Annotated in this window: 77 protein-coding genes (2 of these 77 only partly in view); 46 read left to right on the forward strand and 31 right to left on the reverse strand. The window is 72.7% G+C overall.

The genetic code is table 11. The features are described from left to right. Positions 1–196: the start of a type VII secretion protein EccCa gene (gene eccCa / locus ACIBVP_RS04585; RefSeq protein ID WP_396104561.1), read on the reverse strand. 3782 nt of this gene lie to the left of the window's left edge; only the first 196 of its 3978 coding nucleotides appear in the window; its start codon is at positions 194–196; its stop codon lies beyond the left edge, outside the window. A 119-nt stretch (positions 197–315) separates the two neighbouring features. On the opposite strand from eccCa (ACIBVP_RS04585), the gene ACIBVP_RS04590 reads away from it, so the two are divergent. Genes ACIBVP_RS04590 through eccD (ACIBVP_RS04610) form a run of 5 tightly spaced genes read left to right on the forward strand, consistent with a single transcriptional unit; the run spans position 316 to position 3466 of the window. Beyond that, entirely contained in the window at positions 316–630 is a 315-nt protein-coding gene (locus ACIBVP_RS04590) for a hypothetical protein (protein ID WP_396104562.1), read from the forward strand. Then, complete coding sequence (locus ACIBVP_RS04595; RefSeq protein ID WP_396104563.1) at positions 627–1193, forward strand: hypothetical protein; 567 nt, start codon at positions 627–629, stop codon at positions 1191–1193. The genes ACIBVP_RS04590 and ACIBVP_RS04595 overlap by 4 nt, the downstream gene beginning before the upstream one ends. 13 nt (positions 1194–1206) lie before the next feature. Next, entirely contained in the window at positions 1207–1782 is a 576-nt protein-coding gene (locus ACIBVP_RS04600) for a WXG100 family type VII secretion target (RefSeq protein ID WP_396104564.1), read from the forward strand. After that, positions 1779–2096 (forward strand): YbaB/EbfC family nucleoid-associated protein, encoded by a 318-nt coding sequence (locus ACIBVP_RS04605; RefSeq protein ID WP_396104565.1) that lies wholly within the window; start codon positions 1779–1781, stop codon positions 2094–2096. Before ACIBVP_RS04600 ends, ACIBVP_RS04605 begins: the two co-directional genes overlap by 4 nt. Beyond that, the gene (gene eccD / locus ACIBVP_RS04610; protein ID WP_396104566.1) at positions 2096–3466 is read left to right on the forward strand and encodes a type VII secretion integral membrane protein EccD; all 1371 of its coding nucleotides are present in this window, start codon (positions 2096–2098) and stop codon (positions 3464–3466) included. Before ACIBVP_RS04605 ends, eccD (ACIBVP_RS04610) begins: the two co-directional genes overlap by 1 nt. Positions 3467–3619: 153 nt before the next feature. Here eccD (ACIBVP_RS04610) and ACIBVP_RS04615 read toward each other — a convergent pair whose 3' ends face one another. Then, a complete protein-coding gene (locus ACIBVP_RS04615; protein ID WP_396104567.1) occupies positions 3620–3769 on the reverse strand; it encodes a hypothetical protein in 150 nt (49 codons plus the stop codon). Positions 3770–3902: 133 nt separating this feature from the next. Continuing rightward, positions 3903–4838, reverse strand: coding sequence for a 3-oxoacyl-[acyl-carrier-protein] synthase III C-terminal domain-containing protein (locus ACIBVP_RS04620; protein WP_396104568.1), 936 nt, complete (start codon positions 4836–4838; stop codon positions 3903–3905). 32 nt (positions 4839–4870) lie between these two features. Here ACIBVP_RS04620 and ACIBVP_RS04625 point away from each other — a divergent pair, with 32 nt between their 5' ends. After that, complete coding sequence (locus ACIBVP_RS04625) at positions 4871–5302, forward strand: PaaI family thioesterase (RefSeq protein ID WP_396104569.1); 432 nt, start codon at positions 4871–4873, stop codon at positions 5300–5302. Here ACIBVP_RS04625 and ACIBVP_RS04630 read toward each other — a convergent pair. Both ACIBVP_RS04630 and ACIBVP_RS04635 read right to left on the reverse strand, forming a co-directional pair. After that, positions 5289–6557 (reverse strand): MFS transporter, encoded by a 1269-nt coding sequence (locus ACIBVP_RS04630; protein ID WP_396104570.1) that lies wholly within the window; start codon positions 6555–6557, stop codon positions 5289–5291. The genes ACIBVP_RS04625 and ACIBVP_RS04630 overlap by 14 nt on opposite strands. Further along, entirely contained in the window at positions 6554–8128 is a 1575-nt protein-coding gene (locus tag ACIBVP_RS04635; protein WP_396104571.1) for an AMP-binding protein, read from the reverse strand. The genes ACIBVP_RS04630 and ACIBVP_RS04635 overlap by 4 nt, the downstream gene beginning before the upstream one ends. 216 nt (positions 8129–8344) lie before the next feature. Here ACIBVP_RS04635 and ACIBVP_RS04640 point away from each other — a divergent pair, with 216 nt between their 5' ends. Continuing rightward, entirely contained in the window at positions 8345–9217 is an 873-nt protein-coding gene (locus ACIBVP_RS04640) for a hypothetical protein (RefSeq protein ID WP_396104572.1), read from the forward strand. A 12-nt stretch (positions 9218–9229) separates the two neighbouring features. Here the strand turns inward: ACIBVP_RS04640 and ACIBVP_RS04645 are convergent, their stop codons facing one another. Beyond that, positions 9230–10369: a S8 family serine peptidase gene (locus ACIBVP_RS04645; protein ID WP_396104573.1), complete on the reverse strand. Its 1140-nt coding sequence runs from the start codon at positions 10367–10369 to the stop codon at positions 9230–9232. After that, the gene (gene eccCa / locus ACIBVP_RS04650; protein ID WP_396104574.1) at positions 10366–14319 is read right to left on the reverse strand and encodes a type VII secretion protein EccCa; all 3954 of its coding nucleotides are present in this window, start codon (positions 14317–14319) and stop codon (positions 10366–10368) included. The genes ACIBVP_RS04645 and eccCa (ACIBVP_RS04650) overlap by 4 nt, the downstream gene beginning before the upstream one ends. Positions 14320–14464: 145 nt before the next feature. On the opposite strand from eccCa (ACIBVP_RS04650), the gene eccD (ACIBVP_RS04655) reads away from it, so the two are divergent. From eccD (ACIBVP_RS04655) to ACIBVP_RS04710, 12 genes are all read left to right on the forward strand, one after another. Next, positions 14465–15880 (forward strand): type VII secretion integral membrane protein EccD, encoded by a 1416-nt coding sequence (gene eccD, locus ACIBVP_RS04655; RefSeq protein ID WP_396104575.1) that lies wholly within the window; start codon positions 14465–14467, stop codon positions 15878–15880. A 49-nt stretch (positions 15881–15929) separates the two neighbouring features. After that, on the forward strand, positions 15930–17264 hold the full coding sequence (gene eccB, locus ACIBVP_RS04660; RefSeq protein ID WP_396104576.1) for a type VII secretion protein EccB: 1335 nt from the start codon (positions 15930–15932) through the stop codon (positions 17262–17264). A gap of 41 nt (positions 17265–17305) precedes the next feature. Next, complete coding sequence (locus ACIBVP_RS04665) at positions 17306–17593, forward strand: hypothetical protein (protein ID WP_396104577.1); 288 nt, start codon at positions 17306–17308, stop codon at positions 17591–17593. Positions 17594–17625: 32 nt separating this feature from the next. Beyond that, positions 17626–17916 (forward strand): WXG100 family type VII secretion target, encoded by a 291-nt coding sequence (locus ACIBVP_RS04670; RefSeq protein WP_396104578.1) that lies wholly within the window; start codon positions 17626–17628, stop codon positions 17914–17916. A 51-nt stretch (positions 17917–17967) separates the two neighbouring features. Continuing rightward, positions 17968–19953: a hypothetical protein gene (locus ACIBVP_RS04675; RefSeq protein ID WP_396104579.1), complete on the forward strand. Its 1986-nt coding sequence runs from the start codon at positions 17968–17970 to the stop codon at positions 19951–19953. A gap of 20 nt (positions 19954–19973) precedes the next feature. Continuing rightward, complete coding sequence (locus tag ACIBVP_RS04680; protein WP_396104580.1) at positions 19974–22664, forward strand: hypothetical protein; 2691 nt, start codon at positions 19974–19976, stop codon at positions 22662–22664. A gap of 8 nt (positions 22665–22672) precedes the next feature. Next, positions 22673–23068: a YbaB/EbfC family nucleoid-associated protein gene (locus tag ACIBVP_RS04685; RefSeq protein ID WP_396104581.1), complete on the forward strand. Its 396-nt coding sequence runs from the start codon at positions 22673–22675 to the stop codon at positions 23066–23068. Next, positions 23065–23376: a hypothetical protein gene (locus ACIBVP_RS04690; protein WP_396104582.1), complete on the forward strand. Its 312-nt coding sequence runs from the start codon at positions 23065–23067 to the stop codon at positions 23374–23376. Before ACIBVP_RS04685 ends, ACIBVP_RS04690 begins: the two co-directional genes overlap by 4 nt. A 9-nt stretch (positions 23377–23385) precedes the next feature. Further along, positions 23386–38160: a protein-glutamine glutaminase family protein gene (locus ACIBVP_RS04695; RefSeq protein ID WP_396104583.1), complete on the forward strand. Its 14775-nt coding sequence runs from the start codon at positions 23386–23388 to the stop codon at positions 38158–38160. Between the two features lie 95 nt (positions 38161–38255). Next, positions 38256–40832, forward strand: coding sequence for a hypothetical protein (locus ACIBVP_RS04700; protein WP_396104584.1), 2577 nt, complete (start codon positions 38256–38258; stop codon positions 40830–40832). 11 nt (positions 40833–40843) lie between these two features. Further along, a complete protein-coding gene (locus ACIBVP_RS04705) occupies positions 40844–41677 on the forward strand; it encodes a hypothetical protein (protein ID WP_396104585.1) in 834 nt (277 codons plus the stop codon). After that, the gene (locus ACIBVP_RS04710; protein WP_396104586.1) at positions 41674–44691 is read left to right on the forward strand and encodes an AAA family ATPase; all 3018 of its coding nucleotides are present in this window, start codon (positions 41674–41676) and stop codon (positions 44689–44691) included. The genes ACIBVP_RS04705 and ACIBVP_RS04710 overlap by 4 nt, the downstream gene beginning before the upstream one ends. Before the next feature lie 69 nt (positions 44692–44760). Here ACIBVP_RS04710 and ACIBVP_RS04715 read toward each other — a convergent pair whose 3' ends face one another. Both ACIBVP_RS04715 and ACIBVP_RS04720 read right to left on the reverse strand, forming a co-directional pair. After that, entirely contained in the window at positions 44761–45282 is a 522-nt protein-coding gene (locus tag ACIBVP_RS04715; protein WP_396104587.1) for a sigma-70 family RNA polymerase sigma factor, read from the reverse strand. Positions 45283–45421: 139 nt separating this feature from the next. Beyond that, positions 45422–47371, reverse strand: a complete 1950-nt coding sequence (locus ACIBVP_RS04720; RefSeq protein ID WP_396104588.1) for an Hsp70 family protein — start codon at positions 47369–47371, stop codon at positions 45422–45424. A 176-nt stretch (positions 47372–47547) separates the two neighbouring features. Here ACIBVP_RS04720 and ACIBVP_RS04725 point away from each other — a divergent pair, with 176 nt between their 5' ends. Next, positions 47548–48099, forward strand: coding sequence for a hypothetical protein (locus ACIBVP_RS04725; RefSeq protein WP_396104589.1), 552 nt, complete (start codon positions 47548–47550; stop codon positions 48097–48099). Positions 48100–48223: 124 nt separating this feature from the next. Beyond that, complete coding sequence (locus ACIBVP_RS04730; RefSeq protein ID WP_396104590.1) at positions 48224–48727, forward strand: hypothetical protein; 504 nt, start codon at positions 48224–48226, stop codon at positions 48725–48727. A 9-nt stretch (positions 48728–48736) separates the two neighbouring features. Here ACIBVP_RS04730 and ACIBVP_RS04735 read toward each other — a convergent pair whose 3' ends face one another. After that, complete coding sequence (locus ACIBVP_RS04735) at positions 48737–48979, reverse strand: hypothetical protein (protein ID WP_396104591.1); 243 nt, start codon at positions 48977–48979, stop codon at positions 48737–48739. A gap of 46 nt (positions 48980–49025) precedes the next feature. Here ACIBVP_RS04735 and ACIBVP_RS04740 point away from each other — a divergent pair, with 46 nt between their 5' ends. The 4 genes from ACIBVP_RS04740 (at position 49026) to ACIBVP_RS04755 (ending at position 53023) form a co-directional block, all read left to right on the forward strand. Beyond that, positions 49026–49892, forward strand: a complete 867-nt coding sequence (locus ACIBVP_RS04740) for an NAD(+)/NADH kinase (protein WP_396104592.1) — start codon at positions 49026–49028, stop codon at positions 49890–49892. Positions 49893–49999: 107 nt separating this feature from the next. Further along, positions 50000–51397 (forward strand): hypothetical protein, encoded by a 1398-nt coding sequence (locus ACIBVP_RS04745; protein ID WP_396104593.1) that lies wholly within the window; start codon positions 50000–50002, stop codon positions 51395–51397. A gap of 82 nt (positions 51398–51479) precedes the next feature. Beyond that, entirely contained in the window at positions 51480–52832 is a 1353-nt protein-coding gene (locus tag ACIBVP_RS04750) for a helix-turn-helix domain-containing protein (protein ID WP_396104594.1), read from the forward strand. After that, positions 52781–53023, forward strand: a complete 243-nt coding sequence (locus ACIBVP_RS04755) for a hypothetical protein (protein ID WP_396104595.1) — start codon at positions 52781–52783, stop codon at positions 53021–53023. The genes ACIBVP_RS04750 and ACIBVP_RS04755 overlap by 52 nt, the downstream gene beginning before the upstream one ends. A 32-nt stretch (positions 53024–53055) precedes the next feature. Here the strand turns inward: ACIBVP_RS04755 and ACIBVP_RS04760 are convergent, their stop codons facing one another. After that, entirely contained in the window at positions 53056–53793 is a 738-nt protein-coding gene (locus tag ACIBVP_RS04760; protein ID WP_396104596.1) for a zf-HC2 domain-containing protein, read from the reverse strand. A gap of 63 nt (positions 53794–53856) precedes the next feature. Here ACIBVP_RS04760 and ACIBVP_RS04765 point away from each other — a divergent pair, with 63 nt between their 5' ends. Beyond that, positions 53857–54429, forward strand: coding sequence for a sigma-70 family RNA polymerase sigma factor (locus ACIBVP_RS04765; RefSeq protein ID WP_396104597.1), 573 nt, complete (start codon positions 53857–53859; stop codon positions 54427–54429). A gap of 179 nt (positions 54430–54608) precedes the next feature. Here ACIBVP_RS04765 and ACIBVP_RS04770 read toward each other — a convergent pair whose 3' ends face one another. Continuing rightward, the gene (locus ACIBVP_RS04770; RefSeq protein WP_396104598.1) at positions 54609–55196 is read right to left on the reverse strand and encodes a TetR/AcrR family transcriptional regulator; all 588 of its coding nucleotides are present in this window, start codon (positions 55194–55196) and stop codon (positions 54609–54611) included. Between the two features lie 9 nt (positions 55197–55205). Beyond that, on the reverse strand, positions 55206–56624 hold the full coding sequence (locus ACIBVP_RS04775; protein WP_396104599.1) for an MFS transporter: 1419 nt from the start codon (positions 56622–56624) through the stop codon (positions 55206–55208). Positions 56625–56783: 159 nt separating this feature from the next. Here ACIBVP_RS04775 and ACIBVP_RS04780 point away from each other — a divergent pair, with 159 nt between their 5' ends. Continuing rightward, positions 56784–57125, forward strand: a complete 342-nt coding sequence (locus tag ACIBVP_RS04780; protein WP_396104600.1) for a hypothetical protein — start codon at positions 56784–56786, stop codon at positions 57123–57125. A gap of 63 nt (positions 57126–57188) precedes the next feature. Here the strand turns inward: ACIBVP_RS04780 and ACIBVP_RS04785 are convergent, their stop codons facing one another. The 3 genes from ACIBVP_RS04785 to ACIBVP_RS04795 form a co-directional block, all read right to left on the reverse strand. Beyond that, positions 57189–57665: an MSMEG_6728 family protein gene (locus ACIBVP_RS04785; RefSeq protein ID WP_396104601.1), complete on the reverse strand. Its 477-nt coding sequence runs from the start codon at positions 57663–57665 to the stop codon at positions 57189–57191. Between the two features lie 100 nt (positions 57666–57765). Then, positions 57766–59706 carry an aldo/keto reductase gene (locus ACIBVP_RS04790; RefSeq protein WP_396104602.1) on the reverse strand — a complete coding sequence of 647 codons (1941 nt, stop codon included), beginning with the start codon at positions 59704–59706 and terminating at the stop codon, positions 57766–57768. Between the two features lie 50 nt (positions 59707–59756). Then, on the reverse strand, positions 59757–60569 hold the full coding sequence (locus tag ACIBVP_RS04795; protein WP_396104603.1) for an ANTAR domain-containing protein: 813 nt from the start codon (positions 60567–60569) through the stop codon (positions 59757–59759). A gap of 111 nt (positions 60570–60680) precedes the next feature. Between ACIBVP_RS04795 and ACIBVP_RS04800 the strand changes: the two genes are divergently transcribed. The 4 genes from ACIBVP_RS04800 to ACIBVP_RS04815 all read left to right on the forward strand — a co-directional run bounded on the left by ACIBVP_RS04800 (position 60681) and on the right by ACIBVP_RS04815 (position 64990). Further along, positions 60681–62039, forward strand: coding sequence for an NAD(P)/FAD-dependent oxidoreductase (locus tag ACIBVP_RS04800; protein WP_396104604.1), 1359 nt, complete (start codon positions 60681–60683; stop codon positions 62037–62039). 123 nt (positions 62040–62162) lie between these two features. After that, on the forward strand, positions 62163–63224 hold the full coding sequence (locus ACIBVP_RS04805; RefSeq protein ID WP_396104605.1) for a FecCD family ABC transporter permease: 1062 nt from the start codon (positions 62163–62165) through the stop codon (positions 63222–63224). 1 nt (position 63225) lies between these two features. Further along, a complete protein-coding gene (locus ACIBVP_RS04810) occupies positions 63226–64023 on the forward strand; it encodes an ABC transporter ATP-binding protein (RefSeq protein WP_396104606.1) in 798 nt (265 codons plus the stop codon). Next, positions 64010–64990 (forward strand): ABC transporter substrate-binding protein, encoded by a 981-nt coding sequence (locus tag ACIBVP_RS04815; protein WP_396104607.1) that lies wholly within the window; start codon positions 64010–64012, stop codon positions 64988–64990. Before ACIBVP_RS04810 ends, ACIBVP_RS04815 begins: the two co-directional genes overlap by 14 nt. Here the strand turns inward: ACIBVP_RS04815 and ACIBVP_RS04820 are convergent. The 8 genes from ACIBVP_RS04820 to ACIBVP_RS04855 all read right to left on the reverse strand — a co-directional run bounded on the left by ACIBVP_RS04820 (position 64987) and on the right by ACIBVP_RS04855 (position 79364). Next, a complete protein-coding gene (locus ACIBVP_RS04820) occupies positions 64987–65757 on the reverse strand; it encodes an esterase/lipase family protein (protein ID WP_396104608.1) in 771 nt (256 codons plus the stop codon). The two genes, ACIBVP_RS04815 and ACIBVP_RS04820, sit on opposite strands and share 4 nt — an antisense overlap. Positions 65758–65821: 64 nt before the next feature. Next, positions 65822–66277, reverse strand: a complete 456-nt coding sequence (locus ACIBVP_RS04825; RefSeq protein ID WP_396104609.1) for a DUF6292 family protein — start codon at positions 66275–66277, stop codon at positions 65822–65824. A 141-nt stretch (positions 66278–66418) separates the two neighbouring features. Continuing rightward, positions 66419–66649: a hypothetical protein gene (locus tag ACIBVP_RS04830; RefSeq protein ID WP_396104610.1), complete on the reverse strand. Its 231-nt coding sequence runs from the start codon at positions 66647–66649 to the stop codon at positions 66419–66421. Positions 66650–67363: 714 nt separating this feature from the next. Beyond that, positions 67364–69091, reverse strand: a complete 1728-nt coding sequence (locus ACIBVP_RS04835; RefSeq protein ID WP_396104611.1) for a hypothetical protein — start codon at positions 69089–69091, stop codon at positions 67364–67366. Further along, positions 69088–72516, reverse strand: a complete 3429-nt coding sequence (locus ACIBVP_RS04840) for a DUF5682 family protein (protein ID WP_396104612.1) — start codon at positions 72514–72516, stop codon at positions 69088–69090. Before ACIBVP_RS04840 ends, ACIBVP_RS04835 begins: the two co-directional genes overlap by 4 nt. Continuing rightward, entirely contained in the window at positions 72497–73666 is a 1170-nt protein-coding gene (locus ACIBVP_RS04845) for an AAA family ATPase (RefSeq protein ID WP_396104613.1), read from the reverse strand. The genes ACIBVP_RS04840 and ACIBVP_RS04845 overlap by 20 nt, the downstream gene beginning before the upstream one ends. Further along, positions 73663–78507 carry a hypothetical protein gene (locus ACIBVP_RS04850; protein ID WP_396104614.1) on the reverse strand — a complete coding sequence of 1615 codons (4845 nt, stop codon included), beginning with the start codon at positions 78505–78507 and terminating at the stop codon, positions 73663–73665. The genes ACIBVP_RS04845 and ACIBVP_RS04850 overlap by 4 nt, the downstream gene beginning before the upstream one ends. Then, positions 78507–79364: a DUF4132 domain-containing protein gene (locus ACIBVP_RS04855; protein WP_396104615.1), complete on the reverse strand. Its 858-nt coding sequence runs from the start codon at positions 79362–79364 to the stop codon at positions 78507–78509. The genes ACIBVP_RS04850 and ACIBVP_RS04855 overlap by 1 nt, the downstream gene beginning before the upstream one ends. A 300-nt stretch (positions 79365–79664) precedes the next feature. Between ACIBVP_RS04855 and ACIBVP_RS04860 the strand changes: the two genes are divergently transcribed. From ACIBVP_RS04860 to ACIBVP_RS04880, 5 genes are all read left to right on the forward strand, one after another. Next, on the forward strand, positions 79665–81974 hold the full coding sequence (locus tag ACIBVP_RS04860; protein WP_396104616.1) for a molybdopterin-dependent oxidoreductase: 2310 nt from the start codon (positions 79665–79667) through the stop codon (positions 81972–81974). A gap of 168 nt (positions 81975–82142) precedes the next feature. Next, positions 82143–83333 (forward strand): MFS transporter, encoded by a 1191-nt coding sequence (locus ACIBVP_RS04865; protein WP_396104617.1) that lies wholly within the window; start codon positions 82143–82145, stop codon positions 83331–83333. Then, positions 83334–93743, forward strand: a complete 10410-nt coding sequence (locus ACIBVP_RS04870) for a MupA/Atu3671 family FMN-dependent luciferase-like monooxygenase (RefSeq protein ID WP_396104618.1) — start codon at positions 83334–83336, stop codon at positions 93741–93743. It abuts the gene before it with no gap. Positions 93744–93821: 78 nt separating this feature from the next. Next, positions 93822–94667, forward strand: coding sequence for a hypothetical protein (locus ACIBVP_RS04875; protein WP_396104619.1), 846 nt, complete (start codon positions 93822–93824; stop codon positions 94665–94667). A 78-nt stretch (positions 94668–94745) separates the two neighbouring features. Next, positions 94746–98273 (forward strand): family 78 glycoside hydrolase catalytic domain, encoded by a 3528-nt coding sequence (locus ACIBVP_RS04880; protein WP_396104620.1) that lies wholly within the window; start codon positions 94746–94748, stop codon positions 98271–98273. Here the strand turns inward: ACIBVP_RS04880 and ACIBVP_RS04885 are convergent. Continuing rightward, positions 98234–99196, reverse strand: coding sequence for a helix-turn-helix domain-containing protein (locus ACIBVP_RS04885; protein ID WP_396104621.1), 963 nt, complete (start codon positions 99194–99196; stop codon positions 98234–98236). The genes ACIBVP_RS04880 and ACIBVP_RS04885 overlap by 40 nt on opposite strands. A gap of 71 nt (positions 99197–99267) precedes the next feature. Here ACIBVP_RS04885 and ACIBVP_RS04890 point away from each other — a divergent pair, with 71 nt between their 5' ends. Next, positions 99268–100317 carry a saccharopine dehydrogenase family protein gene (locus ACIBVP_RS04890; RefSeq protein WP_396104622.1) on the forward strand — a complete coding sequence of 350 codons (1050 nt, stop codon included), beginning with the start codon at positions 99268–99270 and terminating at the stop codon, positions 100315–100317. Here the strand turns inward: ACIBVP_RS04890 and ACIBVP_RS04895 are convergent. Beyond that, positions 100302–103496: a S8 family peptidase gene (locus ACIBVP_RS04895; RefSeq protein ID WP_396104623.1), complete on the reverse strand. Its 3195-nt coding sequence runs from the start codon at positions 103494–103496 to the stop codon at positions 100302–100304. The two genes, ACIBVP_RS04890 and ACIBVP_RS04895, sit on opposite strands and share 16 nt — an antisense overlap. Before the next feature lie 126 nt (positions 103497–103622). Here ACIBVP_RS04895 and ACIBVP_RS04900 point away from each other — a divergent pair, with 126 nt between their 5' ends. The 3 genes from ACIBVP_RS04900 to ACIBVP_RS04910 all read left to right on the forward strand — a co-directional run bounded on the left by ACIBVP_RS04900 (position 103623) and on the right by ACIBVP_RS04910 (position 105740). Beyond that, complete coding sequence (locus ACIBVP_RS04900; RefSeq protein WP_396104624.1) at positions 103623–104117, forward strand: SigE family RNA polymerase sigma factor; 495 nt, start codon at positions 103623–103625, stop codon at positions 104115–104117. A 30-nt stretch (positions 104118–104147) separates the two neighbouring features. Continuing rightward, positions 104148–104906 (forward strand): hypothetical protein, encoded by a 759-nt coding sequence (locus ACIBVP_RS04905; protein WP_396104625.1) that lies wholly within the window; start codon positions 104148–104150, stop codon positions 104904–104906. A gap of 69 nt (positions 104907–104975) precedes the next feature. Continuing rightward, a complete protein-coding gene (locus tag ACIBVP_RS04910) occupies positions 104976–105740 on the forward strand; it encodes an SDR family NAD(P)-dependent oxidoreductase (protein WP_396104626.1) in 765 nt (254 codons plus the stop codon). Here ACIBVP_RS04910 and ACIBVP_RS04915 read toward each other — a convergent pair. The 5 genes from ACIBVP_RS04915 to ACIBVP_RS04935 all read right to left on the reverse strand — a co-directional run bounded on the left by ACIBVP_RS04915 (position 105728) and on the right by ACIBVP_RS04935 (position 110082). Beyond that, positions 105728–107020, reverse strand: coding sequence for a glutathionylspermidine synthase family protein (locus tag ACIBVP_RS04915; protein ID WP_396104627.1), 1293 nt, complete (start codon positions 107018–107020; stop codon positions 105728–105730). The genes ACIBVP_RS04910 and ACIBVP_RS04915 overlap by 13 nt on opposite strands. Then, positions 107020–107472, reverse strand: a complete 453-nt coding sequence (locus ACIBVP_RS04920; protein ID WP_396104628.1) for a DUF350 domain-containing protein — start codon at positions 107470–107472, stop codon at positions 107020–107022. Before ACIBVP_RS04920 ends, ACIBVP_RS04915 begins: the two co-directional genes overlap by 1 nt. Before the next feature lie 42 nt (positions 107473–107514). Continuing rightward, the gene (locus ACIBVP_RS04925; protein ID WP_396104629.1) at positions 107515–107904 is read right to left on the reverse strand and encodes a hypothetical protein; all 390 of its coding nucleotides are present in this window, start codon (positions 107902–107904) and stop codon (positions 107515–107517) included. A 178-nt stretch (positions 107905–108082) separates the two neighbouring features. Further along, a complete protein-coding gene (locus tag ACIBVP_RS04930) occupies positions 108083–108952 on the reverse strand; it encodes an RNA polymerase sigma-70 factor (protein ID WP_396104630.1) in 870 nt (289 codons plus the stop codon). Further along, positions 108949–110082 (reverse strand): NAD(P)/FAD-dependent oxidoreductase, encoded by a 1134-nt coding sequence (locus ACIBVP_RS04935; RefSeq protein WP_396104631.1) that lies wholly within the window; start codon positions 110080–110082, stop codon positions 108949–108951. The genes ACIBVP_RS04930 and ACIBVP_RS04935 overlap by 4 nt, the downstream gene beginning before the upstream one ends. A gap of 200 nt (positions 110083–110282) precedes the next feature. Between ACIBVP_RS04935 and ACIBVP_RS04940 the strand changes: the two genes are divergently transcribed. The 6 genes from ACIBVP_RS04940 to ACIBVP_RS04965 all read left to right on the forward strand — a co-directional run. Next, complete coding sequence (locus tag ACIBVP_RS04940) at positions 110283–111623, forward strand: MFS transporter (RefSeq protein ID WP_396104632.1); 1341 nt, start codon at positions 110283–110285, stop codon at positions 111621–111623. Next, positions 111620–113233: a carboxylesterase/lipase family protein gene (locus ACIBVP_RS04945; protein WP_396104633.1), complete on the forward strand. Its 1614-nt coding sequence runs from the start codon at positions 111620–111622 to the stop codon at positions 113231–113233. The genes ACIBVP_RS04940 and ACIBVP_RS04945 overlap by 4 nt, the downstream gene beginning before the upstream one ends. 64 nt (positions 113234–113297) lie before the next feature. Further along, a complete protein-coding gene (locus ACIBVP_RS04950) occupies positions 113298–113975 on the forward strand; it encodes a TetR/AcrR family transcriptional regulator (protein ID WP_396104634.1) in 678 nt (225 codons plus the stop codon). Between the two features lie 38 nt (positions 113976–114013). Then, positions 114014–114376 carry a DNA polymerase ligase N-terminal domain-containing protein gene (locus ACIBVP_RS04955; RefSeq protein ID WP_396104635.1) on the forward strand — a complete coding sequence of 121 codons (363 nt, stop codon included), beginning with the start codon at positions 114014–114016 and terminating at the stop codon, positions 114374–114376. A 102-nt stretch (positions 114377–114478) separates the two neighbouring features. Next, positions 114479–115201 (forward strand): hypothetical protein, encoded by a 723-nt coding sequence (locus ACIBVP_RS04960; RefSeq protein WP_396104636.1) that lies wholly within the window; start codon positions 114479–114481, stop codon positions 115199–115201. A 76-nt stretch (positions 115202–115277) separates the two neighbouring features. Next, on the forward strand, positions 115278–115343 hold the start of the coding sequence (locus ACIBVP_RS04965; protein WP_396104637.1) for an LLM class flavin-dependent oxidoreductase. It continues 963 nt past the right edge of the window; only the first 66 of its 1029 coding nucleotides appear in the window; its start codon is at positions 115278–115280; its stop codon lies off the right edge, out of view.

Raw genomic sequence — 115343 nt, forward strand, 5'->3', positions numbered from 1 at the left:
TCGGGCCACCGGAGCGTCCGATGTAGACGAACGACATGGCGCCCATGCCGAGCATCATCGGCACCATGAACAGCATCTGCAGCAGCGCCTGCGCACTGCCCTTCGCCAGGACCGGCGGCGACTGCAGCACCAGCTCGCCGGCAGGCGACCGGGGCGCCGGGGCGCGGCGGGGACGAAGCGTCGGGGCGGCGGTCATGCGGGTAATCATCGTCAGATCCACGGACACCGGGGTGGGTACTTTTGCCGTCTGCCGGGGTCGTCCGGTCGTCCTACGCTCCCATCAGAACGATCACCAGCCGGCGCGAAGGGAGCGAGATGTCCGGATACTCGGTCGACCTGGACCAGTTGCGGGCCGCCGCCGCTGACCTCGACAGCAAGTTGTCCAGGGCCTACGACCTGGTGCGCGAGGTGGACTCGCTGGCCGTTCCCACCGCCTCGTTCGGCGGGATCGCCGACACCGTCGCCGCGACCTACGCGGGCACCCACCAGCGGAAGGTCGCGGCACTGGACTCGGTGGTGCGTGCCCTGCGCGACGCGGGTGACATGACCACCGCGGTCGCGGACATGTACCAGGCACGGGACGACGCGGCCGCGAACGCCGTGTACCTGGCGGGGTGGCGGCTGCGATGACCGAGTTCCACATCATGCCGATCCCGCACACCCCGCTCTACCTCGCGCTCGCGTCGTTCGTCGGTGACCTCCTCGGGTCGATCGCGGGCAGCAAGCCGGAGGAGATCGAGGACCGGGCGGCCCAGCTGGAGAGCAAGGCCAAGGAGCTGCGGGCGCTGATCGAGGACTGCCGTGCCCTGCTGACGGTCGGCTTCGGCTTCGGGAACTGGGCCGGGTCGGCGGCCGACACCGGACGTGGCCTCATCGGCACGCTGCTCCAGCAGCTCGAACAGCGGGCCGCGAAGGCGGAACAGGAGGCCGCGAGCCTGCGGTCGGTCGCCAAGCTGCTCAAGGAGATCCAGGAGTACTACCAGAAGCAGGCGACGCTCGCGGAGAAGATCCTCCGGCGGATGATGCGCTTCCCGCACTCACGTGGGCTCGCGCAGCTGATGGCGGTGATGATGGGCTACCGGCTCGCCGAGATCATGACCCAGTTCCGCCTGGCGCTGAACGCGATCGGCACCGACCAGCTCGCTCCACTGTGGAATGACGGGGACCGCTACGGACTCCGGGAATCGAGATGACGGAGGTTTGACGATGAGTGGGCCAGGACCGATCTTCAGCGCCACGGCGGCGTTGCTGGCGAAGGCCATCGAGCAGGTCACCGGCAGCCCGGAGGAGCTGCGGGCCAAGGCGCGGGAGTGCATGCGGTGCGCGGCGGACGTCGGTGACGCCGCGAGCGAGACCGGTCAGCTCGTGTCCAACCTCGGCCAGGGGTGGAACGGCGCGGCGTACGACGCGTGCCGCGACACGTGCCAGAGCATGGTCGAGGAGCTGAAGAACGTGCTGAAGCAGAACCTGGAGCAGGAAGCGAACCGGCTCAACTCCTCCGCGGACGCGCTGACCAGCGCGAAGGGCCAGATGGACCAGCAGCAGCAGGACTTCCAGCAGCTGCAGCAGCTGATCACGCAGGTGATGCAGGCGGCGATCGCGGCGGCGTCGGGCCGCCCGGACGCGGCCGCGCTCATCGCGGCGGCCATCGCGAAGGCCGTGCAGCAGGCGATGCGGCTGAAGTCCAGCAAGCAGAACGCGGCCAAGCAGATCACCGACCAGCTGAGCAGCACGTTCACCCAGCTGTACAGCCAGCGCAACGTGATGGCGGGCAGCCGATGAGCAGCTTCGAGGTGCCGGATTCGGCGGAGTTGATGGCGGAGCTGCGCAGACACCAGGACGCGATCGAGCAGATCCAGCGCAGCGTCGACGCGCTGGTCGTCAAGGGCCACTCGCGGGCCAACGAGGTCGTCGCGACCGTGCGGGGCACCGGCCGGTTCACCGAGATCGCCATCGACGCGGAACTGCCGCGCCGCTACGACGCGCACGACCTCGGCGCGATCGTCACCGAGGCGGTCAACGACGCGCTGGGCAAGCTCGCCGCCGCGACGAACGACCGGTTCGCGCCGGTGCTCGGCAACACACAGCAGGGCTGATGTCGACACCGCGCCGGGTCACCGTCGTCGCGCCGAGGACCAGGATGGACGTCGGTCTTCCCGTCGAGTGCACGATGGCCGAGCTGATCCCGCAGCTGGTCGCGCTGGCCGGGGCGCCGAGTCAGCCGGACCCGCACACCACCGGCTGGGTGCTGTCCCGCATCGGTGAGCCGCCGCTGTCACCGGGCCTGACCGTGTCGGCGGCGTCGTTGCGGGACGGGGAGATCCTCAACCTGCGCCCGCGCCCGCGGTACGAGCCCGCGCCGCTGTTCGACGACGTGGTCGACGCGATCGCGAGCGCCGCGCAGACCCGCAGGGGAGCGTGGCGGCCGCGCGTCGGCAGGCGGTTGGGCGTCGGCGCGGCGATGGCGTTGTTCCTCGGCGCCGCACTGCTGGTGGTCGCCGCACTTGCGGACCGCCCGCAGCTGTGGGTCGGCTGCACCGCGATGGCCGTCGTGCTCGCACTCGCCAGCGGCGCACTGGCCAGGGCGGTGGGCGACACCGACGCGGCGAGCGGCTGCGCCGGCGCCGGAATGGTCATCGCCCTGCTCGCCGGGCTCACCGCGCTGCCACCGCACGCGGTGTGGCCGGTCCGTGTGGACTCACTCGCCGTCGGGCTCGGCGCGGCGACCCTCTACGGCGCGGTCGCGGCCGCCCTGATCGTCCACCGCCTCGCGTGGTTCGCCGCCGCGGCCGTCGCCTCGGCGTTGGGCGCGCTCATCACGTCCGCCGTGCTGCTGTTCGACGTCAGCCTCCTCGGCGCGACGACGGTCGCCGTGGCGATGCTGACGGCCATGACCGCCGCCGCGCCGATGCTGTCGCTGCGGCTGGCCCGGTTGCCGCTGCCGAACGTGCCCGCGGACATGGAGTCCTTCCGCGCGGACGAGCAGCCGGCGCTGGGCACCGAGGTGCTCGGCGTGACGTCCCAGGCGGCGGCGGTCCTGACCGGGCTGGTCACGGCGCTGGGCGCGGTGGTGACCGGCTGTGCCATGGTGTTGCTCGGCGCGGGCACGTTGTGGGCGGACCTGCTGGTCGGCCTCGTAGGGGTGGCGTGGATCCTGCGTTCGCGGTCGTATGTCGGTGCGGTGCAACGGGTCGCGCCCGTGGTCGTCGGGATGGTCGTGCTGACCGGTCTCGGGATCCAGCTGGCGGGGACGTTGAGTGTGGACTGGCTGCTGACGTCGGCCGCGCTGCTCGCCACCGCGGCGGCGTTGTGCCTGTACTACGCGGGCCGGGTCGAGCGGAACGTCCACTCCCCGTTCCGCGCCCGCTGGCTCGACCGCCTGGAGTACCTGGTGCTGATCTCGTTCGTCCCGGTCGGCGGCGCCGTGATGGACCTCTACAACACCGTGCGCGACGCGGTCGGCTGAAGAGATGGAATTGGCGTGCGCGCCCGTTGGGGCAATTTTCGAGACGTCCGTGGAGTTTGTTCCGCGGGCGCGCTGGAATTTCTGTCGCACTTTTTTCGTACGACAGTGGGCCCGCATCGCGCCATCGCGATGCGGGCCACCGGTTCACGTCACTCAGGCGCTGACGCCGGCCTCGGTCTCGCCGCCGCCGAAGAGGCGCTCGGCCTCGCCGCCACCGAACTGGGCCTCGATGATTTCGCCGCCGCCGAAAGCGACTTCCGCGCCACCGAAAGCGACGATTTCGCCGCCACCAAAGCTCGCCATGGAGCCTCCTTGGTTAGGGGGATAATACGAACAAAAGTATCTGCAGTTGTGTTCGTTGCCGCAAGCTGCCTTCGCTGAAACGTATTGCGCCGAACGGCCTGTCGGGACTGGTGCGAAAAGGTGAGACATCCTTTCAGTGTTCGACGACCATTGCCGAGAAGATCGCGCCGTAGCCGGCCGACACGAAGAGATAGCGATCGCCTTCCGTGAGTAGTCCACTGTCGACCGCCGTGCGGTAGTTCAGGAACGGGTCCGCGGCGAACGTGTGGCCGATGCGGGGCACGTTGTCCAGCATCACGGTCGTCGGCGGCAGCTCCAGGTGCCTGCACACCTTCCGCCACGACCGGACGTTCACGTTGTGCGGCAGGATCAGGCGCAGCTCGTGGACGCCCACGCTCGCCCGTGCGGCCGCGGTGCTGATCACCTCGCCCAGCAACAGCGTGTACTCCTTGGCGAACCGCTCGGCCGCGTCCTGCCGGTCGGTCGCCCAGTGGTCGAGGTCGCCCCGCTGCAGGGTCACGTAGCTCAGCACGCGGTCGCGTGCCCCGTCCGCGGACACCAGGCAGGCCGCGGACGCCTCGCCGAAGATCCGTGCCTCCGGGCGCAGCGTCTCGTCCAGCGTGAACACCTGCTCGCCCGCCAGGACCAGCGCCAGCGCGTCCGGGTCGCCGTCCACGGCGAGCAACCGGCCCGCGAGGTCCACCGCGAGCAGTCCGGCCGCGCAACCGTGGTGCGTCACCGCGAACGCCGTCGCCGCGCGCAGGTCGAGGACCTCGCACAGGTCCGGCATCGGGGACAACGGGTGCGGTTGCGACACCGGCACGGTGCGTGCGTAGAGCACGTAGCGGACGCGGCTTTCGTTGCCGCGCAACGTCGACAGGTTCCGCGCGGACCGGGCCAGCAGGTCGAGCAGTGTCTCACCGGGCTCCTGGCGGCGGACCTCCGAGTAGCCGTAGGACCGTTGCAGGGTGTCGACGGTGGTCGGCGGGAGCCGCCACCCGGCGAGCAGTTCGTCGAGCGGCACCCGCCGTCGTGGGAGGTGACCCGCGACCTCGCGCAACGCGGTCATGACAGGCCCCGTCGACGTACTAATCTTGCCCCATGACGGGCGAACGCAGAGGCCACTTCTGGGATGCTGTCGAAGGACGGGCGCCGATGCCCGCGGCGACCACGACCCTCGGGTGGAAGCTGGTCGACGCCGACACGGAACGGGGCGAGATCGAGGTTTCCTTCGAGGCGACCGAGGACTTCCTCAACCCGGCCGGCACGGTGCAGGGCGGCTTTCTTACCGCGATGCTCGACGACACCATGGGTCCCGCGCTCGCGGCCACTTTGGACCCCGGCCAGTACGGGACGACCATCGAGCTCAAGGTGAGCTTCCTGCGGCCCGCGAAACCCGGGCGGCTGGTCGGGCGCGGACGGATCGTGCACCGCGGCGGCACCATCGCCTTCCTCGCGGGCGAGCTGCTCGACGAGTCCGGTCAGGTGGTCGCCGTCGGCTCGTCGACCACCCGCATCCTCAGGACCGGCTGACACTGCCGGCCTCGGTGGTGATCAGGCGGCTGTGCGCGCTCGGCCGGTAACGCAGCAATGGGATCATGGTGACCACCAGGCAGAGGGATCCGGAAAGGACGATCGCGGGCTGCAGGCCGAGACCCGCGACCGCGAGACCGGCGAGGGTGCCGCCGAACGCGAGACTGCTGCCGGTCACCGCGGTCACCATGCCGAACACGCGGTTCTGCAGCTCGACCGGCACGCGGGCGTAGAGCATGGCGCCGAGGATCGGCCGGATGGCCGCCTGGGTGACACCGCACAGCGCCGAGACCACGAGCACCACCGCCAGGCTGTCGGTGAGCCCGAGCGTGAGCTGCCGCGGCGCCACGCACAGCACCAGGCTGATGGTGAACGTCAGGTACTGCGGCAGTTTCGGGCCGAACACGGTGAACGCGATGTTCCCGACGATCGCGCCGGCCGCGAACGCGCTGAGGATGAGGCCCACCGCGGGTGCCGCCCCGAAGTGGTCGTCCACCCACAGCGGCACGAACACCGCGTAGTTGGCGACAGTGAACAGGTTGATCACCGACGTCATCGCGAGCATCCCGACCAGCAGCCGGTCCTGCCACAGGTGCGCGGCACCGCGGCGCAACGCGGTGAGGTACGGCTCCCGCGCCGCCGCCGCGCGGTCGGGCATGGCGTCGGCGGGCGGGTGCACCAGCAGCCCGACGAGCAACGCGGACACCGCGAAGCTCGCCGCGTCGAACCAGATCGCGCCCTGCGGGCCGAGCCAGAAGATCAGCAGACCCGCGAGCGGCGCACCGGTCACCATCGCGAGGTTGCCGGCCCCGTCGTAGATCGCGGTGGTCCGGATGATCTTCATCCCCGCCGCGTCGCTGACCGGGCGGAGCAGCACGTGCTGGGCGCGGCCACCCACACCGACGAGCGCACCCTTGACCGCGACGAGCACGGCAAGCGGAAGGAACCCGATGTCCGGTGTCACCGCGATCCCGAGCATGGCCAGCGCGGCGGCGCACTCGGCGACGACCAGCGTGCGGCGGATGCCGAACCGGTCGGCCAGCGGTGTGCCGAACACCCCGGCCAGCAGGGACGGGATCACGGTGCACGCGGAGATCAGGCCCATCTTCGCCGCGCTGCCGGTGCTGGTCAGCACCAGCCACGGCACGGCGACCGTGGTGACGACGCTGCCGAGCATGGACACGACGTGTCCCGTCATCAGCGCGACGAGCCCGACCCTGGCCGCGGTGCCGGGTTTCTCGGTGCCCGCGCTCAATCCGTCGCGCTTTCCACCAACACGTGCTCAGCCGCGTACTTCTCGCGCAGCCGCCGGGTGTTCGTCTTCCCGCTGCCGGTCCTCGGCAGGTCGTCGACGAAATCGAACGACCGCGGCGCCCACACCCACGTGAGTCTCTCCTTGACCACGTCGACGAGTTCCTGCTCGGTCACCGGCGCGCCCTCGGTCAGCACCACGTAGGCGTGGGCGGCCTCGCCGAGCTCCTCGTGCGGCACGCCGATCACGGCCGCCGCCCGCACTCGCGGGTGTGTGGTCAGCGCGTCCTCGATGGCACGCGGGAAGATGTGGTGGCTCCCGTACGTGGTGATGATCATGTCGCTGGCGCGGCCGGTGAGGTAGATGTAGCCGTCGTCGTCGACGTGCCCCATGTCGCCGGTGCGCACCCACCCGTCGACGAGGGTCTCCGCCGTCTGTTCCGGACGGCCGACGTACCCGGCGAAGTTGAGCTTGCTCGCCACCCACAGCTCACCGGTCTCGCCCGGCGGCAGCACGGTGGTGCCGTCCTGGCCGCGGATCTCCAGCCGCACGTCGCCGTACGCCGGGCCGCACGAACCGATCCGGTGTGGACGGTCCAGGTCGGCGGCCACACCGGGGTACGCGGAGATGAACGGCGACTCCGACAGGCCGTAGGTGATGCGGACGACCGGACCCAGACGGTCGACCGCCTGGCGCAACCGCACGGGGTTCGTGGCCGCGGTGCCCACGCTCAGCACGACCATCGCGGACAGGTCGCGCCTGTCGAGGTCGGGGTGGTCCAGCAGCTCGTAGAGCATCAGCGGGGTGATGAACGTGGAGTTGACCTGCTCGTGTTCCAGGAGTTCCAGGAACTCAGCCGCGCGGAAGAAGCGCTGGACGAACAGCGTGCCACCGGTGAACAGGTACAGGAACGCCGAGGTCTGCCCGGCCACGAACCACATCGGAGTCACGGACAGGTGCCGGTAGCGCGGCTCGCCCGCCGCGAGGATGGCCTCCGCGAGGGTGATGAGCTGTTCGTAGAGATACGCCGTGTGGAGCAGCGGCTTGGGAACTCCGGTGGTACCGCTGGTCTGGAACACCGACTCCGGCGCGCCGGTCGCGCTGTCCACATCGAACGGTGCGGCGTCGGAGGGGCGGGGTGCGAGGATGTCCGGCCCGGCGCCGCCAGGACCGACGCAGAATGCCGGGATGCCCAGCCGTGCCGCGATGTCGCGGCCGCGTTCGCCGTGCACCGCAACCTCGTACAGCAGCACCTCGGGCCGCACCTGGTCGAGGTAGGCCGTCAGCTCCCTCGAAGAGGCCGCGTTGGACAGCCACGCCGTGCGGCACCCGAGCAGGTGCAGCGCGAGCTGGATCATCGGCGCGTGCGGGGGATAGCCGAGCATGACCCCGACCGTGGTGCCCGGCCGCAGCCCGAGGTCGGCCAGGTTCGCGGCGATGTCGAGCACGGCGGCACGGACCTGGGTGTAGGTGAACCGCGAGTCCTCGATGACCAACGCCTCGCGGTCGCCGTACTCGGCGAAGAGCTCCAGTGCCCGCACCACGTAGTCAGGGCTCGCGGGCAGTGAGGTCATCACACACTCCAGTTGTACTTCGGTCGCATGTCACGAGCGCACCGTCGGATCCGAGCGCGAATCGTAACTTGGGAAAACTGGGCGAAAAGCGGTTCCTGTCGCCGCGTGCGAGTTCGTCGGCTGAACGGGTCAGCCATGTGCTCCCGTCTGCCGAACGACCTTGGTACGAGGTGGTGCCAAGGTGGACAACCCGGGCATCACGGGCACACTGCAGGCATGCGCGGAATGTTCGTCACCGGCCCGCTGACCCCGGCCGACCTGCTCGACGACGGCGGTCACCTGCGTGTCGGCGGAGTCGTCGGCCGGACGTTCGACGAACTGACCGGCCAGGTGCTCAACCCGACGATGCCCGGCTACGTCGCCGACATGACCGCGCCGTACGGCCTCGCCGTCCGCGAGGACCTGCTGGCGGACGGCGTCGGCCACTCCTACGCGGAGATGTGCCTGCCGCTGCTCGCCGAACTGGTGCCCGAGGACCGGCCCGCCGACGTGCTCGTGCTCGCCACCGGCGTCCCCGACGTCCGCTACGGCCGCTCCACGGCGACGGTGCTGAGCTGGCACTGCGCCGGTGCCCCGATGGCGTTCACGGTGTGCGACCAGGGTCTGCTGGCCGCGTTCACCGCCCTGCACCTGATCGAGGGCTACGCCCGCACGGGCGGCTGTCGGCGCGCGGTGCTGCTCGTGGCCGAGCAACCGACCGTGTACCACGAACTTCCCGTGCCCGCACCGGTTCCGGACCGGGCCGCCGCGGTCGGGATCGTGCTGGAGACGTCGTCCACACCGGGCGGCCTCTCGGTCCGGCGGCACACGAAGCTGGCGTCGCACGAGGCGTCCGACGCGCTGGCCGCCGAGCTGGCCCGGCTTCCCGCTGCCGCGACCGTGATCCTCGGCCCGCAGCTGGCGAGGATCACGACGGGGGCCGGTGATGTCGTTGTGTGCCAGGAGAACCAGCCGTACACCGGCGTGTGGCTCGAACTGGCTCGCGGACTGCCGGAGGCGCGGGACACCGGACGCCGGGTACTGCTCGCGGAGTACGACCCCACGATGGGGTACCTGTTCTCGGCCACCGTGGAGACCTCGTCGACCTGACCGCCGCCCGTGTCAGGTGGCGCGACGGCGACGTGCCGCGGCGGCGACCGTGGGACCGGCGAGCAGCAGGGCCGCCGCCGTCACCCCGCCCGCGAGCCACAGCGCCTTGTTCGCCGGTGTCTCGTCGGGGACGGGGGTCTTGGGCACGGACAGGTCCTCGGCGGGTGGAACCGGGGCCACGTCGGTGTTCCGGACGATGGTGACCGCCGCGAACGGGTTCACCACGCCGTAGCCGATCAGCTTGTTCGGCAGCGTGGTCGACGGGTGGTCGGCCGTGTCCGTCAACCGGGCGGCGACCTCGCGGGCCGACAGCGCCGGGTGGTAGGCGCGCACCAGCGCGGCCGTGCCCGCCACGTACGCGACCGACAGCTCGGCGCCTGACGCCTCCCGGTGGCCCTCGCCGCGCGGGGCGACACCGACCAGGTTCTGGGCGGGCGCGGCGAGCGTCGGGTTCGCGCCGTAGATCGGGGACGTGACCGGCCCGTCCGGGCCGACCGGCGCCACCGACACCACGCCCGGGATGCGTGCCGGGAACGCGAGCTGACCGCGCTTGGGCACCGACGCGGACGCCACCACCAGCACGTCCCGCTGCGCGGCGTACGCGACCGCGGCCCGCAGCTCCGGCATGTCCAAAGTGGCCACCAGACCGACCGCGACCACCCGCGCGCCGCCGTCCACCGCCGCCACGATCCCGTCGCCGATGGCACGTGCCAGCCACGCGTGGTCCAGGATCTTCGGCGGCTCGTCGTGCACGCGCACCGGGAAGATCCGGGCGGCCGGGGCGATCCCCGTGAACGGGACGTCGGGGTTGTCGCTCGGCCGCGCGGCGATCAGCGACGCGATGAACGTGCCGCGCCCGAAACAGTCGTCGTTCCCGGGACCGTCGGCCAGGTTCGTCCCGCGCAGCACCGCCCCCTTCAACGCGGGCGCGGACGCGCTCACCCCGGTGTCGACGACCCCGACGACCACGTCCCCGCGCGTCAGCGGCCACGCCCGGTCGGCGTCCATCCTTTGCTGCGCCCAGGATTCCTCCGTGACCGGGGTCCGCGCGGGCGGCGTGCACTGCCCGGCCGGTGGCTGGGCGGCGGCCGGGAGCACCGGTGTGAACGCGGCCGTGACCCCGAGGACCGCGCCGATCAGTACCGCCCTCATGCCGGCTCCTCCGTCCACCCGATCTGCAGCCCGACGCCGTCGCGGCGGGTGACGAGCACCGCCCGGCCCGGCGGCAGCTGCCTGCCCCGCACACCGTTGAGCAGCGGCAGCTCGGTGCTCGGCATCGACAGCGCCAGCTCGGGGGTGTTCGACTCCTGGAGGCGCCGAGTCACCGGCTCCATCGCCGACCGGCTCGACCCGGCCGCCGCCCGCGCCATGACCATGTGCAGGCCGATGTCACCCGCCTGCGGCACCAGCTCCACCAGGGACTGGAACGGGCCGCCCGCCGGGCCGAGCAGCAGGTCGTAGTCGTCGACCACGATGAAGATCTCCGGGCCGCTCCACCAGTCCCGCCTGCGCAGCTGCGCAGGCGTGATGTCGGTGCCGGGCACCCGTTCCTGCAGCTCCGCGGTGATCTCCCGGACCAGCGACTCGGCCGCGGGCACGGACACCGCGGTGCCGCGCCGGTAGGCGTCCGGCACGGACTCGAGGATGGTCCTGCGCGGGTCCACCACCAGGATCCGCGCCTCCTCCGGCGAGTACACGGACGTGATCGCCCGCGTGATCAGGCGCAGTGCGGCGGTCTTGCCGCTGCCGCTGTCGCCGATGATCGTCAGGTGTGGGCGGTCACCGAAGTCGTGCCACACCGGTTGCAGGTCCAGCTCGCCCGCACCCAGGGCCACCTTCGGGCCGGGCAGCGGTGCGGGCAGGTCCTCGGCGGGCAGCACCGCGGGCAGCATCCGGACGGCCGGCGCGTGCGGGCCGGACCACGTCTCGGCGACGACCGCGGCGAGGTCGCGGGTGGCGTCGGACAGTTCCACGGTGCCGGACACACCGTCGATGCGCGGCACTCCGGCCAGGAAGTGCATCTGGTCCGACGTCATGCCGCGGCCGGGGATCTGCGGCACCTCCGCCGCCTTGCGCATGTTGATGACCGAGTCGATCGAGTCGCCCAGCCGCAGCTCCAGCCGCGTGCCGAGCTGGTCGCGCAACTGGCTGTGCACATCGGACCACCGGTTCGTCGTGAGCACCAGGTGGACGCCGTAGGCGAGGCCGCGGCCCGCGAGCGCGCGCAGCGCCATGTCGTGCTGCTCGAACTCCGACCGCAGCGCGCCCCAGTTGTCGACGACGAGGAACACATCGCCGTGCGGGTCGTCGGCGAACTCGCCCTTCGCGCGCCGCTCCCGGTAGGACGCCATGCTCTCCACCTCGTGCTCGGCGAAGGCCTGCTCCCGCTCGGCGAGCAGCGTCTGCACCTCGGCGATCGTGCGCGCGACCCGCTCGGCCTGCAGCCGGCCCGCGACACTGCCGACGTGCGGCAGCCCGTCGAGCGCGGCGAGCGTGCCACCACCGAAGTCGAGGCAGTAGAACTGCGCCTCGGCCGGGGTGTGGGTGATCGCGATCGCGGCGATCAGCGTGCGCAGCAGGTTGCTCTTGCCCGACTGCGGGCCACCGGCGATGCCGACGTGCCCCCCCGGCCCGGACAGGTCGACCACGTGCAGGTCACGGCTCTGCTCGAACGGCTTGTCCACCACACCGACCGGCACGACCAAGCGGCCGCTCCCCGGCCAGCCCGCCGCGGTGAGCCCGCGTTCGGGGTCCGGCACGAGCGGTGGCAGCAGCTGGTCCAGCGACGGCGGGTCGGCCAGCGGCGGCAGCCACACCTGGTGCGCGGGCGGCCCGTGCCCCATGAGCCTGTCCACCACGACCGACAGGACCGTCTCACCGGTCTCGGACTCCTCCGGTCGCTGCGGGGCGGGCGCGGGTGCGGGCGTGGCGCCGGCCGGCAGCTTGCCCACCCCGAACGGGACGACCTGGCGCCGCACCTCCTCCTGTCGCTGCTCGCGGGTCCGGCGGCGGTGCGGGCCGGACACGTACGCGGCCTTGAACCGGATCAGGGTCGCGACGTCGCTGCGCAGGTAGCCGTTGCCGGGCGCGCTGGGCAGCTGGTAGGCGTCGGGCACACCGATCACCGACCGGGACTCCATCGCGGAGAACGTGCGCAGGCCGATCCGGTAGGACAGGTGGCTCTCCAGCTTGTGCATGCGGCCGTCGTCGATGCGTTGCGAGGCGAGCAGGAGGTGCACGCCGAGCGAACGGCCGAGCCGCCCGATCATCACGAACAGCTCACCGAAGTCCGGGTTGGACGCGAGCAGCTCGGAGAACTCGTCGACGATCACGAACAACGTCGGCAGCGGGTCCAGCGGCGTGCCGGACAGCCGCGCCTTCTCGTAGTCCAGAAGGGAGCTGTAGTTGCCCGCCGAGCGCAGGAACTCCTGACGCCGCACCATCTCGCCGTGCAGCGCGTCCTGCATCCTGGTCACCAGCGTCGCCTCGTCGGCGAGGTTGGTGATCACCGCGGACACGTGCGGGAGCCGGTCGAGCCCCAGGAACGTCGCGCCGCCCTTGAAGTCGACGAGCACGAAGTTGAGCACCTCGGACGAGTGCGTCATCGCCATGCCGAGCACGAGGGTGCGCAACAACTCCGACTTGCCGGACCCGGTCGCGCCGATCAGCAGGCCGTGCGGGCCCATGCCGCCCTGCGCGGACTCCTTGATGTCCAGCTCGATCGGGGCCCCGCTTTCCGTGATGCCCAGCGGGATCCGCAGCCGGTCCCTGGTCAGCCCGGTGCGGGCGTGCGCCACCGGGTCCCACGTGTCGACGTCGGTGATGCCGAGCAGCTGCGGCAGCTCGAAGTTCGCCACCATCGGCTCGGCCACGTCGGTGGTGCCGCCGAGCCGGTACGGGGAGATGATCCGCGCGAGCGTCGCGGCCTTCGCCATGCTCATCAGGTCGGGTGTGCACAGCGCCGTGCGCACCTCCTGACCGGTACGGTCGGTGCGCACCATCTCCACCCGCTCAGCGGAGACGTCGAGCCGCAACGTCGTGCGGCCCGCCGTGCTCGTCAGTGCGCCGCTCACGTCCAGCACCACCGAGTTGCGGTAGCCGGTACCGGCCAGCCGGGACTCCGGGGGCACCTCGACACCGTCGAGCACGATCACCACGTACGGCTCGTCCGCGCTCGGCGACGACGCCGCCTCGAACCGGCCGCGCTCACCGAGCTCCGCGTCGAGCAGCTCGGTGAGCGCGTCCACCCCGTCGGCGAGCAGGCGGGCCTGGCCCGCACCGTCCTGTTCGACCGGGTGCTGGGCGTGCGGCAGCCACTTCACCCAGTCCCACAGGTGGACCCGGCCCGGCTCGGCGCAGACCGCGAGCCGCAGGTCCTCCGGTGAGTGGAACGTGACGAGCTGGGCGATCAGCGCCCTGGTCACCCCGCGGATCGCGTCCTCGTCGCCGGAGAGCCGGACCTTGGCGAACCCGCGCAGGAACAGCGACGTCGGCAGGCCGGGCACCGTGCCGTGCGCGTTGATGAACCGGCGCAGCGCCCGCGCGGACAGCGGCTCGAGGTCGGCGATCGGCTTGGTGTTGAGCGGGGTCATGGTGATCGCGAGCCGCTGCGCACCCGTGCCGATCCGCACCTCGGCGAAGTCGCCGTGCGCGGCACGCCGCTCCCACAGCCGGCCCGTCATCGCCACCGACCACAGCCCGTCCGGCGCCGGGTGGCGCCAGGACAGCGACTCCCGCTGCCTGCTCGCCGCCGCCCGCACCTGGGCGCGGACCTGACCGAGGTAACGCAGGTAGTCCCGCCGCTCACCGCGCATCTTGCCGCGGCGTTCGCTGCCGCCACGCGCGAGCGAGACGACGAACATCATCACCCCCATCAGCATCATCAGCCCGAACAGGCTGAGCCCGAGCACCGGGTTGTTCGGCGCGATGTAGATGAGCATGAACACGCCGCTGCCCATCATCATCGGCAGCATCATCAGCCCGGACAGGTAGTCCCTGCCGACGGTCTCCGGCAGCGCGGGCGGCTCCTGCAGTGACAGTTCCCCACTCGGCATCTCCGGTGGCTGCTCCCGGCTCGGCCTGCGGAACAAGGTCGTCGTCATCGCGGTCGGCTCCTCGCTGTGTGCCCGGTCCACCCACTACACGGCCCGCGGGGCGCCGAATGGTTCACCTCCCGTGCGGTCGGTGAACCTTCCGCGAGCACGCCGCCGTGTCAGGGGTATGGCGGCGACGAACTCGAATGGCGCGGTGACCACGCAGCAGAACCAGCCGAGCCAGCAGGCCGGTGGTTCCGGGGAGATGTGCCGGCTCACCATCTGCGGCCCGGCCTCACGGGTCGAGCTGGCGGTGCCGGCGCACGTGCCGATCGCCGACCTGATGCCAACCGTCCTCGGGCACCTCGACCCGGCGCTCGCCACGACCGGCCTCGCGCACGGCGGCTGGGTGCTGCAGAAGCTCGGTGAGGCGCCGCTTGACGAGGACCACGGCACCGCCGCAGCGGGCCTGTACGACGGCGACGTCCTGCACCTGCGGCCACGTGACGACCAGCTGCCGCTCGCCGACTTCGACGACCTGGTCGACGGCATCCACACCGGACTGTCCACGCGCCAGGACAGCTGGCGCCCCGCGCTGACCCGCCGCGCCTGCCTCGGTCTCGCCGCCCTGTGCGGGCTGCTCGCCGTGCTGGTCTCAACCTTCGCGGCGGCCGGCACCACCACCGCGATCACCTCGGCCGGCGTCGGGCTGGTGCTCGTCGCGGGCGGCGCGGTGACGGCGCGGCTGCTCGACGACCGCGGCGCCGCGGTGGCACTCGGGTCGGTCGGCGTGGCCGCGATCGGCGTGGCCGGTCTGGCGTTGCCCGCCGGTGCCGCGGCCCCGGCGGACTGGGTGACCGGAGCCGGTGTGCTCGCCGCCGCCGTGGCGACCGCGGCGGGCGCGGCCATCGCCCGTGCCGCCCTCGGGGTGGCGCTCGCCGGGTTCCTCGCGGTGGCCGCCGCTGCGGTGCTGACCGCGCTCGGCTGCGTGACCGGCCTGCTGATCGGGTTGAGCGCACCGGCGACCGCCGCCGTGCTGGTGGCGATGGTGCTGGCCGTGACACGGGCCGCGCCGCAGCTCGCCGCGTGGCTGGCCGGGCTCGCGGCGGAACCGGTGCCGACCACGACAGAGGAGTTCCAGAAGGGCCTGGATCCGTTGCCCAGCAAGGACGTGCTCGACCGCGCGGCACTCGCCGACGTGCACCTGACCGCGTTCATGGTCTCGCTCGGCGCGGTCGGCACGGGCGCACTGCTGGTCGTCTCGACGCTGCTCGAATGGGACACGATCGCGCTCACGCTCGTCGTCGCCGTGCTGTTGTTGTTGCAGTCGCGGGAGTTGCCCGGCACCTGGCACCGCGTCGCCGCGCTCACGCCCGCCTGCGCGGCACTGATCTCCCTGCTGCTGCGCTGGGCCACGGACCTGCCGTTGCTCGGGCAGGTGTGCGTGATCGTCGGGCTGCTCGGCCTGGCGGGCAACGCCGTGGCCGGTGCGCAGGTGCTGCCCGGCCGCAAGCTCGTGCCGCGCTGGGGGCGCCTCGGCGACATCCTCCACTGGATGTGCGCCCTCGCCGTCCTCGCGCTGGTGCTGACCGTGACCGGCTTCTACGGGTGGGTCGCGTCGTGGCTGTGAACCTTTCCCGGCGTGGGAACCGTGTGCGGAAAGGGAAAGGAGGACGCTGATGTACGGCAGGCGTGAGCAGGTCGAGGCTCATTCGTTTCTGGTCGGCCGGATCCAGGCCGCGGTGCTCCGCACGGACCCGGACGCGCCGGACCGTCCGCTGCGGCGGACGACCGTCGGCCTGGCCGGTGGCATCGGCGTCGCCATCCTCGTCATGGCGATCGTGCTGATCGTCGCCCTGTTCGTCGGCCGGGGGAGCGACGACTGGCGCGAGAAGCCCGGCACCCTGGTCGTCGACGAGGACTCCGGCAACCGCTACCTGCTCGTCGACGGCCGGCTGCGGCCGGTGCTCAACTACGCGTCCGCGCGGCTGCTGGTCGAAGGCAACCCGCCGGTCGCGACGGTCGGCTCCGCCGACCTCGCGGACTTCCCCAAGGGCGCGCCGATCGGCATCGCGGGCGCCCCGGACACGCTGCCGCCCACCAACCCGTCGAACCAGCCGTGGACGGTGTGCGCGGGCGTTGACGACAAGGACCCGGGTGTCGCGGTCACCGTCGGCGACCTGCCTGGCGTCAGCGAGGTCGGCGAGAACGAGGCGGTACTGGTCAGCGCCGGTGGCGAACGGTACCTGGCGTGGGGTGGCACCCGGTTGCGGATCACCGCGCCGTGGGTGCCGCGCGCGCTCGGCCTGGACCCGGACGCGGCCGTGCCGGTGGACTCGGCCTGGCTCAACACGTTACCGTCCGGGCCGGACCTCGGCCCCCCGCCGGTGACGCACGGCGGCGCGGGCCCGGTGGTCGCGGGCCAGCCGTCCGTGGGCGGCCAGCTGGTGACCGTGCCGGACGCGGTGGGGGACAAGACGTTCGTCGCAGCGGAAGGCGGGCTGGTGCCCGTGTCGCCGACGGTCGCGACGCTGCTCGGGGCCGACCCGGACCAGCCGCGGCCGCCTGCCATCGCGATCACACCGGCACAGCTCGCGGACCAGAACGTGCTCCCCGCGCCGGTGTGGCAGTCGGAACTGCCGCCGAACCCGCCCGCCGCGATGGATCTCTCCGGCCAGGTGCCGTGCGTGCGCTGGCAGGGCGACCGGGCGGCGCTCGTCGCCGCGCCCGGCATGAGCGGGTCCTCGTCGGACCCGGTCGGGGTGACGCGGGACGGCCGGGTGGCCGACCTCGTCGAGGTCACCCCCGGCGCGGGCGTGCTCGCCCGCACCCGACCGGCGCCCGGTGTGCCCGGCGCGGGTGTCTACCTGGTCACCGAAGCGGGCGCGAAGTTCCCGGTAGCCGACGAGAAAGCCGCGCAGGCACTGGGTTATGCGATCGACGCTGCCCAACTGGTCCCCGCGGAGCTGTTGGCGCTGCTGCCGACCGGACCGGTGCTCGACCTCATCGGCTAGTGCCGGCGAGTCATGAAAACAACGAAGGAGGAGATTTCCTGATGGCGAACTACGGCTACGACGACGGAATGCTGTTGCAGGTCATCGGCGCCACCGAAACCGCGCTCGGCCAGATGAACCAGGTGAACAGTGCCGTGCTCGGGATCTCCGGTCAGATGCCGGTGGTCAACAACTCGACGTCCGGGGTGAAGCTCGCCGGTCTGCTCGGCGACTGGAGCACCGACTACCAGAAGATCGTCACACAGCTGTCCGAGCTCAACACCAAGGCGCAGGGCCTGCTTGCGCTCAGCCGCAACATCGAGGTCGAGACCGGCGGCGCGGCCCAGTAGCCGACCGAACCTTTTCCAGAAGGGACCCATCCATGACCGCGTTCGACGTCAACCACGACGGCTACCTCGACGTGAACGAGCAGCTGTACCGAGCGGTCGGCCAGCTCGGCACCATCATCGAGGAACTCAACACCTCCCTGAGGAACATCCCCCAGGCGACGTGGGGCCAGGCCGCGCCCATCTGGCTGGAGAACCAGCAGCAGTGGAACTCCGCCTACGCGAACATGACCCAGCGGATCAACGTCACCTCGGTCTCGTCGATCAACATCCACGAGATCTTCAAGGGCGGCGACCAGTCGGGCGCCCGCATCTTCCTCGGCTGACCCACGTGACATCGGCATTCCTGTTGACGGCATAGCTGGAAGGAGAATTCGGTGGGAGAGACGGATCCGGCGCAGATCCTGCCCGCGAAGAAACAGGTCACGGACACGAACGTGTCCGCTCCCGTCGGGACTCCGTTGCTGCCGCCGATGGGGATGCCGATGTCGCACCAGCCGGCCACGCCCGGCGAGCCGAGGGTGCCTGCCCACACCGAGGACGTGCCGGTCCTCCCGGCCGACACCGTCGTCGAGCCGTTCGGCGCGACCATGGCCGTCACGGCACACGAGGTCGCCACGCCCGCGATCCCCGCGACCCTGGCGGAAACCGCGGTGCCACGAACGTTCGAGCGTCTGGAGCCCGCGATCCCGGCGGAACCCGGCACACCGCTTGAGCCGCGCCTCCTGCCCGCGCGGCTGGAACCGGCCGAACGCGGCATCGAACCACTCGAACCACTCCAACCGGTCGAGCGCACGAGTTGCCGGTGCTGCGGTGACACGCACGACGGCCAGGAGGACCGCCAGTTCGAACGCTCGGGCGACCGCGCCCAGGACGATGAGCCGAGGCTTGACCACGATGCCGTGCCCGGCCGTGACGCGGTACCCGACAACGAGGTGCGGCTCGTCGACAACGACGTCCCGGTCGAGTACGGCGAGCCGCGTGAATTCGTGCGTTCCGTCAAGCCCGCGGGCGACGTGACCGATCCCGTCCGCACGGACGACGACTCCGACTCGTGTTGCTGCTGTTGCGGCGACCACCACGACTTCGACCGCGTGTCCGACGACGAGGACACCGCCACGAACGTGCCGGTCACCGACACGGACGACCACGAGGACGAGGACCGCGGCGGGCCGGACGATGACAGGGAACGTCCCGGCCGCGACGACGACGATCACCACGGCAGGGGCGAAGACCGGGGCGATGACCGGCGCGGCGACGACGAGGACGACTGCCGCCACGACGACAAGGGCGACGACAAGGGCAAGGGCGAAGGCAAGGGCGAGGGCAGGCACGACCCGGACACCCGGGGAGACGGCACGCCGCGCGAGGACCGGCCGTGGAAGGCGGTGACCGAACGGCCCGTCACCGAGCCCGAGACCGCGTACGCGGTCCGGCAGCGCGCGCCGGACGCCCCGAGGCACACGCCCGGCGAGACGATGGCCCCGCCGTCGAGGGCGAACAGGCTCGAGAAGCCCGCCGAACCCGACCCGGTGCAGGGGAAGCCCGCCCAGGTCGCCAGGCTGGCGCCGACCACGTCCACCCCGAAGCCCCGCACCGTCCTCAACGGAGAGCGGGTGCCCGCCACCCAGCTCGTTCCACCCGCCCCGCCGAACGAGGACGAGCCGCCACCGTCGAAGCCCGCCGAAACCGAGCGGGCCCACCGGATGCTGGCGCCGATGCCGGTGCGGAGCGACACGGGCAACCCGCCACCCACTCCACCGCCCGCTCCGCCGCCCGTGGTCACCTCGACGCAGCCGGGGCAGGAGGGCGCGGGCAACCCGCCGGTCCCGCCCCCGACCGAGGTGAACTCGCAGAACACCCCGGCGGTCCGCACCACGGCGGTGCCTCCGGTCGTCGGGAGCCCGGAGTCGGTCGGTACCAACCCCGGCAACAATCCCTACAACTTCGGGGGAACGTACGGTCAGACCACCGCCCCGCCCACGGACGGCAACGTCGGCCCCGACCCCAACGTCAAGTTCGACGAGGGCCAGTACAACCAGCTGATCAACGTGATCGCGGACATGGAAGCAGGCGTGTTCAACTCCGTCGTCATGGGCGACGTGTACCTCGGTAGCGAGTTGAAACTGCAGCCCTCCGGCCAGACATGGCAGCCCGCGGTCGATCTGGTGAGCAGGGGCAGCAACTTCGGCGGCTCGGTCGACACCCAGACCACCAGCCTCGGCGACTCGCTGTCCAGCTTCCACGACGCTCTCGAGGACGCGAAGGCCGTGTTCAAGAACACCGACGACCTCGCGGCCTACGACGCGACGAAGTTCACCACCGAGTATCCCGGGTTCAACGGCGGACTTTCCGGCGCGTGACCGTCCGCAGGAGGTGAGTTGTGACTGATCCTTTCGGCGCACCGCCGAAGATCACCGGCGAGGACTACTCGAACGTGACCTTCGAGCAGGTGCTGTTCGCGGTCACCGGCAACGGGGTGAACCTGCGCGGCATCCTCGACACCGGGCAGGTGCCCGGCAAGGGCTGGTTCGTCGTCGGCGGAGAAGGCGGACCCAAACCGGGCGACGAGCAGACCGACGGCCAGTCCGGCGGCACCGCGAACACCTACCACGCCTGGGACATCTGGTACGTCAACGTCAACCGGGACGACGTCCAGGCCGGCAACTGGACCACCGCGGTCAACCGCATCAACGACGGCATGGACGAGGTGGCCGGCGCCAGGTACGGCCTGATGGACGTCAACAAGCTGCACTCCGGCAAGCAGGTGGTCGACCAGTGGCTCCTCTGGCTCAAGACCAACGAGGAGACGCTGCGGCAGTGGGTCAAGAAGCTCACCAGTGACGACTCGGCCTTCAAGGGCAAGGCCGCGTACGCCATCCAGCAGGCGGTGGAACGGCTCGCGGACCACATGGACTACCTGCACGACGAGGTGGTGGTCAAACGGAAGACCTCCCAGGCGCTGGAGACGACAGCGGAGGCGCTGAGCCGGTTCGCCACCAGCATGGCCTTCGTGTGGGCCTTGTACGTCGGCGGCCTGAGAAACATCGTGGGCAACACCATGGACGCGGTCATCGCCAACGTCAGCAGGTACCTGCGCGGCATGGGCCTGGTGCACGGCGAGCCCAACTACGTGCTGGACCTGCTCGTGGAGTACGGCAGCAGGACCGACGCGGAGACCCACATCAAGAACGTGATCTCCAGCTACAGCTCCGACGCGGTGCAGGGACCGAAGGTCGTCGGTTCGTCGAGCAGCTCGCACACGCAGGGCAACAGCTACGCGGCGCATTCGTGGTCCACCAACACCAGCTTCACCATGGACTGGACCGACCCGGCGTACAGGTTCACTCCGGGCGGGCCGCTCCCGACGGATCTGGGCGTGCTCAGCGGCCCGCTGGACCAGCAGGCCACATGGGACGCGATCAACGTCAAGATCAGCAACTACGTGCGCACCACGATGAAGCCGCTGGACACCTGGGCCGGGGAACTGATCGCCAACCTGGCGTCCGCGTACGCCAGGACCATCGCCCCCCTCAAGGCGCTCACCCCGTACAAGCCGACGCCGACCGGTGGCGGCGCGGGGGGCGGCAACGTCCCGCCTCCTGGTGGCGGTGGCAACCTCCCGCCGCCGCCCGGTGGTGGCAACTTCCCGCCCCCGCCTGGTGGCAACAACCAGCCGCCCCCGTTCGGTGGTGGGAACGAGCCGCCTCCGTTTGGTGGTGGGAACCAGCCGCCGCCGACCGGTGGTGGGAGCGTGCCGCCGCCGTTGGGTGGTGGGAACGTGCCGCCGCCGTTGGGTGGTGGGAACGTGCCGCCGCCGTTCGGTGGTGGGAACCAGCCACCGCCGTTCGGCGGCGCGAACCAGCCGCCGTTGGGTGGTGGGAACGTGCCGCCGCCCTTCGGTGGCGGGAACCAGCCACCCGGAGGCGGCAACGGCAACCTGCCACCGTTCCCGGACTCCGTCACGGGCAACCTTCCGCCTGGCGGCGGGAACAACCTCCCGGGGAGTCCCGTCCCGTTCGTCCCGCCGGGCGGTCTGGTCGGCCCGACGGGCTCGAACAACCCGCCAGTCAACAACAGGTTGGTGGACTCGAACGGGAACCCGATCACGGACCCGTTCGACCCGGCGAACGGGGGCCCGTCGTTCAGCACCAGCAACCTGCCGTCCGACCTCGGCGAGTTCCCGCCGGGCGGCACCAGCAACCTGCCCGGCGACTTCAGCAACCTCCCTGGGCTGGAGAACCCGCCCGGTGGCGGCACCAACCTGCCGGATGACGTCACGAACTTCCCGCCGGGACTGGAGAACCCGCCGGGCGGCGGCACCAACCTGCCCGGCGACTTCACGAACCTTCCTGGGCTGGAGAACCCGCCCGGCGGCGGCACGAATCCGCCGGGCGACTTCAGCAACCTTCCTGGGCTGGACAACCCACCCGGCGGCGGGACCAACCTCCCGGGCGACTTCACGAACTTCCCGCCCGGCGGGAGCAGCAACCTCCCCGGGGACTTCTCGAACCTGCCCGGCGGAAACGGCAACCCGTCCGGCGGCGCGACGAACATGCCGGGTGGCTCGACGAACATGCCCGGCGACGTCTCGAACCTGCCCGGTGGCGGCGGCGGTGGCGGAGGCGCGCCCGGGGGCGGGTTCGGCAACCTGCCGGGCGGCGGCAACGGTGCGACGGGCGGGTTCGGTGGCGAGGGCTGGTCGGACTGGTCCGGCCAGAGCCAGGACACCGACACCGACGGGTCCGCCTTCGCCAGCGGCGGCGGGCAGCGGCCGGGGTCGCCGATGATGCCACCCATGATGCCGCCGATGATGCCCGGCAACCAGGGCGGCAGCAAGGAACGTGAACGGCAGACCTGGCTGTCCGAGGACGACAAGGTCTGGGGCACCGAGCCGGGCGCGGGCAACGGCGTCATCGGTCTGCCCAACGACATCGACTTCTCCGCGGACGAGCCACTCGCGCCGACCCACGTGCACGTCAGTTCCACGACGCCACGCGGCAAGCCGGCCGACAAGGCCAAACAGCCGGAGAAGCAGGCCGACCAGACGGCCGAGCAGACGGCGACCAGCTAGGAGGTCGGATGTTCTCCCCACTGCACAACGAGATGAACGACGCGATCGGACAGTTGCGGGCCAGACAGGAACAGCTCGCCACCGCGTTCGGCAAGGTCGAGGAGGTGGCCGCCAGCGCCACCACCAAGGACAGGTTGATCAAGGCCACTGTGGACGGTCAGGGCCGGCTGACGGAGCTGGCGTTCAAGGGCCAGCGGTGGCGTGAGATGGCGCCCAAGGAACTGTGCGCGAAGATCGTGGAGGTGGTCGCGGACGCGCAGGGGAAGGCCGCGGCCTCGGTGCAGGAGCTGATGACCGGTCTGCTCCCGGACGGCGTGGACCTCGAGCGGCTGCGCGAGACCGGCCCGGACCTGGACGCCATGATCGACTCGGCGATCGCGGACGTCGGGCGGTGGTCGCGATGAGCGACCGCCTCTACGTCGACGTCGCCGCGCTCACGAACGGCGGCATCAACCTCGACGAGTGGTCCAGGCTGGCGAAGGACATCGCGGGCAGGGTGGACCGTGCGGTCTCGCTGTACCGGCACGCGGGCGGCGGCGGCGAGATGGGCGAGCAGTACAACACGAACTACAAGCCGGGCGAGGCGAAGGCGCTGCAGTTCCTGGTGATGCTCAACGAGATCGTGGGCAGCTACTCCGACCGGACGCTCCAGGTGGCGCGGAACTTCGAGGACACGAACAACGAGGCCGACCACACCGCACCGAACGCGTAGGGATCCGCCATGGCGATGGCCGTCAGCCCGGAAGTGGCGAAGCTGTTCCAGGTGCTCACCGGCGAGGAGTGGCCGGACGCCGACGAGGACCAGCTGCGCGCACTCGCGGCCGAGTGGGCGGCCGCCGCGCAGGACCTGGGCCAGCTGGCCGTGGGCCTGCGCGGCGCCGTGGCGGCGATCCGCGCCAACTTCGCCGGCGAGGCCGAACGAGCCTTCGCCGAACGCGTGTCCCCGTTCATCGAGGGCGACAACCTCATCGACGTGGCCGCGCAGCTGTTCAACGACCTGGCCAAGACGCTGCTCGACCTCGCACTCGACGTCGAGTACATGAAGCTGGTCATCATCCTGTCGCTGATCGCGCTGATCGCCGAGATAGCGTGGGCCATCGCCATGTCCCCGTTCACCGGGGGCGCCACGATGGCGTGGCTCGCGGCCCGGTTCGCCATCGTCCGGTTCATGATCCAGAACCTGCTCCGCCGGATCATCCTGCAGGTCCTGCAGGTTGCCGTGTTCAGCATCGCGTTCCAGCTGCTGATCGACGCCGCCGCCCAGACGATCCAGTTCGCCATGGGCACCCGGCACGAGTGGAACACCAAGCACACCGCCAACGCGGCCGGTGTCGGTGCCATGGGTGCCGCGCTCGCGCTGCCGATCGGCGGGCTGGGCAAGATCATCGGTGGGGGCCTCAGCAACATCGTCACCAGCGCGTTCGCCAAGAGCACCATCAAGAACATCACCGAGATCGGCACCGAAGCCTTCCACGAGATGATCACCGAGGCGCTCTACAAGTACGCCACGGAGGGCGAGTTCGAGCTGAACCCGTACGCGGCCACGGCGGGCGCCGCGTCCGGCGGCGCCGAGGTGGCAGGCAGCTCCATCGGCGACAAGTTGTTCGGTGGCAAGGGCCCCGACAGCGGTGGTGGCGGCAACGACCGAAGCGGCCCGTCGGGGAACCCTCCGAACAGTCCTGTCGACAGCACCGCGTCGGATGGCCCGTCGGGTGGTGCCGGGGGTTCTTCCGGAGGTCCGAACGCGGGCCCGAACGCGGGCCCGTCCGGCGGCCCCTCGGGCGGCCCCTCCGGCGGTCCGTCTGGCGGGCCGGGCAACGGTCCGGTTGGTGGCCCGGGTAACGGTCCCGTTGGTGGGCCGGGTGGCGGTCCGGTTGGTGGGCCGGGTAACAGTCCTGTCGGTGGGCCGGGCAACGGTCCGGTTGGTGGGCCGGGTGGCGGTCCATCTGGCGGGCCGGGCAACAGTCCTGTCGGTGGGCCGGGTGGCGGTTCCGTTGGTGGGCCGGGCAACGGTCCGGTTGGTGGGCCGGGTGGCGGTCCATCTGGCGGGCCGGGCAACAGTCCTGTCGGTGGGCCGGGTGGCGGTCCCGTTGGTGTGCCGGGCGACGGTCCTGTCGGTGGGCCGAGTGGCGGTCCAACTGGTGGGCCGGGTAACGCTCCTGTCGGCGGTCCGTCTGACAGTCTTTCCGGTGGGCCGGGTAACGGTCCCGCTGGCGGGCCCAGCGGTGGGCCGAACGACAGTCCGATCGGCTCGAACGATGGCCAGTCCGGTGTGGGCGACGGCGGCCAGACCGACAGGGGATCGAACGGCGTCACCGATGGCCCCATCGGCGGCAGCCAGCCGACGGACCGCACCGTCACGGGCCCCGGCGGCACCGAGCCGGGCCAGTCGGGGAACAACACCACCTCGCCACCGGTGGCGTCGAATCCGCAGCAAGCGGACCCGCAGCCTTCGGTGACGCCACCAGCGGATGGCCAGACGGCTCCGGTGTCGCAGCCGCCGGGTGGTGGTCAGGTTCCGCCGGTGGTGCAGGAACCGACTGGTGGGACGCCGTCGCCGGGCGACGGGCAGACGGCCCCCGTATCACGCGGGCCGGGCGACGGTCAGGTCACGCAGCCGGGCGGTGGGCAGACAGCTCCGGTCACGCAGCAGCCGAACGCCGGGGGCACGGAAACGTCGTCGCCGAGCAGCGGCCAGACGTCGCAGCCCACACAGCAGCCGCCGAGTGCGAACAACGGGCCCGCACCTGTCGAGCAGCAGACCGACCCGCAGGGGCCGGACACGACCTTCGCGCCGCCGCCCGTCGTGCAACAGGAACCGACCACGAACCAGCCCGCCGCCCCACCGGCGAGCACCCAAACCTCCGGCACCTCCCAGCCGTCGAACACGTCGCCGAACACGACGCAGGCGTCCGGTGGATCACCGAACCCGGTGCCTGCCGTGACGCAGCCGTCGACCAGTGGCACACCGAACTCGGCGCCTCCCGTGACGCAGCCGTCGACCAGTGGCACACCGAACTCGGCGCCTCCCGTCACGCAACCGTCGGCGAACTCGCCGGTGACGACCCCGCGCACGGCCCCGCCCGGCACGCGACCGGCGCGGTCCACGGGCACCACGCCGAGCAGCAGGGCGCCCGAGATGACGAGCGCGTCGCAGGAGTTCCCGAACCCGCCCGCCGCGCCACCCCGGGTGGCCACCTCGGGGGAGGCAGTCGCGGCGCTCGGTGGGGTCACTCAGGACCGTTCGCGGTCCGTCCCCGACAGCTACCAGCTGTCCCAGAACCCCGAACACACCATCGCCCCGCCGAGCATCGTGACGATGGCGGACTCCGGCGGTATCCGGGACTACACGGTCCCGCCGTCGACCCCGACGTACGGTGTTCCCCCGGCGCCGGCGTGGACGCCGATCGCGCCCGCGGACGCGGACCCGTCCGCGCTCTACACCGAGTTCGTGAACTCGACGTTCCACCACCCGAGGTTCGGGAACCTGCCGATGCCGACCCGGCATCCAGAGGACGGTTGCTACTACCGGGCGCACAAATGGACGGAGGCGTTGCAGGCCAAGGGCATCGACGTCCGGAAGGTGTTCGTCGGGCGTGGCCGTCCGGCGCTGAAGACGATGTCGAGCAACGCGTACGGCGCCACCACGGGCAACCCGCGACCGGTCATCTGGGGTTACCACGTTGCCCCGCTGATCGCGATCCCGTCACCCGGCGGCGGGCCGCCGAGGCACGTGGTGCTCGACCCCGCCATGGGCAAGGGTGTGCTGGACCTGCGGAAATGGCTTGAGCTGGCCGGTGTCGAGGACGGCTTCGCCGACCAGGACCTGACCAACCCGAAGCCGTATCGCCACCCCTTCAACGCGCGCAGTCTCGTGCCCGGAGAGGCGCGGGTGCTGATCACCGACCCGTTCGCGATGTTCCCGCCCTGGTCGAAGTTCACCGATGACGGTGACGTGATCGGCCCGGCCTCAAAGGCCGATGCCGACCAGGTCGCGGATCAGCTCGCGAACATGATGGCCGCGTACACCGTCGAGGCGTCGAAACGCCAGAAGTTCCGCGACTGGGTCGACGCACTGCCCAGCACCGAGAACGCCTGGTTCAACCTGGCGAACAACCAACTCCAGAACAACGACCTGACCGCCGCCCAGGACTGGTTCCGTGACCTCAGCCGCGCGGCGAAGGCCGACTTCGCCGGCAAGCTGGGGGACCTGCCCACGCAGGCGCTGAACTCGATCCCCTCGGTGCGGGAGGACATCGAGGCGATACGCGACCACCTCGGCGGTCTGTCACCGGAACGCCGGGACATGGCCATGGACACGGCGTCGAACATCGTCAACAAGGTCCACCAGGACCTGCCGGGCGGAAATCTGCGCGCACCGTTGCTGGATGTCATCACGGACCTGGTGGCGCACACGTACGACACCGAAAACGCCGACGCGGCCATCAAGCAGGCGGAGACCCTCGCGGGCGACTTCGGCTCGCCCGACTGGTGGTACAGCCAGAACGGCGATCCGGTGGGCACGGCGTTCGACTCGATCCGCGCCGCGGTCGGCACGCCCCCACCCAGCCCGAGCCCGTCCGGCGGCAGCGCCACCACCCAGGATCCGCCCGCCGGTGAACCGAACCCGGCAAGCGCGCCCGCCACCGGCCGGACGCTGGAACTGCATGAGCTGCTGGGCATGACAGGGAACGACCAGACGTTCCCCAACCCACCGGCAGCGCCACCACCCGCGCCACCACTGCCCGAGCCGACATCACGCGAGACGCAGGCGGAGAGCGGGCCGACGGACAAGCCGGAGCGTTCCTTCGGACCGGCGCCGGAGGCGAGTTTCACCTTCGGGCCGGACGGCACCCGGTTGGGCGACGAGCAGCGGACCACCTTGGACGCACTGGTCGACGTGCTCACCAACGCGACGCAGACCCGGGCGCAGGACGGTCACCTGCCGCCGACGGTGACCGTGTCGGGCGACGGTGCGCAGGTGATCGTGGACGCGCTCGCGGACCACGGCATCGACGCGAAGGCACAGCCGGGACGCGCGGACGGTGCGGACGTGCACGTCGACTGGAGCCCGAAGCGGGCGAACCAGAACCCGGCCGAGCAGATCCTGAACGACGAGTCGTGGCGGCACAGCACGGCCGAGAACGCCACGTGGTTCGACCCGAAGGCCGACCGCGTCCCGCCCCAGGTGATCGAGAACGCGGCCGGTTCCCACCCGGTCGTGGGACAGGTGCGCGGCGAACAGGGCGGCCTGCGGACGGACGGCTCGGTGTGGCGCGGGCCGATCGGCTACGACATCCGCCGGTTCGACGTGGAGCACGAGGTGCCCGGCCCGGACGGCACGCCGGTGCGGGTGACGGTGCCAGTGGAGCACCACACCACGAAGCTGCACCTCGACCCGGGCGACGACAACGTCGACATCGACGCGCTGCGCGAGCGGGTGCGGACCGGTGTGGACGAGATGTACAACCAGGGCTACCGGACGGCGGGCGGCCGCCAGTTCCACGTGTCCGTGGAGTTCACCGACAACCCCGCCGAGGCGCACGGCGTGATCAACGTCGGCGTACCGCGGAGTTCGATGAACCAGCTGAACTGGTCGGCCGACGCCACCGCGCGGGAACTCGGCCACGAGGTCGGCCACTTCCAGGGCATGCACGACGAGTACCTCGCCACCGGGGACGTCCGGCCGGTCTTCAACCACCAGGACGGCAAGGGCCACGTCATGTCCGACAAGGGCCCGATGACCGAGCACGTCGCCGACGCCGACGCGTCGTTCAAGCCCCGCAACATGTGGCTCATCGAGAACCGCATGAACGCGCTCGAATCCGATGCGGGGCCGCTGCCCGCACCGCTCGGCGAGTTCCCCGACCCACCGAAGTCACCCGGCCACGAGGCGGCACACGCCGCGGTCGACGCAGCGCGCAGGCGCCTGGACGCGGCGGAGAACCAGCTGGCGCGCGCGAGCGCGGTGACCCCGCCGGACCCACGCGCGATCGCCGCGGCGGAGAACCGGGTGGCCGCCGCGACGTCCGCGCTGGACACCGCCAACGATCGCCTTTCGTCGGTGGAGTACCACAACTGGCTGGGCGACGCGTTCAGCGACGCGGAGTCACTGCACGACACGGACGACGCCGCGAGCCTGGCTGAGCAGCCGTCCCCGCCCGCACCGCACCGCGCCCTCACGGACGTGCTGCCGCGCGAGGACTGGTACCGGCTCTACCTCGACCCGGCGCACTTCGACCTGGCCGAGGCGTTGTTCCCCCACGATCCCGGTTCGTTCTACGACCACGACGAGTCACCGGGCTTCCAGGCGAGCATGGAGGCGGCGTACGAGAAGTTCCTCGACCCGGAGAAGTTCCCCGAACAACGGTTGACCGCCGACGTGTACGAACAGATGCACGACGTCGTCAACTCCTCGCTGAAGGACAAGACCAACTGGACCGCCCAGGACCACGAGGCGACGACGTTCCCGTTGCGGGCCGAGAACCCCAGCCCGGACGTCCTGACCGAGACGGTCGCCGGCCGGCCACTGCTGGTCGAGGGCGGCGACTACCTTTTCGGTGGCAACGCGGTCGCGTTCATCGACCGGACCGGCAACCGGCCGTACATCACGACGAACTACGCGTTCGAGGACGTCAGGGGACTCGTCGACGCGGTGTTCAACCAGTTCTACGACGACATGGCGAACGCGCGCACGGACGCCGACCGGTTCAGGGCCATCGGCCGCGCGGTGCGCACCGTGCACATCGTGCATCCGTTCAACGACACGAACCGCCGCCTCAACGTGCACCTGTTGCTGCCGCGGTTGCTGCTGGAATCCGGCTTCCAGCCGGTGGCGTTCAAGGACATGGACCAGTTGTTCCAGGGTGGACGGTCGCTTGACCAGATCGCCGACGCGCTCGCACGTGGCCAGGGCATGGATCTGACCGGCCGGATCCGGGGCACGGACACGGACAGCATCGCCTCGACGGACGAGACACGGCCTGCCGACGCGCAGCGCGGCCTGGAGTTCCCGCCGGGGATGCCGCCGAGGAAGAAGAAGCCGGTGGTGGCCTGGGCGGCCGCTGAGGTGATCACCGGACGGCACCTGCCGCCGCCGCCCGCCGGGGACCCCGGCCGGGTGGCGTTCGACGACATCGTGGACGCGGTCGCGCTCCAGTACCAGAGCTACGGCCACTTCCACGCCGACCAGCTGGCGAGGAACCTCGCGGCCCGCCCGGACGCCGTCGCCGGGTCGAATCCGGGGCCGTGGACCTACCGGGTGACCCGCGCGCTGGCGGTGGCGGACGCGCTGAACGCCGACGGCAAGGCGGCCTACGACGCGGCCGCGGACGAGGTCGCGGAGATCGTCAAGCGCCACCACGGGCTGCCGGAGGACAGGAACCCGGCGAACTCGATGTTCGGCGAGATCATGGCGGTGGTCGGCCTCCGGCACCTGTCCGGCGGGCACGACAGCGCGGACGCGCTGGCACAGCGTCTCGCGGACCAGCTCGGCACCGGCCACCGCCCGGACGAGACGGGGGAGGGGCAACGCTCCGGCACCGGTTCGCCATCGCCCGCGCCACCGGAGCCCAGGACCGGCACGCCGGAACCGCCACCCGCGTTCACGACCGACGTCCCGGCCATCGAGGTGACTCCGGCGCAGGATGTGCCGGTGATCGAGGTGACTCCGGCACAGGACGTCCCGGTGATCGAGGTGACGCCCGTGCAGGACCTCCCGGTCATCGAGGTGACTTCGGCTGAGGAGGCGTTCCCGAACCCGCCCGCGGCACCGAAGCGGGTCGAGTTCGCCGCCGCGCCGGAGGAGATCGAGTTGGGGCCGCTCCCGCCGGAGTCCACGTCCCCGGAGACGGTCGTGCCGACCGAGGGCACCGAGCAGCGGGAATCCGGCCGGGAGACCCGGCCGAACCCGTTCGCGGACCGGATCACCGCCGCGGCCGAAGCGGTCGACAGCGCGGCCCAGGCGCGGGACGACATCGCGTCCACCCTCGGCCCCATCAAGACCGACAACGCCAAGGCGCAGCGCCACGTCGACACCATCGAGCGGTCCACAAGGGACACGCGGGGCGCCGTGGTCGCGACCGAACAGGCCTTCGGCCCCAACCCCGACCGGATCGACCAGGCACAGCGGAACCTCACCGCGGCGACCGAGGGCCTCGCCGCCGCCCGCGACGGTCTCGACGGCGCCAGGAACCGGCACGAGGAAGCCGCCGACCGGCTGGCCGAGGCCAGGGAGAACAACTCGGACGACGGCATTCGCCGCTGGGCGAGGATCGAGCGGGAACGGGCCCGCGACGCCCGAGCCGCGGAGCACGACGTCACGCAGGCCGACATCGCCCACCGCCAGGCCGTGCAGGACCTCGACCACGCCCGCGCCACCGAGGTCGCCATGACGGCCGCCCGCGACACCCACGGCACGGCGACGTCCGCGCTCGACACCGCGGGCAACGCCGTCATCACGATCACCGACGCCCACACCAGAACCCAGAACGCCCTCAACGAGGCCAACACCGCGGCCGCCCAGGCCAACACGGTGCTCGCCGACCTGCGGGACGCCGCCAACCGGGCCAACGAAGCCGACAACCTGTTCACCGACCTCACCCGCAGGCGCGACACGATCACCGGGCAGATCACCACGATCACCGGCACCCGCACCGAACTCGCCGGACAGCGCAACGAGCTCGCCGCGCAGCGGGACGACCTCGCCGACCAGCGCGACGAGGTCGACGCACAGCCCGTGACCGACGAGAACCGGCACCGACTCGACGCCCAGCGGCACGACCTGAACACCCGGATCACCACACTGGACGACCGGATCACCGAGCTGGACACCCGGATCACCGGGCTGGACAGCCAGGTCACCACGCTCACCGCACAGGCGACGGACCTCGGCGCCCGCGCCGAGACCGCCAGGAACCGGTACGACGACGCGGTCCGTACCTTCGACACCGACCTCGACCGGATCGACACCCACGTCCGCGCCGCGCGGGACGCCCGGACCGCCGCGAACACCAGCCGTGCGGACGCGACGAAGGCGGTGGCGGACGCCGAGGCGGCCAAGACCGACGCCGAGGACGCGGCCAAACAGGCCAAGGTGGAACGCGGCCTCACGATGCTGTCGTTCCTGCCGCACAACTCCGAACTGCACATCGAGACGCTCGGCGGCCGCGACCAGCTGATCGACGGGCTCGCCGACGCGTCCGGCCTGCCGCGCGCCGACATCGCCGACCAGCTCGGCGCGATGAGCGACGAGCAGGTCACCGACGCGATCAACCGCGGCACCATCAGCGTCACCACGCCCAGGGGCACGGTCGACGTCACCGTCCACGTCGACCTCCACCGCCCGGCCGACACCCGGACGGCGCCGCAGCACCAGCAGCCCGCCGGGATCAAGTCCCAGTCGGCCGAGGAGAGCAGCGTCCCGAAGACCGAGGCGACGTCGAGCACCGTGCCGATCCGCATCCCCCTGCTGTTCATCTCCCCGCTGGACGTGGCGGGTGGGGTGATGCGGCCGATCGCCTACGTCGGGGTCACCGGCAAGCGCAGCCAGAAGTTCGAGTCGTCGACGACCACGAGCGGCTCGACGTCGTCCGAGCGGTCCGCGTACGTGCCGACCACGCTCTCGCTGACTCTGTCCGGGCCCGGCGGCACGGGCCCGGTGACCAGCTCGATCGACGCCGGGCTGCGGCTGCCCGACATCACCCGTGTCGACCCGGTCCGGGCGCCGCTGCCCGACAACGACTACGACGGCGTGCGGAACGCGCCCGCGGCCGTGCCACCGGCGTTCCGCGACCTGCTCGGCAACTCGCCGGACGGCGCGGCGACGTTGGGCGAGCTGTTGCTCACCCGGGGCACGGGGCCGAAGACCGTCACGGTCGACGGGACGGCGGTCGTCGTCACGCCCGCGGGCCCCGCACAGATCACGCTGGCAGGCACCACGTCGTCCGACGTCTCGCGCGGCAGCACCCACGGCACCGCCTGGCAGACCGTCCGCGGCAGCGACGCCACCTTCGGGTTCGGCGTCTACGGCGGGCCGAAGAGCTGGTACGTAGGCGGTTTCGCCGACTTCAGCACCGGCCTCACCAGCGCGAGCACGCCCGGCGTCGAGGACTCGGTGACACAGTCGGGCACCACCACCGAACTGGTTTACCAGATCGACCGCCCGATGCGCGTCGACCAGGGCGGCACCAACGCGCACGACACCGTGTCCGGCATGGTCAAGGTGCCGGTGGCGCAGGCCCGCGCGCTCGGGCTGCCGCTGCCGCCGCACCTGTCGGGCAGCACCGCGGGCCCGGGAGGGACCCGGTACATCTTCGGCCGCGACGACATCACGTCGGTCGACACCGACGCGGTCGAGAACTTCGTCACCGGCGCGTTCACGGACACGCCGAACGGGCTCAGCGACAAGGGCCGCGCCGCGATCGCCGCCCTGTTCAGCTCGCAGAACACCGCCCGCGACACCATCTACGACGCGATGCACGGCGGCGCGCAGGCCGTCTGGACCAAGGGCGGCACGACCCACATCGTCGACATCCACGCCGTGCCCGCGCCGCCCGCCGCCACCACGCCGTCCGGCCGGACCGACACCAGCACCGAGGACAAGCACACCGACAAGGTCGGCCGCGTGAACAACTCGACGCGGACCGCGCGGGCCGGGGTCGGCGGGGCGTACCTCCCGGTCGGCACCGACAGCCCCAACCCGAACGCGCCCAAGACCACCCCCGAGGCCGGTAACCCCGAGCCGTACCAGGGCGGCCCCACCAGGGCCACCGCCGCGCCGCGCGCGTCGATCGCGCTCAACTGGGAGGGTGGGATCTCCAACAAGTCCGGGTACTCCGGCAAGGACGGCCGTGCCGCCACGTACGCGGGCGAGATGCGCGACTACGACGGCTCCGTCCACCTCGTGGTCGTCCACCGGACGACTCCCGCGCCCAACTGGGCCCAGCGGGTGTTCCTCGGCGACCGGTTGCTGTTCGGGCCGAACGCGCACAGCAGGCTCTCCGGTCCGACGACCGCCGCGGTGGCCCAGGCACTGACCGGGAACAACACCCACCCCGACATCCGGGCGGGCGTCGTGGCCGACGCGATCACGGTGACCACCCCCGCCGACAAGCTCGGCTGGGCGGCGAACCCGTTGCCGAGAAGCACGATGACGCCGATGACGCCCGGCGTCTACCTCGGCACGCCGCCCCCGGCGCCCAACCCGACGATCGACCCGGCGTGGTTCGGCGAGTACACCAACATCGAGCACGTGCGGATCAGCCCGAACGGCACCGAAGGCGTGGAGATCGCGCTGGCCAAGCGCGTCACCCCGGCAGCGGGTACAGCGGCGGCGGCCGGGCAACCGGCCCCGGTGACACGCAGGCCGCCGAAGGGCAGCGGCAACTGGTCGTCGTGGGGGCAGAACGACGTCACCGACACCAGAACCGGCCCGGACGGCAGCCCGCACGTCACCAACTACACCTACAAACGCTCCGACCTGACCCGCCCCGGCACCACCCCCGGCAGCGCCGTGCGCGACTTCATCGGCAGGGTGGGCAGCCGCGGCACGGCCGCACAGGGCTTCGGCGGCAAACCGAACTCCACCGGGAAGATGCTCCGCGAAGGCAGGCTGTCGGACCTCAACGGCAAACTGACCGGCAAGGCCGAGTACTCGTCGCCGCGGCTGGTGGACGTCCGGCCCGAGAGCACCCTCAAACGCAACCACGCGGGCGACCAGGTCGCAGGCAGCACGAAGTCGTGGGGCGTGTCCCTCGACGGCGAGGTGAGCGGCGGCGTCCTCCCCAGGCGGGAGAACGGAACCGGCGCGATCGTCAACGGTGTGGTCGGCGGCGGCGGGAAGTACGGCCGCAGCCACGCGCTCGACCTCACCAGCGGCGGCAAGCAGGCCTTCGAGTACAAGGGTCCGACCGCGTTCGTGGCGATGGACGTGCGGTACCGGTACTCGGCGGACATGAACCTGCGCAACATGTTCCACCGCGGCGACTTCGCCGACGTGCCGGTGACCGTCGACGAACCGGACGGGATCCTCGTGGAGATGCCGGTGGCACACGCCGTCGACATGTTCACCCAGCTCGGGTTGCCGGTGCCGCCGGAGCTGACCGCGCTGCGGCCGGAGCCGAAGACACCGGTCGACGACCCGGCGCACACCCTGCTGACGGGGAACGACTACGCGTCCTACAGCGACACGTCGGTGCTGGAGACGCGGTTGACCGACTCGCTCGACGAGGTCGGCGACCGGCTGACGGAACTGGGTGTGACGGACAAGGAATGGCGCGCCGAGGTCGTCGACCAGATCGACCTGCTGCTGAACAGCCCGGCCGGGAACGTGTGGCTGCGCGACCCGCTGACCGGCGAGCAGGGCCACGGCGGCCTGATCTCGGTGCCGGACCCGGGCCTGGCGTTCGAGGACGTCGTCGACATCCGGGTCCGGACCACGCCCGCCGCCGACGTGCCACCGCGACCCGCGATCGAGAAGCTGGTGCCGGACAAGCAGTCCACGGCCGACTACGTCAGCGTGTCCAGGACCGACCAGGAGGCGACGACCTGGTCGCTGGCGGGCGCGCTCACCGTGGGCGTGCGCCACGCCGAGACCGCCGCCACACCGCCCGGGCAACCGGACGCGAACGGCGTGGTCCAGCAGGCGCCGCCGAACGCGGGCGCGTCGAGCGGCATGTTCGCACCACAGATCGCGGGCGGCGCCCGCAGTTGGAAGACCGAGACCGTCCTGGACGGCAGCGGCAGCACCAAACAGACCACCCAGGTCGACACGGACAAGGTCGGCCGGGACACAAGGCAGGTCGTCCACACCCTCGAGATCACGCGGCGCCGCAGCCCGATGCCCGCGGTCGACACGGTCGGCCTCGGCATCCCGAAGCACATCTCCTGGGACAAACCGGCCACCCGGCCGGTCACACTCCGCGGTGAGGTCGACCTGGTGTCGCCGAGCGCGAAGGCCGCACCGCCGCTCACGCGGCCGACCCGCGCCCCCGAGTTCGAGGTGCAGGCTGGCCCGCCCGCCGACACCAATCCTCTGTTCGGTCCCCACGACGGGTGGCGCGTCGAGGCCATCGGCACCGACGCGGTCAACGCGATCCACGACACCGCGTACGCGCAGCTGTCCGGCGACCAGCCGACGACGCAACGCCCCTCGGCGCGGGAGGTGGCGGAGTCGGCCGCCGTCCGGTCGGAGTACACCCGGCCCGGCAGCAACTCCGAGTACATCCTGCACAACGCCGTCAAGGGCACGACCGTGCACAACGTGTCGAACTTCGTGTTCAGCGGGGGCAACCACCGCGTGGGCCGGATCCTCGGCAGCAAACACCCGTTCTACGACGCGTTGTTCGACTACCAGCTCACCGGTCACCTCCACGGCGGGCTCACGTTCGACAAGGCGCTGCCGTCCGACACGACCATGAACCTCAGCAAGGACACCGAGACCGCGACCCCGAAGGGCACCACGAAGACCGTCAGCACCAACTTCGGTCCCGCGGTGATGACGAGCGGAGCGAACACCCACAACGCGGCCGGGCCCGCGCCGACCACCGTCAACTTCGGACCGCCCGCGTCGGAGGCGATCGGCAACGACAAGGTGACCGCCACGTCGTCGAAGACCGGCGGGGCCGCCGGCCGCAAGTACGAAGGCCGGTCGTACCTGTTCACCGTGGACCACGCCGACTTCTACTCGACCGTCAAGCGGCACGGCTCCAACTGGACGCACCGGCCGCTCACCGCGATCAAGGACGCGTTCGGCGGGCGCACACACCGGCCGGACAGCACGGTGAAGATCGGCACGTTCTCGGACGTGAAGGTCCGGGTGTGGGAGAACACGGCGCTGGACAAGGGGTTGCTCACCCTCGGCGACGTGTGGGAGCACGCGGACAAGCTGCCCGCCGCGCAGCCGTACACGGTGACGCCCGGTGCCCACGGCGCGACCATCCACCCGTCCGGGCAACCCGCGCCGACCCCGGGCGCCGCGGTGACCGGACCACGCGGCCGGAACCTGCACATCGCACCGGGAGTCTCCCAGGCGGACGTGACGACGTTCGTCGGCTCACTGCCGTCGGACATGCGCCCCGTCACCTACACCGTGGCCCAGGGCAACCCGTTCACGGCCACGGGCGTCCAGGACGCCGTGCGCGACCTGCCGGAGCCGAAGGCCGCGGAGTCCACCGAGACGAAGACCGAGACGAAGACCGAGACGAAGACCGGCGCCGAACCGAAAACGACGCGTCGGCCCGAGCCCGCCTGGACCCCGGCCGAGGCAGGACCGTCGAACCCCGTCAGGTCGGTCACGGGCCCGGAACTGAGCATGATCCAGGAGGCGATCAGGCAGGCGGACGAGGCGGAAGCGGCGGCCGTCGCACCGGAACCCGAACCGGAGCTGGCTCCGGGGGACAAGGGCAAGAAGCCGGTGCGCCCGCCGACCGACGCGATCGGCATGCGGCCACCCACGACACCGGTGGACGAGAGCACAGACGTGCCGGTGGTCGACCCGAGCCACGCCACCGACGAGACGGCGGAGTCCAGGCCCGGCAAGCGATCCCGCGACGAGTTCGAGGCCGACGACGGTCCGGTCACCACACCTGAGCCGCCGAACGTGCGGCCCGTGCCGGAACGGCTGGTCGAACCGTCCCCGGAGGACACCATCGCGCTGCTCGACGTCGTCCCGCCGGGCACGCGGTTCGCCGACCCCGTGACCTTCGCCGGCCTGATCAACCCGGCCCGTACCGCGGCAGGCCGGGACATCAACTGCGTGGACGCCGCGCTCGCCTTCCACGCGACGTACCACGGCGCGCCCCGCGTCGCGGGCAGCGCGCGCGGCGGCCTGCGCAGTGGCGCGGGCGCCGCGGCGGAGGAACTGGGTTACGCGCCAGAGCTTCTCAGCCGCGGGCCCGCGGGCCTCGGGGAGGTGATCGCACGGGTGAACCGCGCGGGTCACGGTGCGGACGCGCTCGTGTTCGGCTTCCCGCGCAGCGGCGCGGCACACCCGGGACACGCGTGGAACGTGGTGAACCACAACGGTTCCGTCCTCCTCGTCGACGCGCAGGACGGCACGGTCACCCCGGCGACGCCGGACGCGGTGCCGTGGCTTCACCGGGTGTACGCGATCCCGCTCGACGCCGACGGGAACTACGTCATGGACGACGAACCCGCGCCGACCCCGCCCACCGGTACCGATCCGTACGAGACGGCCGAGTACGAGCGCGCCGCGCGGGAGCACGGGATGCGCGCCGCCGCGGCGGCGGGCGAGGAGATCCCGGTGCCGGGTACGAACGGACGCCTCGTCCCGTCGCTCGGCGGGCTGCGGCTGGTCGGTGCCGCGGTCACCGCGGCGGTCGCCGCGGAGCTGGCCGCGATGACCGGCCGGGACGTGATCGCGCTGGTGATCGGCCCGGACGCGGTGGACGACGAGGACGAGGGCGAACCGGTGGTCGTGCCGGAGGTGCTGCGGTTCCCACCGCGCGGCCGTCCGGAGCCGGTCGCCGGGGCGTGAACTCCCGGAGTGAACTCCCGGTGGGTGCTGGCCCGTGTCTCCCAGTGAGCGGAGCTTGCGGAGCGACCGGCAGCGCCTTGCGTGGAGGTGACGGAGTGGACGAGTCGATCACGGTGAAGCGGGTCCGGCACGCGCTGGTCGTCGGACGGCTCGACGCGGACGGCGCCGCGGTGCTGCTGGCCGCGAACCTGCCGCCGAAGCGGGACCGCACGTTCGTCGTGGTCGGCGCCTCGTCGGTCGGCGCGATGAACAGGCTCGACCCGTGGGTGGTCGCCGACCTCGCCGACGAGGTGCACGGCGACCTCTGCGTCGTGGCACCGGGTTTCGGTTCGATGGGCGGCGACCAGGCGCTCCCACCCGCACGGCTGCTCGCCGACCGGCTGGGCGTGGAGGTCACCGCCGCCGACGGTCACCCGGTCGGACTCGCGGACGGCAGCGTGTTCGTGCCCGGCCCGACGGCGGGCTGGGTGTCGTTCCGCCCGGGCGGCAGCCGGACCCGCGTCGGCGCGCGGTTGCCCGCGCCGTGGTGGCAGGACGGCCTCCCCCCGAACGACGACCGGATCACGCACGTGCCCGCCGGGCTGTGGGTCCGCGCACCCGGCGCGCCCGACCGGCCCGACGACCCCCTGGCGCGCCGGGCGCCCGACCCGGACCGGATGTACGTGGTGCTCGGCGCGCCGGGGGAGCGGCCGCCGACCGCGACGGTCGTGGCGGGGGTGCTGCGGTCGCTCCCGGACGAGGGGCGGGACCGGGCGGTGCTGGTGTGGTACGGCTCCGGCCGCGGAGTCGACGCGCGTGCCCGTGCCGTGGCGGTGGAGTTGGGCGCACCGGTGCGGGTCGCGCACGGGGTGCCCGGCGACGACGGGCTGCGGTACGTCGACGAGGCCGGTGTCGCGCACTGGCGGCCGTTCGCCATGGAGAGCGTGTACCGGCCGGACGAGCCGCCCGTGCTGGACCGCTGGGTGGCGCCGCCCGCGCTCGCGATGGCCGGGCCGGGGACCTATCGGCTGACCGGCGGGTGGCAGGTGGATGTCGTGCCGCGTGGGCTGATCGTGCGGCCCACCTCGCTGCGCGTGTTCCCCGCGCCGGTGGCGACCGAGACCGGCGCCACGGCCGACATCCTGCTCGCCGCCGACGCACCGGTGCCCGCCGAGGTAGTGACCGCGCTCGACCGTCTGGTGCGTGCGCTGCCCCCGGACGCGAGGGGAAACCTGCGGATCGTGCCCGTCGGCACACACGCGGAGACCGCGGCGGCGGGTGTCGAGGCCGTGGACCGGGTGGTCACCGACACCGAGGCGGCGGATCCCGCGCGGCCCGAACCTCCGGTTCTCGTTCCGGCGCCCGTCGGCGCGGTGACCGTGTTGCCCGACGGCCGGATCGTCCCCGCCGCACCGATCCTCGCCATCCCGTCCGAGGGCGTGCCGAACGTGGACATCCAGGACGGCGTGCTGGTGGTCCCGCTGGCCGACGACGACCCGCCCTCGGCCGACCTGCCCGAGGAGGACGCCGTCCGACACCTCCCGCGGCACGAGGCGTCCGCCGTGGCGCCGAGCCTGCACCGAGCCGGTGTCGTGCCGGAGCAGGCGGCCGAACCGGCCGTCGCTCCGATACTCGGTGGGATACGGGTCCTTCCGGTCGCCCTGACGACCCTCGACGAGCGGCCGGAGTCCGGCGCGGCTTTCCTCGCGTCGCCGGGCATTCCCGAGGCGGACCCGGCGCCGGTGGCGCGGATCCCGGTGGCCGCCGCGGTCGCCGCGACCCTGAACGGGTCCACGCCTCCGCCACCCGCGCCCCCGGCGATCCCGGCGACCATGTCGTCGAGCCCGGTGCCGCGGCAGGCGACACGTGCCGAGGACCCGCCCGCTGTGCCGCCTCCCGCCGTCGTGTCCGCCACGGCCCCCATGCCTTCCGTTGCACCGCGGTCGGTTCCCGCGCCGCCCGCCGCGACCGGGGACGGAACGGAGTCGGTGGCCGGGTTGTTGCCGGGGCGGGCGGTGCGGCGGACGGCGCCCGTGGCCCCGCCGTCGGTCGTCGAGGTGCCCGAGAACGCCCGCAGCACGGCGGAACAACGCCGGGCCATGCGCGCGGCGCTCGGCTCGCGCTACGACGTCGCCACCAGGGCGGTCACGAAGCTGCTGTCCGAGCGCCCCGGACTGCGGTTCGGCGTGGGGGACCGGGCCGCGCTGCTCGCCGAACTGGCCGTGGTGCGGGTGTTCGCCGACGATCCCGGCGCGCGGTACGACGCCGACTTCTACGTCTGCCTCGCCGACGGGCTGCGGCGGCTGCCCACTGCCCGAGCCGTTGTCGTGCGCGGCATCCCGGCCGACACCGACGTCGAACCCGGCGCCGCGCTGCGGCTCCCGGTACCGGTCATCGCCGCGCCCGCCACCGCATCCGCCGGACCCGCCGAGGCGCTGATCTGGACCACCACCGCCCGCAGGCTCGAGGGACTGCTCGACGAACCGGACCGGAGCAGCGAGGTCGTCCTGCCCGGGCACACCCGGCTGCGGGTGCTGGCCGTCGAACCGGCTCCGGTCCGCCGGGTGCTGCTCGCCGAGGACGGGGCGGCCGGGGACGCCGCCCTGCGCCGGCTCCGGGCGGCGGCAGCGGCCCGGCCGGAGAGCGCGGCCGAGCCCGACAGCCGGTGGTTCGGCCCGCTTCCCGCGGCGTGAGAGGAGAACCCGTGGACCGTCATCAGAACCTGCTCGCCCGTGCCGGCCACGCCCCGGACGGATGGCTGGTCATCGCCCGTGAGGCGCTCGCCGACGAGGACACCGCACGGCTCGACGCGCTGTGCGAGGCGCTCGACGCCGGGAAACCGCGGCGGGCGGACCACCTCTTCGCGCCGGTGCGGACCGGGCACGAGGAGGCGGACGCGGCCACGGTGAACGTGGTCGCGAACGCGGGTGCCCAGGCCTGCTGGGCGACCGTGCGCGACGGCACCGACCGGGTGTACCTCGTGCAGGCGGACGGCGATCTGCCCGCGATCACGGCCGCCGCGCAGCGCAGGCTGGAGGACGTGGTCGACACGCCCATGGTGGAGGTGTTCGGGCCGACCGACTCGTTGCCCGTCTACCACGAGCGCGCCCTCCTCGCCGCGACCCTGTTGTGGTCGAGCACCCCGGCACACCCCGTGCGCACGGCGCGTGCGTTCGACGGCGCGGGCGATGACGGGCCCTGGTTCGAACCGGGGCACGAGCTCGTGGTCGATCCCGCGGAACGCAGGCGGCTGCTGGACTTCCTGACCGCGGGGGACGTGGTGCTCACGGCGGACGCACCGCTCGCGGACGTGTTCAACGGCGCCGCCACCGTCCCGGCGAGCCTGCGGTCCGACGGCACGTGGGTGTGGTCGGACGCCTCCCGGTACTACCTCGACCGCTACCAGCTGGCACCGGACGCCGAACTCGTCCGGCACGCCATGTCTGTCCCGCCTGCGGGGCGGCTGGACCCCCTTGCCCGCCACCATGTCCGCGCGGCCCTCACCCCGCACCCGGCCGACCAGGAGGACGCAACGTGACGACCAGGATGACCGGAGTCCGGTCGGTGCTCGGCGTCTCGCCGACCGAACCGGACTGCTTCCGCACCGTCGGCGACGCCATCAGCGCGGCCCGCGACGGTGACGTCATCGCCGTGCGGCCCGGCGTCTACCCGGAGTCGATCGTGCTGGACCGGGACGTGACGCTGTCCGGTTCCGGGTCGCCAGGCGAGGTCCGCATCGAGGCGGCCGGCGCGCCGGTGCTGCGGGTGACCGTCGAACACGTCGAGGTGTCGGGCATCGAGTTCGCGCATTCCGGCGGGGAGGTCGCGGTCGACCTGCGGTCCGGGGTGCTGAACCTGGACGAGTGCGTGGTCGCCGCCGACTCCGAGGTCGCGGTCGTGGCACGCCGGGGCGGGGTGTTCCGGGCGGGCGCCACCACGGTGCGCAACCCGGGCGGCGCCGGGGTGCTGGTGTTCGACGGCGCCAAGGCGGAGCTGACCGGCTGCACGTTCACCTCGGTCGGCACGACCGCGGTCGTCGCCCGCTCCGGTGGCACGCCCACCATGGTGGACTGCGTGGTCGCCGAGGCGAAGGGCGCGGTGCTGGCGGCCGACGGCGGTCGCGGCGAGCTGCGTCGCTGCCGCATCACCGACATCTCCGGCACGGCGATCGTCGTCGAGGAGAGCAGCGAGCTGACCGTCACCGACACCGATCTGTCCACCGTGGACGGTGTGGGGGTGCTGTCGGCGGGCGGGTCGCGGCCGGTGCTGCGCGACTGCCGGATCACCGACACGACCGCGCAGGCGATCGTGGTGGTGCAGAACGCGTCCGTGGAACTGGACCGGGTCACCGTGGACGGCGCCCGAGGGCACGCGGTACAGGTGCTGGACGGCTCCACCGCGGACCTGACCGACTGCGTGGTCACCGGCGCCGCGCACGACGCGGTGGTCGCCGGTGCGGACGGTGTGATCCGCATGGCTGGCTGTGAGATCACCGGCGGGGTCGGGCACGGTGTGCTGGCCGAGCGACAGGCCCGGATCACCGTGCGGGACACCAGGGTCGTCGGCGCCGGGGCCGCGGGCGTGCTCGCGCGCGACCAGACCCGGCTGGAGGTCGACGGCGGCGAGGTGCGTGAGTGCCAGAGCGGTGTCGTGTGGCGCGGGCAGGCGGGTGGGTCGATCACCGGGTGCGCGGTGCGCGACAACCTCGGCGACGGCATCGCCGTGCTCTCCGAGGAGGACGTGCAGGTCACCGACTGCGTCGCGGAACGCAACCTGGGCGACGACACCCGGCTGCCGGGCGGCACCCGGTCCGCACTCACCGCCGACGAGTCCACAGTGGACACCAAGCCGCCCGCCGGGGACGCCGACGAGCTGGAGGACCTGCTCGCCGAGCTGAGCGAGCTCGTCGGGCTGGACGGGGTCAAGCGCGAGGTGGAGACGTTGGTGCGGCTGCACCAGATGTCCGAGCGGCGCGCGCAGGCGGGGCTGCCGTCGCCGCCGTTGTCGCGGCACCTCGTGTTCACGGGCGCGCCCGGCACCGGCAAGACCACCGTCGCGCGGCTCTACGGCCGCATCCTCACCGCGCTCGGCGTGCTGAGGTCCGGGCAGCTGGTCGAGGTCGCGCGGCCGGACCTGGTCGCGTCGGTGGTCGGCGGCACGGCGATCAAGACCACCGAGATGTTCACCAAGGCCATCGGCGGGGTGCTGTTCATCGACGAGGCGTACACGCTGTCGGCGGGCAACAACGGCGGTGGCGGCCCCGACTTCGGCCGCGAGGCGATCGACACGCTGGTGAAGCTGATGGAGGACCACCGCGACGAGGTCGTGGTGATCGTCGCGGGCTACACCAACGACATGCGGTCGTTCCTCGCCGCGAACCCCGGTCTGTCGTCCCGGTTCTCGCGGACCATCGAGTTCGCCGACTACTCGTCGGCCGAGCTGGTCACGATCGTCGAGGGGCTGTGCCGCGGTCACGACTACCGGCTCGAGTTCGAGACCAGGGCGGCCCTGCACACGTACTTCACGAACCTTCCCCGCGACGCCGCGTTCGGCAACGGCCGCACCGCGCGGAAGGTGTTCGAGGAGATGCTCGGCAGGCAGGCGTACCGGCTGGCCGACGACCCAGACGCCGGGCACGTCGCGCTCACCCGGCTCCTCCCGGACGACCTCGGGCCGCTGCCGGGCTCGTCGGTCGGCGCGGGCGCCGGGCGCGTGGACGAGGAACGGATCGAGCAGCTGCTCTCCACATTGCGCGGGCTCGTCGGCCTGGACGAGGTCAAGGCTGAGGTGTCCGACATGGTCGACCTGCTCGCGTCCGCCCGGCGGCGGCAGGCGATGGGACTGCCCGCGCCGTCGGTGAGCAGACACCTGATCTTCGCGGGGCCGCCCGGTACCGGTAAGACGACGGTGGCGCGGCTGTACGGGTCGCTGCTCGCCGCGCTGGGGGTGCTGGCGCAGGGACAGGTCACGGAGGTGGCGCGTGCGGACCTGGTCGGGGAGTACGTCGGCCACACCGCGCGGCGCACCACGGAGGCGTTCGACCGCGCGCGGGGAGGGGTGCTGTTCATCGACGAGGCGTACACGCTGTCGTCGAGCCGGGGCAGCGGCCACGACTTCGGCCGCGAGGCCATCGACACGCTGGTGAAGTTGATGGAGGACCACCGCGACGAGGTGGTCGTCATCGCGGCGGGGTACGAGCGGGAGATGGGCGGGTTCCTGGCGGCCAACCCCGGCCTGTCGTCGCGGTTCTCCCACCGCGTCCGGTTCGCCGACTACACGCCGGACGAGCTGGTCACGATCGTCAACCAGCACGCCACGACCGCGGGGTACGAGTGCACGGGGCCGACGGTGGCGGCGCTGCGGACGCACTTCGCGAAGATGCGGCGCGGCGAGTCGTTCGGCAACGGCCGCTACGCCCGGCAGATCCTCGACGAGGCGATCGCCCACCACGCCCGCCGCACGCGCTCGCTGACCGACCCCACGATGGACGACCTGTGCCTGCTGCTGCCGCAGGACGTGCCCCCGCCGCCACGCCCGGAACCGACCGCGTGACGCGCCAACGCACCGAAGGACCCCTTCGGTGCGTTGGGCGTGCTGATGGCGTCCTTCAGCACTTCCGGGTCAGGCGGCTTCCAGTTGCCTGCCCGGGACCAGGGTGCGCAGTGCGCGCAGGGCGTTGTGCAGCCTGCTCTTCACCGTCCCCGCGGGCACGCCGAGCGCCTTGGCGGCGGACGCGGCCGTGCGGTCGGCGTAGTAGACCTCGACGAGCGTGTCGCGGTGGACCGGGGACATCCGCTCGAGGATCGCGTTCACCACGACCCTCGTCTCCACCTCGTCGCTCGCCGGGGGCAGGACGACGGTGTACTCGAGGTCCTGGTCGGGCAGCTCGACCTCGGTGGGCCGGGCGCGTCTGCCGCGGTGCTGGTCGACCGCGATGTTGTGCGCCACCCGCATCAGCCAGCCGCGGACCGAGCCGTGGTTCTCCGTGAGCCGGTCGAGGTTGCGCCACGCCCGTACCCACGTCTCCTGCACCACGTCCTCCGCCGCGTGCCGGTCGCCGCCCGTCAGGCGGTTGGCGTAGTTCTGGAGAGCCGCGCCGTGTGCTCTCATCACCGCGTCGATGCTGACCCCGCTGCCGGCCATGTCCCGACCTCCCCGTCTCGCTTGCGCTACGAGGAGAAGCGTCGCCTCGGCGGACGGCGAAGTCGCTGGGGCTTTCCCTCCAGGTCAGGGGGTTATCCCGCGTCGCGACGTAGGGATAACCCCATTGACCAACCCTGCGTCACGACAGGGCGGAGCAGGGCGTGGCATCCGGGTCATCCGCGGCACCCGGAACCCACCGGATGTCACGGAACGTCACGTCGAGCGGTCCCTGGGCGTAGACGAGGAACGGCGTGTTGACCATGGTCTTGTCGAGGCCCGCCGCGGTGAAGCAGGTCAGCGGGATGGTGACCTCGGTCCGTGACCCGACCGGCAGGCCCTTGAACAACTCGGTGACGTCCAGCTCCGCGCCGCACGGGTAGCGGCAGTGGGTCGCGAGCGACGTCGTGCCCGCGCCGGAGGAGTGCACCGACACGGAGAACCGCAGCGCGCCCTTGCCGTCCACGTAGGACGACAGGTCCTTCGTCGCGTTCACCGTCTGCAGGTAGACCTGGGCGGGCTCACCGCCCCGCCACGTGACCCGCAGCCCGTCGGAGACCCTCGCCGCGATCGCCGCGTGCGCCGCCGACCCACCGGTCAGCTCCGTGCCGTCCCACTTCTCCGCGGACGCGATGAACGCCCGGTACGGCCCGACGAAGTCGTCCCCGAACACCGTGAGCGGCGGGGGCGGCGGGGCCGGCGCGTTCACGGACGCCTCCGCGGAGCCGGTGCCCGGGGCCGCGACCGTGGCGGGCGGTGCGCCCGCGGCCGTGCGGGTGGTCGTCGTGGGTGCCGCGTCCGTCGTGGCCGGGGCGGTGGCGGTCGGCCGCTCGGACCTGGTGCCCGCGGCCGCGTCGACGTCGTTGCCGTCGTTGATGGCGTCGTCGCTCCCGCCCACCATGATCAGCGCGGTGATGAGCGTGGCGACCACGACGATGACCGCCGCGGCCGCCGGTACCAGCCAGCGGCGTCTGCCCGTCGGCGGTGGCACCACCGGGTCGCCGACGGGTGCGGGCACGGCGGGTGGGGCAGCGGGTGCGGGCTGGTGCACCGCCGCCCCCGCGACGGTCGCGGCGCCGAGCGCGACGGTGAACTTCGGGTGCTGCGACACCCGCACCGGCTTGTCGAACTCCTCGAACACCAGCTGTGTCACGAGCGGGATCCGGGACGAGCCACCGGCGAGCAGCACCGCGGACAGGTCCTCGTCCCGCAGCCCCGCCGACGCGATCGTGCGCCGCAGCGCGCCGATCGTCAGCTCCACGGACGGTGTGATCGCGGCGTTGAAGTCCCGTCGCGTGATCGTCACCTCGCGGGGCCCGGAGGGCAGTGGCACGGTCAGCGTCACGTCCGGTTCGGTGGACAGCTCGATCTTCGCCCGCACGCACAGGGCGCGGAGGTCGGCGAGCGCGTCCGCGGGGTCGAGCCTGCCGATCGCGCCGTCGAGGCGTTCGTCGACGTGGGCGAGGAGCGCGTCGTCGAAGTCCATGCCACCGAGGTGCTCGACGCCTTCCGGGGTGCCGAGGATCTCCATGGTGCCGGCCCGCATCCGCAGGACGGTGGTGTCCAGCGTGCCGCCGCCGAGGTCGTAGACCGCGACGGTCTCGCCGTCGCCGAGCGTGCGTTCGCGGCTGTAGTGCCGGGCCGCGGCCTCGGGTTCGGTGATCAGCTGGTAGTCGGTGATCCCGGCGAGCCTGGGCACCTCGGCGAACTGCTCGCGGCGGTAGGGACCCCAGATCGCCGGGCAGGTGAGCACGATCGAGTCCGGCGGCCCGCCCATCGCCCTGCTCACCTGGTCGAGCACGTCGCGGAGCTGCGCGGCCATCAGCGCGGCGGGGGAGTAGGCGGCACCGCCGATCATGAGCGGCGTCGGGTCGCCGAGACGGCGTTTGAAGCCGTGGGCGAGCCGGGCCGGGTTGTCGGCCGCGGCCTGGATGGCGGCGCTGCCGGTCAGCAGCTTCCCCTCCGCGGTGTGACAGGCGACGGCGGGCACCACTATGTCGTGTGTCAGCGCCACCATCCGGGTACCGTCCACGTGGCTGACGGCGGCCGCGGTGAATGTGGTGCCCAGGTCGATACCGACCGCGTAGCGCACGAACCCCTCCCTGTGATCAGTCCCCGCGCCATCAAAGCAACCCCAAGCAAGTCAAGTCAATCACAGATAATCGCAGGTTGATTACGGTACGCAGCAACAGGGTGCGGGGGATATCCCTACCTGGCGGGAGGGGCCACACCCTTGTCACGCGAGGGCACGCCGAGAACGCTGGCAGAGTGCTTGGTGTGGTCGCGCGGGTGCGCCGTCTGGGTGCGTGGTTGCCGGGGCTGCTCCGTCCACCCGGCAGGGTGCACGTGCGGCAGCGTGCCGGTCTGGAACGGACGCTGCACGACGGCGCGGTCGCCGACATCTCGGTGCTCGCCCTGGAACTCGGCATGATCTCGGCGACCTCGGGCGACGTCCGCGTCGAGGAGAAGGTCGCGGCGGCGCAGGAACGCGTGATGGCCATCCTCGAGAACCTGCGCCGCGTCGGCTCGATGATCTACCCGCCGGTGCTGGCGAGCTCCGGGCTCGGCCCGGGCCTGCGGGCCGTCGCCGAACACCAGGGTCTCCGGCTCCTGCGGCTCGACCTCCCGGCGGGCGAACTCGGTGCGGAGGCGCGCTCCCGCGCCGGACTGCTCATCGCCGACCACTTCCAGACCCTGCGCCAGGGCAGCCTGGTGTCCGTGCGCGTCCGGGGTCGCAGGCTGGTGCGCGTGCACATCACCGACCAGGAACCCGGTGCCGCACAGCGCCGTGAGTACCGCGCACTGTTGCGCTGCGCATGATCGCGGTGTCGGGCGATCGCCTGACATCACGACGGTTCCGCCCCTTCTAGCGTCGCTCGTGGCCCACCCGGAACCACGGAAGGAACACGGCGACATGTACCAGGCACCGTCGAGATCGACGGCGATGTTGACGGCGACCTGGGTGATCACGTCGATCGTGGGGCTCGCCTACACGGGCCTGTTCGTGCTGATGGCTCTCGGTGCGCTGGACGAGATCGAGACGTTCGAGGACGTCAAGGCGATGAAGGCGGGCGGCGCCCAGGTGACGAACACCGTCGCGGACCTGGACGCGTCCATCGCCGAGAACGAGCTGGCGATCGTCGTGTTCCTCACCGGCGCCGCGCTCACACTCCCGCTCGTGGTCGTGAGCCTCCTCGGGCGCACGGGACGGGCCTGGGTGCGGGCGCTCGCGACCACCTTCCTGCTGCCCGCGATCGTCGTGATCGTCTTCGGCGTCATCCACGACATCGCGGACGGCCACCCCGAGAACGCGGTCGCCTTCGCGTTGACCGTGCCCGCGATCGTGCTGCTCGTCGCGTGGTGGCTCCCGGCCACCACGCGCGCAATGGCCGCGCGGCGGGCCAGGTACCTGCCCGTCGCGCAGCCGTACCACCCGGCGTACCGGTAGCGCGCGGAGTCAGTGCTCCGGCGTGTCCGGCACGCGGACGTAGTCCACGACGAGCGTGTTCGGGAACGGGGTGCTGTCCGGGTCGCCGGGCCAGTAGCCGCCGAGGCGAGGTTGAGGATCAGGAAGACGGGCCTCGAAGTGGCCGTAGGTCTGGGGGAAGCAGCCACTTGGCGCCGTCGGCGGGGGCGCCCTCGGGTCGTGAGAACCTGAAAGTCGCCTGCCGTAACCGGCTCCGACAGGCCGTTCGGGCACCGCGCGGGCAGACTCGGGCGCATGACGACCTTCGGGGAACGCTGACATGCGCGCGGCCGGGATGGTGTTGCACCCGCGGCGGGACTCCGCGGCGGCGGTGCGCGCGATTCTGGGCTGGGCGGCGAACCGGGGGATCGAGATCCTCGGGATCGCGGACGAGGTCGCGCGGCTCGACTGCGCGGCGGTCGCGGTGAGCCCGGAGGAGCTGGCCGCCCGGTCCGACCTGCTGGTCAGCCTCGGCGGCGACGGCACGATGCTGCGCGCGATGCGGCTGGCCGACCGGCAACGGGCGCCGGTGCTCGGCGTGAACCTGGGCAAGCTCGGCTTCCTCGCCGAGGTGGACGTCCCCGATCTGCCCGCCGCGCTGTCGGCCATCGACGACCACCAGTTCACCGTCGAGCCACGACTGGCCGTCGACGCGCGGCTCGGCGACCGGACCGTCACGGCCTTCAACGACGTCGCCGTGGCGCGGGTGCCCGGCGACGGCAGCGCGGTCGTCGCGGTGGGGGTGGCCGGGCAGGAGTTCGTCAGCTACGCCGCCGACGCCGTCATCGTCGCCACCCCGACCGGGTCGACGGCCTACAGCTTCTCGGCGGGCGGCCCGATCACGAGCCCGGCCGTGGAGGCGCTGCTCGTCACCCCGGCCGCGCCGCATTCCGCGTACAGCCGGGGCGTGGTGCTGTCCGTGCACGACACGGTGGAGCTGACGATGCTGCCGACCAGCGGCCGCCTGGCGGTCGAGGTCGACGGTGAGGTCGCCGCCTACGTCGGGCCGGGTGACCGCATCGAGCTGCGTGCCCGCCCCGGCGCCGCCCGGGTCGTGCGCCTCGGCATGACGACCTTCTACCAGCGGGCCCGCCGCAAGCTCGGCCTCACCGACTCGCCGGAGATCCCGCGACTGCCCCCGGTCTGACAGTTCCGCGGACATCAGTGCGGCACCGTCCAGACGGCCGATACCCCCGACCGTCGGTTCCGACTACGTTGGGATGACTGGATCACGACGCGTCGGGGGTTGTGGTGATGGGATTACGAGGGCTGCTGCTCGCATCGCTGGTGGTGGCCGGATCGCTGGTGTCGCCGGGTTCGGGTGCCGCGGCCGGGACGTGGAGTCTCACCACCGCGCAGCGCCAGGCCTACCTGGCCCACTACGCGCCGCTGATCCTCAAACGCGGGGACGAGAACGACGGCCGGGAGGGCAGCGACTGGCTGTCCAACTACGACTTCGACCGCGACGGGAACTTCAGCGACAACCGGGTCGAGTGGCGCACGGTCGGCCGGTACGCGACCGCGGGCGCGAACCCGCACTGGCGGATCCGGCCCACGCTGTACACGGCGCTGATCGAGTACACGGAGAACGGGACGAAGAACCTCGTGCTGCTGTACCACGTCTACAACGCGGCCGACAAGGACTTCGCCGAGATCCACGACTGGGAGCGGATCGAGATCGTCCTGCGCGGGGTCACCGGCACGCCAGGAGCCGGGGAGAGCGTCGGGCACGTGACCGTCACGAGCCACAAGGACCACGTGATGCGCCGCGGCACCGACAGCGCCGTGAACTTCATGCCCACCGCGACGGGCAGGCACCTGTTGCTGTGGCAGGCGGATCACAGCAACTTCGACCCGCCGAGCATCAACCCGCACGCCCACGAACTGCGCTTCGCCACGACGCCGTGGAGCACGATCGCCGCGCGCATGAACGGCACCGGCACCGCCGAGACCGACATCAACAACGACAACGAGAAGAACGTGCACTACGCGTTCGTGCCGGAGAGTTCGACGGCCGCCGTTTCGGCGTGGCGCGCCCAGCCGGTCACGGCGGAGACGGCCGACGCGTTGGCGAGCAAGGCCGACAACGGCACGGCCGTGCCGTGGCAGGCGGTCAAGCGGGTCACGTACGAGCTGCAGGACCTCGCCGACGTCGTGCCGACCCACTGGCAGCACGCGAACTGGCAGACGCACTGGCTCGCCGACAAGTCCAGCGACGTCCTGCTGGCGAGCCCGGTGACGGCGGAGGACGGCACGGCCGTGGTCAGCGCCGGGTTGCAGCGCTTCTACACGGCGTCGCGGGACAGCGGCGCGTCCGATCTGACCGACGGTCGCGAGGGCGTGCTGTCCAAGAACTGGTTCTACGGCGCCTACTCCGGTGAGGAGAACGCCGACGAGATCTCCGGATCCGACGACTTCGGCGGCTACGAGGGCGTCGGGCTCGACAGCTCCGGCCGGAGCCGGGGGACGGCGAGCGGGGATCCGGCCTCCCACAACGCGTACTGGCGCCAGCACGACTTCTTCGTCCACACCGGCGCCGTCGACAGCGCGGACCACCGCGAGTCCGGTGTCTGGCTCACCGGCGGCTGGCACACCGCGGCGGCCGGTGGGTTCGACGGCCGGTGGGTCCAGCTCTTCGCCGACCGCCCGTGAGCGGCACGTCCGGGAAACTCCGGAAACTACGATCGCGTCAAGGTGCCCATGGCGCCCCACCGTGCTCGTTACGGTACGAGGCGTGACGAGCGAGTTCAGCGTGTTGCTGCGGGAGTTCCGGCGGCAGACGGCGTTGACGCAGGAGGTCCTGGCCGAACGCTCCGGTCTCGCGGTGCGCACCATCCGCAGGCTGGAGAAAGGGGAGAGCGCCAACCCGCAGCTGGACACCGTCCGGCTGCTCGCGGACGCGCTGAGCCTCAAGCCCGACGACCGCGCCCGGCTGCTGGCCGTCGCCGAGGGCGGGGACGCGCCGCGCCCCACCGGGAACCGGCTGGAGTCGGCATTGCACCGGCGGCTCGCCGAGGCCGCCGAGGACCTCGCGCACGCGGTCGGGGCCCGCTGGGTCAGGGAAGAGGAGCTTCGGCGCATCCAGGACCCCTTCCCGCTGCCGGTCAGGTGGGAGGTGGCGCCCGCCGACGTGATGGACCACTGGGCGAACGTCCGCCGCGTGCTGCCCGGGGAGTCGGCCACGCCGCTGGACCTCGCGGGCCGACTGCCCGAGATCGCCGACGTCTACCGCCGGATCCCGTCCGGGCGGCTGGTCGTGCTCGGGCGGGCCGGGTCGGGCAAGTCGGTGCTCGCGGCGCGGTTCGTCCTCGACGTGTTGCGGACCCGCGAGCACGGCGACCCCGTACCGGTCGTGTTCGACGTCGGGTCGTGGCACCCCGCCACCACGGAGTTCCGCGACTGGCTCGCGAACCAGCTGGTGCGTGACCACCCGGGGCTGGCGGCGGGCGGGGAGAACCTCGCGGCCGACCTGGTCGCGGCCGGGCACGTCCTGCCGGTACTGGACGGGTTCGACGAACTCGCCACCGGGCTGCACCGGACCGCGCTCGACGCGCTCAACGCCACCACGATGCCGATGGTGCTGACCAGCCGCCCCGGCGAGTACGCGCGGGTCGCCGCCGACGCGCTGACCGCCGCCGCGGCCGTCCGGCTGGTCGACCTCACCGTGCGCGACCTCGTCGACTACCTCCCGCGCACCAAGGGCGCCACCGCGTGGGACCCGGTCCTCGCCGCGCTGCGCGACGACCCAGAACGGCCCGCGTGCGTGAACCTCCGGGCGGTCCTCACCACCCCGCTGATGGTGGGGCTCGCCCGAGCCGTCTACAGCGGCCCCGACGGACGCGACCCGGCGGAGTTGCTGGACGCCGACCGGTTCGCCAGCCAGTACGCCATCGAGGACCACCTGCTCGGCAGCTTCATCCCCACGGTCTACCGCGACCGGGACGCCGGGCGGGCGCGTGGCTGGTTCGGGTATCTCGCGCTGCACGCGAACCGCCTCGGCACCCCCGACATCGCGTGGTGGCAACTGGCGCCGCGATGCGCCGGCTGTCGCGCACGCTCGTCGTCGGGCTGCTGTCCGGGGCGCTGATCGGGCTGGTCGGGGCGATCGCGGCGCTGGGCAACACGCTCGGGTTCGGGCTGGCGCTGGGGGTCGTGCACGGCGCCGGGATCACCTTCGGCGGCGGGGCCTTCGAACCGTCACGGGTCCAGTTCCGCCTTCGCGTCGAGGACCACGTGCTCCCGGCCGAGGCCGTCGCGAACCGCGAGCTGGGTTCCTGACACGTGGCCGAGGCGGTATCGGTCCCTCGGGGTCAGGCCGCCCGCCCGGCGGGGCGCAGGTGTGGTCGGCCGGTCGGGCCCGCGACGTCGAGGTCGCTCGGCTCCGCCCGGCCCGCCGCCGTGCCGTGGCCGGTCCCGGGCTGGGGTGCCCTCGCCGACTCCGGTGCGTCCGGGCGGTGGCGCCGGTTCACGATGACCATCAGCACCAGCCCCACCACGAGCAGGCCGTGCCCGAGCACGCGGGAGACCGGCGCCGCCCCGGTGACGAGGTCGTGGGTGGAGTAGGCGACCAGGACGACGAGAAAAGCCGCCAGCATCGGCACGAGCCCGGTGGTGGCCTGCGGCCGGAACGCGGCCCACAGCATGCCGATGCCCAGTGCGAGGTTCCACGCGACGCTCTCGTTGAACAGGTGCCCGGCGACCGCGGGCCCGACGCCGTGCGCCACGTGCGTGGCCGTGGTGCCGACGCCGACGAGCTGGCTCAGCCCGAGTGTCACCTGCGCGACGGCGACGCACACCAGCGCGCCCCGGATTCCCCATCCCTGCGCGGGTCCGAGCACGGGCGCGTCGGCGAGGACGGCCGCGCTCAGGTCCGGGACCGGCGCGGCGGGCCGCACCCGCACCAGCCGGTTCAGCTCCTCGGCACGACGCAGCCAGGCACGGCACGCACCGCACTCAGCCAGGTGCGCGTCGACCCGCGCGGCCGGGACGGGCTCGTCCTCGCCGTCCAGCCTGGCCGACAGGGACTCACGACACGTCAGGCACTCCACGGTCTCATTGTCGTGCCAAATGGGTCTGGGGTTCCCGGTGAACGGTCGGTTACTCTCCACGCCGTGGCGACTCCGCGGGGTGTTGACGAGCTGACCGAGTTGGCGATCGCCGCGGGCAAGGGGGACAGGGGCGCGCTGGAGCGGTTCGTCCGCGCCTCGCAGCGGGACGTGTGGCGCCTGGTGGCGCACCTCGCCGGCGTCGGGCTCGCCGACGACCTCACGCAGGAGACCTACCTTCGCGCACTGCCCAGCCTGCCCTCGTTCGCGGGCCGCGCGAGTGCCAGGACGTGGCTGATGTCCATCGCCCGCCGTGTCGTCGTCGACCACGTCAGGATGGCGACGTCCCGACCGCGGACCACCGGCGCGGTGGACTGGACGCGGGCGGCGGACCGCCTGCAGTCCGACAGCCTGGAGACCGCGCCGGGGTTCGAGGACGTCGTGGAGGTCAACGTCCTCCTCGGTGCGCTCATGCCCGAGCGCCGGGAAGCTCTGGTGCTGACCCAGGTGCTGGGAATGTCCTATGTGGAGGCCGCGGACGTGTGCGGTGTGCCGGTCGGCACGATCCGGTCCCGCGTCGCCAGGGCCAGGCAGGACCTCCTGGACGCCGACGAGGCCCGTCGGCACGGCGCGAGCTGACCCCCGCGGGCGTGCCGTCTCCACGAGTGACCGCGTTGCTCAGGGACCGCTGCCACCCAGTCGAGGACAAACCAGGCGAGTCGCGCGCTCGGACACCTCGAGTTGTGTGTTTCGTGCCGATCTTGATCGCGGGATGTGGCACGAAACCGACAACTCGGTGTGCGCGGGAACGCGACTCGCTATGTCTGGGAACGCGACTCGCGGTGGGGGGTGATGAGGTTCTGGAGTGGCGGGGCGAAGGTGGCCACCGTCTTCTCGGGGGAGAGGTCGGTGACGCCGGGGAGCTTCACCGCCACCCGTACCGCGCCGAGACCCACCAGCTGGGCGCAGATCATCGCGGTGCGGAGCGGGATGTCGGGGCCGGTCAGCCGTGCGGCGAGCGGCTCGGTGAAGTGCTCCTGGAACGTGGCCGAGAAGTGTGTGCCGTTCGGGCGGAACGCGGCCATCACCGCGCGCAGGAACGGGTCGGAGCTGGCGCGGTCGTGCAGGTCGAGCAGCGTGCGGACGAGGTGCTCGCCGAGGTGGTCGAGGTCGCAGTCCAGCAACGCGGTCGCCTCGGTCTCGAACGAGATCGCCTCGGCGAACAGGTTCTCCTTGCTGCCGAAGTACTTCACGATCAGCGCCGCGCTGACGCCCGCGTCCTGGGCGATGTCGCGCAGTCCCACCTCGGCGAACGCGCCCTGCGTGAAGTGCTTCCGCGCGGCCCGGACGATCGCTCGCCGGGTGTCGCCAGCCTCGCCCGGGTCGGAGGCGTGTGCCGTGCCCATGGCGGGAGCCTACTGAACCGCCAGGTCAGCCGTGGTGGTGACGGCGTCGGTCTCCTCGGCCGTGGTGCGGGCGCTGCGCCGGATCACCGCGGTCACCGCCAGTGCGAGGCCCGCGGCGGCGAGGCTCGCCGCCGCGGCCATCCAGTACGTCACCGAGAACCCGCCTGCCGCGGGCACGACCTCGCCGTCCACCCGGATCGTGTACGCGGCGAGGAACGTGCCGCCGACCGCCGCGCACGTGCTCGTGCCGATCGTCCGCAGCAGCGAGTTGAGGCTGTTCGCCGACGCCGTCTCGGTCGCGGGCACCCACGCCATGATCAGCGTCGGCATCGCCGAGAAGCACAGCGCGGTCCCGATCGACAGCACCATCAGCACGACCATCAGCAGCGGGATGTTGCCCGGCCGCAGCGCCTGCGCCACGTTGCCGACGACCATGACGAGCGCGCCGACGAGCAGCGTCACGTGCGCGCCCCGCCGCGCGGACAGCTTCGCCGACAGCGGCGAGAAGAACAGCATCCCGAGACCCATCGGCACCATGCACAACCCGGCGACCATCACCGACACGCCGAACCCGTGCCCGGTCGCCGTCGACGCCTGCAACGTCAACGGTGTCAACATGAAGCTCGCGAACATGCCGACGCCGACCAGGACCGTCGCCGTGTTGGTCAGCAGCACCACCGGGCGGGTGGACGTCCGCAGGTCGACGAGCGGCTGCCGCACCCGCAGCTGGTGGACCGCCCACAGCGACAGCACCACCGCGGACCCGGCGAACAGGCCGATGGTCGCCGGACTGCCCCAGCCCCACGCGCCGCCCTGCGAGACGGCCAGCAGCAAGGTCACCAGCCCGGCGCCGAGCCCGAGCGCGCCGAGCACGTCGAACCGCCCGCCGGACCGCACGGGCGACTCCGGGACGAACACCAGGACCAGTGCCAGCGCAAGCAGTGACACCGCGGTCGCCGCCCAGAACACGGCGTGCCAGTCCAGGGCCTGGGCGATCACCCCGGCCAGCGGCATGCCGATAGCGCCGCCGACGCCCAGCGTGGAGCTCATCGTCGCGGTGCCCGCCATCACCCGGTCCTCGGGCAGCTCGTCCTTGAGGATGCTGATCCCGAGCGGCAGCACGCCGAACGCGGCACCCTGCAGCAGCCGCGCGCCGAGCAGTGACCCGAACGACCAGCTGAGCGCACCGAGCAGCGAGCCGACCGACATGATCGCCAGCGCGACCGCGAGCATCCGGCGCTTGCCGACCATGTCGCCGAGCCGTCCGCACACCGGCGCGCACACCGCCCCGGCGAGCATGGTCACGGTGAGCAGCCACGCGGCGGCGTCCTGCGACAGGTTCATCGTGTGGGAGATCTCGGGCAGCAGCGGCGCCACCAGGGTGTGCATCAGGGACACGGTGACGCCGCACCCGCAGAGCACGACCATGAGCCGACCGGAATGTCCCGGTGAACCTCTGTTCACCACCTGAGTAAACAGCCGTTCACCGCCGCCGGTCAATCGACTGTGACCGACCCCCTCACGCGAACATGGCCGCGGGGCCGACCGGCCTTGTCCCGCGGCCGGCTCGCGGGGCAGGCTGGGCTCATGTCCGAGCACCTGGCCCGCGCCGTCGTGTGGCAGCGCACCGAGGCACCGGTGTTCGTCCTCGCCGCCCTGGTCGACGGCGCGTGGTGGGTGCTGCGCCTCAACGGCTTCCCGGACCACCCGCCGTACACGCTGTTCGTGACCGGCGCGGTGGTGGGCGACATGACGGACCTGCGGACCACGGCCCCGGCGTGGGACCTCGATGTCGCGGCCCGCCCCGCGGTGACCGAGGACGAACGCGCGGAACTCCTGGCACCACTGCACGGCCTCGGCCCGTACGGCAGCGAGAAGGGCCGCCCCTGCGACGGCGACTGGTGCTGCGCCGGTCGGGTCGGCGCGTGATGATGCGGGCGGCGGAGGCGTCGCTCGCCGACGTGGTCCGGACCCGCGTGATGCCCACCGACCTCACGCGGTGGCGCGAGGCCGGTCCGAGTCGGGCCACACGTACGGGAGGTCGCTCGGCACGTCGGGGAAGTGCGGACGGTAGTGGTCGGGGTTCTTCCGCACGAGCGCCGACTGGTGGCTGCGGTGGAAGTCGTCGTCACCGAGCCAGGGCGGCAGGTCGCCCGCGCGGGCCAGCTCCCGTTGCGTGCGGATCCGGTCCACACCTGTCATGCGGCGCAGGTCAGCCCGCAGCGTGACGTGGCAGGTGTCCTGCCTGCCCGTCTCGGACCACACCGCGCAGACGGTCAGCCCGTACCGGGTCAGCGCCTCCTCGTAGCCCGCCCACATGGCGGCGGCCGGGTGGTGGCGCCAGCCGTACCCCGGCACCGTCAGCGCGCGCAGCACCTGGATGGCCTCCACCCGCTGCTTGCCGAGCCGCAGCGGGTCCAGCACCGCGGCGGTGGCGTGGAAGTCCGGGTGGGGCAGGAAGGTCTGCACGGCTTTCGTTCGATTCCGTCGGTGACGTCCGAAACCGGCAGGTACCCGCCCCACGGTGATCGAAACCCGGCCGCGGTGCCGGGTCCCCCGAGTGGGTGGGTCACCCGTCGGCCAGCCACCGCACCTGATCCGGCGTCAGACCCACCTCGAGTGCGCGCAGCGAGCCGCGTGTCTCCGCCAGCGTGCGCGGGCCGATCAACGGGAACGTCGCGAACGGCTGGTGCAGCACGTAGGCCAGGGCGACCGCCGTCGCCGGGACGCCGAGTTCGGCCGCCAGTGCGCGGGCGCGTTCACGCCGCGCGAAGTTCGCCTCACTGTGGTAGCAGCGCGCCACCTCCGCGTCGTCGCGGCCCGCGAAGAAGCCCCGTGCCTGGCTGGACCACGGCAGCAGCGCGAGATCCCGGTCGCGTAGCCACGCCTGGGACGCCGGGTCCGTCACGTGCACGCACCCGTCCCACGGCAGCGCGTACGCCTCGGCCAGGCTGAAGTGGTTGCTCAGCGCGGTGAAGCCGGCCTTGCCGTGCCGGGCCGCGTACGTCCGTGCCTCGTCGACCCGCGCCAGGGTCCAGTTCGAGACGCCGTACGCGGTGACCCTGCCCGCCGCCCGTTCCTCCTCCAGCACGTCGACGAACTCGCCGACCGGGACGTCGAGGTTGTCGCGGTGCATCAGGTACAGGTCGACGTGGTCGGTGTCGAGCCGCGTCAGCGACTCGGCGAGCTGGCGGCGCAGCGACTCCGGGTCGCAGTGCGGCGTGTGCGCGCCCTTGCCGACGACGACCACGTCGTCCCGCACGCCGCGGGCGCGGATCCACCGGCCCAGCAACGACTCCATCGTGCCGTCACCGTAGATCCACGCCGTGTCGAACGTGTTGCCGCCCCGCACCGCGAAGTCGTCGAACATGACCGTCGCGTGCGTGATGTCCCGCTGGTTGTCCACGCCCATCACCAGGCGGGACACCGGTTTGGCGAGGCCGGCGACGGTGCCGGTCGGCATGGCGCGAGGCACCGGCGTGCCGTACGCGGGCGGCACCTCCCGTTCCACCGGGTAGGTCAGGCCGATCGCGTGCCGCCACGAGTCGAGCACCGTCGCGTTGCCCAGGCTGTCGGCCCACGACATCGCCGGGGACTCCCGGTCGGCGAGGTGCTCGGCGACCGAGTCGGCCTCCAGCGCGTACTGCGCCGCGGGCGGCGTCGTGACCTCGTGGACCTCCTCGCCCGCCAGGTGCAGCACGAGCCTGCCCGGCTCGCCCTCCGGCGGCAGCCACGGGTCGGGCACCTCCGCGTACCCCTCGCTCCCGTACACCCACAGCGTGTCGTCGGCGGCGAGGCGCGTGCCGGTGGCCACCTGCGCGACCAGCCCGTCGCCGAAGTCCAGCGTCGCGACCGCCCACTCGTCGACCCCGGTCTCGCCGATTCGGCCCGCGCCGGACACGCCGACCGGGTCGGCGAACGGCAGCCCGCGGGCCGCCCCGGCCACCAGCCGGGCCGCCGACACCGGGTAGCCGCCGACGTCGAGGATGCCGCCGCCACCGAGCTCCGGCGCGAACAACCGACCCGGGTCCATCGGCGCGGCGAACGAGAAGGACGCCCGCACCTGCGTGACCGTGCCGAGCGCGCCGTCGCGGACCAGGTCGGCGAGCACCCGCAGCCGTGGCTGGTGCCGGTACATGTACGCCTCCATCAGGAAGACGTCGTGCGTGCGGGCCGCCTCGACGGCCGCCATCGCGTGCGCCCACGTGATCGCGAGTGGCTTCTCGCACAGGACGTGCTTGCCCGCCTCGGCGGCACGGATCACCCACTCCGGGTGCGCGGGGTGCGGGGTCGCGATGTAGACGGCGTCGACCTCGGGGTCGGCGAGCAGCTCGGTGTAGGAGCCGTAGGACCGGGCGGCGCCGAACTCGGCCGCGAACGCGGCGGCACGGGCGGCGTCCCGGCTGCCGACGGCGACCAGACGGCCGGTGCGGGAGAGCGGCAGCTGCCGGGCGAAGGTGCGGGCGATGCCGCCGGGCCCCAGCACACCCCAGTTCAGTCGGTCCACCATTGTGTCGATCTTACGGTCGGCCCGCGGTGGGTGGACTCGGCCGAGCGGGGTCAGTCCCCGGGCCGATCCAGGTCGGTGTGGCGAGTCGTGAGCGTCTCGGCCAGGGTCGCGAGCTTGATGTTGAGGTCCTGCGAGGTGCGGCGCAGCAGGTCGAACGCCTCCTCGGCGGAGATGCCGCGGCTGCGCATCAGGATGCCCTTGGCCTGGCCGATCACGTCGCGGGTGTCGAGCGCGCGGCGCAGCTGCGTCTCGCGCAGCTCGGCGAGGCGGACGGCCTCGGTGTTCGCGACCGCGAGCGACGCGTGCGTGGCCAGCAGCAGGGCGCGGTCCAGTGACTCCTCGTCGCCGAGCCGGTCCGGCGCGCGGGAGTAGACGTTGAGCGCCCCGGACAGCCGCGGCGGGGTCATGTCCGACAGCAGCGGCGTCGACAGCACGGACCGGTAGCCGCGTGCGGCCGCTGCGGGGCCGAACCGCGGCCACTGGGGCGTGACGGACAGGTCCGGGCTGTGGGTGTACGCGAGGGCGGGCAGCCGGGCCGCGTCGAAGCACGGGCCTTCGCGGTGCTGGTTCTGCAGTTCGTCCAGCTCGCTGCCGACCGGGTCGGACTCGACCGGGGTGTGCAGCTCCCCGTCGGACGAGCGGAGCGTCATGCTGACCAGGTCGGCGTCCGGGAGCACCTCGACGGTCGCCCGGACCACGTCGGTCAGCACGCCTGCGACGGTGTCGGCGGTGAGCAGCGACCGGGCCAGCTGCTCGAATTGGCGGGCCAGCGGACTGGCCGTGACCGCCCCGGCGGGATGCGGCGCCCCGGGCGGCCGCGACGCGAACTCCGTCCTGTCCCGATCCCAGTCGACTTCCGTCATGGTCCACCACTCTCCGTCGTCGGCGGTCAACGCGCAACACAGCCGTACCCGCCGCGCGGACCGGTCACACGACCCGCGGCCGGCGGCTACGCTCGGGAGCGGAGGCCGGACATGACCGATGAGCTGGGCTACTGGTTGTCCGCGTTCGACCTGGCCCCGCGCGCCGCGCTGCCGGGGGACACCGACGTGGACGTGGCGATCGTCGGCGCCGGGTTCACCGGCTTGTGGACCGCCTACTACCTGGCGCGCACGGACCCGTCCATGCGGATCGCGGTCGTGGAGGCGCACGTCGCCGGGTTCGGGGCCAGCGGGCGCAACGGCGGCTGGTGCTCCGCGCTGTTCCCGGCGTCCCCGGCGACCGTGGCCCACCGGCACGGCAGACCCGCGGCGATGGCGTTGCAGCGCGCCATGGAGTCCACTGTGGACGAAGTGGGCCGGGTCGCCGCCGAGGAGGCCATCGACTGCCACTACGCCAAGGGCGGCACGCTGACGCTCGCCAGGACTCCCGCACAGGAGGTCCGGGCCCGCGAACTGGCCGAGGCGGAGACCGTGTTCGGGGTGGAGGTGACCTGGCTGTCCGCCGCCGAGGCACGGGCACGCTGCGGCGCCACGTCGGTCCTCGGCGCGCTCTTCACCCCGCACTGCGCGGCGATCCACCCCGGCCGCCTGGTGCGCGGGCTCGCGGAGGCGGTCGAGCGGCGCGGTGCCACCGTGTACGAGCGGACCCGCGCGCTGGCGCTGCGGCCTGGTGCGGTGGTCACCGACCGCGGCACGGTACGCGCGCCGGTCGTGGTCCGGGCCACCGAGGGCTACACCCCGGGCCTGCCCGGCAACCGGCGCACGCTCGCGCCGCTGTACTCGCTGATGGTGGCGACCGAACCGCTGTCCCCGTCGTTCTGGGCGGACGCCGGGCTCGCCCGCCGGGAGACGTTCACCGACCTGCGCCGGATGATCGTCTACGGCCAGCGCACCGCGGACGACCGGCTCGCGTTCGGCGGCCGTGGCGCGCCGTACCACTTCGGGTCCCGCGTCTCACCCGCGTTCGACCGCGACACCCGCGTGCACCGGGCGATCGAGGCCACCCTCGTCGAACTGTTCCCGGCTCTGGGGCCGGCACCGCCGATCACCCACCGCTGGGGCGGCCCGCTCGGTGTGCCCCGGGACTGGACGGCGTCGGTCGGGTTCGATCCCGCCACCGGTCTGGCGTGGGGCGGTGGCTACGTCGGGGACGGGGTCGGCACCGCCAACCTCGCTGGTCGGACGCTTGCCGACCTGATCACCGGGACCGCGTCGGAGTTGACGGCGTTGCCGTGGGTGGGGCACCGCTCCCGCCGCTGGGAACCGGAACCGCTGCGGTGGCTCGGCATCAACGCGGGACTGCGCCTGACCGAGGCGGCCGATGCTCGCGAGTCTCGTACCGGCCGCCCGTCTCGCGTCGGTGCGCTCGTCGACCGCGCCCTCGGCCACTGAGGTCCCAGCGGCACGGCAGACCCTTCGGTGCGTGGCCGGATGTGCTGATGGGGTCCTTCAGCACAGGTGTCGTGCCTCATCCGGGTGTTGATCACCCGGACGCGCCGGGTAGTGTTATTGACAATGACAATCACTACTGTTTGGCGACGAGTGGACGGGTCGGTGCTCGGGCTCGCGGTCGTCCTGGTCGTCGTCCTGCTGGTTTCCGTGCTGGTGGCGATCGGTCTGGGGCCTGCTGTGGTGGCGCCGGGGGAGACCGTGCGGTACCTGTGGGCCGCGGTCACCGGCGCGGAGATCGGCGTCGACGAGGTGACGCGCTACCAGATCGTCTGGCAGATCCGCACGCCCCGGGTGTTGCTCGCGACGGTCGTCGGGGCCGGGCTCGCGGCGGTCGGTGTCGTGGTGCAGGCGCTGGTGCGCAACGCGCTCGCGGACCCGTTCATCCTCGGCGTGTCCTCCGGCGCGTCGGTCGGCGCGGTGGCGGTGAGCGTGTCCGGGGCGCTCGCGGGGCTCGGGATCTACGCGGTGTCGGCGGGTGCGTTCCTCGGCGCGCTCGGCGCCTCGGTCCTCGTCTACCTCGCGTCCCGCACGGCGGCGGGGATCATGCCGCTGCGGCTCGTGCTGACCGGCGTCGCCATGGCGTTCGGGTTCCAGGCCGTGCTGAGCGTGATCATCTACTTCGCGCCGGACAGCGAGGCGACGAGTGCGGTGCTGTTCTGGACGATGGGTGGGTTCGGTGCCGCGACGTGGGGTGCGCTGCCGGTGGTCGCCGTCGTGGTGGTGGCCGCGCTCGTCGTGCTGCGCCGGTTCGGTCGCGCGCTGGACGTGCTGTCGCTCGGTGACGAGACCGCGGGCAGCCTCGGTGTCGACGCCGCGTCCGTCCGAAGGAGACTGTTCGCGCTGACGGCGGTGGCGACCGGCGCGATGGTGGCCGTCAGCGGCGCGATCGGGTTCGTCGGGCTCGTGGTGCCGCACGTGGTCCGCATCCTGGTCGGCGCGGCGCACGCGCGGGTGCTGGTCGTCGCGCCGCTGGTGGGGGCCGTGCTGATGGTGTGGGTCGACCTGGTGTCCCGGACCGTGGTCGCGCCCAGGGAACTGCCGCTGGGTGCGATCACCGCACTCGTCGGCGTGCCGGTTTTCGTCGTGCTGATGCGGCGCCGCGGGTACCTGTTCGGAGGGCGCTGACGTGGCGGGGCTGAGGTTCGACGAGCTGTCCGTGACCGTGGACCGCCACGTGATCGTCCGTTCGCTGGTGCTCGACGTGCCGGACGGCGCGGTCGTGGGTCTGGTGGGGCCCAACGGTTCCGGCAAGTCCACGGCGCTGCGCTGCGTGTACCGGGCGCTCGCTCCCAGCGGCGGCGCGGTCTGGCTCGACACCGTTGATCTCTGCGCGATGGGCCTGCGGGACAGTGCCCGGCGCATCGCCGCGCTCACCCAGGAGAACGGCGTCGACCTCGACTTCACGGTCGCGGAGGTCGTCGCGCTGGGCCGCGCTCCGCACCTGACGGGCAACCGGCCGCTCGGCGCGCACGACCGTGCCGTGTGCCACGACGCGATGGTCCGGCTCGACGTGCTGCACCTGGCCGAGCGCAGCGTGTTGTCGCTGTCCGGCGGGGAACGGCAGCGGGTGCTGATCGCCCGCGCGCTCGCGCAGGAACCCGAGGTGCTGGTGCTCGACGAGCCCACCAACCACCTCGACCTGCGCCACCAGGTCGAACTCCTCGGCCTGCTGCGGGGCACCGGCCGCACGGCGCTCGTCGTGCTGCACGACCTCAACCTCGCCGCCGTCGCCTGCGACCGGCTCGGGGTGCTCTCCGGCGGTGCGCTCGTCGCGGCGGGACCGCCGGGCGAGGTGCTCACGCCAGAACTCGTGCGCGCGGTGTTCGGGGTGGACGTGACCGTCGTCCGCCACCCGGAGACCGGTGCGCCGCAACTGCTCCACTCGTTGTCCACTTTGGAGGAACAGCTCGATGGCCATCGCTGAGAGAATCTCCGCGCTCCTGCTCGCCACGATCCCGCTCGCCGCGTGCGGGGCACAGGTCGCCGACGACGCGGGCGCGCGGACCGTCACGGTGCCCCGGTGCGGTGAGGAGGTCGAGTACACGACACCGCGGCGGGCGGTGGTGTACGAGGGTGGCAGCGCGGACAAGATGTTCGCGCTCGGCCTCACCGACCACGTGCACGGGTACGTGATGCCGCCCGCGAACCCGCCGGTGTCGGAATCACCGTGGGCGGCCGAGTACGAGAAGGTCGAGTTCCTCGGTGACGACCTGCTCAACAAGGAGCTCGTCGTCGACGCGAAGGCGGACCTCGTGGTGGCGGGCTGGCGGTCCGGCTTCTCCGACGAGCGCGGCATCACCCCGGAGATCCTCGACGGGCTGGGCGTCCAGAGCTTCATGCACACCGAGTCCTGCTACAACTACCCCGGCCACCCGGAGAAGGTGCCGCCGTTCGAGGGCCTCTACACCGACCTGGAACGGCTCGGCCGCATCTTCGGTGTCGAGGACCGGGCGACGGACGTCGTCGCGGACCTGAAGGAACGCGTCGAGAAGGTGAAAGCCCAGGCGCCACAGGGTGATCCGGTCCCGGTGTTCCTGTACGACTCCGGCACCGACCAGCCGTTCACCGCCGGCAACCAGGTGCCGCCGAACGAGATCATCTCCTTCGCCGGCGGCCGCAACATCTTCGCGGACCTCGAACAGCGGTGGACCAAGGTCGGCTGGGAGTCGGTCGTGGCGGCCAAACCCGAGGTGATCATCATCCTCGACTACGGCGACCAGCCCGCCCAGGAGAAGATCGACTTCCTGAGGACCTCACCCACCACCGCGAGCCTGCCCGCCGTGGTCAACGACCGGTTCTACGTCCTCGACTACAACGAGGGCATCAGCAGCCCCCGCAACGTCGACGGGCTGGAGGGTTTCGCCGAGTACGTGCGTTCCCTGCCACGCTAGGCGACAGGCGCGGTTTCGGTGGCGGCCCACGTGGCGAGCCGGGGCTCCAGCGTCCGGTAGAAGTCGGGGTGCAGGGCCATGCCGGTGTGGCTGCTGCGGATCTCGACGCACTCCGCCGACGGGTCCTGGCACAGCCGCCACGGCGCGACCCGGTCCAGCCGCGAGTACACGGCCAGCGCGGGCATGCCGTGCGGAAGGGGTTCCGCCAGCGCGGCGGAGTGGGTGTCGTAGCAGCCGCCGGTGAAGCAGTCGCCGTCGAGCAAGCCGGGAACGCCCCAGGTGGACAGCCGGGTCAGGAACCGGGCGAATCGCACGGCTTTCGGGCTGACGCCGAGCGGGTCGAGCACCGGGCTGCCGACCATCACCAGTCCGCGCACGAGGTCCGGCCTGCGGAGGGCCACCAGCCGGGCGAGCCAGCCGCCGCGGCTCTGTCCCAACAGGACGACCCGGCGGCCGGTGGCCTCCGCGTGTCCCTGCAGGCGACGCTCGATGCGGTCGGCCAGCGTCGTGGTGCACCCCATGTTCAGGCCGGTTCGCGCGCACGCGGGCCGGTAACCCCTGGCACGCAACCAGCTTCTGGTCAGCGTGAGCGTGCTGTCCCCGCAGCCGAACCCGGGTACCAGGAGCACGCCGAGGCCGTCGCCCTGCCGGGTTCGCTGTGTGCGCCAGGCGGAGTCACGCAGCAGCCGGGGCGCCATGCAGGCCACCGCAACGAGCAGCCGCTCCTGCGTGTCGGCTCGCCGCATCAGTCCCCGGATCCGCCCCATCGGCCGCCTCCTTCCGCACGGCACCGGGGTACCCGGCCGTCGGTGCCGCAACCATCGGCCGGGATCACGACGTGACGGTCTCCTGGTGTCCGGTGCGGACACCGCCCGTCGCGGACCGGTTACCGGCATAGTCCATCAGAAGTCGCCGCACGTCCTTCGCGCCCGGGACATGCGGTGCCGGGCCGTTGTCGTCCGGGCGGGCGCGGAACAGGTTCGCGGTCCACTCGGCCACCTCGGCGGGCGGGGGGAGCACGGTCTGTCCGAAGTAGGCCACGACCACCAGGTCGCTGCTGCCGGGGTCCTCGACCGCCGCCGACCACCCGTGCCGTTCGTCCCACAGGAGCGCCACGTCACGATCCGGGTGGGTGTCGAGCCGTTCGTCGAGCGCCAGGTACGCGCCGGCCGGCTCGTCGGCGTGGCTGTAGGAACACTCGCCCCGCAGGCCCAGTGCGAGCCTGACCTGCAGGACGTACTGCTGGAGACCGCGTGCCACCCGGTCGTCGAAGTCCAGTCTTGTCACGGTGTCGCGCCCCTCCGGTCCGTGCGCGGGAATGTGGAGCGCGCCGGCTGCTTGACGCAACGATCTGGTACCCGGACGAGTGGCGTCGTAACCCTTTTCGGTTACGCCTGTCTCGATCAAGCCGACCGGGCGGTAGGGACCTCAGTCGGCAGGGCCGCGCAGCAGCAGCATCGTCCGCAGCACGTGCTCGACGGCGCACGGGAAGGCCGCGCCGCGCAACTCGTCCCGGGTGGCGAGGTTGCGGGAGGCGAACTCGAGCATCCGCTCGGTCCCCAGCCTGCGGACGACCAGCTCGGCGATCTCCTGCAGATCGAGCCCGGGGTGGTCGAGACGCGTGAGGGCGAACTCGATCACCAGCTCTTCGTCCGACATGTCGCCTCCACCACCACCTTATCGGCGTGCGCCACGGAAACCGAAACCTCTGGCACGCTCCCGACGATGTAGGGCGACGAGCATCGACGCCGAACTCGGTCGCCGGCCGATGTGGGCGCGAGCGGAACTGGTTCTTCCACCAGCTGCTGAACAGCGACGTCGACACCTACGAGCGCGTGCGCCCGCTCTGGCGGGAACAGCGGCGGCACATGCGGCTGGCGCGCAAGCTCGACCGCGGTGTCGGCACCGCCATCCGGCACGAGGTGGCGGGCGAGCCGGGCTACCGGGAGCTGGACGCGAAGGCGGGCCGGGAGAAGGACACCAGGCGTGCGGGCAGGGTGCTGGTCCGGTCGATCCGCGTGGCCAGGCAACGGCTCGACCGGGCGCTCGCGGGCGACTTCGCCCGAGCGACGATGAAACGCGACGCGCGGGACGTGTCACGGCGGCTGCGGACGGTTCACCAGCGCGCCGACGACCTGACCGAGCGGTTGTCGCACGGCTCCCTGGACTCCGGCCTCCTCGCGCCCCTGCATGTCCGGACACGTCCGAGGAGCGGAAGAAGCAGTACACGGAGATCAGGGCCGCGCTCCGCGGGCTGGAGAAGGCCGTCGACGCTCTCGTGCGTGCGGTCGGCGAGCGCGAGAAGAAGTTCAAGGCCAAGCAGCGGCGGTACCTCAAAGACGGTCAGGCCCGGTACAAACGCTGACCACAGGTCTAGGTGGACAGCCACTCCCGGTGTGCGGTGGCCGTGGTGAACTCGCGGAGGTGGAGGGCCGCGGTCAACCATGCCCGGGGGAACTCGTCGGTGTGGTCGTCGACGGTGCGGCCGAAGGCGTCGCGATGACGGGCGTGCGTGGCGGCGGACAGCGTGGCGAGGACGGCCGCGGTGGTGGTGAGGCCGTTCGCGGTCAGGGACCGGGTGTTCCGGTCCGCCGACGTGGCCATGGCGACAGAGCGGCCGGCGAGCGCGATGCGGTGCACGAGGTTGCGCAGCGGGTGCAGGGGAGGCGGGACGCGGTGTTCCGGCGGGCGGCGCCGCGGGACCACGCGGGCCTCGCCTGCCGGGACGTGCGAGCGCTGGAGCCGGTCGAGCGCCAGGTCGACGGTGCCGCCCATGGCCGAGGGCAGCGTGAGGGCCTCGCCCTGCACGGCCAGGGCCGTGGCGGTCGCGGGCAGGTGGGGGAGAAGGCGTGCGATCACCCGCACCCGCATGCCGCCCGCGGTCGCCAGCACGCGCAGGTTCTCGCGCGTGCGGTCGTCGTCGCCGGTCAGGTCCAGTTCCGCGTCGTCGGTGGCCACGCGCAGGGCTGGGCCCGCCGCACCGCGCACCTCCGCGTCGAGGAACAGCAGCGTCGCGCCCGCCGGGCGGTGGCTTTCGGGCAGGGCGCGCACGGCGAACGCCCTGGCGACCTGGTCCGTCAGCGGTTCCCGCCACAGGCCCGCCGCCGGTGGCTCGTGCCAGGCGACGCCCTTCGCCGCCACGGCACGCACCTTCTGCCCCGCGCCGAGGCGGTGGTCGGCGGACGCGGTGCCGCCGGACAGCAGCAGACCGGACCGGCCGAGTGCCCGGTGGGTGAGGCCGGACTCGCCGACCGCCACCGGACCGTTCGCGGCGACGGGCACTCGTTCGGCGCCGCCGGGCATGATCGCCGGGACGGTCCACAGCACGCCGTCGTCGTCGACCAGGTGGGTCACCACGCCGCCGTGACCCGTCGCGGCGACGACGGCTTCGGTGCACAACCCGTACAGCCGCAGCGATCCGACCGGGCGGTACTCGCGGCGGGCGGTGCCGCGGAGCACGTCGGTGACGGTGCCGGTGCGGAGGTCGTGGCAGAGCAGGAGCAGGTCGAGCAGGTCGTCGGTCAGCTCCGCGCGGTCGAAGGACGGGTCGTCCGTGCGGGCGGCGGTCAGGGCCGTGGCGACCCGCAACCCGCTCGCGGCCGCGCGGTGCAGGCTCGCGACGCGTGCCTGGTGCACCGCGCGCAGCAACTCGGCCCGGACCACGGTGCCGCTGCCCGACGCGCCCGCTCGCAGCACGGTCGCACCCGCGGACCACAGCGCGGCGGCCGCCGTCCGCTCCGCGTCGGTGATGTCCGCGGCTGGGGTGTCTGCTGGGGTGCCGGCGGTGGGTTCCGCCGGGGCGTCGAGAGGCGTGGGTGCCGCGACGGAGGCCGCGGCGACCGCGACGCCGCGGTGCAGGCAGCGGGGCGCGAGCAGGCACGAGCACGTCAGCGCGTCGGCCGAGGTCAGCACACCGTCGGTCAGCCGCCACGTCAACGTCGTCTCGTCGTCGAGCGGTGCGGTGGCCTGGTCGTCGTCGACGGTCACGGTCCAGTCCGCCGCCCGGGCGACGGCGGCGTCCACGCGTTTGCGCAGCCGCGGTGGCAGGTCGTCGAGGACGTCCGCGGGCACCGACGGCGCCACCGGGGGCAGTCCGTTCACCCGCGCACCTTCTCCCCGACCCAGCGGGCCAGCTCCTGGGGGCTCAGCGCAGCCACCGGCATCCCGGCGTCCACCAGCGCGCCCGCGATCGACGTCGAGTACCGCGCCGTGCCGGTGTCGTCCAGGCTCGCGCAGCCCATGACCGTCACGCCCGACGCCACCAGCTCCCGCACCTGCGCGAGCAGCGCCGCGACCGGGCCGCCCTCCTCGAAGTCGCTGACCAGCACGACCATCGTGCGTTCCGGCACGGTCACCAGGGACCGGGCGTACCGCAGCGCACCCGCGATGTGCGTGCCGCCGCCGACCCGCACCTCCAGCAGCAGCGACAGCGGATCGGCCACACGGTCGGTCAGGTCGACGACCTCCGTGGAGAACGCGAGGAAGTGCGTCGACAGCGACGGCACGCCCGCGAACACCGACGCGGTCAGCGCCGACCACACCGTGGACGCCTCCATCGACCCGGACACGTCGACCACCAGCACCAGCCGCCAGTCGTTGGCGCGGCGGCCCCGGGTGCGGAACACCGGCCGCTCCGGCACCACCGCGACCCGCCCGTCCGGGCCTCGGCGGGCGGTGGCGAGGTTCGCGCGCAGTGTGCGTGGCAGGTCGAGGCGACCGCTCGGCCGCCGCGTCGGAGTGGGCAGCAACAGACCGCTCAGGGCCGGGCGGACACGCGTCGCCAGCTGTTCGGCCAGCTCCCGCACGAGCCGCGCCACCAGCGGCCGCAGCTTCGCCAGCGCGGACTCGGACAGCCCGCCCGCGAGGGACAGCACGTTGCGCAGCAGGTCGACCGACGGCCGCACCGCGCCGGGATCGAGCTCCAGCGCCGCCTCGAACCGGCCGCCCTCGACGGCCGCGGCGAGCACCTCCTCCCGCACCCGCTCGCCGAACAGCGCCACGAGTTCGTCGGACCACTCACGGACGTCGGGGAACGGGTCGGACAGGTCCGCGCCCAGGTCGCCGCCCACCGCGCCCTCACCGCGTTCCCGGCCGTACAGCTCGTCCAACGCCGCCGCGTACCGGGCACCGCCCGTCGGCCGGTCACCACGCCTGCCCAGCACCAGCCGCCACCGCAGGCTCGGCGGCAACTCCACCGAATCGTCCACAGTGGACGTCCGAGGTGGTGGCGGGTCCACACTCGTGTCCGGAGTGGACGGTGAGAGGCCGTGGGCGCCCAGCGCCGCCAGGGCGATGCGTTCGGCCGCCAGCCATCCGGCCAGCTGTTCGGGGTCGATGGCCTTGGGGAGGTCGACGCGGCCGCCGGTGCGCTGCTCGACCACCGCCAGCACCCGTGCCCGCGCGCCGGGCCCGATCGACGTGCACGCGCCACGCAGCGCGGGCAGCCGGTCAAGGAAGTCCTTGTCGGACAGGGCTTCCACGCGGTCCAGCAGCGGGTCGAGCGCCTCGGGCGCCTCCAGCAACGGGCTCGCGGCGGCGAGCACCCCGGTGAGGCCGTCGCGCAGCACGGTCCGCCGTTCGGGGCTGGTGGCGTTGTCCAGCCACGACGCCATCCGCTCACCCAGCTCGCCCGCCGTCGAGAGGCCGAGAAGCACTCGCACCGCACCGGCGGCCCCCGCGATCAGCGGTGTGCCGTCGTCGGCGAGCGCACGCAGGGCGGCCGCGAGCCGCAGGCCCGTGCCGTGGGCGTCGTGCCGCAGTCCCAGCTCCACCAGCGCCCGCGCGTCGGCCGGGTCGGTGGCGCCGGCGAGGCCCGCGACCTGCGCCACCGCCGCGGTCTCCAGCTCGCGGGAGAGCAGCGGGTGCGTGTCGAGCACGTCCGCCGGGACGCCGGGCAGGTGACCGGCGCGGAGCCGGTCGACCAGGTCCAGCGCGGTGAGCAGTTCGTCGAGGGTGCCCGCGCCGGGCAGCACGGTCGCCGCGTCGCCCAGCAGGTCGCCGACCAGCTCGGGCAGCCCGCATTCGGCCGCGTCGGCGAGGTCGGCGAGCACGGCGGCGGGTGTGTGGCCGTCGCCCTGTTCGCGACCCGCCCGGCGGGACCGCAGCTTGCCGAGCGCGGCCAGCTCCACCGTCGGGCCCCACATCCCGGCGACCGGCAGCGTCGCGGCGGTCGCCGGGGTCCACGTGACCGTCCACCGGGTGGTCAGCGCGTCCGCACCGCCGACGCCGGTGGTCGCGGTCGGTTCGCCGTAGGGCACGCCGAGCACGGTCAGCCTGCGCAGGGTCAGTTCGCGGCGGGCGTCCAGCGGGGAGCGCAGCGGGTCGAGCCGGAGCGTGATCGGTTCGCGTCCGCCGGGGCCGGGCAGCCGCAGCTCGTCGAGAAGCGCCTCGACGGCGGGCGTGAGACCGGAACGCGGCGTGCCGGGCGCGAGCACACCCGCGCGGTGACCGACCAGCACGTCACCCGCCGCACGGGCCACGACCCGGCCACGGCCCCACGGTTCCGCGTGCGTGAGCACCGTCTGCACGGCCTCGACGACCTCGCCGCGACCGGGTGCGGGCAGCCCGCGCAGGCGAGCGAGATCGACGGCCAGCCGCAGCGCCTCCCGCGCCTCGCCGGGACCGGCCGGGTGCCCCAGCTCGCGGATCCGCGCGCAGATCCGCACGATCACCGTCGCCGCCGCCTCCTCGACCGCGGCCGGGTCACCACCCGCCGCGAGCACGGCCTGCTGCCACTCGGGGTCGCGAATCCCGGCCGGGTACCCGGATCGCTCGTCCAGCAGCTCGAACCCGTACGGCACCAACGAGGTCACGACCTCCCCTGGCACGTCGGGGAGGTCCGGGAACTCGACGTCCGGTCCGCCGAGCAGCGCGGCCGCGTGGAACGAGCCCACGACCGCCGCGCACCGCCTGCCCTCCTGCGCCGCGACCGCGCGCCGCATCCACGCCTCGCGGCGCAGGTCGTACGGGTCGACACCCGCGACAGCGGCATCCGTGCGCATGGCCCAGCCGACCATCAACGCCGTGCGCCGCACCGACTCCGGGTCCTGCCCGGGCGCGGGTGCCTCGACGAGCCGGTCCCACAGGTCCTCGTCGTCGCGGCCGGTGATGGTGCGCCGCAACGCGTCCGTGAGCGGGGACGCGCCGCCCGCTGCCCCTCGGTACCCGTCGCGGTGCGCGAGCGGCAGATCGCAGGGCCGCACGGGCACGCCCGCGCGGTGCGCCCACCGGACCGCGGCCAGCTCGGGGGAGAAGTCGGCGAACGGGTAGAACGCCAACCCCGACCCGTCGCGGTGCGCGCCGGACAGGGCGACCGGCGCGGTGAGCGCCGGATCACCCAGGTGCGGCAACCATTCCCCGAGTTCCTCGGGCAACTCGACCAGCACCACGTCGGGCGCGGCCGCCTCCAGCAACGCGGGCACCACGGCCGCGAGCGCGGGAGAGTGGTGCCGCACGCCGATGAGGTACGGCTCGCGGTGGGCCGCGAGCCGTTCGACCATCGTCAGGTCAGCTGTCGAGGACGTCACGGAGCTCCCACAGCCGTCGCCACGTCCGCGCGCCGCCCTCGGCCCGCCGCCGCACCGCACCGTCCCAGTAACCCAGCAGCCGGGCCGCGTCGCTCGGGTCGTCCTTGCGGACCACGCCGAGCAGGTGCCCCGGCAGCAGCGACAGCGGGTCGCGGTCGCCGGGGAAGTACGCGTCGGCCAGGCCGAGCGACGTCGCCACCGACACCGCCTCGGCCGTGCTCATCACCGTCGACGGCCGCTCCACCGACCAGCCCTCCACCGAGACCCCGGCACGCAGGTCCCGGAACGCCGTCACCAGCGCCTCCAGCACCACGTCGTCGAGCGCGAACGGCGCGTCGACCCGTTCGAGCGCGGCGGTGGCCTGCCTGCGCACCAACGCGATCTCCTGTGCCAGGTCACCGATCGGGCCGACGGCCTCGAAGTTGAACCGGCGCTTGAGCGCCGCCGACATCTCCGACACGCCGCGGTCCCGCAGGTTCGCCGTGGCGATCACGGTGAACCCGGGCGCGGCGTGCACGGTGGCACCGTCAGTGCCGGACAGCTCGGGCACCGCGAGCCGCCGGTCGGACAGGATCGACACCAGCGCGTCCTGCACCTCGGGCAGGCAGCGGGTGACTTCCTCGACCCGTACCACGCCGCCGGTGCGCATGGCCGCCATCACCGGCGACGGCACGAGCGCCCGGGGGCTCGGCCCCTCGGCGAGCAGCAGCGCGTAGTTCCAGCCGTAGCGCAGCTGGTCCTCCGTGGTGCCCGCGGTGCCCTGCACGACGAGCTGGCTGTTGCCCGCCACCGCCGCGGCCAGCAGCTCGGACAGCATCGACTTGGCCGTGCCGGGTTCGCCGACGAGCAGCAGCCCGCGCTCACCGGCGAGCGTGACCACGGCCCGCTCCACGAGCGCGCGCTCGCCGACGAACTTCGGGCTGATCGCCAGCCGGGCGGGCACCCCGGGTGCCTGCACCCCCTTGGGCAACGCCAGGGTGTCGCCGCCGCTGCCGGAGATGAACGTGACCACCGCGCGTGGGGTGAGCCGCCAGCCCGGCGGCCTGCGGCCGTCGTCGTACGCGGCGAGGAACGCCAGCTCCTCGGCGAAGGCGTCCTCGGCGGGCTCGACCTGCCGGGGTGGGGCTTCCGCGGGCTGTGTCGTCGTCATCGGCGGCCTCCGGTCCGCAGCTCCTCGTACGCGGGCGTGTCACCGTCGACAACCCGTTGCCAGGCACGGGCGAACAGGTCGGCCACCGGTTCCCTCGGCACCACCACACCCGCCGGCGTGCCGGTGAACCCGAACATCGGCGCCTTCCACGACTCCAGCGGCAGGTGCGGCCGGTTCAGCGCGAGCCAGCCGCCGGGCAGGAACAGCGACCGGCCTGCCCTGGCGCGCTTGGCCGTCAGCACGAGGTCGGTCGCGGCGAGCGCGGCCCTGGCCGCCTTGAGACGGGCCGGTTTCCAGCCCGTCCACCGCGCGGTGTTGGCGTCGGTCGGGTCGGGCAGCGCGAGCAGCTGCAGGTACAGGACGGCGGCGTCCTCGTCGAGATCGAGCGTGCCCGCGACCTGCGCCACCACGTCCGGCGCGGTCACGGCCGGGTCCTGCGGGGCGGCCGCGGGGTCGGTGCCCTCCGGTGCGGTCGCGGCACACGCGGCCGCGACCCGGTCGTCGGCGAGGGTGTCGAGCGCGTCGGGCAGCCACTGGTCGCCCGTGATCTCCGCGATCGCGGCGAGCAGCGGCCGGTCCTCCCGTCCGACGAGCCCCGGCCGGACCACCACTCCGCAGTACCCGTGGTGGCTGCCGATCAGGTGCAGCCACGGGCGGTGGTCGACCCTCGTGCCCTCGGGTGGCACGTCGACGCCGAGGAGGCGGTGGATCGGCTCGGGCGGGTTCCACCTGCCGAGGTCGACCGCGAAGCCGGGGGACGCCACCCGCTGCCGTGCCAGGTTGAGCGCCTCCGGCAGCCGGGCCCGTAGTGGCGACCCGACGGGCAGCCGCTGCGCCAGCCACAGCAGGGCGCCCGGCAGCTCCCGCAGGGTGCTCGCGGTGAGGGCGTGCTCGTTGCGGGCGGTGAGCGCGGTCTCGACGAACCGCATGTCCGGTTCCTCGGTGAGCCACGTCGTGGTGTCCGGGTTGAGCAGGCTGGTGACGAACCCGGTCGCGTTGGCCAGCGGCAGTTGCTTGGCCGCGTCCACCAGCACGTCGTCCGGCACGGGCTGCCGCACCCCGTGCGCCGCGGTCCACACGTCGGCGACCGACGACACGTCCGGGCCGGCGGTCCACAGGTCCGCCGAGTCCGCCGGCAGGGCGGCGGCGAGCAGCGCGTGGCGGTACTCGTCGCTCAGCACCCGCAGGCGTTGCTTGGCCGCCTTGGCCTCGGCGGCTGACAGGCCGAGCAGCTTCCGTTGCGCGGCCTCCAGGTAGTTCGCACCCCACTCGTCCACGCCGGGCATGCCCGCCAGCAGCACGGTGGCCTCCGCCGCACCGAGCCCGGTCCGCTCGACCAGCGCGGGCACCGCGGCGGGTTGCCACGGCACCGGTCCACGCTCGGCCAGGACGTCCAGGAACCGGACGATCCGGTCCCGGCCGAACGGCTGCGCCACCTCGGTGGAGTCGGTCAGCCGCCAGTCGCGCGGCAACGTGAACCTGCCCGCGGTGGCGGTGTACTGGAGACCCGTGCACAGCTCCCCGTCGCCCTGGTGCCAGCTCTTGTGGGTCAGTGCGACGAAGCCGTCCGGCGCGGGCAGCACGCGATCGGTGGTCACGCCGTGGTCGTCCGGGACGACCACGGAGACGATCCGCCAGTGCCCGTCGTCGTCGGCGAGGCCGCTGTCGGCGAACGCGCGCAACGCGAAGACGAGTGCGTCCCGGTGGTCGTCCGGGGTGAGCGGGGACGCGGCGCGGTGTGCCAGCGACGCCAGGTACGGCAGCACCGTGTACCACCGGTTGCCGCTCGCCGGCAGCGCCTGCTCCTGCGCGGGCACCCGTGTGGCGGCTTCGGCGAGCGCGCCGAGCAGCGCGGGCAACACGCTCGCCGGGGAGGTGCCGCTCCCGTGGTGATAGCGCCTGGGGCCGTCGAACCAGTTCAGCGCGGTGCCCAGCTGGTCCTCGGTGACGACCGGTCCGGACGGCGTGAGCGCGTCGAGGTCGACCTCCCGTGCGGCCTCGGCCACCGCACCGAACACGCGGTACCCGTTCCGCAGCATGGCCGCCAGTTCCACCACGTTGATCACGCCCGCGATCAGCGCGGGATGCGACAGCCCCGGCAGGGCGTCGGTGACCGCGGTCGCGAGCGCGTCGCGTTCGCCGCGCACGAGCGCCGCGTACCGCTCCGCCGCGTCCGGGTGCTCGCGGTCGAGCTCCTCGGTCGCGGCGGCGATCAGGGTGTCCACCGCCGCGCGGGAAACCTGCCGCAGCGCCGCCGAACCCGCCTCGTCGCGTGGCCGGAGCAGGTGCCACCAGCCGCGCGGCGCCACGAACGGCGTGCCCGCCGCGTAGGCGGGGTGGGCGTTCGACGCGCTGATCTCGGCGAGCCGCCCGCCATCGCCGTCGAGCAGCAGCACCTGGTTGTAGGACTCGGCGAGCACCAGCTCCCCACCGCCAGGCAGCCTCAGCACTCCGCTCGGCATCGGCCCGTCCGCGAACCGCACGCGGCGGCCGTCCACGCCCTCGGCCAGCACACTGCCGTCGAGGTTCTTGCGCACCCGCCACCCGTGCAGCCCGTTCGCCGTGCCCAGTGGACTGTCCACTGTGGCCGCGACGGCCGGCAGCAGTGCGCACGCCGCCAGGTCCAGCGTGGCGCCGTCGGCGGCGAAGTCCTCGACGAACGCGGGCAGGCTCGCGCGTCCCTGTTCGCCGGTGGCCGGATCCACCTCGACCCACCGCCACGCGACGCGGTCGTGGGCGAGCGTCCACACCGTCGTGCCGTCGCCGAACGCCGCGTCGCCCATCGTGACGTCGTGGTCGCCCGGCCGGATCGCGCGGTGGCCACCGAAGCGGGCACCGTCCGCCAGCGCGATCGAGGGCCGGCCCACGTCGCGGTGGTAGCGCGGACGGGACTCGCCCGCCGTGGTGAACACCGTGCTCGGTGCGTCGCTCCAGTACGCCAGCTCGCCGTCGGGACCGTGCCAGCGCACCAGCAGCAGCCCGTCGAACCACGACACGTTCGGCAGGAACGACCAGTTGTGCCGGGCGTTCGCGGGGATGCGGGAGACGTGCTCGGCGAGCACGCCGTCCGGGCCGACGACCACGAAGTTCTCGCCGCGGCCCAGCACGAGCGCGGGCCAGCCCTCACCGCACACCACGACCGGCTCGTCCTTCTTGCCACCCACCCGCAGACCCGCCACCGCGTCCTCCAGCGCGGGCCAGCCCAACTCGTCGAGCAGGCCCGTGCGCAACGTGGTGTGCAGCGCGGCGGCCACGTCGGTGGCCGCGATCGCGTCAGCGGCGTCGGGCACGTCGGCGAACGCCTCACCGAGCGCGGCGACCGCCAGCTCCCGCAGCCGGTCGGTCAGCCCCGGCAGACCGGCAGGCCGCGCCTGCCCGGCACGGGCCGTGAGCCAGCGTGCCAGCGCGGTCCGCAGACCCGGCACGGCCAGGGCGCCGACGAGCGCGTCCCGGTCGGCGGTCCCGTCCCGGGCGCCGGAGCGGAGGTGGTTGACGAGGCCCTCGCCGAGCGCCTCCGCGTACTGGTCGGTGCCGCCGAGCGCGTCGAGGTCGCGTCGGCCCGGCTCCTCGTCGGCGAGCCAGGTGTCGACCTCGAACCGCAGGGTGCCGCGGTCACCGCCGACCAGGACGCCGTGTGTCAGCAGGAGGTCGATCAGGTCCAGCTCGTTCTGCCGCCAGCCGCGCAGCACCAGCACCGGTTCACCGTCTGCGGCCAGCCTCTCCGCCATGGCCTCGGCCAGCTCCAGCAGCCGCTGCGACCGGGCCGTGGTGCGCCAGCCCGACATGCGGACCCGGCACACCGACGACAGCCACGCGGCGGGCGAGACCGCGCCGGGTTCGCCGGTCGCCGGTTCGGTGAGCGCCCGCGTGGCGCCCGACGCGGTGAGGATGTCCAGCCACGTGTCCAGTGCCGCCTCCGACGACGGCACGAAGCGCAGCACCTGGTCGCGCACGGCGTCGTCGCGCTCGGCGAGGCGGACCAGCGCGTCCCGGTAGGACTTCCAGAACGCGGCGTTCGCGCCGTCGATCGCGGACGTGTCCAGCACCGCGCGCAGCAGCCGCTCGTCCTCGGCGGCCAGGTCGCGTTTCGCGGCGCGCGCCAGCCTGCGCAGGTCCTCCGGCATACCCGTGTACGGTGCCAGCCCGCCGCGGGTCCGCTCGACGCACAGTGTCAGGAACAGCTCGTACGCATCGGCCGGGTCGTGCCTGCGCGCGAGCCCCTTCGCGTGCGCGGACAGGGCCTTCGCGGTCAGCGCGCCCGCGAAGGCGAACTCCAGGAACACCTCGCGAATGCGTCCCGGGTCGACGGTGAGGTCGTGCACCTCCTCGGCCTCGCGCGCCTTGCCGAACATGGTCGCCGCGTACGTGGTGTTGCCGTGCTCCAGGAAGATCCGGCCCGCCTGCTCGTAGAACGTGGGCAGGAAGTGCGGCGCGGACCGGCCGAGCATGTCGCCGAGCGCGGTGAACCCGTCCTTCGCCGCACCGGCCTTGGACTTCGCGGTGCGGGCCAGCCGCTCGACGTCCTTGACGAGGTTCAGCGCGTGGTGGCCGTTGGCCGGGTCGTGCACCAGCGCCCACGCGGGGAACCCGAGCGCGCTGCGCTTGCCGGTGCCGACCTCGGCGGTGGCGGACGGCGCGGCGAAGCCCAGGTACTCGCACGTGAGGTCCTCGGCGACGCCGAGCACGGCGGGCACCAGCCGGACCACGACGCGGTCGTCGAGCGCGGGATGCGTGTAGTGCCGGGCCGTGATGGTGTCGCGGTCGAGTTGGGCACCGCCGGGTTCGACGTCACCCGGCAGCACGGCGCCCGCCGCGATCAGCGCGGCTGTGTTCTCGTTCATCAGGCCACCGCCTCGTCCTGCGCGACCACACGGCCCGCGTGGATCGACGACGCCATCCGCATGCCTTCCGACCACGCGACCGGCCCGACGTCGGCGAGGGGGAGCGCGGTGCCGTCGGCCAGCGCCCAGCGCAGGTCGCCGGTCCACGTCTCGGCCTCCGGGTAGTCGCCGCCCAGCCAGAACCGTGCCTCCACCGCGACTCCGTTCTCGTAGGCGGTGTAGACCGCGTCGCCGCCCCGCACGGGGTAGCCGAGGGTGCGGCAGCGGCTGGTCGCGTGGTTGAGCTGTTCGAACCGGCCGCCGGAGAAGTCGGCGACGGCCGTGTCCCCGGCCGGGAACTCCGCCGGTTTCACGAAGGTCTGCCGGAACAGCTGCTGCACCTGTTGCTCCACACCGAGTTCGGCGCCGAACTCACGCAGCTCCTCGAGGTCGGCGAGCAGGACCGGGTGCGGGATGCGGATGCTCTCCGGCCGCAGCCGCACCGTGTCCCCGTCGAGCGTGACCACGCCCAGCCCGCGGTCGGTGTCCGCGTCGCGCAGGAACCCGACCTCGTCCGGCCCCGCGGTGACCACGAGGTCGCGTAGGGCGGCCGCCCACGCCGCGTCGGCCCACACCTGGGCGAGCAGGGCGGTGGGCACGGGTAACGACCGCACCATCCACTCGTCGACGCGCGACCGGCACTCCGCCTCGTGGCGGTCGAGCCATTCCGTCAGCTGGCGCAGCCGCACCACCTGCGGGTCCTCCTTCAGCGCCGACGGCACCGACGAGAGCACCCTGCCCTTGGCGTTGCGGCACTGCACCCGCCCGCCGTCCCCGATCCGTACCTGGTAACCGGATGCGGCGTCCAGCCAGCCCACGGTTCCTCCCGTTGCGATCCCTGAGTCGTGACGGCGGCAGGTTATCGGCGTGCACCGACAATGTCCGGCGAACCGGTGTTTCGCGTGCGTCAGCCCTCGCGGGGGAAGAGTTCGAGGACCTCGCCGTCGAGGTTCGCGAGGAGGTACGCGGCGCCGAGTTCGGAGTCCGCCCGCTGCCGGGCAACGCTGGCAACCGACCGTCCGTGTCCGACGGTCCGACGGGCCGGTGGTTCGCACCGGCGAACGCGGGCCCGTAACGCCGTCCGTCCAGACGCGACACATGGAGGGCGGGAGGTCATCATGGCCGAGACGACGACGCGGACGTTCTGTGCGCTGTGCGTGTCACGGTGTGGCGCGACGGCGACGGTCGCCGACGGGCGGCTCGTCGCGCTCGCGCCGGACCCCGGGCACCCGACAGGGCACGCACTGTGCGTCAAGGGCAAGGCGGCACCCGAGCTGGTCCACCACCGCGACCGGCTGCTCCACCCGATGACGCGCACGAACCCGAAGGGCGCTGCCGACCCCGGCTGGCGGCGCATCACCTGGGACGAGGCGCTCGACACCGCCGCCACGCGGCTCCGCGCGCTGGCCGACGAGCACGGACCCGAGTCGGTCGGGTTCAGCTGCCCGTCCCCGTCGACGTCGGCCATGTCCGACGCGGCGGACTGGGTGATGCGGCTGCGGCGCGCGTTCGGCAGCCCGAACATGTGCGTCTACATGGAACTGTGCGGGTGGGGCCGCTACCTCGCGTCCCTCTACACCTACGGCGCGCCGGTGCCGGGTGCCTACATGCCCGACCTCGAACGCACCGGCTGCGTCCTGTTCTGGGGCTACAACCCGTCCATCTCGCGGCTCGCGCACGCCACCGCCACGGTCGCGGCCCTGCGCCGGGGTGCGCGGCTCGTCGTGGTCGACCCCAGACGGGCCGGGCTCGCGGGGCGCGCCGACCACTGGCTGCGCGTCCGGCCGGGCACCGACACCGCGCTGGCACTCGCGCTCACCGGTGTGATGATCGAGAACGGGTGGTACGACGACGACTTCGTGCGGCGGTGGACCAACGCGCCGCTGCTCGTCCGCACCGACGACGGGCGGCTGCTGCGCGCCGGGGACGGCCTGCCTGTCGCGTGGGACGAGGTGGCCGGAGGGCCGGCCGGGTCTGCCGTCGACGAGACCCGACTCGCGCTGCGCGGCACCTACGAGGTCGGCGGGGTGGCGTGCCGGCCGGTGTTCGACCTGATCGCCGAGGAGTGCGGGCGGATGACGCCCGCGGTGGCGGCGGCGATCACCGGCGTACCGGCGCAGGACGTGGTGTCCGCCGCGCGCACGCTGTGGGAGTCGCGGCCGGTCGCCTTCTACACCTGGAGCGGGCTGGAACAGCACAGCGACGCGACACAGGCCGTCCGCGCGATCGGCCAGCTGTACGCGCTGACCGGCTCGTTCGACGCGCCCGGCGGCAACGTGCTGTTCGAGAGCGTGCCGGCCAACCCGGTCGACGGGGCCGACCTGATCAGCGCGGAGCAACGCGCCAAGGCGCTCGGCATCGGCGAGCGCCCACTCGGGCCCGCGCGCTTCGAGTTCGTCACCGGGGACGACTTCTACACGGCGGCGTTGTACGGCAGGCCGTACCGGGCGCGTGGTCTGGTGAACTTCGGCGCGAACCTCGTCATGGCGCACGGCGACAGCGCACGCGGCCGTGACGCGCTCGCGGCGCTCGACTTCACGGTGCACGCGGACCTCTTCATGTCGCCGACCGCCGAGCTGGCCGACATCGTGCTGCCCGCGGCGAGCGCGTTCGAGACCGAGGGCCTGAAGATCGGGTTCGAGATCAGCCAGGAGGCCCAGTCGCTGGTCCAGCTGCGCAGACCGCTCGTGCCACCACGGGGCGAGGCGCGCTCCGACGTGTCGATCGTCTTCGCGCTCGCGACCCGCCTCGGGCTCGGCGAGCACTTCTGGCACGGCGACGTGGACGCGGGCCTGCGCCACCAGCTCGCACCGAGCGGTGTGTCGCTGGAACGCCTGCGCGCCGAGCCCGAGGGGGTGCGGCTGCCGCTCGAAACCCGCCACCGCAAGTACGTCGAGACCGGCTTCCACACGCCGTCGGGGAAGGTCGAGCTGTACTCCGAGGAGTTCCTGGCGCACGGCTACCCGCCCCTGCCGGTGTTCACCGAGCCGGGTGTCAGCCCCCGCTCCCGCCCCGACCTCGCGCGGCGGTTCCCCCTGATCCTCACGTGCGCGAAGTCGTTGTGGTTCTGCGAGTCCCAGCACCGCGGCCTGCCGAGCCTGCGTGCCGCCGCACCCGACCCGCGCGTCGAGCTGCACCCCGACACCGCGCGGGCCCGCGGCATCGCGGCGGGCGACTGGGTCAGCGTCGAGACACCGCACGGCAGCGTCCGGGCCCGTGCTGCGCTCACCACGGGCGTCGACCCCGGTGTGGTCGTCGGGCAGCACGGCTGGTGGCAGGCCTGCGCGGACCTCGGCCTGCCCGGCTACCCGCCGTACGGCGAGGGCACCGCCAACCTCAACGCCGTGCTGCGCCAGCGACCGAGCGATCCCGTCAGCGGCAGCTCACCGCTGCGCGCGGCGCTGTGCGAGGTGACCCGGCTGGCCTGAGGGCCGCGCTCGTGTGAGTCCTTCACCGCGATTCGGACTATTCGGTGAGAGCTGTACGGACCAACGCGTTGACCGGTTCGCAGTGATATGTCCGGGCTTTGCTCACTTTTCGAGCCAGTTGTGCGAACTTGTATCGCCGTCTCGTCGTCCAGCCCACCGGGAGCGTCCTTGACCGGTCCTCCGCGCAACTTCCGGGTGCTGGTGTTCGGCTACTCGTGCTCCGCCTACGGCAACTACCTCAACCTGGTCGCGCTCAGTCTCTTCACCCTCGTCGTGACCGGCGGGCCGCTCGGCGTCGGCATCGTGATGGCGCTGCGGCTCGGGGCGGGGTTCGGCGCGGGGATCGTCGCGGGGCGGCTGGTCAACCGGTTCGACCGGCGGCGGTTGATGATCGGCACGGACCTCGTCCAGGCCGCCGCCATGGTGGGGCTCGCGGCGGGCCCGCGGCACGTCGCGCCGCTGGTCGCGGCCGCGGTCGTGCTGGGGGCGGGGAACACGCTCTTCACCGTCGCCCTGCGCAGCAGCGTGCCCGCGATGGTCGGGCAGGAACAGCGGGTCAAGGCCAACGGCAGGCTGGTCACGGGCCGTTCGCTCGGCACGGTGCTCGGTTTCGCGAGCGCCGGGATCGTCGTGGGCACAGGCGGGTTCGACGCCGCCTTCTACGTCAACGCCGCGTCGTTCGTCGTCTCCGCCGTGTCGCTGGCCGCGCTGCGCCTCCCCACCCGCACCGGCGACGGCCCGGCGGGCACCGCCACCGGTGACCTCACGGGGCGGCTCCTCGCGCTTGCCGGCCCGGTCGTCGTGCTGATGGTCGCCGTGCGCGGCGCGGACGCGTTCGGCTCCGCGTCCCACAACATGGCGATCCCGCTGTACGCCAACCAGCTCGACCCGGTGAACCCGGCGGTCGTGATGAGCCAGTTCTGGGCGTCCTGGGCGATCGGCACCCTGCTCGCGCACCAGGTCGTCCGGCGCGTGTCGCTGGGGGAGCGGGCGTTCGCGCTCGGCACCTGCCTGATGGCGGTGAGCTTCGTGCTCGCGTTCGCCGTGCCCGCCGGGCCCGCGCTGATCGCCGTGGCGCTGCTGGCCGGGCTCGCCGACGGCTTCACCGAGATCGTGTACACGTCCCGGCTGCAGGAGGCGCCCGACGAGCAGCGCGGCCGCCTGTTCGGGATGTCCGCGACCGCCGAGACCGCGGGCTTCGCGACCGGGATGGTCGCCAGCTCCGCCTTGCTGGAGGTCGCCCCGGCCCTGACCGTCGTCGCGGCCTTCCACGGTGTCGCGGTGCTCGCCGCCGCCGGCCTGTTCGCCGTCACGTTCGTCCGCCGCCGCACCGCGGCACCCGTCGCCCAGGAGACGTAGATGCCCGAACGACCCATGGCGCTGTCCGTCGGGATCCCGTTGACCCACACCGGCGACGACCCGCCGGACGCCTGCTCCGCGCTGGAACGGGCTGCCGCACGTCACCCGGACAGCGCGGTCGTCACGGTGACCGCGCCCGGCCGCCGGGACCGCATCACCTACCCGGAACTGCTGTCGCGGGCGCGGCACCTCCTTGCCGGGCTGCGTGCGCGCGGCTGCCGGCCGGGGGACGCGGTGGTGCTGCACGGGTTGCCGCTGCCCGACTTCTTCCCCGCCCTGTGGGCGTGCCTGCTCGGCGGCATCACCCCGGCCGCGGTCGCCGAGCCGATGCCCGACGACCCGCCGCCCGCCGCGGTGGACCGGTTCGCACACCTCCGCAGGCTCCTCGGCGAGCCGCTCGTGCTCACCGGCGCGGCGACGGTGCCACGGCTGCGTGCGCTGGCCGGGGACGCAGTGGTGGGGGTCGGCGAGTGCGTGGCCGAGGAGCCCGCTGACCCGCACCGGCCCGGCCCGGACGACATCGCGTTGCTCATGCTGTCCTCCGGCAGCACCGGCCTGCCGAAGGCGGTGCGGCTGACGCACCGCGGGTTGTCCGAGTTCGCCGCGGCCACCCGCCGCGCGTTCGACGTGCGGCCGGAACACACGAGCGTCAACTGGATGCCGCTCGACCACAGCGGCGCGCTGCTGTTCTACCACGTGCTGGAAGTGTTCGTCGGGGCCACGAACGTGCACGCCCCGACCGACCTCGTGCTCGCCGAACCCCTGCGGTGGCTCGACCTGCTCGCCGAACACCGCGCGCAGCACAGCTGGGCGCCCAACTTCGCCTACCGGCTGATCGCCGACGCGGTCGAGGGCAGCGACCGCACCTGGGACCTGTCCTCGGTGCGCACCCTGCTCAACGGCGGGGAGCAGGTGACCGTGCCCGTCGTGTCCCGTTTCCTCGACGCCACAAGGAAGTTCGGCATCACCGACGACTGTGTGCGGCCCGCGTGGGGCATGGCCGAGACCACCACCGCGATCACCCTCGGCCGGTACTCGCCCGCCACGGTGCACCGGGTCGTGAAGTCGAGCATGGGCGGCGACCTCGAGTTCGCCGACGCCGCGACAGCCGACCGGGACGCCGTCACCCTGGTCGCCGTCGGTCCGCCCGCGCCCGGCGCGGCACTGCGTGTGGTGGACGAGCGCGGCGACGTGCTGCCGGAACGCCGGATCGGCAGGCTGCAGGTGCGGTCGTGCCGGGTCACGCCCGGCTACCTCGGCGACGAGGACGCCACCCGGGCGCTGTTCCCCACATCGGATCGCACGTGGCTCGACTCCGGCGATCTCGCCTTCATCACCGGCGGGGAGGTGGTGATCACCGGGCGCGCCAAGGAGGTGATCGTCCTCAACGGCCACAACCACTTCTGCCACGAGATCGAGGACGTCGCCGTGACCGTGTCCGGCGTCGCGCCCGGATGGGTCGGCGCGTGCGGGGTGCCGGACGAGCGGACCGGCAGCGAGCGGCTGCACGTCGTGGTCGGCACCGACGAACCCGACCCGGTGAGGCTGGTGGCCGAGGTCCGCGCGGCGTTGTTCGACCGGCTGCACCTGACCGGCCGGGTGGTCGCGGTACCGAGGCGGGACTTCCCGAGGACACCGGCGGGCAAGGTGCGCAGGACGGCGCTGCGTGACCTGGCCCCGGCCGAGCCGCCCGCGCTCGACGACGGCGTGGTCGCGCGGGTGTTCGCGGCGGTCGCCGGTCGCGACGTGGACGCCGACACCCCGTTCCACGAGCTGGGGCTGACGTCCGTCGAGCTGGTGCGTGCCCGCGCGGTGCTGTCGCGCGAACTGGGCCGGGACATCGAGCAGACCGCGTTGTACCGCCACCCCACCGTCGCCGCGCTCGCCGCGCACCTCGTCGGCACGCCTGCCCCGGCATCGGCGCCGCGGGGTGCGGCGCACACCGACGGCCGCGTCGCGATCATCGGGATGGCGTTGCGGTTCCCCGGTGCGCGGACACCGGAGGAGTACTGGGCGAACCTCCGCGACGGCGTGGACAGCGTGCGGCGCTTCACGCCCGACGAGGTCGCCGCCGCCGGGGTGCCCGCCCGGATCGCGGGAGCGCCGGAGTTCCAGCCGGTGGTGGGCGCGCTCGACGGGGTGGGGGAGTTCGACGCCGCGTTCTTCGGGATCAGCCCGCGCGAGGCGGAGCTGACCGCTCCGGCGCACCGGCTGTTCCTCCAGTGCTGCCACCAGGCGCTCGAACACGCCGGGTACGCCGCGCCCGGGCAGCGGATCGGGGTGTTCGCGGGCGACGGCATGAACCTGTACGGCCACCAGGACACCGCCGGGCCGGGTGCCGGCGGCGAGGACGGCGCGAGGGCGTTGCAGACCACGATCGGCGGCGGGCCGGACTTCCTCGCGTCGCGGGTCGCGTACCGCCTCGGGCTGACCGGCCCGGCGGTCGGCGTGCGCACCGCCTGCTCGACGTCGCTCGTCGCGGTGCACCTCGCCGTGCGGGCGGTGCTGTCGGGAGACGCGGACATGGCCGTCGCGGGAGCCGCGGCGGTCCGGCTGCCGCAGGAGGCGGGCTACCGCCACCACCCGGGTTCGATCCTGTCGCCCACGGGCCGGTGCCGCGCGTTCGACGCGGACGCCGACGGCACCGTCGGCGGCAACGGGATCGCCGCGGTGGTGCTGAAACCCCTCGAAGCAGCGCTGGCGGACGGCGACACGATCCACGCGGTGATCCTGGGGTCGGCGATCAACAACGACGGGACGGGCAAGGTCGGGTTCACGGCGCCGAGCGTGTCCGGTCAGGTGTCGGTGATCCGCGAGGCACTGGACCGCGCGGGGGTGCCCGCGTCGAGCGTGTCGTACGTGGAGGCACACGGCACCGGCACCGCCCTGGGCGACCCGGTCGAGTTCGACGCGCTGCGTGACGCGTTCGCCGGTGCGCCGCCGGGGTCGTGCGTCGTCGGATCGGTGAAGCCGAACATCGGTCACCTCGACAGCTGCGCGGGCATGGCCGGGTTGCTGAAGGTCGTGCTGATGCTGCGGCACCGGGAGCTGGTGCCGACCGTGCACCTGCGCACCCCGAACCCCGAGCTGCGGCTTTCGGGCAGCCCGTTCACGCTGGCGACCGAACGTCGCGAGTGGACGGTCGAGGGCGGGCCGCGCAGGGCGGGCGTGACCGCGCTCGGCGTTGGCGGCACGAACGCGCACCTCGTGCTGGAGGAGGCGCCCGCGGTGCCGCCCCGGGAACCGTCGCGGTCGGCGGTGCTGGTCCCGGTGTCGGCGCCGGACGAGGAGTCGCTGACGACGTTGGCCGGCAGGCTCGCGGCCCACCTGCGTACCCGTCCCGAACTGTCTCCTGTGGACATCGCGACGACGTTGGCGTTGGGACGCAAGCACTTCGCGCACCGGCTGGCTGTCGTGGGCCGGACGACGGCGGAACTGGCGGACGGGCTCGCGCAGGTGCCGCCGCCCGCGTCGGCGCCGGAACCGCTCGTGTTCGCGTTCTCCGGCCAGGACGGCGTGCGCACCGGGATGGCGACCGAGTTGTACGAGGCGTTCCCGGTGGTGCGCCGGGTGCTGGACGAGTGCGACCGGGCGCGTCCGGGGCTGCTGGCGCAGCTGTGCGGGGACGAGGTGCGGGACACGCAGCCGGTGCTGTTCGCGTTCCAGGTGGCGCTGGTCGAGTTGTGGCGCTCAATGGGCGTGGTGCCCGCGATGGTGACGGGGCACAGCCAGGGCGAGTACGCGGCGCTGTACACGGCGGGCGCGCTGTCCCTCGTGGACGGCCTGGCGCTGACCGCGGCCCGCGGCGCGGCGATGGCGGCGACGGCACCGGGCGCGATGCTGGTGGTCAACGCGGACGGCCGGGTCGCGGCCGAGCTGGCCGCGGCGAGCGACACGGAGATCGCGGCGGTCAACGGTGCCGGGGTGCACGTGCTGAGCGGTGCACCGGACGCGGTGTCGGCCGCCGCGGACCTGGCGGGACGGCGGCGGGCCGCGTGCGTGCGGCTCGACGCGGGCACCGCGTTCCACTCGCGGCTGGTGACGCCCGCGTTGCCGGAGCTGACGCGGCACGCGTCGGGGGTGGGCTGGCGACCGCTGCGGGTGCCGATGGTGAGTGGAGTGGACGGCCGGGTCCTGCCCGCCGGCCACGTGATCGACGGCGACTACCTGTGCCGCCATGCTCGCGAGGCGGTCCGGTTCGACCTGGTCCTGGCCGCGGTGGCGGGCAAGGACGTGCTGGAGGTCGGCCCTGGCGAGGCGCTGACCCGGCTGGCGAGGCGCGCGGGCACGCGCTGGTCGGCCAGCCTGCCGCGGGACCGGGACACGCCGGTCGCGTTGCTGCGCACGGCGGGCGACCTGTACCGACGAGGCCACCGGATCGAGTGGGGTGCGATGACGACGACAGGACACCGGATTCCGTTGCCCGGCCACCCGTTCGGCACGGAGTCGAGCCGTCTCCCGGAGGTGCTGGCGCTGACGGCGCACGCCCTCGGCACGGAGGCGGTGGACCCGGACCGGACGTTCGTGGACCTCGGCGGCGACTCGCTGTCACTGATGAACATGACCCGGGACCTGGAGGAGCGGTTCGGGACGCGGGTCCCGATCAGAGCCCTGTTCAGCGACGCGGACACCCCCCGCAAACTGGCGACGCTGATCGGTCCGGGTGCGACGGTCACCCGTCCGGAAGCACCGCCCTCGGAGCCCGCCCCGAGCGCAGACGGCGCCACCCCCGTGGCACCGGCGCCCCCCGCGGAACCCGAGACCACCACGCCACCCGACGAGGCCGAACCGCCGCCGGTGACCGATCACCGCACCGGCGGCACCGACCTGGCGGCGCTCGCCGAACGGCAGCTGGCGGTCGCCGAGCGCATGGTCGACCGGGTCACCGCACTGATGTCCGAACAGCTCGCCGCACTGCGCGCCCTCCCGGCGGCCGCCGCACCCGCTCCGCCACCCGCGACGCCGACGCACGAGCCTCCGCCACCCACGCTACCCTCCGCGCCTGCTCCGCTACCCGCGCCGCCCACCGTGGCGACGAACGGGGCGCCGCTTCCCGCCGCGCCGCTTCCCGCCGCGCCGCTTCCGGCCGTGCCGCTTCCCGCCGCCACGGCACCCGCTGCCGCCGCGCCGCCCGCCGCCTCGCCGATCCCCCCGCGGCCCGGCGCCGTCGACTTCAGCCTCTACTTCTTCGGCGACTACCCGGACGAGCGGCAGGCCGACAAGTACAACCTCATCACCTCGGCCGCGCGGTTCGCCGACCGGCACGGCTTCCACGCGCTGTGGCTGCCCGAGCGGCACTTCCACTCCTTCGGCGCGCTCTTCCCCAACCCCGCCGTGCTCGCCGCCGCCCTGGCCGCCCAGACCGAGCGGATCCGCTTGCACGCAGGGTCCGTCGTCCTCCCACTGCACCACCCCCTCCGGGTCGCCGAGGAGTGGTCCGTCGTGGACAACCTGTCCGGTGGGCGGGCCGGGTTGTGTGTGGCGAGTGGCTGGCACGCCAACGACTTCGTGCTCGCGCCCGGCAACTTCGGCACCCACCGCGACCTCATGTACACCCACCTCGACACGGTCCGGCGGCTGTGGGCGGGGGAGGCCGTCACGGCGACCTCCGGCTCCGGTGACGTCGTCGACGTGCGCACGCATCCGCGGCCGCTCCAGGACATGCCGCCGATGTACGTGGCCGTCGTCGGCAATCCCGACAGCTACCGGCGGGCCGCGGCCGAGGACCTCGGGATCGTCACCAACCTCATGGCGCAGAGCGTCGAGGACCTCACGGCCAACGTCGCGCTGTACCGGCGCACCCGCGCCGAGCACGGGCTAGACCCCGACGCCGGACGGGTCGTCGTCCTCGTGCACACCTACCTCGGCGCAGACCTCGACGAGGTGCGGGCGAGCGCCTACGCGCCCTTCTGTGCCTACCTCCGCTCCTCCCTCTCGCTGTTCGACCAGGTCACGACGAGCCTCGGCGTCGAGATCGACCTCGACAACACCCCCGACGACGACGTCGAGTTCCTCCTCGGCCAGGCCTACCGGCGGTACTGCGAGTCCCGTGCGCTCATCGGCACCGTCGACAGCTGTGCCGCCGTCGTCCGAGACCTCCGCGCCGCCGGGGCGGACGAGATCGCCTGCTTCGTCGACTTCGGCGTGGACGAGGACCGGGTGCTCGCCGCGCTCCCCGCCTTGGACTCACTGCGTGCGGTCTGCCAACCGGAGGCGGGCCGGCTCACCGCCGCCGAGCGGCGGATCTGGTTCCTCGACCGACTCCACCCGCACCAGCGGATCTACCACGAGCCGAAGGCGATCCGCTTCACCGGACCGCTCGACACCGACGCCCTCCGGCACGCGCTGCGGCGTGCCGTCGACCGCCAGCCCGCCCTGCGCACGGTGTTCCGCGAGGACGGCGGCGAGCCCCGGCGCGTCGTGCGGCCGCAGGTCGCCGTGGACTGCCCGCTCGTCGAACGTCCCGGCGCCACCGAAGAAGACGTGCTGCACGAGGCGTTGCACACCACCGGCCGCGCCGTGTTCGACCTCGCCGCCGGACCGCTGATCGCCGCCCGGCTCGTGCGGCTCACCGCGGAGCACCACCTGCTCTTCCTGTCCGCGCACCACATCGTGTTCGACTCCGCGTCCACCGCCGTGCTGGTCCGCGACCTCGCCGCGTACTACCGACCGGGTGGTGACCTGCCCGCACTGTCCCCGCTCGAACCCCACGAGGACGCGGCGACCCCGGCGGACGTCGAGTTCTGGCGCGCGCACCTCGCGGACGCGCAGGAACTGCGCCTGCCCACCGACCACCCGCGCCCGGCCACCCGCTCCGGCGACGGCGCCGCCCTCACCCACGACCTGGACGGTGCGCTCGTCGACCGGCTCGCGGCACTCACCCAGGCGCACGGCGGCACCCTGTTCATGGCCGTGCTCGGCTGCGTCGCCGCCGTCCTCGGCCGCTTCGCCGACCAGGACGACGTGGTCATCGGCACGGCCGTCGCCAACCGGCCGCGCGACGCCGCCGACCACGTCGGACTGTTCCTCGACACCGTCCCGCTGCGCGTCGACCTGTCCGGCGACCCGGCGTTCCCCGACCTCACCCGCCGCGTCCGAGACACCACCGCCGACGCCTACGACCACCGCGCGGTCCCGTTCGACGAACTCGTCGGCATCCTCAACCCGGCCCGCGACCCCGGCCGCAACCCGCTGTTCACCGTCATGGTCGAGTTCGAGCACGAGTCCACAGTGGAGTTCACGCCGGACGTCGCGGTCACGATCCTCGACGTGCCCGCCGACCGGGCACCGTTCGACCTGTCGCTGTACCTCACCCGGCACGCGAACGGGCTGCGGATCTCCGTCGAGTACGACACCGACCTCTTCACCGAGGACACCGTGCGCCGCCTCGTCGCCCACGTCGAAACCGCGCTGCGGCGTGCGGTCGACGACCCGGCCGCACCCCTGTCGGCGCTCACCGCCGCCACCGACGAGGACCGCGCGCGGCTGGCCGCCTGGCAGGGCGCGCCGCTGCCCGCACCGCCGTGCCTGCACCACCTCGTCGAGCAGCAGACCGACCGCACCCCGGACGCCGTCGCCCTGATCGACACGGACGACCGCGAGTGGACGTTCCGCGAGCTGGACGAACGAGCCAACCGGCTCGCCAACTGGCTCGGCGCGCAGGGCATCGGGCGCGGCGACCTCGTCGCCGTACGGCTCGACCGGGGCGTGGACCTGATCGCCACCCTGCTCGCCGTGCTGAAGTCCGGCGCGGGCTACGTCCCGCTCGACCCATCCCTGCCGCCCGCACGGGTCGACCTCGTCATGGCCGACAGCGCGGCCGCGTTGCTGCTGACCGGCGACACCCTCCCCGAGGGCGCCGCGCTCGGCCCCGTCACCCGGCCGACGGTGCACGTCGACGCCGACGACATCGCCTACTGCATCTACACGTCCGGCTCGTCCGGCAGGCCCAAGGGTGTGCTCGTGCCGCACCGCGGGCCCGCGAACGTGGTGCGCAGGCAGGCGGGGACCGCGCTGCGGACGCTCCAGTGGACCTCACCCGCGTTCGACGTGAGCGTGCAGGAGATCGTCGGCACCCTCGCCGCGGGCGCCTGCCTCGTGCTCGTCGACGACGCGGCACGGCACGACCCCGCGGCACTCGCCGCCGTCGCACGCGCCCACCGCGTGCAACGGCTGTTCATGCCGTACACACCGCTGAAGTACCTGCTGGAGACCCGGCCCAGCCTCCCCGACCTGCGTGCCGTGATCTCGGCGGGCGAGCCGGTCGTGCTCACCCACGCGGTGCGCCGGTTCTTCGACGAGCACCCGGACTGCGCGCTGTACAACCAGTACGGCCCGACCGAGGGCTCGATCATCGTCACCTCCCACCGCGTCGACCCGGCCCGGGACACCACCCCGATCGGGGCACCGATCGACGGGGTGACCGTCGACGTGCTCGGCACGCGGGGCGAACCGGTGCCGATCGGCGCGGTCGGGGAGATCACCATCGGCGGGCTCGCCGTGGCCGACGGGTACCTCGGCCGCGACGAGGAGACCGCGGCCGTGTTCGTCGAACACCCCGGCGGCAGGCGCTACCGCACCGGCGACCTCGGCCGGTGGCGCGCGGACGGCGTGCTCGAGTTCCTCGGCAGGTGCGACGACCAGGTCAAGATCCGCGGCTTCCGCGTGGAACCGGGGGAGACCCAGCGCGTGCTCGCCGACCTCCCCGGCGTGCGGAACACCGCCGTCGTGACCAGGACCGGGCCGGCGGGCGAGCCGGAACTGGTCGCCTACGTCGTGCTCGACCAGGGCACCGGACTCGACTCGCTCGCGGCCCGGCTCGGCGCACTGCTGCCGCACTACCTCGTGCCGCACCACTGGGCGGCCGTGGACCGGCTCCCCGTCACCGCCAACGGAAAGCTGGACCGGAGCCGTCTGCCGGACCCCGGCACGGCGAGCGCGGCCGGTGCCGCGCCGGACACCCCGACCGAGGTGGCGCTGCACGAGCTGTGGTGCGCCGAACTGGGACGGGAGCAGCTGCCCGCCGACCGGTCGTTCTTCGCGCTCGGCGGGCACTCGCTGTCGGCGGTGCGCCTGCTCAACCGCGTCGGGCAGCGGTTCGGCCGGGTGCCGTCGATGAGCGAGTTCTTCCGCGACCCCACCATCCGCGGGCTCGCGCGACGGCTGGACACACCGGCCGTGGTCGACACCGTCCCGCTCACCGCGGCGCAGCGCAGGCTCTGGCGGCGGCACCACGAACGCGTGAACCCGGCCGTCTACAACGTCGCGCACCGCGTCGACCTGGCCGGCGACCTCGACGAGGACGCGCTCCGGCAGGCCGTGACGGCCCTCGTGCACCGGCACGTCGCGCTGCGGACGCGGGTCGTCGAACGCGACGGTGAGCTGCTGGCGGAGATCCTCGCGCCCGCCCCGGTCCCGCTCGCGGCCGACGACGTCGAGCACGCGGACCAGTGGTGCGCCGACCTGGCCGCGACCCCGTTCGCGCTGGAGACCGGGCCCCTGCACCGCTTCCGGCTCGCGCGGCAGGGCGAGCGCCGGTGGGTGCTCACCGTCGTGCTGCACCACATGGTGTGCGACGGCGTGTCGCTGGGCATCCTGTGGCACGAGCTGGGGGAGCTGTACGCGGCCGCCGTGGCGGGACGGCCCGCCGACCTGCCGCCGGCTGTGCCGCACACCGACTACGCGCGCTGGGAGCACACCGGGCCGACGCCGGAACGCCGGGCGGAACTGCTGCGGTACTGGCGAACCACGCTGTCCGATGTGGACATCCAGCCCACGCTGCCCGCCGACTTCCCGCGGCCGCCGGTGGTGTCCGGGCGTGGCGCCGTCCACGAGTCGGTGCTGCCACGGGACCAGGTCGAGGCGGCCGCCGCCGAGCTGGGCGCGACCCCGGGCGCGGTCCTCGCGACCGCGTTCGCCACGTGGCTCGCCGGGGTGACCGGGACGCCGAAGGTGGTGCTCGCGACCTCCAGCGCGAACCGCGTGAAGCCCGACCACGAGCGCGTGGTCGGGCTGGTCGGCGACGCGGTGCTCGTGCCGGTCCGGGCGAACAGCCCCGTCGACGAGTTCTCGGCGAGCCTGTTCGGCGGGCTCGACCACCAGGACCTGCCGCTGGCGGAGGTGGTCGCCGCGGTCGCGCCGGACCTCGTGGACCGCCTGTACCCGGCGCTGCTGTTCACCGTGGTCACCTCGCCGCCGCCCGAGCTGGTGCTGCCCGGCGTCGAGACGCGGACCGACGTGCTCGTGGTGCCGGGAGTGGCACGCACCGAGCTGTACGTGCGCTTCGCCGGGGACCGGATCCACTGGGAGTACTCGACGGACCTGTTCACCGCGGCGACGATCGCCGGCTGGGACGCCGACCTGCGCGCCACGCTGACCCATCTCCTCACCGCTGATCGGAGGACCGCGTAACAGCCTGGACACCGTGGTGCGACGGTCCATCCCGATTCCCGTGCGGGGTGCGACCCTGGGACGGGACGGAGGGTGACCATGGACGAGAACAACACCAGGCAGACCTACCTGGCCCTGCGCTTCGCCATGCTCCTGCTGACGGCGATGCTCGCCGTCTCGATCGTGCTGCAGGTGGTCGCGGCCGACGACTTCTGCTTCCTGCACTCGATCAGCGCCTACTACCACTCGGCGGTGCGCAACGTGTTCGTCGGCGCGTTGTGCGCGATCGGCGCCTGCCTGATCGTCTACCGGGGCAACATCGACGAGGAGAACGTGGCGCTCGACTACTCGGGCTTCATGGCGTTCGTCGTCGCGTTCGTGCCGACCGAGTACGACCGCGCCTGCTCACTGGCGGACGGGCCGCGCCCGTCGGACACCGACATCGCGGACGCGGCGGCCAACAACGTGCTCGCGCTGCTGGTGATCGCGCTGGCCGCGGTCCTGGCCGCGTGGCGGCTGCCGTGGCTGCGGCCGGACCCGGACCGCCCGCTCGGCAGGTTCGCCCGAACGGCCGTCGCGGTGACGGTGGGCCTCCTCGTCGTCGGGTTCGCGGTCTTCTTCCTCGAACGGGACCTGTTCGTGCGGCACGGACACGCGGTCGCGGCCGTGCTGCTGTTCGCGGGGATCATCGCGGTCGTCGTGTTCAACGCACGGGACTTCGCCGCCAAGCGCGCGGTGAGCCTGTGGCGCAACCGGTACAGCGTCATGGCCGTCGCGATGACGCTGTCCGTGGTCGGCAGCGTGGTCCTGTACCTGCTCGGCATGCGGTACGCGGTGCTCATCGCGGAGGCGTTGCTGATCGGCGAGTTCGCGGTGTTCTGGGGCATGCAGACGGCCGAGCTGCGCAACAGGACGGTGCGCCCCGCCGAGCCGCACCGGGGCTGACTGCTCCGAATGGCCGTGTCGTGGCTCACAGGCCTGCGCTACGCTCCGAAATGAAACGTTCAAATACTGGGAGGCCTGGTGTCGGCAGCGTCGCCTTTCCCCGTTCCCGTGCGCCGGGCGAAGCAGGCCTGGCTCGCCGCCGTGCTCTCGTTGGTCCTGTTCGCGACCGGGTCCGTCGCCGCCGTGGCGGACCGGGGGGCACCGCGGGTCCGGCTGACCGGCCTCCTCGTCGAGAAGAAGGTCGAACCGGTCGGGATCGACCTGGAGCGGCCGCGGTTCTCGTGGGTCGTCGAGTCGACCGCGCGTGACGTGGCGCAGCTGTCCTACCGCCTGCGGGTCATCGGCGAACCGGGCGGGCAGGTCTGGGACAGCGGCGTGGTCCGGTCCCGGGAGTCGGCCAACGTGCCCTACGGCGGGCCGCCGCTCGCCGCCGCCACCGACTACCGCTGGCACGTGGACGTGGTGACGACGCACGGCACGTCGTCGGCGCGGTCCACCTTCCGGACGGGGCTGCCCGGCGAGCGGGACTGGGCGGGCAGCACGTGGATCGGCAACGAGCGCCTCCCGGACGCCGTGACCGACCTGAACTTCACCGGCGCCCGCTGGATCTGGACCCCGGGGTCGAGCGCCCCGGGAGAGGACCGCGCCTTCCGCGGCACCCAGGTCAGCCCGGCGGGCAGGACCGCCACTCGCGCCGAGGTCCTGATCACCGCCGACGACGCGTACGAACTCCTGGTCAACGGCACGGCGATCGGCGCGACCGACGCCGCCGAGAACAGCTGGCAGCAGTCCCACTTCTACGAGGCGGCCCTGGCGCCGGACCGCAACGTGTTCGCGGTGCGGGCGTCGAACGACGCCAACTCGCCCGGCGGGGTCATCGCGGTCGTTCGCGTGTCCTATTCGGACGGCACGACCACGACGACCACCACCGGCGCGGGATGGCGCGCCGTCGTCGGTGTGCCGGACGGGTTCGCCAGTCCCGGCTTCGACGACTCCGGCTGGGGTGCCGCGGCCGAGCTGGCGACGTACGGCGGCAGCCCGTGGGGCAGCCAGGTGCGGCCGCCGACGCGCACACCCCGGCCCGCACCACTGCTGCGGCGCGAGTTCGAGGTGGGTGAACGGGTGCGCGACGCCACGCTCTACCTGGCGGCGGGCGGCTACGCGAACGTGTCGCTCAACGGCCGCCCGGCGAGCGACCAGGTGCTGGCGCCCGGGTTCACCGACTACGACGACACCGTCCAGTACACCGCCATCGACCTGACGACGGCGTTGCGGCCCGGCACGAACACGCTGGGAATGGAGCTCGGCCGCGGCTTCTACGGCATGACCGGTGGCAACGTGTGGCGGTGGGAGTCCCCGCCGTGGCACGACGACCCGGTCGTGCGCGCGGTGCTGCACATCGAGTACGCCGACGGCCGCACCGAACGCGTCGGCACCGACGACTCGTGGCGGATCCACGACGGCCCGACGGTCTTCGACGACCTGTACGCCGGTGAGACCTACGACGCCGGGAAGGTCCAGCCGGGCTACGACACCGCGCGCTTCGACGACAGCGGGTGGGCACGGGCGAGCGAGGTGCCGGGCCCACGGGGTGTGCTCGTCAACCAGCGCCAGCAACCGATCCGCGTGACGAAGTCGCTGCCCGCGGTGGAGATCACCGAACCGGCCGAGGACACGTACGTGGTCAAGTTCCCGCGCGTGATCGCGGGCTGGGCGCGGTTCACCGCGACCGGCCCGGCGGGCACCACGATCCACGCCTCGTACGGCGAGAAGCTCACCGCCGACGGCCGGGTGAACATGAGCAACAACGGCGGTTTCCAGTCCGGCTTCCAGCACGACCGGTTCGTCCTCGCCGGGACCGGCGAGCCCGAGTCGTGGGAGTCCCGCTTCTCCTACAAGGGTTTCCAGTACCTCGAGGTGACCGGGTGGCCGGGGGAGGAGCCGCCGCCGCTGAGCGCGTTCACCGCCAGGGTCGTGCACACCGACGCCGAGGAGACGGGCACGTTCGACAGCTCCAGCGACACGATGAACCGCACCCACCGCGCGGTGGTCGACACGTTGCTGAACAACATCCACGGCATCCCCACCGACACGCCGATGTTCGAGAAGAACGGCTGGACCGGCGACGCGGCGCTGGGCGCCGAGATGTTCATGACGAACCTCGACACGCACGAGCTGTTCGCGAAGTGGCTGCGCGACCTGCACGAGACCCGCGACGCCGAGGGCAGGCCGATGGTGATCGCCCCCAGCTCCGGCGACTGGGGCCGGTGGGGCGTGGCGCCGCCGTGGCACTCGGCGTACGTGCTGATCCCGTGGTGGCTCTACCAGTACGGCGGCGACAGCCGGGTGCTGAGCGAGAACTACGACGGCATGAAGGCCTATGTGGACCTGGAGTACGGGCGGTCCTCGGGCGGCATCGTGTCGAACCCGCGGCTCGGCGACTGGGTGAGCCCGGAGGCGAGCCCGGCGGGCGGCAACGCGCCGGAGGACCTGCGCGTGTCGGGCACCGCCTACCTGTACGTCATGCTCACGTCCATGCGGCGCAGCGCCGAGTTCCTCGGCAAGCCCGCCGACGCGGCGGCTTTCGCACGGCACGCCGCCGTGGTGAAGGACGCGTTCAACGCCACGTTCCTCGACCGCGCCGCCGGGCACTACCGCGGTGAAGGCGACCGCGGCTACCGGCAGACGCACAACGTGCTCGCGGTCGCCTTCGGACTGACACCGGACGAGGCGACGACGCGCACGGTCGTCGACAGCATCGTCGCGGACGTCCGTGCCCGGGGAACGAAGCTCAACACCGGTGTGCTGGGCACGAAGTACCTGCTGCCGGTGCTGACCGAGCACGGCCACGCGGACGTCGCGTACGAGCTCGCCGAGCAGACCGAGTACCCGAGCTGGGGCTACATGCTGGCGAACGGCGCCACGTCGATGTGGGAGCACTGGGCGCTGGAAGCACGGTCACGCGGCCACTACTTCCTCGGCACGGTCGACGACTGGTTCTACAAGTACGTCGCCGGGATCCGCGCGTCGGAGGAGACCGGCTACCGCGACATCACGATCGCACCGGCGGTCACGGGCCGGATGACCCACGCGAAGGCGACCACGCGGACGCCGTACGGGCCGGTGGCCTGCGACTGGCGGCGTACCGGTGACTCCCTGACGATGACGGTCACGGTGCCGGTCGGCTCGCGGGCGACCGTGCACGTTCCGGCGCGTGACAGGTCGGCGGTCACGGAAGGCGGCCGCCCACTGGACCGCACCGAGGGTGTCCGTCAGGTGTCCGAAGTGGACGGAAAGGTGCTGGTGGAGATCGGCTCGGGCCGCTACACCTTCCGCACGAGGTGGCCCGCGACGCCGAACCCGGATCCACCAGTGGTCAACGTCGTTGTTCCGAACCTGCGGCAAGCGCGGCCTGATCAGGCCCGCTTCGCAGCGCCGGGCGGGCATCCGCCGTCCGGCGAGGCCCCCGGAGGGAAACCCGACCCGCCCCGTACAAAACCGAGCATACCAACGGTGGATGCGCGGAAGCCCGTCCGCGTGGACCCGGCCCCGGCACGCGAAGCGTCTCAGCGCATGACGGGTGGTTCGCGGAACGTGCGGCGGTAGGTGTCCGGTGGGACGCCGATCGTGCGGTGGAAGTGGCGGCGCAGTGTCGTCGCGGTGCCCATGCCCGCGGCCGCGGCGATGGTGTCGACGCTGTCGTCGGTGGTTTCGAGCAGTTCCTGCGCGCGGCGGATCCGCTGCGTCAGCAGCCAACGCAGCGGGGTGGTGCCGGTGGCCGACCGGAAGTGGCGCGCGAGGTGCCGGGAGCTCATGTTCGCCTGCCGGGCCAGGTCCTCCACGGTGAGCGGCTGGTCCAGTCGCCGCAACACCCACGGGAGCAACTCGGCCAGCGGGTGGTCGTCCTGGGCGGGCACCGGCGTGGCGACGAACTGGGCCTGGCCGCCGGACCGGTGGGGCGGCACGACCAGGCGCCGCGCGACCACGTTCGCGACCGTCGAGCCGTGGTCGCGGCGGACCAGGTGCAGGCACAGGTCCATCGCCGCCGCCTTGCCCGCGGACGTGAGCACGGTGCCGTTGTCGACGTAGAGCACGTCCGGGTCGACCGCCACCGCGGGGTAGCGTGCCGCGAGCTCGTCGGTGTGGGCCCAGTGCGTGGTCGCGCGCAGCCCGTCGAGCAGGCCCGCGGCGGCGAGCACGAACGCGCCCGTGCACAGCGACGCCACCCGCGCGCCCGCCGCGTGGGCCGCGCGCACCGCGTCGACCAGGTCCGCGGGTGGTTCCTCGTCGACGTCCGCCAGGGCGGGGACGAGCACGGTGTCCGCGTCCGCCAGCCGGTCGAGCCCGTGGTCGGGCACGACGGTGAACCGGCCGACCCGGACCGGGTGCGTGCCGCACACCCGGAGGTCGTACCAGGGGCCCGGCAGGGTCGCCGGGGCGGAGCCGAACACCTCGCACGCCATCGAGAGTTCGAAGTGGAGCATTCCGTCGGTGGCGGCGACCGCGACCGAACGTGAGGTGGAGCGCATGTCGGAAATTGTACGGGTCGTGTCGTTCCGGACACTGGGCAGCGGCCCGCCCACGGGACACGATCTACCCCATGAATCACGTGGCGGTGTACGGGGCCTACGGGCACACGGGGCGGTTCGTGGTCGCGGAGCTGCGTGAGCGCGGGTACACCCCGCTGCTCCTCGGCCGCGACCCGGACAGGTTGCAGGCGGTGGCGGGGCCGGGGAACGAGCCGCGGCAGGCGTCGGTCGACGACCCGGCCGCGCTCGACCGGGCGCTGGCCGGGGCGGCCGCCGTGATCAACTGCGCCGGGCCCTTCGCCACGACCGCGGCCCCGCTGGTCGAGGCGGCGCTGCGCGCGGGCATCCCGTACGTCGACGTGGCGGCCGAGATCGAGGCGAACCTGGACACGTTCACGCACTTCGCGGCACGCGCCGAGGCGGCGGGCATCCTCGTGGTCCCCGCGATGGCCTTCTACGGCGGGCTCGGCGACCTGCTCGTCACCGCCGCCATGGGCGACTGGACGGCGGCCGACGAGGTACACATCGCCTACGGCCTGAGCAGCTGGCACCCCACCGCCGGGACGCTCGCGGCGGGCTCGGTGTCGAGCGCGCGCCGGGGCGGCCGCCGCGTCCGGTACTGCGGCGGGCGCGTCGAGTACCACGACGACGCGCTGCCGACCGTCGAGTGGCCGTTCCCGGAACCGCTCGGCCCGCAGCAGGTCATCGGCGAGTTCAGCATGGCCGACATCGTCACCGTGCCCAGCCACCTGGCTGTGCCGGAGGTACGCACGTACATGGCCGCCAAGGCCGCCGCCGACCTGACCGCGCCGGACGCGCGGGCGCCGGCCGCCGTCGACGAGCACGGCCGTTCCGCGCAGACCTTCGTGGTCGACGTCGTCGTCCGCGCGGGCGGCGCCGAACGCCGGATCACCGCCGCCGGACAGGACATCTACGCGATCAGCGCACCGCTCGCGGTGGAGGCCGTCGACCGTGCCCTCACCGGCCGGACCAGGGCCACCGGTGTCGCGTCCGCGGGCGCGGCGTTCGACGCGAGGGACTTCCTGGACGCCCTGTCGGCGCACCTGGCGCTGGGAGGCCGCCACCTCCCAGCGCCGGTGCCCGATCACCGCAGCGCGTAGGCGCGGATGATGGTCTGGCGTTGGGCGTTGCCCTCGGCGTCGCCGACCGACGACCGCAACGAGACGAACGCCGCGTCGGCCGGGTGCCGGACCGTCACCGTCCACTGTGACCGGTTGCGGGTCACCCGCGTCTGGTGCCAGGTCTCACCGTCGTCGAAGGAGACGTCGACGGTCGGCGGCGACACCGGGCCCGGGGTGGGACTGCCGTTGCGCTGCACCACGACCGGGATCGTGAACGACCGCCCGGCCGGTGCCGAGTTGCGGAGGTCCAGCCGCGGCGTGAACCGCACCGCCGGCAACGGCAGGTAGGTCGCTTCGAGGGGCCGCTCGCCCCGCTGCGAGCTGAACGTCCACTCCGCGTCGTACCGCGTGGTCAGGCCCGCGTACGCGGAGCGGTCGAACGAGGTGCGCAGGGTGTAGTCCGCCCGCTCGGGGCCGACCTCGAACACGCCGAACGCCACCTGGTCGGACTCGCCGATCACCGCACCGTCACGCAGCAACGTCGTCGTCCCGGTCTCCAAGGTCTCCCCCCACCGGCCGCGCCCCTGGTCGGAGATCGGGGCGATCTGGAAGTGCAGCCGGTCCAGGCCGCGGAACGCCGTCGATCCCGGCCCGCCACCGGACAGCGACGGCGAGAACACGCCGACGTTCCAGCGCACGGTCGTGGTCCCGTCGTGGGGGAACACCATGGGTTCGTACTGCGTGAGGTAGGAGAGGGTGCCCCCGCCCGCCATCTCCGCGAAGGTGCGGAAGGCCCACGGCACGCCGGGGGTGTAGTACTCGGTGAGGGTGCCCGGCAGCGGGATGGCGACCCCGTCGCGGACGCCGGTCGAACCCGGGGTGGTGCTCGCGTGCTCGGACCGGACCGTCGCGAGGTCGCGGGTCCGGTCGTGCCACCTCGGCGTGGCCGGGATGGCGGTGTCGGTGTGCTTCAGGTGGTACAGGTACGGACTGCCGTCGAACGACTCGCCGTTCCACTTCGCCTTCGTGGTCTGCATGGTGAAGGTGAAGCCGGGGTGGCGGGTCGCCGACGGCCGGACGGTCAGGCCGGGGAGTTCCCCGGGGAACACCATCACCGACTCCGCGGTGAACCCGTACTCGGTGTCGGTCGTGCGCACGAAGTCGAGCTGGGTGTAGACGTCCCGCGCCGTCGGGTCGTCGACCGTGATGTCGACCGGCACCGCCTCCCGCGCGTCGAAGACCAGCGACGTGTCGGCGCTGACCGTGAACGTCGGCTCGACGACGTATGCGCGGCGCCCGGTCCCGGCGTCCCGCACGAAGCCGGTGTAGGTGTACTCGCCCGCGGGCAGCCGGACCGTGGTGGGACCGGTGGCGAACGCCTTGTGGACGGCCACCTCGTCGATCGCGACGAACCGGTAGCGGTAGTCGTGGCTCGCCGTGCCGTCGTGCGCGATCGCGCTCAGGGCGACGTCGTAGCTCTCGACCTCGCGCTCCACCGCGATCGGCGTGCGCGCCACGACCTCGCCGCCCGCGGCCGCCGTGACGGTGCCCGTGAGTGCGCCGGACGGTCCGGCGATGGTCACGTCGGCCGTGACGGTGGCGGTGGCCACGCCGCCGGCGGGCACGGTCAGGGTCGCCGGGGCGACGGTGAACATGCCGTCCGGCGTGGCGGAGCCGTCCTCGTACCGGACGTCCGCGGCGAGGCCGAGTGTGACCGGGCCGGTGCCGCGGTTGGTGTAGGTGACGGTCCCGGTGATCGCGTCGCTGTCCTGGTACGGCCACCGCACCCGCCCGAGGCTGAGGCTCGCCGGGGTGGCGGAGGTCGTCGAGGCGGTCGCCGCGGCGACGTCCACCCGGCCCGCGCCCTGCTCGTGGACCGTCAGCCCGTCCGTCGGCGCGGCGGTGCCCATGAGCGTGGCCTTCAGCTGCTCCGGGGTCCAGCCGGGGTGCTGCCCGGCGAGGATCGCCGCCGCGCCCGCGACGTGCGGGGTGGCCATCGACGTGCCGGACATCGCGACGTGGCTCTGCCCCGGCTCACCGACGACGCCGTGCGCGGCGCGTGCGGCGACGATGTCGACGCCCGGTGCGGTGATGTCCGGCTTGATCGCGCTGTCCCCGAACCTCGGCCCACGGCCGGAGAACTCGGCCAGCGCGTCGGCGCGGTCGACCGCGCCGACGGTCAGCGCGGCGTCGGCCGTGCCCGGCAGCCCGACGTAGTTCGTCTGGTTGCCCGACGCGACGACGAACAGCGTCCCGGTCTCGGCGGTGAGCCGGTTCACGGCCTGCGACAACGGGTCGGTGCCGTCGCTGGGGTCACCGGAGATGCTCATGTTGACCACGTCGGCCCCCGACGTGGCGGCCCACTCCATGCCCGCGATGATCGCGGACTCGTACCCGACGCCGTCGTCGCCCATGACCTTCGCGTTGAGGAGCTTCGCGTCCGGTGCCACACCACGGTAGGTGGCGTGCTCACCGGTGACGATGGACGCGACGTGAGTGCCGTGCCCGTGCCGGTCGTCCGGGTTGCCGGGGTCGCCGGTGAAGTCGTGTGCGCCCACGATCGCCCCGGCGAGGTCCGGGTGCGTGGCGTCGATCCCGGTGTCCAGGACCGCGACCGTGGTGCCCGCGCCCGTGTGCCCGGCCCGCCACGCCGTCGGTGCGCCGATCCGCGGCACGGAGTGCTCCAGTGCCACCCGGACGCGGCCGTCGAGCCAGACGCGTTCGGCCTTGCGCGCCACCGGCCAGTACGCGGCGGACCGGTCCACGGAGACGGCCGTCGCGCCCACCGCGGGCAGGTCACGGGTGACCCGGGCGGAAGCGCTGCGCGGTGCGGGCCCGGCGTGGTCGACGATCAGGGGCAGGCGGTCGGCGGAGGCGTCGTCGAACCCGGACTCGATCAGCTCGGTGACGTTGAACAGGCGGGGGTCGACGGTGCCCTTCGCCAGCGGGGCCAGCGCGTCGTCCGGTACGACGTTGAGGTCGCCCCGTTCGTCGGTGTACGACTCGAACAACACGTGGTCCCGGCCGGGCGCGGGCCGCACGGCCACGACCCGGCCGCCGCTGACGGTGACGGCGTCGCCGGTCAGCAACGTCACGGTCGTGCTCGCGGCACCGAGCGGCGCGGTCACCGCGGCGTCCGCGGAGGCGTGGGGCACCGCCGCCACCGCCGCCGCCATGACGGCGGCGAGAAGCGCGGGCAGGGTTCGTCTGCTTCGCATCAAGGATCTCCACAGGGGTGTCGTCGTGTGTGCGGGCTAGACACGCGAGGTCTCCCGTGCGGGGTTGCAACCTCCTGGTGGGGACGCCGCGTGTCTAACGCGTGCACGCCGGCGGGAAGGGACTCCATGAACGAACGCGACGAGCGGTTCGCGGCGTATTTCGCCACCAGGTCGGGGGTGATGCGCGCGACCGCGTTCCTGCTGTGCGGTGACTGGCACCGCGCGGAGGACCTCGTCCAGACCGCGTTCGTGAAGCTGTACCTGGCGTGGCACCGGGTCGACGGCGAGGACAAGCTGGACGCCTACGTGCGGCAGATCCTCGTGCGGACCTTCCTCGACGAGACGCGGCGCGGGTTCTTCCGGCGTGAGCGGCCGATCGCCGAGGTGGCGGACCGGCCACTGCCCGAACACGACGACCGGGTCGAGAACCGCATGGTGTTGTCGCGGGCGCTCGCCGAGGTCGCCCCGCGACAGCGGGTCGCGCTGGTGCTGCGGGTCTGGGCGGACCTGTCCGTCGAGGACACGGCGAAGGCGATGGGGTGCAGCGCGGGGACGGTGAAGAGCCAGCTGGCTCGCGGCCTCGCGGCGATGCGCGCACTGGTGCCCGCCGGCAGTTTCTGATCTTTTTCAACGGGACGAGGAGTTCGAGCAATGGACGAACGTGAGCTGCGGGCAGTGATGGACCGGGCGGTGGCGGTGGCGCCACCGCCGATGAGCGACGAACCCGTGCTGACGGCGGCCCGGCACACACTCAAGTGGCGCCGGGCGGTGTTCGCGAGTGTCGGGAGCGCGGCCGTGGTCGCGGTCGTGGCGGCCGGGGTGGCGGTGCTCGCGCCGACCCGGCAGGACGATGGCGGGGTGCGGGTCGGCGCCCCGCCCGCACTGTCCCACGAGGACAAGGCGGCCGCGCTGGCCGCGGCACTGGACGACGTGGCACCGGCCGGTTACGGGACACCGGGCGACCTGAAGGGTGTCGACGACTACGCCGACCGGACGTTGAAGAACCACGAGGCCGTGCCGGTCGACGGGGTGTGGAACTACGGCGCCGCCACCCCGCTGACCAAGGGCGACGGTGTCGGTGAGCTCCTCGCCACCGTCTACCCGCCGGCGTGGGGGGCGACGGGGGCGGGCTGCGCGCTGACCCCGACCGCGTGGGACGCCACCGCCGCCGACTGCACCGAGGTGACCGTCGACGGCAGGGAGGTCGCGGTCGCCGACGTCACCTACCCGGACGAGGACGGCCTCCCGCCCGCCCAGTGGGCCGGGTACCGCCACGCCGACGGCACGGTCGTGTTCGTCATGCAGACCGCGCAGGTGCCGCGGTCCGGCCGTCCGGGCCTGGACGCGATGCCGATGACCGGCCGGGAACTGGCCGAGGTGGCCGTCGACCCGAGGCTGCGGCCCCAGTGAGCGGCCGCACCGGTTCTTTCGGCGGTGGCGTGCGACCTGCTCGCCTGAGCCGGGTTTAGGCTGCCGATCATGGTGACGACGAACGACAGGGGAGTGCTGGTCACCGGCGCGTCCGGCGGCATCGGGCGGGCCATCGCGGTCGCGTTCGCGCGTGCTGGCGACCGGGTCGCCGTGCACTACTCGACGCGCCGGACCGAGGCCGAACAGACCGTCGCCGGGCTGCCGGGCGACGGGCACGCGCTGGTGTCCGGCGACCTCGCGGACCCGCGACAGGTCGCGGACCTCGCCGCGGCCGCGGGCGACGCGCTCGGCGGCGTGGACGTGCTCGTCAACAACGCCGCCGTCGTCACCAGCGGCTACTCGGTCGCGAACGCCGACTACGACACCTGGCAGCGGGCCTGGCAGGAGACCGTCGCGGTGAACCTGTTCGGCGCGGCCAACCTGAGCTACTGCGTCGCGCGCGCCCTCATCGCCCGCGGTGTCGCGGGCGCCATCGTGAACGTCGGCTCCCGCGGCGCGTTCCGCGGCGAGCCCGACGCGTCGGCGTACGGTGCGAGCAAGGCAGGTCTCCACGCGCTCGGCCAGTCGCTCGCCGTGTCCCTTGCCCCGCACGGCATCTCGGTCACCTCGGTGGCGCCCGGCTTCGTCGAGACCGACCGGGTCGCCGGGCGGCTGTCCGGCGAGAGCGGCGCCGCGATCCGGGCGCAGAGCCCGTACGGCCGGGTCGCCGCGCCGGAGGAGGTCGCCGCCGCCGTCGTGTACCTGGCGTCACCCGCGGCCCGCTGGTCCACCGGCGCCGTGCTCGACGTCAACGGCGCGTCCTACCTCCGCTGACTCCCGGGCAGGACGGGCACCCTCGGCAGCCCGGTGCGTTCGCCAAGCCACTCCCGCACCTGCTCCGCGTCCGGGCTCGCCGCGTCGTTGATCGCGTGTGGCGCCACCCGGCTGAAGTAGTCGGTGACGAGGCCGTCGGACTCGCGGACCAGCATTCCGGCCGCCTCCCCGTCCACGATCCACGAGCCGAGGACGACGTGGTTGCCGTCGAACACCGGCAGTTCGGTGTACTGCTGGTAGACCCAGCCCTCCGCGCCGTAGTCCCCGGGCATCTCGACGTCCGGGGCACCGGCGCGGTGCACGCGGATGTTGTCGCCCTCCCTGCCGTGCAACGGTTTCGCGACCCACTCGGTGAGGTCGCCGGGGCCGTCGAAGTAGGCGGGCAGCAGCAACGGGTGGTCCGGGTTGCGTTCCCACAACACGGGCAGGAGCGCCTTCGTGCTCAGCAGCGCCTTCCACGCGGGCTCGAACCAGTGCACGCGGCGGGCCTCGGCGCGGTCGAGCAGCAGCCGCCCGAACCGGTCGTCGAGCATGAGCTCCCACGGGTACAGCTTGAACGCGTTGCGGATCTCGTTGCCCGCCCGGTCGACGAACACGGAGTTCGCCCGGTCCCAGCCGACGTCGTCGATGGGCTGCGCGACCGTCCGGAGACCGGCCTGCACGGCACAGTCCAGCATGTAGTGGACGGTCATCTCCATCTCGCCCGCGTCGGCGGCGTGCTGGGGGTCCAGGTACAGGAAGTGCACCAGGTCGCCGTCGAGCACGCCGGACTCGGCGAGGTCGCGCCACCGCCGCACCAGCCGGTCGTGGACGCTGTTCCACTGGTCGGTGCCGGGCATGACCTCCTCGACCCAGCGCCACTGGGCGACGCCGGTCTCCACCAGACCCGTCGGGGTGTCGCCGTTGATCTCCAGCATGCGCACGGGGCCGGCGGTCGCGAGGTCCGTACCCGTTGGGGCGAGGTCGAACCGCGCGTACACGGCCTCGTCGCCGCGCCGGATGGACTCGCGGATCAACTCCAGCGACCCGGCGGGCAGGCCGAGCCGCCGGTCGGTCGCCGTGGCGGCGAGGTACCCGGCGGCGTCCAGGCACATCGCCCACAGCTCTTCCGTCGCCGCCTCCAGCAGGAGGACCTCGGTCATCGAGAACTCGTACCAGGCGGCCTCGTTCCAGTACGGCACGGTCGTGCCGTCCTCGAGCGGCGTGACCGGGAAGATCAGCCCCTGCTCGGTGACGATCCGCTCCCACTCCGGGCGCGGGTCGACGAGGCGGCGGCGCATCAGGCGATGCTCGCGCAGACGATCCCGGCCACCGACAGCGACGCGGCGGCGGCGAGCACCGCCAGCGGGCGCACCGGCCCCGGTGTGCACACGATCTCCCGCAGCCGCCCGGGTGTGAGCGCCTCGACGACGAGGAACATCACGATGTTCAGCACGATGCCGAGCGCGCCGAACGCGACCGTCCACAGCAGCGCCGTGCCGAGGTCCGTCTGGCCGTTGGTCCAGATCGCGGTGAACAGCACGAGCGCGTTGGACAGCGTCCACGCACCGGCGACCACCCCGGCGGACTGGGACGGCATCGTCTCCTCGTCCCCGTCGGGGTCGCCGCGCAGCTGCCTGCCGAGGTGGCCGGGCGTGATCAGGTCGAGGACGTAGTAGGCGGCCACGAGCAGCGCTCCCGCGGTGAACGCGTAGACCACGGCGTGCAGCATGGCGTTGAGCAGGTTGTTCATTCCGGTGCTTTCTCGAGGTGCCGGGATCGAAGTGGGGTGGGGTCAGGAGGAGACGCCGCCGCTCCTGCCGCCGAAGCCGCCGTAGTCGGTCGACGAACCGCCGGAGTCGCTGTACCCGCCGGACGACGACCGGGGACCGCCGGTCACCGACCCGCTCGGCCTGCTGGTGCTGCCGCCGGAAACCCGGCTCCCGACGGACGGGACCCGATGGCCACTGCTGATGTAGTACCAGCTGTAGCCGCCGCTGTAGGAGCTGTAGTCGTCGTCGTCTTCGCACTCGTAGTCGGCGACCCGTTCGCGGGTCTCCTCGTCGATGCAGACGGCCTGGTAGTCCGGGGACGACGTGCAGCCGCTCAGTGCCGCGGCCGCGAGTGCCGTGACCCCGATGACGACGCTCGCCGAACGCATCCGGCGCCTCGGGGTGTCACCCATGGTCGTCCTCCTCCGTCCAGTGCAGTCCAGTGCCGTCCGCAACCGCCGCGGGTCATCGCGCACCACGCGATGGACCTCGCGGAGTTCGTCTGTCGGTAGCGTGTGGCGGACTTTAGCGAGCCGCGGAGGCGGGTGAGGGTGGATTCGCGCCAATTGCCGAATAGTTGCGTCCGATCCGTCAGAGCCGGTGCACGGTGCGGTCGGTGACGGCGGTCAGTTTGGCCGGGTTGGCGACGTTGTGGATGCCGGCGACGCGGCCCTGCTCGTCCAGGTCGAGGGTCAGGGTCGCGACCACGCGGCCCGCGCCGCTGAACACGATGCCCGGGGCGCCGTTCAGCTCGACCACCTCGGCGCGCATGTCCGCCGGAACCACACCTTCGTACGTCCGCGTCGCGATGCCGGCGAACCACTTGGCGACGCGCTCGGCACCCGACACCGGGCGGGTCGCCTGGCGGACCTTGCCGCCGCCGTCCGTCCACAGCGTCACGTCCGGGGCCAGCAGTTGCATGAGCGTGTTGATGTCACCGCCGGAGGCGGCCGCGACGAACCGGTCGGTCACCTCGCGCTGCCGCGTGCGTCCCGCGTGGAACCTCGGCCGCCGCGCCCGCACGTGTCCGCGCGCCCGGTGCGCGGCCTGCCGCACGGTGTCCTCCGAGCGTTCGACCGCCTCGGCGATCTCGCCGTAGCCGAAGCCGAACGCCTCCTTCAGCACGAACACGGCGCGCTCCAACGGGGTCAGCGACTCCAGCACCACCAGCAGCGCCATCGACACCGTCTCGGCGTCGGTGGTCTCATCGGTGATGACCGGCTCCGGCAGCCACGGACCGAGGTAGGTCTCGCGCTGCCGTGACGCCGACCGCAGCCGGTCCATCGCCACGTTCGTCACGATCCGCACCAGGTACGCCTTCGGGTCGGCGACCGCGCCGCGGTCGGCCGCCGACCAGCGCACCCAGGTGTCCTGCACCGCGTCCTCGGCGTCGGCGGCCGACCCGAGGACGCGGTAGGCGACCGAGAACAGCAGGTTCCTGTGCTCGTCGAAGACCGTCATCGCGTGTAGCGGCCGCCGTGCGGCCAGATCGCGCCCGACCTGGGCATCCTGGTCATCCGGCGGAACGTCGGCCACGGCGAGGAACTCACCGTCTCCTTGTACCAGACGGCGCGGCGGCCGGTGAGCGACAGCCTCCTCGGCGCGCCGTCCGGCTTGGTGAACTGGACGACGGCGTCGTGCCTGCCCAGGCTCACCGGCGTGTGGTAGTAGCCGAACCGGAAAGGCTTGGGCGCCTTGCCGTTCAGCTCCCGCACGATCGACACCGCCGCGTGCACCCCGGTCGGCATGCCGCTCTGGCACGTGCCGTGCAGCACGCCGAAACCCAGCCGGACCGCCGCGGCGTCCCCGACCACGTACACGTCCGGGTGCGACACCGACCGCAGCGCCGGGTCCGTGACGATCCGGCCCCGTTCGTCGGCCTCGAGTTCCCTGGCCAGCCTGGGTACCCGCACGCCGCTCGTCCACAACACCACGTCCGCCGCGATCGTCTCCCCGCCCACGAGCCGCACCGCGTCCGGCAGCACCTTGCCGATGTCTCCACTGTGGACGCGCACCCCGAGCCGCCCCAACGTGTCGTGCAGGTGCGCCTTGGCCTTCGGCCCCATGCCCGCGCCCGGTTCCTCCCGGCCGAGCAGCACGACGTCCAGGCCCGGGTGCTGTTCGGCGATCTCGGCCGCGGCCTCCACCCCGGTGAGTCCGCTGCCGCAGACGACGACCGTGCCGGAGTCCATTCCGGACAGCCGGTGGGCGAGCGACTCGGCGTGGTCGAGGGTGTAGGCGTGTTCGTCCGCGCCGGGCACCGAGGAGGTGTCGGTGACCGAACCCAGCGCGTAGACCAGGGTGTCGTACTCGACGACCCGCTCGTCGTCCACCCGGACGGCGCGCGCGTCGACGTCCACCGCGGTGACCCAGCCGCACACGAGGTCGACGTCGGGCAGCAGGTCGGGGATGTTCAGCTCGGCCAGCTCCTGCCCGGACGCGACCTGGTGGAGCCGGAGCCGCTCGGTGAACCGGGCGCTCGCGTTGACGACGGTGATCCGCACGTCGTCCCGCCGCCGGGTGCGCCCCACCAGGTGCGACGCGGCCGACATGCCCGTGTACCCGGCGCCGAGAACCACGATCCTGTGCATGGTGTCAGTCCTTTCCACTCGGTTGACGACCACGAGACGGGACAGGCATCCGCGGCCGTGAACCGGGGTGAGCGCGATCACATGTCAGGAGAGCGCGTTCACGGCGCGGCACCGCAGTCTTGTGCTCGGGTGTGGCCTGTGGCACAGTCGAATGTCACTGAGTGCCAAATCGGTGTCATCCAGTGTCATAGGAGATCCTGGTGAACCAGCCTGACCAGTCTGACGACGATGTTCTGCACGCCGTGGCAAGCCGCAAGGCCGCGCTCCACCTCCTGCCGATCCTCTGCCTCGTCTACTTCATGGCCTTCGTGGACCGCACCAACGTCGGCCTGGCCAAGACCTCGCTCGAAGCCGACGTGGGCATCAGCGCCGCGGCGTACGGCGTCGGCGCGGGGATCTTCTTCCTCAGCTACGCACTGCTGGAGGTGCCCAGCAACCTGATCATGCACCGCGTCGGCCCGCGGCGGTGGATCGCCCGCATCGCCCTGACCTGGGGTGCGCTCTGCGCCTGCATGATGTTCGTGCAGGACGAGCTCTCGTTCTACGTCGTCCGGTTCCTGCTCGGCGCGGCGGAAGCGGGCCTGTACCCGGCGCTCATGTACATCATCACCGTCTGGTTCTCGCAGAAGCAGCGGGTCACGATGGTCGGGATCATCTACCTCGCCGTGTGCGCGGGCCTCGCCCTCGGCGGCCCGATCGGTGGGGCGCTGATGGAACTCCACGGCGCGGGCGGGCTGTTCGGCTGGCAGTGGATGTTCCTCGTCGAGGGTGCGATCACGATCGTGGTCGCGTTCGTCGTGCTGCGCATGGTGCCAGACCGCCCGGCGGACGCACCCTGGCTGACCGAGCCGGAGGCCGAGGTGCTGGCCGACCGCGCGGTCGTACGCGGGGCACCGGCGCACACCTCGTTGAAGGGCAACGTCAAGGTCGCCTTCGGCAGGCCGTTCATCCTCGCGCTGTCCGCGGTCTACTTCGCGAACCAGGTCAACAGTGTGGCCATCCAGTACAACTTCCCGTCGATCGTCGAGAGCCTGGACGTCGAGGGGTCCTTCCTGATCGGCGTCGTGAGCGGCAGCGTGGGCATCGGCGCGTTCATCGGCGTGCTCGTCATCCCGTGGTTCCAGCGCCGCGTGCGGAACGAGATGCGCGTGCTGATGTTCGTGACCGTGGCGACGGCGCTGGTGGCGGTCGCCTACGCGTTCTCCGACGGCGCGGTCGCACGCATCCTCCTGATCGACCTCGCCATGCTGCTGCTCATCGGCGTCCTGCCGCTGTACTGGTCGGTCGCGATGGCGCGGATGTCCGGTCTCATGGCCGCGGCGGGGCTGGCGTTCATCAACATGGTCGGCCTGCTCGGCGGGTTCGTCGGGCCGTACCTGTACGGGTTCGCCGAGAGCACGGGGAGCGAGTCGGCCGGTTTCGCCGTGCTCGTCGGTGCTTCCGTGGTCGGCGTGCTGCTCGTGCCGTTGCTGTGGCGGACCGTGCGTGCCGAGGACGCGGCGACCACGGGCGCCCTGGTCGGTGTGGAGGGGAACAAATGACTGTGCTGAAGCGGTTCCTGACCGTCGTCCTCGGTGTCACGGTCGTCGCGACCACCGTGGCGGCCCCGGTCGCGAGCGCGCGCGGTGCGGCCACGGTCCGGCACACGAGTCTCGGGTTCGTCAGGGGCGTCGACGAGGCCGGAAGTCTGTCGTGGCGCGGCATCCCGTACGCCGAGCCACCCGTCGGGCGGTTGCGCTGGCACGCCCCGGTGACCCACCGGCCGTGGCACGGCGTGCGGGACGCACGCGAGTTCGGCGACGGCTGTGTCCAAGAAGGACGGTTCTTCAGCCCGGCGCCCAGCGGACCGCACTACGGGCTCGACATCCGCGACGGGCTGAAGAAACCGGTCGGCGCCGAGGACTGCCTGACGCTCAACGTGTTCCGACCCGCGGACCGGCGGGAGAACCTCCCGGTCATCGTGTTCGTGTACGGCGGCAGCAACATGGTCGGCTACTCGGCCGACCCGATGTACGACGGCCGTGCGCTGGCACGGAAAGCGGGCGCGGTCGTGGTCACCGTCAACTACCGGGTCGGCGTGTTCGGGTGGCTCGACCTGCCCGGCCGCGGTACCGGTGACCGGCTCGGCGACTCGGGGAACTTCGGGACGCTGGACCAGCTCGAGGCGCTCCGCTTCGTCAACCGCAACGCGCGGGCCTTCGGCGGTGACCCGGGGAACGTGACCGTGATGGGCGAGTCCGCGGGCGCGGTCAACGTGTGGGCGCTCGTGGTCTCGCCGCTGAGCAAGGGCCTGATGGACAAGGCGATCCCGCTGAGCGGCGGCCTGCGGTTCGCGACGCCTGCGGCCGCACGCGCCTACGCCGACCGGTTCGTCGACGAGGCGGCCGGCCCCGAAGGTGACGTGGCCGACCTGCGGGCCATGTCCGCCGAGGACCTCGTCCGCGCACAGGTGCGCCTCGGCGCCGTGATCGGCGACCCGCCCCGGGTGATCGGCGACGGCACCGTGCTGCCCGCCGACCCGTACGCGGCGATCGCGGCGGGGGAGTACCGCGACGTCCCGGTCCTCGCGGGCAACACGACCGAGGAGGGGAAGCTCTTCGGGGCGGTCATCGGCGCGCACCGCCCCACCGACTACGACCGGTTCACCCTGCAGTACGAGTTCGACCCGGACCGGCCGTCGGAGTTGACGGTCGAGGACCTGATCGCCGACCGCTACCTGCCGGTCGACGGCCCCGGCGGGTGGAACGAGGCCGCCGACCAGCTGACCGACGCCATCTTCATGGGAATCGTCGAGGACTCCATGAACTCTGTGCTGGCGGCCGGGAACGAACGGCTGTACTACTACCAGTTCGGCTGGAACCAGCAGCCCGCTCCCTTCGACACGGTGTACGGCGCGGTGCACGCCCTCGACCTGCCGTTCGTGTTCCACACGTTCGACGACGGGGTGTTCGCCCACTCGTTCAGCCGCCGCAACGAGCCGGGCCGGCTGGCGCTGTCGGACCTGATGATCGACAGCGTCCGCGCGTTCGTCCGCACGGGGAGCCCGCAGCACGCCGGCCTCGGCGCGCGGTGGAGCCAGTGGCCGCGGAGCATGGTCTTCGACGCCACCGACGTGACCGCGACCGCCCGCCCCGGCGCGTTCGGCGGCTGACCGGCGCGGACCCGTCCGGCGGCCTAGACTCGCCGGACGGGTTCGCGCGAGAGGAGGGGAGTCGGTGGCGGTCGACCGCGCGTTGGAGACGAAGTACCGCATCGCGGAAACGGCGATGGCGTTGTTCCTGGAGCAGGGCTACGAAAGCGTCACCGTGGAGGCGGTGGCCGACGCGTCCCGCGTGTCCCGCCGGACGGTGTTCCGCCACTTCGACGGCAAGGACGAGCTGGCGTTCCCCGACCACTCCGCCCGCCTCGAACTGCTGTCCCGCCACCTGGTCGCCCCGACCGGCGTCCGCACCCCGGTGGACATCGTCATCGCGGCCACCGAGGCGGTGCTGCTCGACTTCCTGAGCCGCCCCGAGCTGGTCCTCCGCCGCTACCGGCTGACCAGGCTGGTGCCGGAGCTGCGCAGGCGGGAGGTCCTCGAACACGAGCGGTACGTGGCGATGACGAGGGCCTACCTGCGTGACCACCTGCCCGCGGACGGCCCCCCGTTCCTGCCGATGGCCCTCGCGGCCCTCATCGACGCGATGCACCGGTCGGCGCTGGGTAACTTCGCCCGCAGCGACGGGACGACGGACGCGTTCGCCGAGCTGAAGGACGGCATGGAGTGGATCCGCGGGACGTTGTCCACCGACCCGGCCGCGGGTAGCCCGCTGCTGCTGGCGGTGCTGCCGGACACCGCCGCCGTGCGGCAGTCGCTGTCGGCGCTGCGCGCGGAGGCGCAGGACCTGCTCTGACCCGACCGCGGCGACCGGCACTATAGGCTGGCGGCATCGTGAACCTGGAAAGACCCGCGTTCGTGCTGCACGACCACCGCAAGCCGCGGCCGCACTTCGACCTGCGGCTGGAGGAGAACGGCGTTCTGCGCTCGTGGGCGGTCCCACGTGGACTGCCGGGCAAGCCGGGGGAGAACCGGCTGGCGATCGCCGTGCCCGACCACGACCTCGACCACCTCGAGTACGAGGACGAGCACAAGTCCATCGCCGACATCGGCTGGTGGGAGGAACACGACCGCACCCCGCGCCGGTTCGTCTTCACCCTGCACGGCCGCCGCGACGACGTGCGCTACGTCCTCATCGACACCGGCACCGACTGGCTACTGCGCCGCACCAACGACCAACAGCGATCCCGCACGTGATCAGGTCGTCGCCCGGCACCGCGTGTTGTGCGGGGGCTGTGCCCGTCGTCGGTAGCGTCCCCGGCATCCGAGGATCGACCACGGGGAAGAACGGGGAAACACATGAAAACCTCGCGGAGACGGCTGCTCACGGCGGGCGCGGCGAGTGCGGTCGTCGTCGGCACGTCGTTCCTGACGGCCGGTGAGGCGGCCGCCGACGGCTACGGTTCCGGCGCGCTGGGCCCGTGGGAGGACCTGTCCAAGGCGATCTCCACGCTCACCCAGATCCGGCCGGTCCTCGCCAACGACGGGCTGTTCATGTTCGGCGACAGCATCTCCGTCCAGGACGGCTACTCGCTGGCGCAGCGGCTTCTGGACCGCACCGGGGACCAGATCGCCGTGCACAACTGGTCGGGCAGGCCGACGGCGCCCGCGGTCGACGCGCTGGCCTCGTGGGCCCAGAGCTACGGCCTGCCGCGCCGGATCCTGATGGCGACCGGGTCGAACGACATCTTCACGCCGCCGGTGTTCGCCGCGCAGGTCGACCGGACGATGAGCATCGTCGGGCCGACCCGGACCGTGTTCTGGGTCAACACGCAGGTCGCGAGGACCAGCCAGACCGCGGCCGTCCAGCTGGCCGACCAGCGCAACAGCGCCTGGATCAACCTCCAGCTGGCCGACGCGCAGAAGCGTCACCCGAACCTGCGGATCATCAGGTGGGCGGAGTTCCTCGCCGCGAAGCCGTCCCGGCTCACCGGGTACCTGCGCGACGGCGTCCACACCACCGTGCCCCTGGGACAGGACGCGCGCAACGAACTGATCGTCCAGGCCATCGCAGCGTCCTGACGGCACCCCGCGTTTGACATGTGCTCCCGCGGCGAGATACTTGACGTATCATGTACCTCGCGGGAGGAGCCTCGTCATGTCCGATCTGGAGTTCGGTATCGACACCTTCGGTGACGTGCCGGAGGGCGACTCCGGGGCCCTG

This window comes from Actinophytocola sp. NPDC049390 (genome assembly GCF_044466355.1).
Classification (GTDB): Bacteria; Actinomycetota; Actinomycetes; order Mycobacteriales; family Pseudonocardiaceae; genus Actinophytocola.

What these genes read in the sequence shown, in the direction of transcription:
- ACIBVP_RS04590 (WP_396104562.1), top strand. Translation starts at nt 316, where the DNA reads ATGTCCGGATACTCGGTCGACCTGGACCAGTTGCGGGCCGCCGCCGCT.
- ACIBVP_RS04595 (WP_396104563.1), top strand. Translation starts at nt 627, where the DNA reads ATGACCGAGTTCCACATCATGCCGATCCCGCACACCCCGCTCTACCTC.
- ACIBVP_RS04600 (WP_396104564.1), top strand. Translation starts at nt 1,207, where the DNA reads ATGAGTGGGCCAGGACCGATCTTCAGCGCCACGGCGGCGTTGCTGGCG.
- ACIBVP_RS04605 (WP_396104565.1), top strand. Translation starts at nt 1,779, where the DNA reads ATGAGCAGCTTCGAGGTGCCGGATTCGGCGGAGTTGATGGCGGAGCTG.
- eccD (WP_396104566.1), top strand. Translation starts at nt 2,096, where the DNA reads ATGTCGACACCGCGCCGGGTCACCGTCGTCGCGCCGAGGACCAGGATG.
- ACIBVP_RS04615 (WP_396104567.1), bottom strand. Translation starts at nt 3,769, where the DNA reads ATGGCGAGCTTTGGTGGCGGCGAAATCGTCGCTTTCGGTGGCGCGGAA.
- ACIBVP_RS04620 (WP_396104568.1), bottom strand. Translation starts at nt 4,838, where the DNA reads ATGACCGCGTTGCGCGAGGTCGCGGGTCACCTCCCACGACGGCGGGTG.
- ACIBVP_RS04625 (WP_396104569.1), top strand. Translation starts at nt 4,871, where the DNA reads ATGACGGGCGAACGCAGAGGCCACTTCTGGGATGCTGTCGAAGGACGG.
- ACIBVP_RS04635 (WP_396104571.1), bottom strand. Translation starts at nt 8,128, where the DNA reads ATGACCTCACTGCCCGCGAGCCCTGACTACGTGGTGCGGGCACTGGAG.
- ACIBVP_RS04640 (WP_396104572.1), top strand. Translation starts at nt 8,345, where the DNA reads ATGCGCGGAATGTTCGTCACCGGCCCGCTGACCCCGGCCGACCTGCTC.
- ACIBVP_RS04645 (WP_396104573.1), bottom strand. Translation starts at nt 10,369, where the DNA reads ATGAGGGCGGTACTGATCGGCGCGGTCCTCGGGGTCACGGCCGCGTTC.
- eccCa (WP_396104574.1), bottom strand. Translation starts at nt 14,319, where the DNA reads ATGACGACGACCTTGTTCCGCAGGCCGAGCCGGGAGCAGCCACCGGAG.
- eccB (WP_396104576.1), top strand. Translation starts at nt 15,930, where the DNA reads ATGTACGGCAGGCGTGAGCAGGTCGAGGCTCATTCGTTTCTGGTCGGC.
- ACIBVP_RS04665 (WP_396104577.1), top strand. Translation starts at nt 17,306, where the DNA reads ATGGCGAACTACGGCTACGACGACGGAATGCTGTTGCAGGTCATCGGC.
- ACIBVP_RS04670 (WP_396104578.1), top strand. Translation starts at nt 17,626, where the DNA reads ATGACCGCGTTCGACGTCAACCACGACGGCTACCTCGACGTGAACGAG.
- ACIBVP_RS04685 (WP_396104581.1), top strand. Translation starts at nt 22,673, where the DNA reads ATGTTCTCCCCACTGCACAACGAGATGAACGACGCGATCGGACAGTTG.
- ACIBVP_RS04690 (WP_396104582.1), top strand. Translation starts at nt 23,065, where the DNA reads ATGAGCGACCGCCTCTACGTCGACGTCGCCGCGCTCACGAACGGCGGC.
- ACIBVP_RS04695 (WP_396104583.1), top strand. Translation starts at nt 23,386, where the DNA reads ATGGCGATGGCCGTCAGCCCGGAAGTGGCGAAGCTGTTCCAGGTGCTC.
- ACIBVP_RS04715 (WP_396104587.1), bottom strand. Translation starts at nt 45,282, where the DNA reads ATGGCCGGCAGCGGGGTCAGCATCGACGCGGTGATGAGAGCACACGGC.
- ACIBVP_RS04730 (WP_396104590.1), top strand. Translation starts at nt 48,224, where the DNA reads ATGTTGACGGCGACCTGGGTGATCACGTCGATCGTGGGGCTCGCCTAC.
- ACIBVP_RS04740 (WP_396104592.1), top strand. Translation starts at nt 49,026, where the DNA reads ATGCGCGCGGCCGGGATGGTGTTGCACCCGCGGCGGGACTCCGCGGCG.
- ACIBVP_RS04745 (WP_396104593.1), top strand. Translation starts at nt 50,000, where the DNA reads ATGGGATTACGAGGGCTGCTGCTCGCATCGCTGGTGGTGGCCGGATCG.
- ACIBVP_RS04755 (WP_396104595.1), top strand. Translation starts at nt 52,781, where the DNA reads ATGCGCCGGCTGTCGCGCACGCTCGTCGTCGGGCTGCTGTCCGGGGCG.
- ACIBVP_RS04770 (WP_396104598.1), bottom strand. Translation starts at nt 55,196, where the DNA reads ATGGGCACGGCACACGCCTCCGACCCGGGCGAGGCTGGCGACACCCGG.
- ACIBVP_RS04775 (WP_396104599.1), bottom strand. Translation starts at nt 56,624, where the DNA reads ATGGTCGTGCTCTGCGGGTGCGGCGTCACCGTGTCCCTGATGCACACC.
- ACIBVP_RS04780 (WP_396104600.1), top strand. Translation starts at nt 56,784, where the DNA reads ATGTCCGAGCACCTGGCCCGCGCCGTCGTGTGGCAGCGCACCGAGGCA.
- ACIBVP_RS04790 (WP_396104602.1), bottom strand. Translation starts at nt 59,706, where the DNA reads ATGGTGGACCGACTGAACTGGGGTGTGCTGGGGCCCGGCGGCATCGCC.
- ACIBVP_RS04795 (WP_396104603.1), bottom strand. Translation starts at nt 60,569, where the DNA reads ATGACGGAAGTCGACTGGGATCGGGACAGGACGGAGTTCGCGTCGCGG.
- ACIBVP_RS04800 (WP_396104604.1), top strand. Translation starts at nt 60,681, where the DNA reads ATGACCGATGAGCTGGGCTACTGGTTGTCCGCGTTCGACCTGGCCCCG.
- ACIBVP_RS04805 (WP_396104605.1), top strand. Translation starts at nt 62,163, where the DNA reads ATGACAATCACTACTGTTTGGCGACGAGTGGACGGGTCGGTGCTCGGG.
- ACIBVP_RS04815 (WP_396104607.1), top strand. Translation starts at nt 64,010, where the DNA reads ATGGCCATCGCTGAGAGAATCTCCGCGCTCCTGCTCGCCACGATCCCG.
- ACIBVP_RS04820 (WP_396104608.1), bottom strand. Translation starts at nt 65,757, where the DNA reads ATGGGGCGGATCCGGGGACTGATGCGGCGAGCCGACACGCAGGAGCGG.
- ACIBVP_RS04830 (WP_396104610.1), bottom strand. Translation starts at nt 66,649, where the DNA reads ATGTCGGACGAAGAGCTGGTGATCGAGTTCGCCCTCACGCGTCTCGAC.
- ACIBVP_RS04845 (WP_396104613.1), bottom strand. Translation starts at nt 73,666, where the DNA reads ATGACGACGACACAGCCCGCGGAAGCCCCACCCCGGCAGGTCGAGCCC.
- ACIBVP_RS04850 (WP_396104614.1), bottom strand. Translation starts at nt 78,507, where the DNA reads ATGAACGAGAACACAGCCGCGCTGATCGCGGCGGGCGCCGTGCTGCCG.
- ACIBVP_RS04860 (WP_396104616.1), top strand. Translation starts at nt 79,665, where the DNA reads ATGGCCGAGACGACGACGCGGACGTTCTGTGCGCTGTGCGTGTCACGG.
- ACIBVP_RS04870 (WP_396104618.1), top strand. Translation starts at nt 83,334, where the DNA reads ATGCCCGAACGACCCATGGCGCTGTCCGTCGGGATCCCGTTGACCCAC.
- ACIBVP_RS04875 (WP_396104619.1), top strand. Translation starts at nt 93,822, where the DNA reads ATGGACGAGAACAACACCAGGCAGACCTACCTGGCCCTGCGCTTCGCC.
- ACIBVP_RS04885 (WP_396104621.1), bottom strand. Translation starts at nt 99,196, where the DNA reads ATGCGCTCCACCTCACGTTCGGTCGCGGTCGCCGCCACCGACGGAATG.
- ACIBVP_RS04890 (WP_396104622.1), top strand. Translation starts at nt 99,268, where the DNA reads ATGAATCACGTGGCGGTGTACGGGGCCTACGGGCACACGGGGCGGTTC.
- ACIBVP_RS04895 (WP_396104623.1), bottom strand. Translation starts at nt 103,496, where the DNA reads ATGCGAAGCAGACGAACCCTGCCCGCGCTTCTCGCCGCCGTCATGGCG.
- ACIBVP_RS04900 (WP_396104624.1), top strand. Translation starts at nt 103,623, where the DNA reads ATGAACGAACGCGACGAGCGGTTCGCGGCGTATTTCGCCACCAGGTCG.
- ACIBVP_RS04905 (WP_396104625.1), top strand. Translation starts at nt 104,148, where the DNA reads ATGGACGAACGTGAGCTGCGGGCAGTGATGGACCGGGCGGTGGCGGTG.
- ACIBVP_RS04910 (WP_396104626.1), top strand. Translation starts at nt 104,976, where the DNA reads ATGGTGACGACGAACGACAGGGGAGTGCTGGTCACCGGCGCGTCCGGC.
- ACIBVP_RS04915 (WP_396104627.1), bottom strand. Translation starts at nt 107,020, where the DNA reads ATGCGCCGCCGCCTCGTCGACCCGCGCCCGGAGTGGGAGCGGATCGTC.
- ACIBVP_RS04920 (WP_396104628.1), bottom strand. Translation starts at nt 107,472, where the DNA reads ATGAACAACCTGCTCAACGCCATGCTGCACGCCGTGGTCTACGCGTTC.
- ACIBVP_RS04925 (WP_396104629.1), bottom strand. Translation starts at nt 107,904, where the DNA reads ATGGGTGACACCCCGAGGCGCCGGATGCGTTCGGCGAGCGTCGTCATC.
- ACIBVP_RS04930 (WP_396104630.1), bottom strand. Translation starts at nt 108,952, where the DNA reads ATGACGGTCTTCGACGAGCACAGGAACCTGCTGTTCTCGGTCGCCTAC.
- ACIBVP_RS04935 (WP_396104631.1), bottom strand. Translation starts at nt 110,082, where the DNA reads ATGCACAGGATCGTGGTTCTCGGCGCCGGGTACACGGGCATGTCGGCC.
- ACIBVP_RS04945 (WP_396104633.1), top strand. Translation starts at nt 111,620, where the DNA reads ATGACTGTGCTGAAGCGGTTCCTGACCGTCGTCCTCGGTGTCACGGTC.
- ACIBVP_RS04960 (WP_396104636.1), top strand. Translation starts at nt 114,479, where the DNA reads ATGAAAACCTCGCGGAGACGGCTGCTCACGGCGGGCGCGGCGAGTGCG.